Annotated in this window: 73 protein-coding genes, 3 tRNA genes, 2 rRNA genes and 8 pseudogenes (2 of these 86 cut by a window edge); 42 read left to right on the forward strand and 44 right to left on the reverse strand. The window is 52.8% G+C overall.

Features of this window, described 5'->3' with window-relative positions; genetic code table 11:
* Window positions 1–337, reverse strand: partial view of an LPS O-antigen chain length determinant protein WzzB gene (locus DB847_RS19715; protein WP_108652229.1) — the beginning only. 830 nt of this gene lie to the left of the window's left edge; the window shows 337 of its 1167 coding nt (coding positions 1–337); it begins with the start codon at window positions 335–337; its stop codon lies off the left edge, out of view.
* Window positions 338–436: 99 nt separating this feature from the next.
* Window positions 437–1003, reverse strand: a complete 567-nt coding sequence (efp, locus tag DB847_RS19720; protein ID WP_108652230.1) for an elongation factor P — start codon at window positions 1001–1003, stop codon at window positions 437–439.
* Window positions 1004–1058: 55 nt separating this feature from the next.
* Between efp and epmB the strand changes: the two genes are divergently transcribed.
* The 3 genes from epmB (at window position 1059) to DB847_RS19735 (ending at window position 4723) form a co-directional block, all read left to right on the forward strand.
* Window positions 1059–2051 carry an EF-P beta-lysylation protein EpmB gene (gene epmB, locus DB847_RS19725; RefSeq protein WP_108652231.1) on the forward strand — a complete coding sequence of 331 codons (993 nt, stop codon included), beginning with the start codon at window positions 1059–1061 and terminating at the stop codon, window positions 2049–2051.
* A 543-nt stretch (window positions 2052–2594) separates the two neighbouring features.
* The gene (locus tag DB847_RS19730; protein WP_159084761.1) at window positions 2595–3359 is read left to right on the forward strand and encodes an FUSC family membrane protein; all 765 of its coding nucleotides are present in this window, start codon (window positions 2595–2597) and stop codon (window positions 3357–3359) included.
* Window positions 3323–4723 carry an FUSC family protein gene (locus tag DB847_RS19735; protein WP_267897772.1) on the forward strand — a complete coding sequence of 467 codons (1401 nt, stop codon included), beginning with the start codon at window positions 3323–3325 and terminating at the stop codon, window positions 4721–4723. Before DB847_RS19730 ends, DB847_RS19735 begins: the two co-directional genes overlap by 37 nt.
* 10 nt (window positions 4724–4733) lie before the next feature.
* Here DB847_RS19735 and DB847_RS19740 read toward each other — a convergent pair whose 3' ends face one another.
* From DB847_RS19740 to DB847_RS19760, 5 genes and pseudogenes are all read right to left on the reverse strand, one after another.
* Complete coding sequence (locus tag DB847_RS19740) at window positions 4734–5534, reverse strand: DUF1338 domain-containing protein (protein ID WP_108652234.1); 801 nt, start codon at window positions 5532–5534, stop codon at window positions 4734–4736.
* Between the two features lie 46 nt (window positions 5535–5580).
* Window positions 5581–7042 (reverse strand): annotated as a pseudogene (gene astD, locus DB847_RS19745) (succinylglutamate-semialdehyde dehydrogenase).
* Window positions 7039–8061 carry an arginine N-succinyltransferase gene (astA, locus tag DB847_RS19750; RefSeq protein WP_108652235.1) on the reverse strand — a complete coding sequence of 341 codons (1023 nt, stop codon included), beginning with the start codon at window positions 8059–8061 and terminating at the stop codon, window positions 7039–7041. Before astA ends, astD begins: the two are co-directional and overlap by 4 nt.
* A 207-nt stretch (window positions 8062–8268) precedes the next feature.
* Window positions 8269–9480: pseudogene (locus DB847_RS19755) on the reverse strand (aspartate aminotransferase family protein).
* 354 nt (window positions 9481–9834) lie between these two features.
* Window positions 9835–9921: transfer RNA gene (locus DB847_RS19760), tRNA-Leu, on the reverse strand.
* A 170-nt stretch (window positions 9922–10091) separates the two neighbouring features.
* On the opposite strand from DB847_RS19760, the gene DB847_RS19765 reads away from it, so the two are divergent.
* Window positions 10092–10658: an RDD family protein gene (locus DB847_RS19765; protein ID WP_159084762.1), complete on the forward strand. Its 567-nt coding sequence runs from the start codon at window positions 10092–10094 to the stop codon at window positions 10656–10658.
* 173 nt (window positions 10659–10831) lie between these two features.
* Here the strand turns inward: DB847_RS19765 and DB847_RS19770 are convergent, their stop codons facing one another.
* Window positions 10832–11791 (reverse strand): CYTH domain-containing protein, encoded by a 960-nt coding sequence (locus DB847_RS19770; protein WP_108652237.1) that lies wholly within the window; start codon window positions 11789–11791, stop codon window positions 10832–10834.
* 160 nt (window positions 11792–11951) lie between these two features.
* On the opposite strand from DB847_RS19770, the gene DB847_RS19775 reads away from it, so the two are divergent.
* From DB847_RS19775 to DB847_RS19815, 8 genes are all read left to right on the forward strand, one after another.
* Complete coding sequence (locus DB847_RS19775; RefSeq protein ID WP_108652238.1) at window positions 11952–12632, forward strand: TIGR00153 family protein; 681 nt, start codon at window positions 11952–11954, stop codon at window positions 12630–12632.
* 21 nt (window positions 12633–12653) lie between these two features.
* Complete coding sequence (locus DB847_RS19780) at window positions 12654–13919, forward strand: inorganic phosphate transporter (RefSeq protein ID WP_108652239.1); 1266 nt, start codon at window positions 12654–12656, stop codon at window positions 13917–13919.
* Between the two features lie 125 nt (window positions 13920–14044).
* Complete coding sequence (locus DB847_RS19785; RefSeq protein WP_159084763.1) at window positions 14045–14662, forward strand: TIGR04211 family SH3 domain-containing protein; 618 nt, start codon at window positions 14045–14047, stop codon at window positions 14660–14662.
* A 166-nt stretch (window positions 14663–14828) separates the two neighbouring features.
* Window positions 14829–17966, forward strand: coding sequence for a bifunctional proline dehydrogenase/L-glutamate gamma-semialdehyde dehydrogenase PutA (gene putA, locus DB847_RS19790; protein ID WP_199911637.1), 3138 nt, complete (start codon window positions 14829–14831; stop codon window positions 17964–17966).
* A 299-nt stretch (window positions 17967–18265) separates the two neighbouring features.
* Window positions 18266–19774, forward strand: coding sequence for an FUSC family protein (locus DB847_RS19795; RefSeq protein WP_108652241.1), 1509 nt, complete (start codon window positions 18266–18268; stop codon window positions 19772–19774).
* 74 nt (window positions 19775–19848) lie between these two features.
* The gene (locus tag DB847_RS19800; protein ID WP_108652242.1) at window positions 19849–20319 is read left to right on the forward strand and encodes a hypothetical protein; all 471 of its coding nucleotides are present in this window, start codon (window positions 19849–19851) and stop codon (window positions 20317–20319) included.
* Between the two features lie 507 nt (window positions 20320–20826).
* Window positions 20827–21213, forward strand: coding sequence for a hypothetical protein (locus tag DB847_RS19810; RefSeq protein WP_108652244.1), 387 nt, complete (start codon window positions 20827–20829; stop codon window positions 21211–21213).
* A gap of 73 nt (window positions 21214–21286) precedes the next feature.
* On the forward strand, window positions 21287–21628 hold the full coding sequence (locus DB847_RS19815; RefSeq protein ID WP_108652245.1) for a hypothetical protein: 342 nt from the start codon (window positions 21287–21289) through the stop codon (window positions 21626–21628).
* Between the two features lie 102 nt (window positions 21629–21730).
* Here the strand turns inward: DB847_RS19815 and DB847_RS19820 are convergent.
* Both DB847_RS19820 and DB847_RS19825 read right to left on the reverse strand, forming a co-directional pair.
* Window positions 21731–22555 (reverse strand): annotated as a pseudogene (locus tag DB847_RS19820) (sensor histidine kinase); the annotation flags it as partial.
* Window positions 22556–22833: 278 nt separating this feature from the next.
* Window positions 22834–23067: a hypothetical protein gene (locus tag DB847_RS19825; RefSeq protein WP_108652246.1), complete on the reverse strand. Its 234-nt coding sequence runs from the start codon at window positions 23065–23067 to the stop codon at window positions 22834–22836.
* Window positions 23068–23393: 326 nt separating this feature from the next.
* Here DB847_RS19825 and DB847_RS19830 point away from each other — a divergent pair, with 326 nt between their 5' ends.
* A complete protein-coding gene (locus DB847_RS19830) occupies window positions 23394–24521 on the forward strand; it encodes a serine hydrolase domain-containing protein (RefSeq protein ID WP_108652247.1) in 1128 nt (375 codons plus the stop codon).
* Between the two features lie 184 nt (window positions 24522–24705).
* Here DB847_RS19830 and DB847_RS19835 read toward each other — a convergent pair whose 3' ends face one another.
* Window positions 24706–25464, reverse strand: a complete 759-nt coding sequence (locus tag DB847_RS19835) for a general secretion pathway protein GspB (protein ID WP_108652248.1) — start codon at window positions 25462–25464, stop codon at window positions 24706–24708.
* 11 nt (window positions 25465–25475) lie between these two features.
* Window positions 25476–27017, reverse strand: coding sequence for an ExeA family protein (locus DB847_RS19840; protein ID WP_108652249.1), 1542 nt, complete (start codon window positions 27015–27017; stop codon window positions 25476–25478).
* A gap of 171 nt (window positions 27018–27188) precedes the next feature.
* Here DB847_RS19840 and DB847_RS19845 point away from each other — a divergent pair.
* Both DB847_RS19845 and DB847_RS19850 read left to right on the forward strand, forming a co-directional pair.
* Window positions 27189–28426 (forward strand): annotated as a pseudogene (locus DB847_RS19845) (multifunctional CCA addition/repair protein).
* 148 nt (window positions 28427–28574) lie between these two features.
* Window positions 28575–29138: a hypothetical protein gene (locus DB847_RS19850; RefSeq protein ID WP_108652250.1), complete on the forward strand. Its 564-nt coding sequence runs from the start codon at window positions 28575–28577 to the stop codon at window positions 29136–29138.
* Between the two features lie 4 nt (window positions 29139–29142).
* Here DB847_RS19850 and folK read toward each other — a convergent pair whose 3' ends face one another.
* Together folK and folB are read right to left on the reverse strand one after the other, a co-directional pair.
* Window positions 29143–29664, reverse strand: coding sequence for a 2-amino-4-hydroxy-6-hydroxymethyldihydropteridine diphosphokinase (folK, locus tag DB847_RS19855; RefSeq protein WP_108652251.1), 522 nt, complete (start codon window positions 29662–29664; stop codon window positions 29143–29145).
* Window positions 29664–30020: a dihydroneopterin aldolase gene (gene folB / locus DB847_RS19860; RefSeq protein WP_108652252.1), complete on the reverse strand. Its 357-nt coding sequence runs from the start codon at window positions 30018–30020 to the stop codon at window positions 29664–29666. The genes folK and folB overlap by 1 nt, the downstream gene beginning before the upstream one ends.
* A gap of 192 nt (window positions 30021–30212) precedes the next feature.
* On the opposite strand from folB, the gene plsY reads away from it, so the two are divergent.
* Entirely contained in the window at window positions 30213–30740 is a 528-nt protein-coding gene (gene plsY, locus DB847_RS19865; protein ID WP_234418444.1) for a glycerol-3-phosphate 1-O-acyltransferase PlsY, read from the forward strand.
* Between the two features lie 341 nt (window positions 30741–31081).
* On the opposite strand, the pseudogene tsaD reads toward plsY, so the two are convergent.
* Window positions 31082–32094 (reverse strand): annotated as a pseudogene (tsaD, locus tag DB847_RS19870) (tRNA (adenosine(37)-N6)-threonylcarbamoyltransferase complex transferase subunit TsaD).
* Window positions 32095–32272: 178 nt separating this feature from the next.
* On the opposite strand from tsaD, the gene rpsU reads away from it, so the two are divergent.
* The 9 genes and pseudogenes from rpsU (at window position 32273) to DB847_RS19910 (ending at window position 39220) form a co-directional block, all read left to right on the forward strand.
* Window positions 32273–32488 (forward strand): 30S ribosomal protein S21, encoded by a 216-nt coding sequence (gene rpsU, locus DB847_RS19875; RefSeq protein WP_108652254.1) that lies wholly within the window; start codon window positions 32273–32275, stop codon window positions 32486–32488.
* 13 nt (window positions 32489–32501) lie between these two features.
* A complete protein-coding gene (locus DB847_RS19880; RefSeq protein WP_108652255.1) occupies window positions 32502–32945 on the forward strand; it encodes a GatB/YqeY domain-containing protein in 444 nt (147 codons plus the stop codon).
* Between the two features lie 84 nt (window positions 32946–33029).
* Window positions 33030–34114 (forward strand): annotated as a pseudogene (gene dnaG, locus DB847_RS25785) (DNA primase).
* Window positions 34072–34794 (forward strand): hypothetical protein, encoded by a 723-nt coding sequence (locus tag DB847_RS25790; protein WP_234418445.1) that lies wholly within the window; start codon window positions 34072–34074, stop codon window positions 34792–34794. The pseudogene dnaG and the gene DB847_RS25790 overlap by 43 nt, the downstream one beginning before the upstream one ends.
* A 244-nt stretch (window positions 34795–35038) precedes the next feature.
* Window positions 35039–36880, forward strand: a complete 1842-nt coding sequence (rpoD, locus tag DB847_RS19890; RefSeq protein WP_108652256.1) for an RNA polymerase sigma factor RpoD — start codon at window positions 35039–35041, stop codon at window positions 36878–36880.
* 84 nt (window positions 36881–36964) lie between these two features.
* Window positions 36965–37041: transfer RNA gene (locus DB847_RS19895), tRNA-Ile, on the forward strand.
* A 204-nt stretch (window positions 37042–37245) separates the two neighbouring features.
* Complete coding sequence (locus DB847_RS19900) at window positions 37246–37800, forward strand: hypothetical protein (protein ID WP_108652257.1); 555 nt, start codon at window positions 37246–37248, stop codon at window positions 37798–37800.
* An 80-nt stretch (window positions 37801–37880) separates the two neighbouring features.
* Entirely contained in the window at window positions 37881–38789 is a 909-nt protein-coding gene (locus DB847_RS19905; RefSeq protein ID WP_108652258.1) for a sigma 54-interacting transcriptional regulator, read from the forward strand.
* The gene (locus tag DB847_RS19910) at window positions 38786–39220 is read left to right on the forward strand and encodes an AAA-type ATPase lid domain-containing protein (protein ID WP_108652259.1); all 435 of its coding nucleotides are present in this window, start codon (window positions 38786–38788) and stop codon (window positions 39218–39220) included. The genes DB847_RS19905 and DB847_RS19910 overlap by 4 nt, the downstream gene beginning before the upstream one ends.
* 48 nt (window positions 39221–39268) lie before the next feature.
* Here the strand turns inward: DB847_RS19910 and ptsP are convergent, their stop codons facing one another.
* From ptsP to dhaK, 4 genes are read right to left on the reverse strand one after another with little or no spacing between them, the layout of a single operon-like run.
* The gene (ptsP, locus tag DB847_RS25795) at window positions 39269–41536 is read right to left on the reverse strand and encodes a phosphoenolpyruvate--protein phosphotransferase (protein WP_267897774.1); all 2268 of its coding nucleotides are present in this window, start codon (window positions 41534–41536) and stop codon (window positions 39269–39271) included.
* Window positions 41536–41688, reverse strand: coding sequence for a PTS sugar transporter subunit IIA domain-containing protein (locus tag DB847_RS26170; protein WP_267897721.1), 153 nt, complete (start codon window positions 41686–41688; stop codon window positions 41536–41538). Before DB847_RS26170 ends, ptsP begins: the two co-directional genes overlap by 1 nt.
* Window positions 41689–41694: 6 nt before the next feature.
* On the reverse strand, window positions 41695–42330 hold the full coding sequence (gene dhaL, locus DB847_RS19920; protein WP_108652260.1) for a dihydroxyacetone kinase subunit DhaL: 636 nt from the start codon (window positions 42328–42330) through the stop codon (window positions 41695–41697).
* An 11-nt stretch (window positions 42331–42341) separates the two neighbouring features.
* Window positions 42342–43406 (reverse strand): dihydroxyacetone kinase subunit DhaK, encoded by a 1065-nt coding sequence (gene dhaK, locus DB847_RS19925; protein ID WP_108652261.1) that lies wholly within the window; start codon window positions 43404–43406, stop codon window positions 42342–42344.
* A gap of 215 nt (window positions 43407–43621) precedes the next feature.
* Here dhaK and DB847_RS24550 point away from each other — a divergent pair, with 215 nt between their 5' ends.
* Together DB847_RS24550 and DB847_RS19930 are read left to right on the forward strand one after the other, a co-directional pair.
* Entirely contained in the window at window positions 43622–43810 is a 189-nt protein-coding gene (locus DB847_RS24550) for a hypothetical protein (RefSeq protein WP_159084764.1), read from the forward strand.
* Window positions 43803–44885 carry a glycerol dehydrogenase gene (locus DB847_RS19930; protein WP_108652262.1) on the forward strand — a complete coding sequence of 361 codons (1083 nt, stop codon included), beginning with the start codon at window positions 43803–43805 and terminating at the stop codon, window positions 44883–44885. Before DB847_RS24550 ends, DB847_RS19930 begins: the two co-directional genes overlap by 8 nt.
* A 643-nt stretch (window positions 44886–45528) precedes the next feature.
* On the opposite strand, the gene iolB is transcribed toward DB847_RS19930, so the two are convergent.
* The 6 genes from iolB to DB847_RS19955 all read right to left on the reverse strand — a co-directional run bounded on the left by iolB (window position 45529) and on the right by DB847_RS19955 (window position 52566).
* Window positions 45529–46350 (reverse strand): 5-deoxy-glucuronate isomerase, encoded by an 822-nt coding sequence (gene iolB / locus DB847_RS19935; RefSeq protein WP_108652263.1) that lies wholly within the window; start codon window positions 46348–46350, stop codon window positions 45529–45531.
* Window positions 46351–46527: 177 nt separating this feature from the next.
* Complete coding sequence (locus DB847_RS19940) at window positions 46528–47748, reverse strand: phosphoenolpyruvate carboxylase (protein ID WP_108652264.1); 1221 nt, start codon at window positions 47746–47748, stop codon at window positions 46528–46530.
* Window positions 47745–48380: a condensin complex protein MksE gene (locus DB847_RS19945; RefSeq protein WP_108652265.1), complete on the reverse strand. Its 636-nt coding sequence runs from the start codon at window positions 48378–48380 to the stop codon at window positions 47745–47747. Before DB847_RS19945 ends, DB847_RS19940 begins: the two co-directional genes overlap by 4 nt.
* Window positions 48377–49903, reverse strand: coding sequence for an ATP-binding protein (locus DB847_RS26175; RefSeq protein WP_267897722.1), 1527 nt, complete (start codon window positions 49901–49903; stop codon window positions 48377–48379). The genes DB847_RS19945 and DB847_RS26175 overlap by 4 nt, the downstream gene beginning before the upstream one ends.
* Window positions 49873–52056, reverse strand: a complete 2184-nt coding sequence (locus DB847_RS26180) for an ATP-binding protein (protein WP_199911638.1) — start codon at window positions 52054–52056, stop codon at window positions 49873–49875. The genes DB847_RS26175 and DB847_RS26180 overlap by 31 nt, the downstream gene beginning before the upstream one ends.
* Before the next feature lie 237 nt (window positions 52057–52293).
* Complete coding sequence (locus DB847_RS19955) at window positions 52294–52566, reverse strand: hypothetical protein (protein ID WP_159084765.1); 273 nt, start codon at window positions 52564–52566, stop codon at window positions 52294–52296.
* Window positions 52567–52783: 217 nt separating this feature from the next.
* Here DB847_RS19955 and DB847_RS19960 point away from each other — a divergent pair, with 217 nt between their 5' ends.
* Complete coding sequence (locus DB847_RS19960) at window positions 52784–53581, forward strand: YdcF family protein (RefSeq protein WP_108652267.1); 798 nt, start codon at window positions 52784–52786, stop codon at window positions 53579–53581.
* Window positions 53582–53723: 142 nt separating this feature from the next.
* Entirely contained in the window at window positions 53724–54209 is a 486-nt protein-coding gene (locus tag DB847_RS19965) for an FKBP-type peptidyl-prolyl cis-trans isomerase (protein WP_108652268.1), read from the forward strand.
* A 98-nt stretch (window positions 54210–54307) separates the two neighbouring features.
* Here the strand turns inward: DB847_RS19965 and DB847_RS19970 are convergent, their stop codons facing one another.
* Genes DB847_RS19970 through DB847_RS19980 form a run of 3 tightly spaced genes read right to left on the reverse strand, consistent with a single transcriptional unit; the run spans window position 54308 to window position 57282 of the window.
* Window positions 54308–55210 (reverse strand): glycine betaine ABC transporter substrate-binding protein, encoded by a 903-nt coding sequence (locus tag DB847_RS19970; protein ID WP_199911639.1) that lies wholly within the window; start codon window positions 55208–55210, stop codon window positions 54308–54310.
* 6 nt (window positions 55211–55216) lie between these two features.
* Entirely contained in the window at window positions 55217–56053 is an 837-nt protein-coding gene (locus tag DB847_RS19975; protein WP_108653037.1) for an ABC transporter permease, read from the reverse strand.
* A complete protein-coding gene (locus DB847_RS19980; RefSeq protein WP_325049099.1) occupies window positions 56053–57282 on the reverse strand; it encodes a quaternary amine ABC transporter ATP-binding protein in 1230 nt (409 codons plus the stop codon). The genes DB847_RS19975 and DB847_RS19980 overlap by 1 nt, the downstream gene beginning before the upstream one ends.
* Before the next feature lie 802 nt (window positions 57283–58084).
* Here DB847_RS19980 and DB847_RS19985 point away from each other — a divergent pair.
* Both DB847_RS19985 and cysS read left to right on the forward strand, forming a co-directional pair.
* Window positions 58085–59359 carry an aromatic amino acid transport family protein gene (locus DB847_RS19985; protein ID WP_108652270.1) on the forward strand — a complete coding sequence of 425 codons (1275 nt, stop codon included), beginning with the start codon at window positions 58085–58087 and terminating at the stop codon, window positions 59357–59359.
* 48 nt (window positions 59360–59407) lie between these two features.
* Window positions 59408–60772: a cysteine--tRNA ligase gene (gene cysS, locus DB847_RS19990; RefSeq protein WP_108652271.1), complete on the forward strand. Its 1365-nt coding sequence runs from the start codon at window positions 59408–59410 to the stop codon at window positions 60770–60772.
* Window positions 60773–61153: 381 nt separating this feature from the next.
* On the opposite strand, the gene DB847_RS19995 is transcribed toward cysS, so the two are convergent.
* The 9 genes from DB847_RS19995 to lptF form a co-directional block, all read right to left on the reverse strand.
* A complete protein-coding gene (locus DB847_RS19995; RefSeq protein ID WP_108652272.1) occupies window positions 61154–61579 on the reverse strand; it encodes a carboxylesterase family protein in 426 nt (141 codons plus the stop codon).
* 132 nt (window positions 61580–61711) lie between these two features.
* Window positions 61712–62041, reverse strand: coding sequence for a hypothetical protein (locus DB847_RS20000; RefSeq protein WP_159084766.1), 330 nt, complete (start codon window positions 62039–62041; stop codon window positions 61712–61714).
* 143 nt (window positions 62042–62184) lie between these two features.
* Window positions 62185–63921 carry an alpha-amylase family glycosyl hydrolase gene (locus DB847_RS20005; protein WP_199911640.1) on the reverse strand — a complete coding sequence of 579 codons (1737 nt, stop codon included), beginning with the start codon at window positions 63919–63921 and terminating at the stop codon, window positions 62185–62187.
* Window positions 63922–64040: 119 nt separating this feature from the next.
* On the reverse strand, window positions 64041–65393 hold the full coding sequence (locus DB847_RS20010) for a helix-turn-helix domain-containing protein (protein ID WP_108652274.1): 1353 nt from the start codon (window positions 65391–65393) through the stop codon (window positions 64041–64043).
* Between the two features lie 910 nt (window positions 65394–66303).
* Window positions 66304–66555, reverse strand: a complete 252-nt coding sequence (locus tag DB847_RS25810) for a hypothetical protein (RefSeq protein WP_234418446.1) — start codon at window positions 66553–66555, stop codon at window positions 66304–66306.
* Window positions 66556–66635: 80 nt separating this feature from the next.
* Entirely contained in the window at window positions 66636–67430 is a 795-nt protein-coding gene (locus DB847_RS20015; protein ID WP_234418447.1) for an XRE family transcriptional regulator, read from the reverse strand.
* Window positions 67431–67436: 6 nt separating this feature from the next.
* Window positions 67437–68048, reverse strand: a complete 612-nt coding sequence (locus tag DB847_RS25205) for a peroxidase (protein ID WP_199911641.1) — start codon at window positions 68046–68048, stop codon at window positions 67437–67439.
* Between the two features lie 597 nt (window positions 68049–68645).
* Window positions 68646–69713 (reverse strand): LPS export ABC transporter permease LptG, encoded by a 1068-nt coding sequence (lptG, locus tag DB847_RS20025; RefSeq protein WP_108652275.1) that lies wholly within the window; start codon window positions 69711–69713, stop codon window positions 68646–68648.
* A complete protein-coding gene (gene lptF / locus DB847_RS20030; protein WP_159084767.1) occupies window positions 69706–70791 on the reverse strand; it encodes an LPS export ABC transporter permease LptF in 1086 nt (361 codons plus the stop codon). The genes lptG and lptF overlap by 8 nt, the downstream gene beginning before the upstream one ends.
* A 218-nt stretch (window positions 70792–71009) precedes the next feature.
* Between lptF and pepA the strand changes: the two genes are divergently transcribed.
* The 3 genes from pepA to DB847_RS20045 are packed head-to-tail and all read left to right on the forward strand — an operon-like array spanning window position 71010 to window position 75856.
* A complete protein-coding gene (gene pepA / locus DB847_RS20035) occupies window positions 71010–72521 on the forward strand; it encodes a leucyl aminopeptidase (RefSeq protein WP_108652277.1) in 1512 nt (503 codons plus the stop codon).
* Between the two features lie 6 nt (window positions 72522–72527).
* Complete coding sequence (locus DB847_RS20040; RefSeq protein WP_108652278.1) at window positions 72528–72968, forward strand: DNA polymerase III subunit chi; 441 nt, start codon at window positions 72528–72530, stop codon at window positions 72966–72968.
* A gap of 32 nt (window positions 72969–73000) precedes the next feature.
* A complete protein-coding gene (locus tag DB847_RS20045; protein WP_108652279.1) occupies window positions 73001–75856 on the forward strand; it encodes a valine--tRNA ligase in 2856 nt (951 codons plus the stop codon).
* A gap of 65 nt (window positions 75857–75921) precedes the next feature.
* On the opposite strand, the gene rraB is transcribed toward DB847_RS20045, so the two are convergent.
* A complete protein-coding gene (gene rraB, locus DB847_RS20050) occupies window positions 75922–76269 on the reverse strand; it encodes a ribonuclease E inhibitor RraB (RefSeq protein ID WP_108652280.1) in 348 nt (115 codons plus the stop codon).
* A gap of 163 nt (window positions 76270–76432) precedes the next feature.
* Between rraB and DB847_RS20055 the strand changes: the two genes are divergently transcribed.
* From DB847_RS20055 to preA, 5 genes are all read left to right on the forward strand, one after another.
* Entirely contained in the window at window positions 76433–76864 is a 432-nt protein-coding gene (locus tag DB847_RS20055) for a GNAT family N-acetyltransferase (RefSeq protein WP_108652281.1), read from the forward strand.
* 25 nt (window positions 76865–76889) lie between these two features.
* The gene (mtr, locus tag DB847_RS20060; protein ID WP_108652282.1) at window positions 76890–78143 is read left to right on the forward strand and encodes a tryptophan permease; all 1254 of its coding nucleotides are present in this window, start codon (window positions 76890–76892) and stop codon (window positions 78141–78143) included.
* A gap of 224 nt (window positions 78144–78367) precedes the next feature.
* Complete coding sequence (locus DB847_RS20065) at window positions 78368–79000, forward strand: substrate-binding periplasmic protein (protein ID WP_108652283.1); 633 nt, start codon at window positions 78368–78370, stop codon at window positions 78998–79000.
* 397 nt (window positions 79001–79397) lie between these two features.
* Entirely contained in the window at window positions 79398–80654 is a 1257-nt protein-coding gene (locus DB847_RS20070) for an FAD-dependent oxidoreductase (protein ID WP_108652284.1), read from the forward strand.
* A gap of 3 nt (window positions 80655–80657) precedes the next feature.
* Complete coding sequence (gene preA / locus DB847_RS20075) at window positions 80658–81872, forward strand: NAD-dependent dihydropyrimidine dehydrogenase subunit PreA (protein WP_108652285.1); 1215 nt, start codon at window positions 80658–80660, stop codon at window positions 81870–81872.
* A gap of 99 nt (window positions 81873–81971) precedes the next feature.
* On the opposite strand, the pseudogene DB847_RS20080 reads toward preA, so the two are convergent.
* A pseudogene (locus tag DB847_RS20080) lies at window positions 81972–83356 on the reverse strand (PhoH family protein).
* Window positions 83357–83622: 266 nt separating this feature from the next.
* On the opposite strand from DB847_RS20080, the gene DB847_RS20085 reads away from it, so the two are divergent.
* The gene (locus DB847_RS20085; protein WP_108652286.1) at window positions 83623–84843 is read left to right on the forward strand and encodes an MFS transporter; all 1221 of its coding nucleotides are present in this window, start codon (window positions 83623–83625) and stop codon (window positions 84841–84843) included.
* A 51-nt stretch (window positions 84844–84894) separates the two neighbouring features.
* Here the strand turns inward: DB847_RS20085 and DB847_RS20090 are convergent, their stop codons facing one another.
* Window positions 84895–85593 (reverse strand): TSCPD domain-containing protein, encoded by a 699-nt coding sequence (locus DB847_RS20090; protein ID WP_108652287.1) that lies wholly within the window; start codon window positions 85591–85593, stop codon window positions 84895–84897.
* 18 nt (window positions 85594–85611) lie between these two features.
* A complete protein-coding gene (locus tag DB847_RS20095) occupies window positions 85612–87759 on the reverse strand; it encodes an adenosylcobalamin-dependent ribonucleoside-diphosphate reductase (RefSeq protein WP_108653040.1) in 2148 nt (715 codons plus the stop codon).
* Window positions 87760–88471: 712 nt separating this feature from the next.
* Between DB847_RS20095 and istA the strand changes: the two are divergent.
* Both istA and istB read left to right on the forward strand, forming a co-directional pair.
* Window positions 88472–90018, forward strand: a pseudogene (gene istA / locus DB847_RS20100) (IS21 family transposase).
* A 9-nt stretch (window positions 90019–90027) separates the two neighbouring features.
* Complete coding sequence (istB, locus tag DB847_RS20105) at window positions 90028–90783, forward strand: IS21-like element helper ATPase IstB (RefSeq protein WP_108649424.1); 756 nt, start codon at window positions 90028–90030, stop codon at window positions 90781–90783.
* A gap of 593 nt (window positions 90784–91376) precedes the next feature.
* Here istB and DB847_RS20110 read toward each other — a convergent pair.
* The 3 genes from DB847_RS20110 to DB847_RS20120 form a co-directional block, all read right to left on the reverse strand.
* Window positions 91377–91453 (reverse strand) — tRNA-Asp (locus tag DB847_RS20110).
* A 9-nt stretch (window positions 91454–91462) separates the two neighbouring features.
* A 5S ribosomal RNA gene (rrf, locus tag DB847_RS20115) occupies window positions 91463–91577 on the reverse strand.
* A gap of 71 nt (window positions 91578–91648) precedes the next feature.
* Window positions 91649–93489 (reverse strand): 23S ribosomal RNA (locus DB847_RS20120) (it continues 1051 nt past the right edge of the window).

The raw sequence follows: 93489 nt of genomic DNA on the forward strand, positions 1-93489 counted from the left end.
GAAAGATATTCAGATCTTGGGCTACATTTGACCCCATGACCCCCTGCAACTGCATAAGGGAACTATTGATTTGTACTAACTGACTATAGTTCGGAGCGCTCACCACTGCGGTGGCGCTCCAGCGCTCCGGAGCCAGCAGGGCGTAAACCACGCCTATAATCGCAAAAATAACCGCCACTAAAACGATCCGCAGCTTTCGCTTCCACAGCAAGGTAAACAGCTCGCGTAGATCGATCTCATCCTGAGGCTCGGCTTGTGGCGCTGGGACCGGCACATACACCAGCTGTCTCGATTGATCGAGATAACCATCATCAGAAGGTAAAGTGGGTTTAGTCATAATCGCGAATAAAACTCTTGTTAATAATCAAATGAAAAAGGGAAGTGAACACTTCCCTTCACTGCTAACTTAGTAGCAAACTATCTCTTCGCCACAAAATTATTTGACGCGAGAGACATACTCACCGGTGCGGGTATCAACCTTGACGACTTCACCAATCTGAATAAACAGCGGGACGCGCACCACGGCGCCGGTGATCAAAGTTGCGGGCTTACCGCCGGTGCCCTGGGTATCACCCTTGAGACCAGGATCAGTCTCAGTGACTTCCAACTCCACAAAGTTAGGAGGAGTAACGCTGATTGGGTTGCCATTCCAGGTGGTGATGGTGCAGGTGTCCTGCTCAACCAGCCACTGCTCTGAGTCACCCACAGCCTTGGCATCGGCTGCGATCTGCTCAAAGGTGTCGTTGTTCATGAAGTGCCAGAACTCACCATCGTTATACAGATAAGCCAGCTCAATATCCATGACATCGGCACCCTCTACGCTCTCACCGGACTTGAAAGTCTTCTCGAGAACTTTACCGGAAAGCAGACGGCGGATCTTCACCCGGTTAAATGCCTGACCTTTGCCCGGCTTAACAAATTCATTTTCAATGATTGCACATGGCTCATTATCAAGCATAATCTTGAGCCCGGCGCGAAACTCATTGGTACTATAGTTTGGCATGGTGTCCCTCGGGATTCCAAAAACACGACAAATGTCGCGAATGATAACCTGAAACATGATTGAATTACACTCGAATTGGCAAAAACAACTCGCTGAGGTGGTAACTTCCCCTGAAGCGCTACTCGAACAACTCAATCTCACTCCAGAAGAGTGTGGATTTTCTGCGACGGCCCGTCAGAGCTTTGCCCTGCGAGTCCCCCGTCCCTATCTTGACAAAATTGAGAAGGGCAATCCTCGCGATCCCCTGCTGCTGCAGATCCTCCCTCACCACCAAGAGGAGTTAATAACTCCAGGTTATAGTGCCGATCCTCTTGATGAGCAGGATGCTGTTATCCCGGGGCTGCTGCACAAATACAAGGGACGGGTTCTCTTGATGTACAAAACAGGTTGTGCGATCAACTGCCGCTACTGTTTTCGTCGCCACTTCCCCTACCGGGAAAATCATCTCAACCAGCAACGCCTGCAAGAGGTGATCGGCTATCTCGAGCAACACCAGGATATCCACGAGGTGATCTTATCTGGGGGCGATCCCCTGATGGCGAGTGATCAGCAACTGAAAAAGCTAATCGAAGCACTGGAGAAAATCCCGCACTTAAGGCGCCTAAGAATCCACTCGCGGCTCCCTGTCACCCTGCCATCACGCCTTGATGCCTCGTTTGCAAGGCTCTTTGAGGAAAGCTCGCTGCAACATGTGTTGGTGTTTCACATCAATCACCCCAATGAGCTGGATGAGACCTTTGCCAGGGGCTGTACCCGCCTGCGCCAGGCCGGAGTGACTCTGTTGAACCAGAGCGTGCTGCTCAAAGAGGTGAATGATGATGTTGTCACCCTCAAAAACCTGTCTGAAAGGCTCTTTGAATGCGGGATCCTTCCCTACTACCTCCACCAGCTGGATAAGGTTCAGGGGGCTGCTCATTTTGAGGTTGGTGATGACAGGGCCCGTGATTTGATGTGCCAGCTTCTGGGCGAACTTCCCGGATTCCTGCTGCCCCGCCTTGTGCGAGAAAATGGCGGAGAAAGCAGCAAGACCCCCTTGATCTCAAGTTAGAACCTTAAGTCTTTCTTCAAAGCCCCTTCTTACCGCTACTTAGCGGTGACTCAGACTCGTTTTCTCATGGATTGAGATTACGGGCCTCTCCTCCCCTTAAACCCCTTTACTGATCTGCCCGAGCCATGTTTCATGATCTGTTGCTAATATTTAAGATGCTCTGGTTTCAACGTCACGACCTTGTGCGCAGGGGTGAGATAGCTCACTGAGTCATTGAACGTGAGGTATGGATACCGAGCTGGAATGGGCTATTAGGGATGATACTCGCGGCAGTAGAAATTCCAGGGGTGAGTTGCTCTTAGAGCAACGTACGCGAAGCATGGAGCTGAGCTGGAAATGAATCTCATGGAAGAGATTCGGACTCACAGCGTGTCGGTGATGATTGAATCAGACATCAACAACCGATGTCATACACCATCAGCGCCCTATACAATGGACTAAAAAGGAGTATGATAATTGGCGAGCCACCAGCGATTCTCGCTTCTCTTCGGCTCCCAACAGGCTTCATCGCTCAACAAAAATTTAGATAAACTGGTACCACTGATGACTAGGCAGGACTCTTCCATCCAGCATCGTCGCTATTATTGGCTACATCGGCTGATCATTCTTAACTACCCCAACCTCAACTATGGGTTACGGGCTGGCTGCTCTTTGCTGTCGCTGCTGTTCGGAGGGTTGCTACTGGGAGATACTGCGGCTGGGATCACCGCCTCACTGGGGATGATTGCCGCTCTCATTTGCGGCGCCGATGAACCCAAGCCCAAATTCTGGAGAAAGGGTGCTGCAAGCTGCCTGAGCTTTTTTATCGCACCTTTGCTGCTGCTCAGTGGATTGCACTGGCAGATCCCACCCATTGTGCTGTTTTTTGTGCTCACCTTTGGCTGCGCCATGTTCAGTGTCCAGGGACCGATGGCTGCCCGGCTCGGGATCGCCAACCTGCTGCTGATCATCCTGAGCTTTCCGGCCCCTGGCAATCAGCCTTTGTGGTTTGCCCCCAGCCTATATGTGCTGGGAGCTGTGAACTACCTTGTGATCAGCCGAGTCTGGCAGCTCCTCTGGCCCTTTAAGCAGCTTAGGGAGAATATTGCAGACTACTATCTGACCCTGGCTCAATATACAGAGCTCAAGTGTGAACTGATCCTCAAGAAGCCTTTTGATAACAGTGAGCTACTCCCCTGCAGCAAAAGCTCACCAAGCTTGCCTTTGATGGCGAGCAACTACTGCGCAACCTGCAGGGTCAATCCAATAGGGAGCTCAAGAAACTCAGGGAGCTGTTTTTTCTCGCAGAAGAGCTCCACGAGCTACTGAGCTCCAGTACCCATGCTCCGGGGGAGCTCTACCCCCTGTTTCGCTCAGCCAATGTTGCTCCGGCGTTTCGAGCCCTGATGAGTCACTTCGCAAGCCAATTTAAGGCTCTGAGTCAAGCAACACTACATCATAAGTTTATCCGTCCCATGCCATTGGGAGCCGTGCTTATCCAGTTCCGCCAGCAGCTGGCGGCGGCTCCTGCGGCCCACCAGGATCTGGCACTGCTGGCCCGGGAGCATTTTGACTATACCAGCGGGCTGATCCACCGCATGCGCCCTGCCTATCGCCACTCGATCACCCCACTGCCTCCCGGCAATGGCTGGCTCAAAGATCTCTGGCTAAACCTCACACCTCAATCCGCCACATTCAGGTATTCCCTGCGGTATGCCTGCTGTATGGCGGTCGGTTATCAATTGGGGTTACTGCTCAATGTCGAGAACAGTTACTGGATCATGATGACCATCTCCATTGTGATGCAGAGTGATTACGTCTCAACCCAGAGTAAGGCCCTGCACCGGGCTATCGGCACCCTGATCGGACTGCTGGTTTCGGTGATTATCATCTCTCAATCGCCCCCTCACTGGCTCACCCTGCTACTGATCTCCGTGGTAACTCCCTTTTTCTACGCCTTCATTCGTACCAATTACGCGGTTGCCGCTGCCGGGATCACAGTATTCGTAATGTTGGAGTACCAGATCCTGCGCCATGCCGGGTTGGGGTTTATTCTGCCCAGGCTGTGGGACACCCTGATCGGCTGTGGTCTGGCGATTATCGCCAACCTCATTCTCTGGCCCCAGTGGCAGAGTAACCGATTGCGTGAACAGATCCGCCTTACTCTGCTATCCCTTGAGCAATTTATGGAGGCGCTGCTATGTAGCTACGCAAGCTCGGAAGCGGATCAGGAGGATGCCTTAGAGAAGCAGCGACTTCTCAGTTACCAGGCACAAAATGAGTTGGTCACCCGCTATCAACAGGCCCTTCGCGAGCCGATGCATAGCGGCTTTTACTTAGATAGGGTCAAGGGGATCCGTCTTGTGACCCATACCCTGCTCAACCAGATGACCAACCTGGCACTCATCGCAAAACAGAGTGTCAAGCTCCCGGCTGAGCAACACGGTGAGCTGCAACGCGCGGTCGAGCTTGGATTTCAAAGCTGTCAGCACCTGCTGGAGGGCTCAGATGTTAAGTGGCCCAACACTCTGTATGAAGTTCAGCTCATCGCCAATCACAGCCTGCCCCAGGCCAAACAGCGGCAGATTGTGTATCAGACCCGGCTGGTGATCCAGTTACTCAGGGAGCTATTTGATCAGATCAAGTCGTTGGACGAGCATAAGGCAGCGGGGGCTAGCCCCCGCATCGATTAAGGCAGAAGCCTCAGGACTGGGTGTCAGTGCTTTCAAAGAGTTTATCGGCGGAGGCTGCTACAAATCCTGTATACAGCTCACCATCCGCCTTGGGATAACGCCTTGCAAACTCATAGAAGCAGCCGGGAATGGTGCTGGCCCCATCACTGAAGTGAACCTCAACCGGATCGGCCAGGATGGAGGATTGCTCCAGCAACACCTCAGGTGAGCCCTTGATGGCACCCCCACTCAAGTTTAGGGGAAAGCCAGCACCGCTCAGGGTCTGGTTAACCTCCTCAAGAGAGGCGAAGTTGGTTAAACGATTGACATCCACCGTAAAGTGATTGGCCCGGAAACCAAAAGCTGCCAGCCAGGCGGCGTACTCACTCTCTTTGAGAAGGCTCTGATACGTTTCGATTGAGGCTTGCCAGGGCGCACCCGACCAGAGAAATTCGGGAGATTCCGTCACAGAGGCATCCACCCCTTCCAGAAGCTCGGCCACCCTCTGTTGAAGCTCGTCCGAGCATTCCTCTAAAATCAGCTCACTGATAAACACCTTGGGAGCCTCTGGGTCCGGATGCTCATAGTGATGGGCCCTGAGTTTCTTCTGTGCAAAGTGATAATCTCCACAGCACTGATAACCCACAGCTTCAAAGTGTTGGGCAAGCTTCGGAAGGTCCACTCTCGGGTCACCATAGGTTCGAAGGGCGATGTGATCATTGATCACCTGTTCGCCGCCACCGAGTAGCTGATGAATTCGCATCGCGCTCGGAGTTAAATTCAAAAAATCCTTCCACAGAGCCTCAAACAGCGGGCGATAATCCTGGTTCATACTCTCCTCCCTCTTAAAAAAGCCAGTCCAGGGCTGGCTTTATCGATTACAGGCAAACTCCCGGGGGTAGTTCAGCAGGTAGACTCAAGCTATCTCCCTCCACCGAGGCGACCGGGTAGGCACAATAATCTGCCGCATAGTAAGCACTGGCCCTGTGGTTACCGCTGGCACCGATCCCCCAAAGGGAGCGCTACCTGAGGCACCGGTCAATGGCTTGTTCCAGTTAACGATTCCGGCCCGGGAGCGCTGCAGGAAGTATTCCCACTGAGCCCTATCATCGGACACAAGCCCCGCCGAAAGGCCAAAGCGGGTGTTATTGGCTCCCTCTATCGCCTCATCAAGCTCCCGGTAACGAATGATCTGTAGCAGGGGTCCGAAATACTCCTCATCGGGCAGATCTTTTACCGAGCTCACATCGATGATCCCGGGTGATAACAACCCGGTATTGGGCTCAAGCTGCTTCACTGCCAGCAGAGGCTCAGCTCCCATACTCTGCAGGTTCTGCTGCGCCTTGAGGATCCCCTGAGCGGCCTGCTCCGAGATGAGAGAGCCCATATAGGGCTGAGGTTCGGCATCATACACCCCGATCCTGAGATTTCGGGTCGCGCTCACCAGCTGCTCGACCAACTCATCGCCAAAGCTCCCTTCGGGTATAAACAGCCGCCGACAGCAGGTACAACGTTGTCCGGCACTGATAAAGGCCGACTGAATAATGGTCAGAAGTGCAGCCTTGAGATCTTTCACCTCGCTGACAATCAGCGGGTTATTCCCCCCATCTCCAGCGCCAAAATTCGCCCGGGATCGCCGCCAAACTGCTGATGCAATAGCTTGCCTGTGGCCGAAGAGCCGGTGAAGAAGAGCCCATCTATCCCGGGATGACTCGACAACGCCCTGCCGACTTTCGCATCTCCCTGCAGCAGATTGATCACCCCGCCGGGTAGCCCCGCCTCCTGCCATAGCTCAAGGGTTTTATGGGCAACCTTGGGTGTCAGCTCGGAGGGCTTAAACACCACGGTATTACCCGCAATCAGCGCCGGGATGATGTGCCCGTTTGGCAGGTGCCCCGGGAAGTTATAGGGTCCAAACACGGCCACCACACCATGGGGCTTGTGGCGCAACACGCTCTGACCTCCCGGCATCTCGGTGACGGTTTCACCGGTTCGCTCCCGGTAGGCCTTCTCGGATAGTCCGGCCTTACCTATCATGGCGCTAACCTCGGTTTTGCTCTCCCATAAAGGCTTACCCGTCTCCTGGGCGATCAGCGCCGCCAGCTCATCCTGGTTGGCTTTTAACTGCTCGACAAACCGCCCAATCAGAGCCAGGCGCTCCTCCAGGGAGGTTAGCTGCCAACCGATAAAGGCCTCTCTGGCGGCAAATACCGCAAGATCAACCTGTTCGGTCGATGCCGAATCCGCCCGCCAGATCTCCTGATTTCGGGCGGGATCGAGTGAGCAGAGGCTCTGTCCTTCTCCCTTAAGCCACTCCCCTCCAATCAACAGAGCTTTCATGATTCAATCTCCCGCACTCGAATAGTATCTCCCTGCTGCAGCTGCAACGCTTCAACCAGAGCGGCATCCAGCAGAGCTTCTCCCGACTCGGTGATCCCAACCTCACCGTAACAGGCCCTGAAGGTACTAAAGCGTCCATTACTGATGTAACAAAGCGATTTGCGCTGGGCCTTGCCCTGACGCCGGAATGTCAGCGTCAGGCTATCTTTAATTGCATTGATGTTCCCAAGCTCACACTCAACGATGGGACCTGCATCAAAAGGTGCGACGCCTCCACGGTGCACAAAGCCTTCCTCCTCGAGAAGCTTTAACGCCGGTGTGGTCTTGGGGTGGGTCTTGCCGATCACCGCCCTGGCATCCTCTGACAACAGATTGATGTAGATGGGATAACGAGGCATCAGCTCTGCAATGAAACGCTTCTTGCCGATCCCGGTCAGATAATCCGCCGTCGGGAAATCCATCGAGAAAAAGTGCTCCTGCAGCCAGTGCCAGAAGGGAGAGTTCCCCTCTTCATCGGACACCCCACGCATCTCGGCAAAGATGGTGTGATCAAAGAGCTCGGGATAATCTGCTAAAAAAAGAAAACGACACTTGGAGAGGAGACGACCATTGTATCCCTCACGGGCCGATTCACGCAGAAACAGGGTGCAGATCTCCGAGGCCCCGGTGTAATCATTGGCCAGGGTCATGGTTTCGACCACATTATAGATCCCAAGCTTGGGCGAGGAGTGAACCACCTTACCGATATGGCTCGAGTAGAAAGGAGAGGAGAGTCCAACTGCCGCATCTATGGCCGTGGTACCCACGACCTCGCCGGTTTCGCTATCTTCGGCGACAAAAAAGTAGAGGCACTCCACCTTCTCTGTCGGCTTGCTGGAGAAAGCCTCGACGGAGGCATTGATCTTATTTTGCAAAAGCTCATCATTGACCGGCAGCGAGGTAAAACCATAACCGGACTCTACCGCTATTTTTTTAAGTGCCTGAAAATCACGCTGTTCAATGGGACGGATCACCAACATCTAACTATCACCTCCTGGTTTAATTCTTCCTTAGTTGCCAGAGCACTTCTGTCTGAAATATCTTTTCGAGCGCGGCCGGATGTTTCAGCACCTGCTTAGTCCTGTGTCACAGGCCCTGGATAGGCTTATGACTCACACCGCCGCGCCCAAAGACAGAGCCGTGATACCTGCCACAGCTCTGTGTCTCGCGAAAATGCGCTCAATCGATCAGGCTAAAACCTGCTGCAATGCTTTTTCAAAACGCTGCAGTCCCTCAGTGATATCCTGCTCGGAAATCACCAAAGAGGGGGCAAAGCGCACCACATCTGGCCCTGCAATCAAAACCATCAGCCCCTGCTCGGCTGAAGCCAACAGAAACTCCCGGGAGCGTCCCTGGTAGTGGGCATTGAGGGCGCAACCTAGCAGTAGACCCTTGCCTCGAATTTCATCAAAACAACCATACTTCTTATTGAGTCGCTCCAGCCCCTCACGGAACAGGTGCTCACGCTGTTTTACCCCATCAAGAACCCGGGGATCATTAACTGTATCAAAGGCAGCCTCCGCCACCGCGCAAGCCAGGGATTTCCCCCATAGGTCGAGCCATGCACTCCCACCTTAAAGACCGAAGCAATCTCTGTGGTGGTCAGCATTGCGGCCACCGGAAAACCTCCCCCAGGGCTTTTGCCGTGGTCAATACATCCGGAACCACATCCAGCCCCATATAGGCATACAGCTCACCGGTACGCCCCACTCCGGTTTGAACCTCATCAAACACCAACAAAGCCTGGTGCTGGTCGCACAAACGGCGCACCTCTTGAACAAACTCGGGGTCGGGGAGATGATCCCACCCTCCCCCTGGAGCGGCTCCATCACCACGGCGCAGGTGTTATCCGAGATTGTGCGACGAAACGCCTCAATATCGTTATAGGGGATATGCTCTATATCTCCGGGCTGGGGGCCGAACCCATCGGAATATTTGGGCTGGCCACCGACACTCACGGTAAAGAAGGTGCGTCCATGGAATGCCTGGTTGAAAGCGATGATCTGAGTCTTATGCGAGCCGTGGCGCTCAATCGCATAGCGACGCACCAGTTTAAACGCGGCTTCATTGGCCTCGGCACCCGAATTGGCAAAATAGACTTTTTCGGCAAAGGTGGCATCGGTGAGCTTTTTGGCCAACCGCAGGGCCGGTTCGTTGGTCATCACATTGCTCAGATGCCACAGTTTTTCTCCCTGCTCTTTGAGGGCCGACACTAGCCTTGGATGACAGTGTCCCAGACAGCTGACCGCAATCCCCCCGGCAAAATCTATGTATTCACGATTTTGCTGATCCCAGACACGCGACCCCTCACCCCGAACCGGTATAATCGCCGCCGGTGCGTAGTTCGGAACCATCACCTCATCAAACAGCTCCCGAGTCACTTTGATCTGCTCAGACATCTCAATTTCTCCTTGTGTTACAGCAACCCAACCTCAAAAGTTAAAATATTGTAAACATGGCGCAGGCTACCATAGGCAACTGAATAAATTTAACTTTTTTAGCATATTCCTCGATAGGGTGCACAAAAACTAACATCAGATGTTGTCAAAAGGTGGGAGCTGTGAGCAGGCAACGAAAAAATGGGGCCCTGGGCCCCATACTGCTTAGTTTCAAGGATGTGAGTCTATTCTTGAGTGGCTTTTGATGTACCGGGCTTCCTGCCCGATAAGACAGAGCATAGCAGTGGGTTGCTGAATATCAGCTGAATCATGAAGATGAGTGAGAAGAACTGTCTGGAAGAAAATTTTCAGAGCTGGTACGAGAGGAGGGACTTGAACCCTCACAGTGTCACCACCGGCGGATTTTGAATCCGCTGCGTCTACCGATTCCGCCACTCTCGCACTGAAGATAAGCTGTTGCAGGCGTTCATCTGCAACAGCGGCGATTATACGGATAATCGATCCCACGGCAAGATTTTTTTTCCAAAAACAGCAGCTTGCTCAAAATGAGAGCAGCTCGGACATAAAACAGCCCCTTTTCATCCCGGGTCAGATGACAAGGTATGCCGAATATGGCAGCATCGAGCCAGTGCAACCTCAATGACGAAGAGCCTATGGCCCGCAGGAATAACAAGAGTAAACCCGCCCCGGAGCAGCTGGTCCCACATATCCATAAGCTTGCTCCCATTAGTGAGCGTCCGGATCTTATCCCTAGATTGCTAGCCATGGTTACCGACTGGGTCATCGTCCTGCCACTGGTCATACTGGCCGTGGCCATCGCCTACCTGTTCTGCCTCACGGCTCAATATTTGGGGCTCTATCATCCGGCGACATCCGAGAGCTTTCTGACCAGTATCAGCCGCGAGCCCCTGTTCCAGGTCTGGGTCTGGGGGATCTATCTGGGTTACTATGTCCGGGGCTGGACCCTCACCGGCCAGACGTTTGGCCTGAGAGTGTGGAATCTTAAGATCCAAAACCAGGATCAAAGCCTCATCACCATTACCCAGGCTCTGATCCGTCTGCTCACCTCCGCCTGCGGCCTTGGCAACCTTACCATACTGATCGATCGCAAGGATCTACAGACTTTTCAGGACATCATGGCCAAGTGTGAAATGATCAAAATCCCAGCCAAAGCCTAAGCTCTGTCGACAAGCTAACTCTAAAAGTTGTCTGGGATATCATCCGGGCTCGGTGCCAGAGTGGACGCTGGCACCGGGCATTCAGGAGCGATTCACCGCGTGGCCTTGCATCATATCCGGGCAACCGACTCTCGAATTGAAACTATGTACCAGGCTCTCTATATTTTCCTGGATCAGGACTCCTGAGCCTTATGCACCAGGTGCTCCATCAGTCCCAGGGTGGTGAGCAGCAGCTCGCGCTCCCCTAAGGCCACCAGAGTCTCTTCACGGGAGGTGTTTGCTTCAAGCTCTTCAAGCAGTTGCTTGAGGATGAGCTGCCAGGCGAGCGGCTCCAGGCCCCCGAGCTGTCTCAGCCCCTGGCTCACGGCCTTAATCCCCAGGATTAGCTCCGAACGCGCCCTATCATCTCCCTGCTGCCAATAGATCTCCTGATGATAGAGCCAGTGTTCAAGTCCTGAACCGATAAGTTGCTCCGTAGACAGTCGCTCCGTTGTCAGGGTCTTACACCCAAGAGGAGCGCCCTCTGCCAGGGCAAAGCCCCTCTGCGCCTTAGAGGCCAGACCAAAGCGCAGCCCATCAACCTCATGAATAAGCTTTCGTGACAAGGCAAACAGGGCTTCTCCCCTGCCCTTTAAAAGCTCAAGCTCCAGCTCATGAATCGGCTCGTGCAGCTCGGTTGCAACTATTGCTCCTCGATCCAGAACCACCTCAACCTCACTCTTCTGATCCCAGCCAAGCTTCCACAGAGTCCTTTCAAAGTCTGTGGTAAAAAGCTTAGTCAGTTCTTGCTGGATCTGAGGCAGGCCAGCCTCTTTAGGCCAAATTTCTTTGGGAAAATCGCTAAGCCTGGGCCAGGGCCAGGGCTCCTCAAGTTTAATATTGTATTCACTTCGCTGGTGCAGCCCGCCAATCACCCTGCCCGATGTCTTGATGGTCTGCTCAAGATAACCGCCATCCTGGCGAACTCTCAGCCCCAGCCGCCACTGCCAGAGCTGGCGTGCCGGGGTATCGAAATAGCTATTTTTCAGATGAAACTGGCGCTCCCCTAATAGATCCAACCCTGAAAGAAGCTGCTTAATCTTCTTATCTGATTGATTTTGAAGTAGAAACTTGATCTCGATCTCTTTGGTCATAAACACAACCCTGTAGGCTAACCGGATGATAAGGAAAAATTCTGCCCAAACAGCAGGATGTTGACTCAAAAACAAACAGTTTTTGCTGTTTTATTTCCCGCACTGTTAAGATAACATGCCCGCTGTTTTGAGGTGTTACTCCATTAACACAGGTAAAAATATGCCAGTAAATACGATTCTAGGGTTGTTTGCCAAGTCGCCGATAAAACCGCTGGAAAAGCACATCACCAAGGTGCATGAGTGCTGTGAACAGTTGGTGCCTTTCTTTGAAGCGATGAACGCCCGTGATTTCGAGCGAGCTCAGCAGATCCGCGATCAGATATCTCAGCTAGAGAAAGAGGCTGATACCCTCAAGCGCGATATCCGTCTGCGCCTTCCACGGGGCCTGTTTATGCCCGTTGAGCGTACCGACATGCTTGAGCTCCTGACTCAACAAGACAAAATAGCCAATAAATCCAAAGACATTGCCGGACGGACTATCGGCCGCCAGCTGGAGATCCCTGTCGAGATACAGGAAGATTTCATGGCGTACCTCAAACGTTGTATCGATGCCTCTGCTCAGGCACAAAAGGCGATCAACGAACTGGATGAGCTTCTTGAAACCGGCTTTAAGGGCCGTGAAGTCGAACTGGTCTCTGAGATGATCCACCAGCTGGATATGATCGAAGATGACACAGACTCGATGCAGATCGGTCTTTGCCGGGAGCTCCAGGCGATCGAAAACAACTACAATCCGGTTGATGTGATGTTCCTGTATCGCATTCTGGAGTGGGTTGGAGATCTCGCCGATCAGGCTGAGCGCGTCGGCGCCCGCCTGGAACTGATGCTCGCGCGTTCGTAAACTTTACTACGGTATATTTCAATGGAAATTATCCAACAATACGGCATGATCTTCGTGCTGATGGCGGCCCTTTTTGGCTTTTTTATGGCCTGGGGGATCGGGGCTAATGATGTGGCAAATGCCATGGGGACCTCGGTCGGAACCAAGGCTTTAACCATTAAGCAGGCGATCATCATCGCGATGATCTTTGAGTTTGCCGGTGCCTATCTGGCCGGTGGTGAGGTCACCTCCACCATTCGCAAAGGGATCATAGATACCACCGCCTTTGCCGGACACCCGGATATCCTGGTTAACGGCATGATTGCCGCCCTGCTTTCTGCGGGCACCTGGCTACTGCTAGCCTCCTATTTTGGCTGGCCCGTCTCCACCACCCACTCCATCATAGGTGCGATTGTCGGCTTTGCCGTAGTGAGCATCGGTCCGGATGCGGTGCAGTGGGGCAAGTTCGGAGGGATAGTCGGCAGCTGGGTCGTGACACCGGCCATCTCGGGGATCCTGGCCTACTTTGTATTTATCAGTGTCCAAAAGCTTATCTTTGACACCAGCAACCCCTTGCTGAATGCCAAGCGCTATGTTCCCTGGTATATGTTCCTGACCTCCATGGTGATCTGTCTGGTAACCATCCGTAAGGGACTGGTGCATATCGGCCTGGATCTCTCGGTCGCTGAGGGGATCTGGGTCTCCGTGGGTATCTCCCTGCTGATCGCCCTGCTGGGTGCCGGCTATATCCGGATGCAGAAATACAACCCGGATGATGATGCCACCATGCATTATGCCAATGTGGAGAAGGTGTTTGGGATCCTGATGGTGATCACCGCCTGTGCGATGGCCTTTGCTCACGGCTCTAACGATGTTGCCAACGCGATCGGTCCTCTGTCGGCAGTTGTCTCTATCGTCGCGGCGGGCGGACAGGTATTGGCTCAATCCTCTATCGCCTGGTGGATCCTCCCGCTGGGTGGCCTGGGAATCGTGCTTGGTCTGGCCTCTCTGGGTCACAAGGTGATGGCAACCGTAGGTACGGGGATCACCCACCTGACACCATCTCGCGGATTTGCTGCCCAACTCGCGACAGCTTCTACCGTAGTAATTGCTTCGGGAACCGGCCTGCCGATCTCCACCACCCAGACTCTGGTGGGTGCAGTCATGGGAGTAGGCCTGGCACGAGGTATTGCGGCACTGAACCTCAATGTGCTGCGTAATATCGTGGTTTCCTGGATCATTACCCTGCCAGCCGGCGCCCTGTTTGCAATTATCTTCTATTATATTTTGCAGGCAATATTCGGCTAATCCCTGTTCTATTCGGGGGAGCGCACAAGCTCTCCCCCTCTCAAATTCCTTTCCCACTGCTTGTCCTGCCCTGTTTGAAGCTTTACTATTTCTTCAGTACCCCAGAAAACAGGAAGATTTCACAGGTGAAGCGAATCCTCGTTTTATTAGCTCTGCTTACAACCCTGGTTAGCGTCGGTGCTTTTGCTGCGCAAACTCGTTATATCAGCGATAACCTGTTTACCTATATCCACTCCGGGCCAGGTAATCAGTATCGGATCATAGGTAGCGTCAATGCCGGAGACTCAGTGCAGTTCCTGCGTGTCGATAGTGATTCAGGCTTTGCCGAAGTGATCGATGACAAGGGCCGAAATGGCTGGCTTCCACAAAAATTCCTGCAGAACTCACCGAGCCTGCAAACTCTCTACCCTCAGCTGCAAAAAAAACTTGATGATGCCAATGCGGCACTCACCGAGCTAAAGACGGCGCAACAGAGCAGCCAGAGTGATCATCAGCAGAAAGTAGATGATCTAAACCAACAGATCGATGAGCTGAACACTAAGCTAAGTGGAGCTCAAAAGGAGTTTAAGACCGTCAAAGAACGCAACCAGATCCTGCGCAGCGAACTGGATCAACATGATCAAACCATGCAGATGCGCTGGTTTATTCGCGGCGCTATCGTGTTCGCCTGTGGTTTGGTGGTCGGTCTGATTGTGCCCTTCCTGCCCAGACGTAAAAAGCGTGACGATCGCTGGATGAACTAAACGCTCCTCAGCTAAGATTTTTATAGGCCTCCACTCGGAGGCCTTTTCACTTTTGCCTAGCACCCCACAGTTTTGATAGTTAGGCTTTTCATTTATTTTACTTTTCAGCTACATTGAGCTCCCAAAAGAATAACTCTTTGATATTCCACCTGGTAAGGGAGCAGGGATGTTTTCAACAAAACAATCTCCAGATGGGCGCGCCGAGTTCCCACTCACCGAGCGCTTTGACCTTTCAAGACTCAATGATCCAGACTACACTCTTCCCGGCCCGGACGAGCTGCGCAGAGTGATCAGCCACTACTACTGCCTCGATGAGCAGCAGGTGGTCAAGGCTTTGTCAGATCTGCTGGGTATTCAGCAGGAGCGGGAAACCAGTGTCAGTCATCATTCTCAGCAGTTGATCGAAAAGGTGCGCAGCGAACACCATAAGCAGCGGGGTGTTGATGCCTTCCTGCAGCAATACAGCCTGGATACCAAGGAGGGGATCGCGCTGATGAGCCTCGCCGAGGCGCTGCAACGGATCCCCGATAAAGGAACTGCCGATGAACTGATCCGGGATAAACTCGGCACTGCAAACTGGCGTAAGCACAGGGGACAGAGCAGCTCCTCCCTGGTCAACAATGCAACCCGGGGACTGGAGCTGGTTAAAGCCTGCCTGCCGAAGCACTCCCGGCTGAGCGATAAAAAGCGCTCACTCACCAGCAAGCTACTGACCCCGGCTATCCGCCATGGTGTCTATACCAGCATGCGCCTGACCGGTAATCAATTCGTGCTGGGTCAAAATATTGATGAGGCCCTCAGTCGCGGCAGCCGCCAGAAACAGCGGGGCTTCACTCACTCCTTTGACATGCTGGGTGAAGCAGCCCTGACCCGTGCCGATGCCGATCAATACCTGCAGGATTATCAGCAAGCCCTGGAAACCATCGCTCGCCAGCACTACAGTGGTGAGCGTCGGCTCAAGCCCAGCCTCTCCATCAAGCTCTCCGCACTACACCCTCGTTACGAGGAACCCTGCCGGGAGCGGGTGATGAGCGAACTGCTTCAGGATCTGCGTAACCTGGTGCATCGGGCCCGCAAGCTTGATGTCAGCATCACCATAGATGCAGAAGAGATGGACCGGCTGGAGCTTTCCCTCGACCTATTCCAAGCACTTTATCAGTCCGACGAGGTGAAAGGCTGGGGACAGCTGGGACTGGTGATCCAGGCCTACTCCAAACGGGCACTACCGGTCCTGTGCTGGCTAACGGCACTGGCCAAGGAGCAAGGAGATGAGATCCCGGTTCGCCTGGTCAAGGGTGCTTACTGGGATAGCGAGATCAAGGAGGCCCAGCAAGGGGGTCTTAGTGGCTACCCTGTGTTTACCCGTAAGGCGGCCACCGATCTAAGCTACCTGGCCTGTGCCCAGTTTCTGCTGGGCAAGCGCACCCGGGGAGCCATCTATCCGCAGTTTGCCACCCATAATGCCCACAGTATTGCCGCCGTCTTTGACATGGCCAATAACCGAAGCTTTGAGTTTCAGCGCCTGCACGGGATGGGAGAGCAACTCTACCTTACCCTTCTGGAGCAGTCGCCACAGATGGCCTGTCGTATCTATGCCCCGGTGGGAGCACATCGTGAACTCTTGCCCTACCTGGTACGACGCCTGTTAGAAAACGGAGCCAACAGCTCCTTTGTGCATAAGATCCTCGATCCCTCGGTTCGCAGTGCTTCCCTGAGTGAGCATCCCCGCCACCAGGCTTTCGCCGCCGAGAGTGAATCCAGCAGTGCCATCGCCCTTCCGGGAGAACTCTTCTATGACCGAATCAACTCAGCAGGACTAAACATGACTATTGAGAGCGAACGCGCGCCCTTTTTCAAAAAGCTCGCCCCCCTGATGCAAAAGCAGTGGCTTGCAGGCCCCCTGGTCAATGGTGAAATGTTAAGTAGCACAGTCAGTACCACAATTGTCTCACCCCAAAATCGCCAGCAGTCCCTGGGGCAGGTCGACTGGAGCGAACCCGGACAGATTGAGCAAGGGATCCACAGCGCACATCTTGCATATCAAAGCTGGAGCAAAACCCCGGTCCAAGAGCGAGCCCAATCCCTTGATAAGCTTGCCGATCTGCTGGAGGAGAACCGTGATGAGCTGATCGCCTTATGCATCCTGGAGGCGGGTAAAACCCTGCAGGATGGCATCGATGAGGTGCGCGAGGCTGTGGATTTTTGCCGTTACTACGCAAGACAAGCCCAGAGCCTGATGAGCAGCCCTCTGCAGATGCCGGGCTATACCGGTGAGAGTAACCTGCTACAGCTTGAGGGACGCGGGGTGTTTGCCTGCATCAGCCCCTGGAATTTCCCACTGGCGATCTTCCTGGGGCAGATTGCCGCGGCCCTGGTCACCGGAAACACAGTGGTGGCAAAACCCGCCGAGCAGACAAGTTTAATCGCCTTCTATACGACCAGGCTCGCTCACCAGGCCGGGATCCCCAAAGAGGTATTGCATCTGTTACCCGGCGACGGTGAACAGGTCGGCTCCCTGCTCACCGCAGATGAGCGGATTGCAGGGGTGTGTTTCACCGGCTCCACGGCAACCGCCAAGGCGATCAATCGCTCACTGGCCTCCCGGGAGGGTGCCATAGTGCCACTAATCGCCGAAACCGGGGGACAGAATGCGATGATTGCCGACTCGACGGCTCTGCCTGAGCAGCTGGTCAAAGATGTGATCCACTCAGCCTTCCAGAGTGCCGGTCAGCGCTGCTCCGCAACCCGGGTGCTGTATATTCAGGAGGATATTGCGGACAGGGTCATCGAACTGCTGCAGGGGGCGATGCAGGAGCTCAATGTGGGCGATCCCGCTCTCTACCAGACCGATATCGGCCCTGTGATCGATGAGCAGGCAAGAAGTGGCCTTGAACAGCATCGCCAGGAGATGATTGCCCGGGGTAAACTCGTCGCCCAAGCCCCCCTGAGTGATACCGCGCAACAGGGCTGTTTTGTGATCCCTACCGTCGTCGAGATTGACAGCATCAGTCAGCTCACTCAGGAGCACTTTGGACCCATTCTCCATCTCATTCGCTATCGCGCGTCTGAGCTTCCCCAGGTGATCACAGCTATCAATAGCACAGGCTTCGGGCTTACCTTTGGGATCCACTCACGCAACGAATCACTGTTTAATGAGGTGGCTGAGCGAATCAATGCCGGCAACATCTATATCAACCGCAATCAGATAGGCGCCATGGTCGGGGTACAACCTTTTGGAGGTCAGGGCTTTCCGGCACCGGCCCCAAGGCGGGGGACCTCACTATCTGCTGCGCTTTGTCAGTGAAAAAACCATCACCACCAACACCACGGCTATCGGTGGCAATACCAGCCTTATCTCTGCAGATCTCTAAGACTCCGGGGAGGGCAACCCGCCCTCCCCCACTTGCTTCGTTGAAAAAATGGAAAAAGTCAGGGTCTGAACATTCACTTTTTCTGAGGCTATTTCTGCCTCATACTGCCCATGGGCGCTCATGTTTTGAGCTCACTCATCCCTCTTTGCTGCATCTTGTCTAACCGGGCCCGATCCAGCCAGCAGCTCTTTGCCCATTGCGCCCCTTTATTGAACCATCGTCTGGAGTCTGTATGCAGCAATACCTGATCCGAGTCTTACTGAAAACCCCATTGGCTCAGCTCCTGCTGCGCAGTGAGCTGATCTACATGACCTGTCTCATCATGCTGGTTCTGGGCATCGGGGCTAGCCTCGGTCAATGGCTGATGAGTGGCGTGATCATGCTGGGGATGATCGCCGCCTATATCATGGGGAATGACAGGCTCCCCTGGCGCCTGATGTTCCTCAAGGCCCTCAGCCTTCCCCTGAGTATCAGCCTGGTTCAGGGGCTGCTATTGAGCGGTGTTCCGGTCCCCCTTTTGCTATTCGGCCTTACCCTGATATTCAGCCTGTTTGCCGCCCGGGGAGTCATGGCGGCGCGGCTCGGGGTGGCAAATATCATAGTGATGGTCAGCTTCTATCCAAGTGTTGGCAAGTTACCCTTTTATCTTCTGCCACTCCTATTATTTGTTGGGGCCTTTACCTTTTCTGTGGTGAGTTACTACTGCCTCAAACTGCTCACAAAGCGCCTGTTTCAGGAGCAACTGGCTCGCCTCGCCCTGCAGATGGAGAAGTTTTTTACCCTAAAATCTGCCCTGCCACACCAGCACGGGAAATCGACGCTGCTGAGAAAAACTCTGGAGGAGCAACAACAGCTCACCGAGCTGGCATTCGTGACCCGCCAACAGGCAGAAAATTTCTCGAGCCTGCTGGATCGGCGTTACCCCGAACTCAGGGATCAATACCTGCTGCTGATTGAACTCTACCGGTTACTGATCTCCGGAAGCCATGCTCCCGAGCGATTCAGTGAATTATTAAGACCAAAAGAGGTAGCCACGGCCTTTACGGCACTCAACCGCCAGATCGCCAAGGCCCTGCACCAATATGCGATAGCCCTGTTCAGCAATCAGCCTCTTGCCGAAACATCACTGCAACAAGAGTTTGCAAACTTTGTCAGTCAGCTAAAGGCCCGGGCCCATCAATCCTGCCCGGATGACGTTCTTCAATATATCGAGCTCTACTACCAGGGCATTTTGACCCGCCTTGCCTCTCCGGCTCCCAGGAATCTTCACTGCCAGTTTAACTGCCCGGATACAGGTGCCACTCCTTTGGGGGTCCCCGTGCAGCTTGGAAAGCTGCTATCTCTTCGCAACCCTCTATTGCAAACCTCACTACGTTTTGCCTGCTGCATGGCCGCCGGTTACCTGATTGGCCACGGGTTTAATCTCCCCAGCCCCTTTTGGATCGTATTAACCATAGCTGTGGTGATGCAGGGAGACTATATCTCGACCCGAAGCAAGGGGATCCAGCGCGCCGCGGGAACTGTATCCGGGCTGCTGGTCTCCTGGTGTTTTCTTTATCTTGCTCCCTGGGCCTGGCTACCCTGGCTGCTGTTGACTCTGAGCCTGCCGCTGATCTTCCTGTATATTCAGAAAAACTATGCTCTGGCGGCCTTTGCCATCACCCTGCTGGTGATGATGCAATATCAGTTAACCACTCATCATGCGCTGGACTTTCTCGCCCCCGCCTTGTTGACACCCTGATAGGTACGGCACTGGCCATCGCCTTTAACTTTATTTTGTGGCCCGGCTGGCCAGAGGGACAGTTCCGCAACGGTATGCAGGAGCTGCTGATTGAGCTGAAAACCTTCTGCAAAAATCTGGAGAAACGCTGGGATCACAGCAACCACACCCCGATCAAATATTGCCAGGCTCAAAATACCCTGAATCAGAGTTACCAAAGGTTACTGCAAGACCCCAGAACCTCAGAGATAGAACAACGTGCCGCCTATAGTGCGACCCTGGTTTCTCAGATGATCTACTCTCAGCTTGTCACCATCACCCACCTGCTCGCTGAGCAGGCACATAGTGAGGACAAGCCCGAAATCTCCTCTGAAATTGAGGCGGTCGTCCAAAAAATTGATGATTACCTGGAAGATGCTCCTCCTGAGTTTGACGCAGAGCAATTTGAGGAGATCACACCACTCGCAAATAGCAAATCACATGCTGAGTCCAGGTTATTGACTCAGCAGCTACATCTCCTGAAGCAGAGGCTCAGCTATCTGCAGGAGCTAAAGCAGGAGTTATAGGCCCTGTTGGCATTTCCAATTTTGCTCCTGCTTCCCTCAGGCAGGATCAAGTCTGAAACGTCAACAGAGCCTGGACTCTCACCTATACTCTGGGTAATGCTTTGCTGGGTTGAGCATGATGATTCGAGCCTGGATTCTATTCACACTGCTATTATTCAATATCGACACTCTTCGGGGGCAGGAGGTAAGAGTCTGCTACGAGATTGTTGAGCAAAAACCCCTGACTCTGGGGGCCGGATATGAGATCCCGCCGAATCAGGGAGTCCTCGCAGAGCTGCTCATCCTTGCCGCCCAGGATGCAGGGGTTGATATTAGCTTTTATCGCCGCCCTGGAAGCGCTGTATCCAGGATATCGCCTATCACAAGGCCGATGCCACCTTTGCGGCAATCTGGACTCCCGAGCGGGATAAATGGGCCCGTTACCCCAAAACCGCCGCTGGCACAGTCGATGAAGATCGCTACCTGTGGCGGGTCATCTACCCTGTGTATGTTCACCGGGACTCGAAGGTGAGCTGGGATGGGCATAAATTTAGTGGCATCACCCTGGGAATTGGCGCGCCTCCGGGTTATATCGCCCAACAAAAACTGGCCGAGATGAAGGTGCTTTCAAGTAAAAATACCGTTCCGCAAAAAGGGATGGTATTGGTCGCACTCGGTCGGATGGATGGCTATGTGGTAGCCCGAAGCGCGGGGCGTAAGATCATCGAAAAATTTGAACTTAGCGACTCCATCAGGGCCCTGTCTCTACCCTTTATGCAAAGCCTTCTCTACCTGCCCGTCTCCAAGGCTTTTTACAAAAAACATCCACAGGTTGCAGAAAAATTGTGGCACTCACTTGCCAAGATACGCAAAGAGCAGGGTCAGAGACTTCTGAAAAAGTATGAAAATTTGTAGCAGACGACGATAACCGGAGCATTCGGGTGTACTCAAGAACTGCTGCAATTCAATAGATTCGGGAGATCAGGATATGAGCCAGAATCAGCCACTGACCGACGAGCAGAAATTGACGGTCACTCACTATGTGGAGCCAGGTTGCCTGGGTCCCGATGGTAAGGATCACATTGAAGCCTTTTGTCAGCATGCGCAAAAGGTGATCGAGGCGATCGATCCCGAGTTTGTAAACTGGGTCATCAAACCAAGATATGATAAATCCGTCGATGACACCCAGTACCACTTTGCCAACAAACGCCTGACCGAGGCCCAGGCGGCCAAGTATCTGGCGCGATTTGGTCAGGATATCGATGAGTTTGAAGAGCAGTTTAACGACCAGATCATGCACGAGATTGAGGAGTTTCTGGGGCGAGGCTGAAGGCTTTGAATTCCCGAGCCAGACCTACTAATCGTAGCTAACCTTAGTATCGATATTAAGCTCCTGGATATCGCTCTCAAGCGCAGACTGCTCGTCCTTTTCCTTTAGCGGGATCTGGATAGAGAATTGACAGCCCTGATCCGCCTCACTCTTACAGCTAATTTTTCCCCTTAGTTTTTGTCGAACCAGGTTATAGATGATGTGCGCTCCAAGGCCACTGCCTCCGGTACCTCGTCGGGTCGTCACAAAAGGCTCAAAGATCTTAGGCAGTATCTCCTCAGGGATACCACGGCCATTATCTGTGTAGTCGATGCGAACCTCATTCTCATCATGGCTGACAATGATGCTGATTTTATGTGGGGCATTGCCTTCATCAAAACCATGGATAATTGAGTTCTGAATCAGGTTTGAATAGATCTGAGCAAGGGCACCGGGGTAACCCTCAAGTTGTAAGTTTGGATCACACTCAATCTCTATTTCGGTGTGACTCTTCTTAAGTTTATGGCCAAGAGAGGTCACAACCTGATGCAGATGCTCAGCCATGGGAAACTGGTAATGGGCTTCGGAGGTCTGATCGACGGCAACCTGTTTAAAGCTTGAGATCAGATCGGCTGCCCGGCGCAGGTTATTTTGCATCAACTCAGTTGATTGATTGAGGTTTTCCAGAAAATCGGTCAGATAGCGCATCGAGATCTGCCTGGACGCGATGTGGCTATTAAAGTCTTCCGCTTTCTCCTGAAGATGGGAGGAGGCTGTGACACTGATCCCTATGGGAGTGTTGATCTCATGGGCAACCCCGGCAACCAGAGAGCCTAATGATGCCATTTTCTCAGACTCCACCAGGGTTTGCTGAGCCTTCTTCAGATCCTCATAGGCTTTCTCAAGCCGCTGCTTGCTCTCTTTTTCCTTCTGGGCAGCCTTGGCCACCCCCAGGATCGCTGTGATATCGGTACAGACCTCCACATGACCTATCCGTGCCCCTTTCAGGTTATGCAGGTAGTGGGTATCCACCCGAAACTCCCGGTCAAACTGGGAAAAGAAGGTCTCTGTCTCCCCTTGTCTGAGCCGCCAGACCCCACACTTTTCACTGCGGCATATGGGAGCCCCCCAGTGATGACACTGCTTTCCCATAAACTCTTTTCTGGGCTCATTGAAGAGCTTCTCCACCGGCTTATTGATAAAGGTCCAGTTCATCTCCAGATCGGTCACCGATAGGGGGTTGGCAGAGAATCGAGAAGCTGTTCATACCAGTAATACCTGTTCGCCACCTCATCCCGGATGCTCTTTACTCCCCAAAAAGCGATCAAAACCAAAAAAAGCACCAGGAGAATAATCACCACACCGGCCATAGCAGCCTGTAGACTGACCACATACCCCACCAGCATCGCCAGTAGCGCAATCATTAGGATGAGGAGGATGAGTTTCTTAACCAGTGTCATCTACAACTCCCGGACCAGCTTCTCCCCACAATTATAGTCACTCAGACATAATTGCCCTGCGGCTACCAGCTGCCGCTTGCCAGTTGCCAGTTGCCACTACGTGGATCGCCATTCATGGGGCGAATCGATAGATACTCAATAATCAAACTAAATTCCAGACGGTCATTTTGTTGCCTTAACAAACATCACCATAGTCCTGTTGCAAAATTAAATATGCCACCTGATGGTATTTAGGGTGAATTTTTGTGAAAATTGGTTTTATATAGATGGTTCAGCCTAATCGGCTTTAAGACTAAATCAACTCACGCACACTGGAATTGAATAGAATGAAAACAAGGATAGCATTAATATTTCTACCTACTTTTTTAACAATGTTTTTTATTGGTACCTGTCACGGTGAAACATTAAACTCTTTTCTCATCAACGCAATGAAAGCTTATCGAGTCCCAGTGGTTGGATATGCCATAATTGATGATGGCCGTATCATAGACGCTCAAACAGTATCAATCGACCCACATATCAAGACTAGCCCAGACTCTCTATTCCAAGCTGCCTCGATTAGTAAAAGTATTACTGCTTACGCAATCCTATCCCTTGTGAATCATAAAAATATTGATTTAAATGCTTCTGCTAACAAATATCTTAAGGGCTGGAAGATAGATAATAAATATAATAAAAACAACCCTATTCTGATTAGAAACTTACTTGATATGACCTCAGGAGTATCCGTTTCAGGGTTCGCTGGCTATCCGCAAGGTCACCCCCTTCCCAATTTGCTACAAATACTAAATGGGGCGCCTCCCTCAAACAATCTTCCAATTAAAGTTCAGCACGCTCCCGGTACCCGGTATCAGTATTCTGGTGGCGCATTTCAAGTCTTACAGAAGATCATCACAGATGTAACTAATAAATCATTTGCAAGTTATATAGAGCAAAAGTTATTTACCCCTCTCAGAATGGAAAACTCTACATACCATCCTGCAGCCAATAACACACATATAATTCCAGGATTCAGTGGTTGGGATCTAAAGATGCTCCCTGGTGGTTGGTACAACTATGCTTGCTTGGGTGCTGGAGGAGTATGGTCAACTCCAACAGACTTAGCCAAGTTCGCCCTCAATATTTCCGACTCACTTCATGGTAAAGATAACGGGATACTCAAAAAAACGTTAGCAGAGCAGATGTTAACCCGCCAAAAAAATACTGATTACGGATTGGGAGTCGTTGTTGGAGGAAAAGGGAAAGATCTATATTTTTGGAAATCAGGTCATAATTATGGATACCATAGCCAACTAATTATGTTTCCCAATAAAGGCAAAGGTGCTGTGATTATGACCAACTCTGAAACTGGAGATGAAATTATCAACTATATGATGCCAATAATCGCACTTAAGTATAGCTGGCCTTACTATTTCCCATTTTTTGACGAGCTAGTTGAAATGCCGAAACATTAAGCACGGATACTGTGAGCAGATATGCCGCACAGGGATGTGCGGCATATCAGTTGTCTTTATTCACAAGGTAAGCTGAGGAGCAGGTAAATTGCAGGGCGCAGGGGGATTGCAAAGGGGAAAGGAGCTCTCTCCTTAACCCGCTGCCGGTCGCCACCGGCATCAATTATCTGCCCGAAGGGCAAACCTACCCCGTCACTCCTGGCCAATCCGTCAGTGCCTTCAAGCTAAAGCTTTGACCATCCACCCGCATGATCACCCCTTCCCGGCCTATCTCCAACAGCTGTAGTTTAGGCGTGACCCAGCTCCCCTGGTGGTAGTCCTTGCCGTTGAGTGTCACCACCCGGTCACCTGCACTGGAGGAGTAGACATGGGAGGAGTATTGCAGTGCCGGTACATCTTTTTGCAGATCCATAGGAAGCGAGCCCAGGGGCAGTGCCATAGAAAACACCGAATCCTGATTGTTCTGTGCAGCCACAGCGGGCTGAGCTGGAGCCTGAGAAGGAGTATTCCCCTGCTGCCCCGTCGCCTTGACCGCCTTAAGAAAATTTGAAGCCAGACTCGGGGAGATCCCCTTGAGATCAAACTCATCCTGGGCCTGCTTAGGTCTGGATTGCGGCTGGCTCTTTGCCTTCACTTCGGAGGTTGCCGCAATAACCCGCGGCGGTGGGGTAATAATCGGCAGAGGCTGAGTATTAAAGGTCTGCAGTTTAAGCGGTGTAATCGCGGCGACCTCGGCCTTAACCGGCTTAGGGGCAAATTGATGGGACCACAGATAGGCTCCACCGACGCCGACAGCCAGACATACTGGCGCTAACAGCAGGTAGAGGTAGGGATGCTTTTTCGCTCCCTGATGATGCCCTGCCAGCTGCATCGCAATCGCCTGGGGCTTAACTTGCTGGCGCTGCTGCTCAGACTGCTGTAGCGCGGATAAAATCGTTGACATAAGGGGCTCCGTTACTGACAGATCATCGATTGACGCGGTGCGGACCCAAGGGCCATCAGGGTATTCACCCCCGCAACTCCATCGGCTTGTAAGCCACGCTGGCGCTGAAAGCTCATCAGCTGCTGACGCAGTGGCTCATCGAAGCTGGCATCATGTAAAATCGGCTGTTTGAGTATGCTTGCCAATCGTTGCTCCATCCAGCCAACGGCTGCCCCCCTGTCGCCCTGCTTCACCAGGGTCACGCCAGGCACAGGTGAGCGCCAAAGTAGTGTGGCCTGACCGCCCCAATGGCTACGCAACCACTTGTTCGACAGCTGCCAGCTGCTATTACCTATCTGCAAGCTGGCTTTCTCATCCGTCATACAGATCAGGGTGGCATAGAACTTATCACCCTGTGAGTCATACAGACGGATCACCGCGGGATGCTTTAGCCGTTGCAACTGCTCCAGGCTCATCGATTGCTGAGTACATTCGAGCTCGGCGCCCTTTGCATTGGCACAGCTCGCATGCTCGGCACTCGCTTCATAGCCCCATATCCGATAGAGAGATTGCATCCCTATCTGTGGCAGGCGCGCCTCATCGACCGCCCGCATAAAATCCTGTTTCTGCTCCTGGGTTAACGCCGTTTTGGCTACCACAGGCTTGGGCAGTAATCTCGGTTGAAGGTAAAGCCAGCCTCCGGCACCAAGGGCGATCAACAGGAGCGCCCCGAGGGCATTAGCAAGATAAAGGCGCCAGCGCTTGTGAGTGCCACCACTCACCTCGGCAGAAGCCGCCTCAACATCCTGGGGAGTAACCTGATGGCGCCCCCGTGAAAAAGCAGAGAGCAGCGCCCGGTCACAGATAAGATTAATAAGCCTTGGGATCCCCTTGCTGCGGCTAAATACCCGGCGTATGGTGCGCCGGCTAAATAGTGGCTGCAGGGAGCCTGCTACCTGTAACCGGTAGCGAATATAGGCATCGGTCTCAGACAGGGTCAGGGGCAACAGGTGATAACGGGCGGTGATCCGCTGCGCCAGCTGGCGAAGCTCTGGCTCCCTGAGTTTTTGCTGAAGCTCGGGCTGACCGATCAGGATCACCTGCAATAGCTTTTTCTCTTCGGTCTCCAGGTTGGTCAGAAGCCGAAGCTGCTCCAGAACACCGGCCGACAGATGCTGCGCCTCATCAATAACCAGCAACGAGTGCCTCCCTTTGGCATAAGAGTGCAGCAGATGAGCACTTAACACCTCAAACAGCTGCTGGGTACCCGCGCCATCTTGGTAGCCAAGCTGCCACTCATCACAAATAGCCTTTAATAGCTCCTGCTCATTGAGGGAAGGATTGAGGATCACCGCAATATCCACGGTTTCGGGAAGCTGCTCAATCAGGGAGCGCGACAGGGTGGTCTTACCGGTTCCCACCTCGCCGGTTAGCAACAGGAAACCACCATGGTTTTGTAAGCCATACTGAAGATGAAGCATCGCCTCACTGTGCCTGTCACTCATATAGAGATAACGCGGGCTGGGGGCGATGGAGAATGGCTTTTCCGAAAAGCCAAAAAATTGCGAATACATGATGTTCCCGAAATAGCTATCAGCTGATGCGAGTATAAAGGCCAATATGATAGAACCAATTCTATCTGGCGCAAAACAGGCGCTGTGGGCGCTTCGAATTAAGAAGCAAATCTGTAACCTCAACAGAGCCTAGGTATAATACGGCCAATTGCATGACAAGTGGGGGTTATTTTGCAAGTTTATCTGGTAGGGGGTGCAGTCAGGGATCAGCAGCTCGGCCTCAAAATCCACGAGCGAGACTATGTGGTGGTTGGCAGCACGGCCGATGAGATGCGCTCACAAGGCTATCAACAGGTCGGCAGGGATTTCCCTGTGTTTTTGCATCCAAAGACCAAAGAGGAGTATGCACTGGCCCGTACCGAGCGCAAGCAGGGACAGGGCTACCATGGTTTTAGCTGCTTTGCCTCTCCCGAGGTGACCCTGGAAGAAGATCTACTGCGGCGCGACCTCACCATCAATGCGATCGCCCAGGCTGACGATGGCAAATTAATCGATCCCTGGGGGGCCTCGAAGATCTCAATCAGCGAAAGTTACGCCATGTCTCTCCAGCCTTTGTTGAGGATCCATTGAGAGTCCTGAGGGTGGCCCGCTTTGCCGCTCGCTTTGCCCACCTTGGCTTTGAGGTCGCCGATGAGACTCTGGCTCTGATGCAGCAGATCACTGATAGCGGTGAGCTGAGCCAACTCACACCGGAGCGGGTATTTAAAGAGCTTGAAAAGGTACTTGTCACAGAGGATCCCCAGGTCTTTTTTGAGGTTCTTCGTCAGTGTGGTGCACTGCCGGTGCTGTTTCCCGAGGTGGATGCCCTGTTCGGAGTTCCGGCGCCAGCCAAATGGCACCCGGAGATTGATACCGGGGTTCACCTGATGATGGCCCTCAAGGCTGCGGCGATTCAGGACTCAGATCCCATTATCACTTTCGCCACCCTTTGCCATGATTTTGGCAAGGCCCTCACCCCTGAGGAGGTTCTTCCTCATCACTGGGATCACGAACAAGGTGGTGTGCCCCTGATCCGCAAATTCTGCCAGCGGCTTAAGATCCCCAAGCGCTTCCAGCAAGCGGCAGAGATCACGGCAGCCAACCACACCCTGGTACATACCGCCTTTGAGCTTAAGCCCTCGACCATAGTCAAGCTTTTCGACCGCATCGATGCCTGGCGCAAGCCGGATAATCTGAGGATCCTGCTGTTAGCAAGCCAGGCCGATCTCAATGGCCGCCTTGGCTTTGAAGATCGCCCCTACCCACAGCGCAACTATCTGCAGGCGATGCTGGATATCGCCAACCAGGCGGATATCAAGGCGATCACCGACAAAGGCTACCAGGGACAGGCGATCAGGGAGCAGTTGAACGCGGAGCGGATAAAATTGGTTTGCCAGGGCAAACAAGCCTGGGATGGTGAAAACGACTAACCCTACTTTCTCTCATCCTATAAGCCGGGTTTCAGAGGGTATGGATACCCCTACCGGACAGTTACTTACGCAGCGATTTCTCAGTATCCGGTGGAAGCTATCATTCGGTGTTATTCTTTGAGAATAGACACTCTTGTTTGGGGGCCGTATGAGACACGCAATTCCGCTGTTATTGATCCTGTGCTTTTCGCTGCAGGCCGCCCCGCTCAAAGAGAGCTACCAGACCCCGGAAAGCTATCGCGTTCTCTCGGGTTCACTGCATAAAGGGGGCGCCGTCGCGGTCCAGGCAAAAATTGATAAGCCCCTGGCACTCATCGACATTCACTACCAAATCCATTCACGCTGGTTTATCCCATCGGCCGTCAATTCGCATCTTGAGGGTGATTACCAACTTAAACTCCCCGAAAAGTTTCTGTTCCCGGCAACCTATGCTGAGCTTGCTAAAAAGGGGGAGATGGATGTTAAAGACGCAAAGATACTCTATAAAGGACGCAAGGATGTTGGTCAGTATGCGAACTGCTACGAGATCCTGATCCAACCCAATAACGGGAAATCCGAGATCCTGACCTACTACAGTCCCCAGGTTGGGGCCGCCGGTTGGGTCAAGCTTGCGCTAACGCTCAAAAAGATCCCGGTGATCAAGTCCTACACCATAGTCGCGACCCTCAAGGATCTTAAGGGGCAAACAGGCTCGGGAGCGGGTCAGGCTTAAATGATCAGGCGCTTTCGGTTTCACCGGCCGAGATGACTGAGCCCAGCTCAAGATCAACGGGCCATAACAACTGTTTAGGGCCCGCAAAATTACGCCATAGCTCTGCCATCGGCTGCTGCAGCTCGGGATGAATCAGCTGAGGAGCAAGCTCTGCCAGCGGGCGCAACACAAATACCCGGCTCAAAATATCCTCCCGGGGAAGCTTGATCTCACCATCACTGATCAGATCATCATAGAGCAGCAGGTCCAGATCCAGGGTTCGTGAGCAAAATTTACTGCTCTTTTCCGGACGCCCATGAGCGATCTCAATCGCTCTGAGTCTCGAAGCCACCTCTGATACCGGCCACTGGGTGTTAGCACCGATGACCAGATTATAGAAGCGCTCCCCGATAAAACCGAAGGCCTCACTCTCATAGACCTGAGAGACACTCAGTTCCCCGAAGAGTTGGGCAAGACGCTTGATCCCCATTCGAATGTGCTGCTCACGCTCGATATTTGAGCCGACGCCAATATAGATGGTTGCCATTACACCTCCCTTGTGCGGGTGATCTCAACACCGACGTTGCGCGCATTGACAACAGCTCCCGGCTTTGAAAGCCGAACCCTGACCTGCTGCGCATTAAATTGCTCCAGGATCAGTGCCGCTACCTGCTCAGACATGGTCTCAATCAATTCAAACTGATGCTGCTGCGCGAATTGGGTTACCGCCTGAGAAACCTCAGCATAATTGAGAGCCAACTGGCAATCATCTTGCTGCGCGCTCGGGCGGTTATCATGCAGCATCTCAAGATCGAAGCTGAGTTTCTGCTTGATCCCTTTTTCCCATTCATACACCCCAATGGTCGTCAGTACCTCAAGGCCCTCAATAAATACCTTATCCATCGTCTTGGTCTCATCATTGAAACAACAGGTAGGATACCCATTGTCCGGAAAAACTCGTATTATCGTTACAGAGCAATGAGCTTTTGCATCATACTCCAAGTTGCACACTGAACAAACCGATAGGAGCGCGTTATTCTAACAATCGCGATCACAATCTTCGCCTATCTGCTGGGATCTGTTTCCGGAGCTATTGTGATCTGCCGCCGCCGAAAGCTCCCGGACCCCCGCTCTATTGGCTCCCACAACCCGGGCGCCACCAATATGCTGCGCATTGGTGGCCGGGAAGCTGCTCTGCTGGTTTTGCTGTTCGATCTGCTCAAGGGGGCAACACCTGTATTGATCGCCCATGAGCTGCAACTTCCCCCGCTCGAGATTGGCATCGTCGCCGTGGCAGCCTGCCTTGGACACATGTTCCCGCTCTACTTTGGTTTCAAAGGCGGCAAAGGGGTGGCCACCACATTGGGGGTATTGATCCCGATCTCCTGGGGAGTCACCAGCCTGGCTGCCTGCTGCTGGCTACTGGTGCTTGCCATCGCACGCTACTCCTCCCTGGCCTCGATTATCAGCGCCCTCACCCTGCCTCTTTACAGCTACTGGCTGGCGCCTGACTTTATCATCCCGCTCAGCCTGCTCAGCCTGCTAATCCTGGTGCGTCACCTGCCGAATATCCGCCGTCTCATCCAGGGCAAGGAGCCCAGGATCGGCCACAAGGCGCCCTGAGCCATGGGCAAAGTTACTTGCAGAGTAACATAGCGCGAGGGAGCGATACCGAACAGGGAAGGTTTATCAGGGATGATAAATGCATCGCGCGAAGTAAGATTTTGCCTACTTTTGACGATCCAAAAGTAGGGCGCAGTCGGCAACTAACACCGATTATCATCCATGATAATCCTTTCCAGTTCAGCGTCCTGCCTCTCGTTACGTTACTCCGGAAGTAACTTCACCCATGGTTATCGCTGCATTCGCATATCCATATACATTGGCACTGCCGACAGGGTTTGCCGCTGTTCAGCAAACCAAGATCATCACATAAGCGCTAAGGACAATAACGCTTCGCAACACTAAAGTGCTGGCAACTCGTCAATCGGCCAGCGTGGCGTTGCCTTGATCGAAAGCTCCTCGGTCTGCCCCGCCTTAAGGCGTATCAAGCCTGCATACGCAATCATCGCCCCATTATCGGTACAAAACTCAGAACGTGGGTAGAACACCTCGCCACCAAGTTTCTCCATCATCTGCTCCAGCTCACGGCGCAGATGACGGTTGGCACTCACCCCTCCGGCGATCACCAGCCGCTTAAGCCCGGTCTGCTTGAGGGCCCGGCGACACTTAATCAGCAGGGTGTCGACTACTGCATCCTCAAAGGCCCGGGCGATATCTGCCAATGCATCGGGATCATCCTGATGCGCCGCTATGGTGTTGGCGGCAAAGGTTTTAAGCCCGGAGAAGCTAAAGTCCAGCCCGGGCCTATCGGTCATCGGCCGCGGGAAGTGAAAGCGTTCGCTATTGCCCTGCTCGGCAAGCTTTGAGAGCCGGGGTCCACCCGGGTAGTCCAGTCCCAGAAGCTTAGCTGTCTTATCAAAGGCCTCCCCGGCCGCATCATCGATAGACTCACCCAGGATCTCGTACTCCCCGACGCCCTTGACGCACACCAGCAGGGTGTGACCACCTGAGACTAAGAGTGCAATAAAGGGAAACTCCGGGATTTCATCTTCAAGCATGGGGGCTAACAGGTGGCCCTCCATGTGATGGACCGCCACTGCGGGTTTATCCCAGGCCATCGCCAAAGAGCGGCCAATGGTGGCCCCTACTAATAAAGCCCCATCAAGCCGGGACCTGCGGTAAAAGCGACCCCATCGATAGAATCTTTATCACAGTTTGCTTCTTTAAGAGCCGCCTGGATCAGTGGAATCGTCTTACGTACATGATCCCGGGAAGCGAGCTCAGGTACGACGCCACCATAGTCAGCGTGCAGTTTTACCTGGCTATATAACTGATGAGACAGTAGCCCCTGCTCGTCATCATAAATGGCTATTCCTGTCTCATCACAGGAGGTTTCAATGCCCAAAACCCGCATTCTAAACTCGTCTCTTCGCTGAAAATCTGCCGGTATGTTACCTTGTGTCGTTTTTTCAGGCTACTCTGATCTGATGTGGGGTTTACTTTTGTAGGCGCTTCATATTAAAATTCGGCACCAAAATTAGTCAATGCGGTCACAGAGTGACCAAAGATACACACTCCGAGGTGAGAGGCACATGCCAGTAATTAAAGTACGTGAAAACGAGCCATTTGATATTGCTCTTCGTCGTTTCAAGCGCTCTTGCGAGAAAGCGGGCATTCTTTCAGAAGTTCGTCGTCGCGAGTTCTATGAGAAGCCCACTACTCATCGCAAGCGTGCGAAGGCTTCTGCTGTTAAGCGCCACCTGAAGAAGCTGGCTCGCGAAAACGCACGTCGTACCCGCCTGTACTAAGAGAGGTTGAGGGATGTCCCTGAAGGATCAGATAACCGAGCAACAGAAAACTGCGATGCGTGCCAAGGAAAAAGTCCGCTTAGGCACGCTGCGCATGTTGATGGCTGAGGTCAAACAGAAAGAGGTCGATCAAAGAATCGTTCTTGATGACGAGGCAATCATCGCGGTACTCACCAAGATGGTTAAGCAGCGTAAAGATTCAGTCAGTCAATATGAAGCAGCAGGTCGCCAGGATCTTGCTGATGTCGAAACCGCTGAAATTGCCGTCCTGCAGGAATTTTTGCCACAGCCACTGACTGCGGCAGAGATCGAGGCTCTCGTAGAGCAAGCAATTGCTGATTCAGGGGTCGACAGCATGCAAGGCATGGGCAAGGTTATGGGGCTACTCAAGCCCAAAATCCAGGGACGCGCCGATATGGGCGTCGTAAGTGGACAGGTCAAAGCAAAACTGACCTAAGCTTACACCCTCCTCTTTTGTAGGCACCAGCCGTGCTTTGAGCAATCAGGGCACGGCTTGTTTTTTATCTGGAGCTGAATAATAGTGGCTGGACGCATTCCACAAGCATTTATTGCCGAACTACTCGCTCGTACAGATATTGTCGATCTGATCGACCAAAGGGTTCACCTGAAAAAGGCCGGCAAAAACTACCAGGCCTGTTGCCCGTTCCACCAGGAAAAGACCCCTCCTTTACCGTTAGTCCAGATAAACAGTTTTACCATTGCTTCGGCTGTGGAGCCCATGGCAACGCCATCAGCTTTTTGATGGAATATGATGCGATGGAGTTCCCCGATGCAGTGCAGGATCTGGCATCCCTGTTTGGCCTGGAGGTTCCGCGAGAAGGAGGCAAGCCTCAGGAGCCATCGATTAGCCGGGATGAGCGCCAGACCCTGAACTCCATGATGAGCTATACCAGCAAGCTCTATCAGCACCAGCTGCTCCAATCGAGCGATGCCCGGGAATACCTGACACAGCGCGGCCTGAGTTCCCAGGTGATCGAGCGTTTTTGTATCGGATATACCCCGGATGAGTGGACCCGGGTCAAGGACAGGCTCCAGAAAAAGGGAGCCAGCGAGCAGCAGCTGCAGCGCCTTGGCTTGACCATCTACAACGAAGAGCACCGCCGTAGCTACGACCGGTTTCGTAACCGGATCATGTTCCCGATCCGTGATCGCATGGGCCGGGTTATCGGCTTTGGTGGCCGGGTCCTCGGCGAGGGAACTCCCAAGTATCTCAACTCGCCCGAGACTGAGCTCTATCACAAGGGCCAGGAGCTCTACGGATTGTATGAGCTCAGGCAGATCAATCCCAACCCGCCACGAGTGCTGGTAGTTGAGGGCTATATGGATGTAGTGGCCCTAGCTCAGTTTGAGATCGATTATGCGGTTGCCTCTCTTGGTACCTCCACTACAGCGGATCAGCTGTTTCGGCTGTTCCGTACCAGTGATGAGATTATCTGCTGTTACGATGGTGACCAGGCCGGTCGCGATGCCGCCTGGCGCGCCCTGCAAAACGCCCTGCCCTACCTGCAGGATGGCCGCTCGCTGAAATTTATCTTCCTTCCTCAGGGGAAGATCCCGACTCCATGGTACGCAGTCAGGGTAAGGAAGCCTTTGAGGCACTACTGAATGAAGCCATGCCCTTTGGTGAATTTATGTTTGAGCGGCTGACTCAGGATCAGCGGCTCGATGGCGAAGCGGCGCAAAATGCGATCGCGAACCAGGCGGTGACTATGATCCGTCAGGTCCCCGATGGCTTTAACCGGGAGGGCCTCATCACCCTGCTGTCGCGCCAGTTACGCTGGGGTGAAAACGAAAAGCGCCTGCGTCAGTTGATTAGCAGCGCTCCGGCCAGCGACTCAAAGAGCAAAAGTTCTGCCAATGATCTCAAGCTCACCCCGGTGCGCCGGGCGATTGCCATGATCCTGCAACACCCGGAGCTGGCGGCCGAGCTCCCCGAGATGCCGGAATTGACCGAGTTGGATCTCACCGGGATGCCTTTTTTGCTGGAGCTACTGGCCCAGATCAAGGGAATGGAATCCCCGACTACCGGGCTGCTGCTGGAGTTGTGGCGTGGTAAGCGCGAGGAAAAAGCACTGGCGCAACTGGCGACGGCGGATATATTCCAGAATCTCAATGTTCAGCTCAGTGGTGAAATTGATGTCTGGCAGGAGATGCTGGATACCTTCGAAAGATTCTATGTAGAGTGTCTCAAACAGCGCCTGAGTGAACTACAAAAAAGGGGAGAACAGGGTAAATTAACCCCAAATGAAGCCGAAGAGCTAATTATATTACTAAAAGAGTTGTAACAGGCCTTGAAATTTATCCTGATGACCTCTATATCTCTTGTACTATGCCCGTAGCTCGGGAATCGCTCACTCATTGTTCGAGACATAAGTCTCAGCCTGACAAGAAGCTGGCTGTGGAGGCACATTTATCTTCGAGTAATTTTCCAGTCTTGTGGAAAGACTGGCCGTTTTTTATTAGAATTGACTATTTCTGCGCCAAGCGCGGGAATGGCCTCGTTTGAAACACCTAAACCGGATGATCTCTATGGAGCAAACCCCACAGTCTCAGCTTAAACTCCTTGTCGCTAAAGGTAAAGAACAGGGTTACCTGACTTATGCCGAGGTAAACGATCACCTCCCGCAAGATATCGTCGACTCAGAGCAGATTGAAGACATCATTCAGATGATCAACGACATGGGCATTCAAGTCGTAGAAAGTGCCCCTGATGCCGATGATCTGATGATGGGTGAGTTTTCTGATACCGATGATGATGCGGCAGAAGCGGCTGCTCAGGCGTTAGCTTCCGTTGAATCCGAAATCGGCCGCACTACCGATCCCGTCCGCATGTATATGCGTGAGATGGGTACCGTAGAGCTGCTGACTCGTGAAGGCGAAATCGATATCGCAAAACGCATCGAAGATGGTATCAACCAGGTTCAATGCTCTGTTGCCGAGTATCCGGAGGCGATCTCCTACCTGCTTGAGCAGTATGACCGCTATGAAGGCGAAGAGATTAAGCTTAGCGATATCATCTCCGGATTTGTCGATCCAAACCAGGATGATGTTGCTCCCAGCGCGACGCACGTCGGCTCCGAGCTCAGTAAAGATGAGCTGGAAGATGAAGACAACGATCTTGAAAGCGACGATGATGATGACGAGGAAGCCGTTGACAACGGTCCGGATCCTGAGCTGGCCAAAGAGAAATTTGGTGAGCTGCGCGCTCAATATATCAAGGCAAAAGAGCTGACTGCCGAACACGGCCGTGCCCACCCTGATGTAGAAAAAGAGTGGAAGGCTCTGGGTGAAGTGTTCCGTCAGTTCCGCCTGCTGCCTAAGGTATTTGACCTGCTGGTCAGCAAGATGCGCGACATGATGGAGCGGGTTCGTGTTCAGGAGCGCCTGATCATGAAGCTGTGTGTGACCCAGTCCAAGATGCCGAAGAAGACCTTTGTCACCGCTTTTGCCAGTAACGAGAGTGATCTGGGCTGGTTCGAATATCAGAAGCAGGCGGGTAAGGCCTGGTCTGAGAAGCTACTGATGGTTGAAGATGATGTTGAGCGTTGTGTACAGAAGCTGACACAGATCGAGCAGCAGACCAAACTGCCTATCGCATCGATCAAAACGATTAACCGTCAGATGAGCATAGGTGAGGCCAAGGCTCGCCGTGCCAAGAAAGAGATGGTTGAGGCAAACCTGCGTCTGGTTATCTCGATTGCCAAGAAGTACACCAACCGTGGCCTGCAGTTCCTGGATCTGATCCAGGAGGGTAACATCGGCCTGATGAAGGCGGTTGATAAGTTTGAATACCGTCGCGGTTATAAGTTCTCGACCTATGCAACCTGGTGGATCCGTCAGGCGATCACCCGCTCAATTGCGGATCAGGCCCGCACCATCCGGATCCCGGTTCACATGATCGAGACCATCAACAAGCTTAACCGTATCTCGCGGCAGATGCTCCAAGAAATGGGCCGTGAGGCGACTCCTGAGGAGCTGGCAGAGCGGATGGCGATGCCGGAGGATAAGATCCGCAAGGTTCTGAAGATCTCCAAAGAGCCGATCTCCATGGAGACGCCGATTGGTGATGATGAAGACTCGCATCTGGGTGATTTCATCGAAGATACTACCCTGTCTCTTCCTGTGGATTCAGCCACAGGTGAGAGCCTGAGAAACGCAACCCATGACGTGCTCTCCGGCCTGACGCCGCGTGAAGCCAAGGTTCTGCGGATGCGTTTTGGTATCGATATGAACACAGACCACACCCTGGAAGAGGTTGGTAAACAGTTTGATGTAACCCGTGAGCGGATCCGTCAGATTGAGGCCAAGGCGCTGCGTAAACTGCGTCATCCGAGCCGCTCAGAGGTTCTGAGAAGCTTCCTCGACGAATAAGTCTGTTTTTTAAGCAAACGCCCGTCAAATGGCGGGCTTTGCATAGACACCCCAGAATTATCTTTATATAATCCGCAGCACATTGGCCCCTTAGCTCAGTTGGTTAGAGCAGTCGACTCATAATCGATTGGTCGTTGGTTCAAGTCCAACAGGGGCCACCATATTCTGAGAAAGCCGGAGAGGATCCTCTCCGGTTTTTTTATATCTCCCACCGAAGTCTCCTATCGAATCCCAAGCGTTTCCTCAAAACTTTGCTTTGTGATCTATCCCCTCACAATGGCCTTTTGAGAGACCCATCCCAAAGGCATAATGACTCATCAAACCGGACTCCCCGGCCAGTGGACTGGCAACAGGATTCAACGACAATGGATCACCTTAAACCTCTGACGACCACTCTTGCGGTGGAAAACCCGGACGAACTGGACACCGTCTGGGAGTTTTTTCAAAAACATCACTGGATCGCCCCCGGAGCACATCACACCCCGGTCACCGATGCCTGGGAGCGCTGCCGTCGCCAAAGCAATCCATTCACCTGGAATCCACCCCATGTTGCCTCCGGCAGCACGTTTCGCTCGCTGCTCAATCGCAATCGCAACCTGCTGGCGATCACCCAGACCCTGATCGAAGACACTCTTAGCCTGCTTCCGAATAAGCACTGCGCATTAGCCGTGACCGATGAAACCGGCTGCACCCTGATGATGGGCGGGACTCCCGGGCTCTGTGAGAGCCTGCAAAAGCTGGGCCTTCAGGAGGGAGCCTTCTGGAGTGAGGGACAGATTGGCAGCAATGCGATAAGCCAGAGTATCCACCTGAGCGACCCCGTTTCCATGTATGGCTCGGAGCACTTCAATCGCACGCTTCACGACTATGCTACCCACGCAGCCCCGGTGTTTAGTCTCGATGGCAGGCTCAGGGGATAATTGCCATCATCACCGAGCGCTCAGACTATCAGGAGCAGGATTGTGCCCTGATCACCCTGTGTGCCCGCGAGGCAACCAGCATGTTTCAACTGGAGACCAGCCTTGCTGAATCCAATCATATCCTGAGCCAGCGCGATGCCCTGTTGAGCGGGATGGATGATGGCCTGATCGCCTGGGATAGCAACAACCGGTTAAGCTACATGAACCAACAGGCAGAGAAGCTGCTGGGGTTTGATAAAGACAGGGTGATCGGAAAGTCTCTGGAGAGCATGCTGCTGTTCCCCCCCCTGCTTCAGGCGGCTATCTCTCAGGAGCAACCCCTGTCACGAGTCGATATCACCTTTGAGTGCCTTGAGCGCTTTATCGAAGCAACCGTGAGCCTCAAGCCGGTCGCCCATGAGAGCTATCTGCTGTTTTTTCATCCGCCGGAAACCGCAAAAGCCCATCTCCAGCACAGGGCGGGCAGTAATATTCGCCTGAGTTTCGACTCTTTTATCGCCCGCTCCAACCAGATGAAGCAGGTGATCACCATAGCGAAGCGCGCCAGTAAAACAGCCTCCCCGGTACTCTTGCTGGGCGAGAACGGCACCGGCAAGCGGCAACTGGCGATGGCGATTCATAATCAGGGCCTGCGAAACCATGGCCCCTTCATCTGTGTAAATTGCCAGGATCTCAGCATGGATCAGATGATGCGTGAGCTGTTTGGGACAGATGAAGGAGAAGGTCAGAGCTCAAAAGCGGAGCAGGCGAACGGCGGTACCCTCTATCTTGAACACATAGAGTGCCTGAGCAAGCCCGCTCAGACCATGCTGTTACAGATGCTAAGAAACAACACCACCAGTCGCTACCAGAGTAATCGATTGATCCCGGTTCGGTTAAACCTCATCTGCAGTAGCCAGCTTGACCCTCAGACTCTGTTACAACAGGTACACTTCAGCCACCAGCTCTATTACGCCATTAGCCCGATTGAGCTACATATCCCCCCTTGAGAGAGCGCCGTGATGATCTTGAGGCTCTGATCAAACGCCAGTTGGAGCAGCTCGCCAGTCAGCATCGCACCCCTTTGACCCTGGCAAAAACCGCTCTCGAGCAGCTATGCCATTACCGCTGGCCCGGCAATATTCCGGAGCTCTATAAGCAGCTCGAAAATATGGTGTTGCACCGTCACAGCAACCACATCGGACTCAGAGAGCTACCTGCAGAGATCATTCAGCCGCAGCAAAGCCCGCAGACCGAGGGGGAAGCCCTGATCCAACCTTTGGAGCTTATCGAAAAGCAGGCGATTCAACACGCCTGGACCCTCTGTGAGGGAAAAGCCACAGAAACCGCCAAGGCGCTGGGGATAGGGCGCACCACCTTGTGGCGAAAACTCAAAAAATACCGACTCATTGAGGGGGATGAGAGCCTGCCGGGACAGTAAAAACAAAAAGCCAGGCGCAGGCCCGACTTTGCAGATTTGAAGAGTAACTCAGGCTAGGAATAGCTTACGGATCTGGCTTTTGAGAGCCGGGAGCCTGCTGGCGCTGGCGCTGAGCTTCTCAACCCCAAGCTTTAACAAAAGCTCAGTCACCTTGGGATCCCCCGCCATCTCACCACACATACTCACCGGGATCCCCGCATTTTTAGCCGCCTCGCAGGTAAGCTCTATCGCCCGCAGGACCGCTGGCTGGTGGTAATCTACCAGTTCAGAAACCGCAGGATTACCCCGATCGGCCGCCATCACATATTGAGTCAGATCATTGGTTCCGATAGAGAAAAAGTCAGACTCCTCAGCCAGTGCATCGGCACACAACACTGCGGCAGGCACCTCGATCATGATCCCAACCGGCATGGGGTAGCGCCCGGCATCCAGCCCAAGCTCCTGGCGACACTCCTCAAGCAGTGCCTTAACCGCCTTAAGCTCTGCCACCTTGGCAATCATAGGGATCATCAGCTGGATATTGCCGCAGCTGGCATTCGCCCGCAGCACCGCCTTGAGCTGATCCTTAAGCAGCTTGTGATCTTGCAGACATAAGCGGATCCCCCGCAGCCCCAGAAATGGATTCTCCTCACTGGCCATCGGATAGGTAGCCAGAGGCTTATCCCCTCCCACATCCAGACTACGAATGGTCAGTGGGTTCGGGCTGAACCGACTGGCGATCTCCCGATAAACTTCAAACTGATGCAGCTCTGAGGGAAGCTCACTGCATCCCTGGAACAGGAACTCGGTGCGCATCAGACCTACTCCCTCGGCGCCCAGCTCCAGGGCCGAGCTAACATCCTCAGCTCCACCGATATTTGCCATCACCGGAACCTGCCGACCATCCAGGGTGATCGCCTGCTGCCGGGCACTTAGCTGCTGTTGCTGTCTATCCAACACCCACTGCTCACGGCGCACCGCCAGCTTCTCAAGCTGCTCGGCTCCGGGCTCAAGCCACAGCCGCCCCTCAAAGCCATCCACACATACCGATTGCCCCTCGCTGACCTGCTGCAAACAATCTCGTACCTGGACAAGCGCAGGGATCCCCTTGGCCCGAGCCAGGATAGCGGTATGGGAGGTCGATCCCCCGCCACTAAGACAGATCGCAAGTACCTTGTTCGAGTCCAGCTTAGCGGTATCTGATGGCAGCAGGTCTTCGGCGAACAGAATCGAGGGTTGGCTCAGCACCACTCCCATCTCCTGTGTCTCACCACAAAGCTCGTTCATCAGCTGCCGCCCTATATCCCAGACATCGGCCTCCCGGGCTCTCATATAGTCACTTGTGGCATTCCGGTAGCTCTGGGCAAGTTCGGTCACTGCATCGAACCAGGCCTGCTCGCAATGAACCCCAGACTCAATCCGTGCGCTGACATCCGCAGACAACTCAGGATCCATCAGCATCAGCCGATGAGCCTCAAAGATCTGGGCATGTTCCTCACCCAGCTGCTTTACTGCCTGGTTATACTGCCTGGTTAGCTGCTCGCTTACCCTGCTTCGCGCCTGCTCAAAACACTCCATCTCCTCACGATGAGAGCTGAAGCTACGCCCTGAGGGCTCGGACATCACCGGCTTGAAGATCACCGCCGGACCACTGACGATCCCCTCACAAACCGGGATCCCGGCAATCGCTCCCGGCTCACAGGACTCTGAGCTCTCGCTGGCTGAAACCTCGGTCAGACTCTCGGCAACCTGGCTATCAATTGACTCACCGAAATCTCTTTGAGCCAGGGCACTGAACGCTTCGACCAACTCCCTGGCATCCGGGCCCTGGGCTCTTAACTGGATCTGCTCCTCAGCAAGAACCCCCAGCCTGGCGATACCATTGAGACTCTTGGCATTGACCCGATGCTCGCCCTTACACAGCTGGACCTCGGACTCAAAACCCGCGATCGCATTGACGATGGCAGCCGCCGGGCGGGCATGCAACCCATGGGGGTTTCTTACCAACCACTCAAAGGTCAGAGCCTGTGCCACATCCAGCTTTCCGAGTTCACTGTTTGATGAAGAGGCAGGAACCTCAAGCTCCCCAAGATGCTCCTGTTTGGCTGACAGTGCTCCTAAGGCCTCCTCACAAACCGTTTCAAGGGGAAGGCCCGCCGCCGCGGCAACAGCCGCAGCCATGGTCCCCTCCACCACGGGAGCGGCACAGAGCTTGGTCTTAGCCGCTATCGCCGGATCAACCAATTCAAGAGCCATCTCTGCACTGAGCAAGGCACTCCCCAGATCCATCAGCACCAGGACACCCTGATCATCACTGACCGTCTCGATCGCCTGCATCACGGCAATTGCGTCGGTACCAATTGGATTATCTGGATCATCAACCCCCCGGCGACCGCCAGTGGACAGCGTCCCCGGGTCATCTGGGTTGCCAACTCGCTCACTCCCTGAGCCAGTTGACGACTGTGGGAAACTACAACAATTCCTACCATCTTTACCTAGCTCCCCTGCACAACCTGGTTGAGGGCATGAACCATCATCATACTTGATGTCGCCCCCGGATCCTGATGACCAACACTGCGCTCCCCGAGGTAACTAGCACGGCCTTTCTTGGCGCGCATCCCTATGGTGGAGACGACAGCCTCATCCGCAATCTCTGTCAGTTGCGGCAACATCTGAGAGATACTCTTGCCCTGCTCTGCTGCCTGGTTTGCTGCTTCGACGACCGGCCACCAGAGATCGCACATGGTTTTATCACCGGGCTGAGCTTTGCCACGGGCCACTACGCCATCAACTCCGGCCCCCAGAAGCTTGGCAAAATCTGTCGCCGAAAGCGACTCCTTGCCATCCACGGCACTCGCTGCCCGGATAAAAAAGGTGCCATACAGGGGGCCACTTGCTCCGCCGACACTTGATAACAGAGTCATGCCAACTGTCTTGAGCAGGGTCGACATCGATTGCTCGGCTACCGCAGGTAGCTTCTCAGCAACCCGCTCAAATCCTCGGTTCATATTCAAACCATGATCGGCATCGCCTATATCCGCATCGAGCTGAGTCAGGTGGTCACGCTCTCTGGCAAAGGTAAGATTGCACTCGTTAATCCAATTTAGTATCTGTTGTTTATCCAGGCTCATCATAACTCTCCTTAACATCCCCAACGCAGTGCAGGCGTGTTCACTGCTGCATCCCACAGAGACAAGATCTCCTTGTCAGCCTTGAGAAGCGTGATGGAGAAGCCCTCCATGTTCAGTGAGGTACAGTAGTTACCAACCAACTGACGGGCAATCTTGAAGTTGGCTTTCTCACAGCACTCATGGACCTTGGCGAAGGCGCCATAGAGCTCTGACTCAGGCGTTGCGCCCAGGCCATTGATCAGAACGATATACTCATCATCAGCATGGAAAGACTCGGTGACCGACTCGGTTTCGACCCACTCACCCAGCTGGCGATCCCACAGACGCAGGGTACGGGAGTACTCGGGGCAATCCTTAATTTCACCAAACATCTGCTCCACCAGGCTGTCCAAATCCTGGTAATTGCGACGCTCAATCCCCGGCTCACCATGGATCCCCACCCCAAACTCAACCTCATTATCCGCAAGAGTAAAGGAGGGCTTTCCTGCCGCCGGTACCACGCAGGCAGAAAGAGCCACGCCAAAGGAGCGGGAGCGATTGTTGATCCGGCGAGCCAGCTGCTCACACTGCTCCAGGGAGGCGCCCTGTTCGGCGGCAGCGCCAACAATTTTCTCAATCAGCACGGTCGCAGCAACACCGCGCCGCCCTGCCGTATACAGGCTGTCCTTAACGGCTACATCATCATCCACCAGCACACTACCAACGGCGATGCCATCCATATGCAGCAGCTCGACGGAGGTCTCGAAATTCAGGACATCTCCCGTATAGTTCTTGATGAAGAACAGGACGCCCGCCTGGCTATCCACAGCCTTACCACACTCATACATCTGATCCGGAGTCGGTGAGGTAAACACCTCTCCCGGGCAGGCTGCCGTCAACATTCCCTTACCGATGAAACCTGCGTGCAGAGGCTCATGACCGGAACCACCACCTGAGATCAGGGCCACCTTGTCTGATGCAGAGCGACGCATCAGATAGCGAGGCGTTTGATTGTAATGAAGCTCTGGATGAGCCAGGTGAATTCCCTTGAGCTGCTCTTCAACAACATCTTCCACTTTATTGATCAGTTTTTTCATGTCGATTCCTTGTGTTCCAGGTTGAGGCTAATGGCAGTTACCGGATGCCAAAGCAGTGATAACAGATCCTGAGATGACGCCAGTATCAACAATCAAAACCAGCGGGCAAAAAATATTTTTTGGGTTCCACTATGAAACACTCACCCACAGATAAGCGTTCCCTTTTGGAACGCTCATTGTTTTAACCCCTTGAATTTGTGAGCCCAGGCAAAAATATGCGCTCAGAAATCACCCTGAATCGCACTAAATGTGAACAGCTTCATGATTATTACAGCTTGTTTTTGAAAAGAGTTTTCTTCGACAAACAGAGTGATTACTTTTTGCAGCACGGCTTTACTTCGGCTCCTGACATCGAGACAGGAACCTCTTCTTACCACCACAAAGAGAAGCGTTTTTATGGATAAGATCATCATCTCTCCGAGCAAGTACGTTCAAGGTGAAAACACCCTCAACAGTATTGGTGAATATGTCAGCCCCCTGGGTAAAAAGGCTCTGGCGATTGCAGACGATTTCGTGACAGGTCTTGTTGGCGATCAGGTAGCTACCAGCTTTGCACTGGCCCAGGGGGAGCTGACCCTTGAAACCTTTAACGGGGAGTGTTGCCGTCAGGAGATCGATCGTCTGATTGAGCTGGCGAAATCCATTGAGTCTGAAGTCATCATCGGCATCGGTGGCGGTAAGACCCTGGATACCGCCAAAGCTCTGGCTTTTTACCGCAATATTCCGGTTGTAGTGGTTCCAACCATAGCCTCAACCGATGCTCCAACCAGCGCCCTGGCGGTACTCTATACACCCGAAGGTGAGTTCAGTGAGTACCTGATGATCCCACGCAACCCCAACATGGTGATCATGGATACCTCAGTGATCGCCAAGGCTCCGGTACGCCTGCTGGTCTCCGGAATGGGGGATGCGCTCTCCACCTATTTTGAGGCGCGCTCCAACGCTCGCTCCGGTAAGGCAACCATGGCTGGCGGCTCACCAACCCGCTCAGCACAGGCATTAGCCAAGCTCTGTTACGAAACCCTGATCGAAGATGGCGTGAAGGCTAAGATCTCAGCGGAAAACGGCCTGTCTTCACCTGCAGTCGAGAATATCATTGAGGCCAATACCTACTTAAGTGGCATTGGCTTTGAGAGTAGCGGCCTGGCTGCAGCACACGCCATCCATAACGGTCTGACCAAGCTGGAGGTGTGTCATCACCTCTATCATGGTGAGAAGGTTGCTTTTGGCACCCTGGTTCACCTGGTGCTGGAAAATGCCCCGATGAGTGAAATCAATGAGGTTCTAAATTTCTGTAAGTCGGTTGGCCTGCCAACCAACCTCAATCAGATGGGAGTCACTGAACTCAACCGTGACAAGCTGCTGGAGGTTGCAACCGCATCCTGCGCCGAGGGCGAAACCATCCACAACATGCCGTTTGAGGTGACTCCTGAGGCTGTTCTGTCCGCCATCCTGACGGCCCATGAGCTGGGTCAATAAAACGCGTAGGTAACTCAGGCGTAAAACAGGCCCTCTTTGCAGGGCCTGCTTTATTTTGTCCAGTGGATGGTTGATTGCATACAGCACGTTTTGTGCCTTCGGCACAAGTGTCGGGGCGCCGACAGCGCCTTACTTTTGTATCGTCAAAAGTAAGGCGCTGTCCATGGCTCGGAGAGATAAAGCAATACCTGTGTTTTATTTAACTCATCACACCTCCGAAGGCTTGGACCCTTTTTTATCCCGTGCACTAATGGACTTTGTCGCTGCCAAGCGGCGGTAGTCAAAGGGGCAAACGCATTTCCCTTTTGCAATCCCCTGGCGCTCCAATCTCGCTGGATCTTCACAATAACTGGAAATTGCTCAGCGCTCGCTCACAGGGTTATACCCCCCCTTTGATTCGCTCCGAAAAAATCATGCCGCGATTAAAGCCGAATGCCAGGATGTCATGAGTGCATAGCCACGCCATGGACGGCGTGTCTATGCTGAGCTTCTGGGAGCTAGTGATTTTGAAGGTTCAGCGAATTTGGGGCACCCTCGGGGTCGTTAGGGGGACTGGGTGAGCAGTCCCCCTAACCCGTAGTCCGCGACCGGACACCGATGCCGCAGGCACAAATCAGCAGACCGCAGGTCAAACAACAAATGCCTACACTGGTTTGGGATAGTTATCCCCGTTGATCCACTGGTGATCCTCCTCCCAGCTAAACAACCACTGGCGGACCGGGCCGGCCATCACGTTGAGATAATAGTTATCATAGCCTGCGACCGTGGCAACCGGATGGTAACCCCGGGGCACCATCACCACATCCTTGTCATACACAGCCATGCACTCATCCAAAGAGAGATCGTCGGTATAAACTCTTTGCAGGGCAAAACCCTGGGGGGGATTGAACCTGTGGTAATAGGTTTCTTCCAGGTAGGTTTCATGAGGCGGATTATCCTCATCATGCTTGTGGCTCGGGTATGAGCTGGTATTGCCCTCGTCGGTATAGACTTCGACCACCAGCAGGCTGTCGGCAGGCTCACTGTCGGGCAGGATGTTATGCACATAGCGCTGATTACAGCCCTTACCGCGCTGCTCGGCCTGAACATCATCGGGGGTGATGAGGCGGGTTGGGTGATTGCCCTTGCCGGGTGCCCGGCATATTGCCAGCTCCAGATCTGTCTGAGCTGTAATCCGGCAGCAATCATCCGGGGCAAGATAAAGAGCATATGGCTTGGTTCGCTCAAAGGGGCTCATCCGCTCACCGACTCGCTCAAAGTTATGCTTGCAGGTCTTTAGAGAAGCCTTGCCGGCCACCAGCACCAGACAAAGCTCATTTTCGCCTGAAGCCTGCTCGAGACTCTCACCGGCCTTGAGTAGCCGTACTTCAAATCCAACATGACCCCAACCCGCTGCTTCAGGGGTGATACTCTGAATCGGGTCGCCAGCCTGGGGGCTCTGGCAACGAGAAAGTAGTTTAGACATGAAGACTCCCTGTCGATATTGAGAACAAATATTCCATAATATATCCATGTGAAATTTTTATTTCAATTTATCGAAACCAAAGAGTTCATTAGATGTGATCCAGAGCTAACCCTTACGAAAAGGCAACTGCATCGCGAGCATCCTTTGCCCGCTAAACACCTACCTTATCAATGGGGATTAAGCCAGCCACAACTGCAGATCCTCAATTACATAGTTACCGGAGAAATGAGGATTCTCATGGCCCAGGTGCTCCAGCTCAAAATATTCGCGCTGCTCTTTGGGCATCCCTTCATAGGCTCCCAATACCTGATACAGCCAGCATTCGGTATCCCATTCAAGACCCTGCTGCTGATAATACTCAAGGGCAGAGAGCCGCTCACCCGAATCAATCACCTCACAGAAATAGCGTTCCACCGCCTGCTTGAGTGGGCTATCGGTCAGTTCAAACTCATCGGTGGCCTCCAGGGTAAGGAGGGTTGGCTCCTCCACCTGCTGCTGTAACAGGTGATGACGGTGGATGCTGCGGATCTCTCCTGCCAGATGCATCAGCTGATGCTCATGCTCCTGGCAGGTGACATCGACACTGGCTGCGGTCAGAATCGGCTTCGCCTGATTGAGCAGCATCGGCAGCTGTTTATGAGTTGCATGATTGAGCGGACTATATTTGGAGTGCTGAGCGTTATACAGCAACCAGCCCTTGAGAAGGCGAGTCCGGCCGCGGATCTCGCGGAACCTTCCTAACAGCTCCAGCAATCGCCCCTGAACCACCGAGAGCTCCTGACCACAATCGACCAGGGTGTGCTGCAGGCTCACCACCAGCAAGCGTCTTAGCTCACGCTCATCTCCGGCGAGCTCGCTGAGCTCATCAAAACGCAGCAGCTCCAGTCCATCGAGCAGCTCACTGACCTGGGATTGAGCCAGCTCATTTTCACGGATCTTGGCATTGATGGTCCCCACATAACCGAACTCATTGTTGATCCGCCCCCACAGCAGCCGGATGCTACGGTGCAAACCTTCGGTCAGTGCATAAACCTCTTCACTGAGATCATCCAGATAGGACTCACTGGCCGCAAAGTCACAGCTCTGGCGCGCCTCACGATAGTGCTTGGTCAGGGTCCTGAGAGTTGCCAGGGTCGCGCCCACATTGGTGGTGATCTGACGGCTGCGCTCATCGCGAAGCCCCTCCTCAAGGATGCTGCGCAGCGCAGAAGCCAGGCGGATCTCCGCCTGCTCCTCGGGCCGATACAGCACCCGGGCATCCAGCAGCTTTTCGATCACCTTGGGATCTTCGGCGGTCTCATCCAGGGTGCCATTCTGGTAAGCCCGCATCAAGAGATCACCGTGGCGGGCCAACTGCCTTAAAAACTTAACCCCGGCCTGAGCAATGTTGTCACTCATAGCAGGCTCCCCTGCTCCGTTGCGCTCTCGGCCTGCTCCTCCAGAGACAGTCCTTCGGTCTCGTCGATAAAACGGATCACCTCGTAGAGATAGTCGAGCTTACCGGTAGCGATATAGATCTGCTTCTCGCTATTGGGCCTGAGAAGATATCCCAGCTCACACAGCCGCTTAAACACCTGTTTGAGCTGGCCATCCACCTGGGCACTGGTGGAGCCAAACAGCCGGTAGCGACTGATCTTGGTGAGCTGCTCGCGAAATGCGGGGGTATCCTCAATTACGGTCTGAAGCTCATTAAGCCTCACCGGTGCCCCCTCACTCAGGGGAGCATCATTGACACTGGCCTCCTGGACCAGCACCAGCCACTCTACCAAGGGCATTAGCGAGCTGCAGATATCACGAAACTGCTGGCTAACCACCTTACGCTCGGCGTCATCCAGAGTCAGGTAGCCACAAAAATAGACCTCCCCATCTGCCGCGGAGCAGACGCAGCGATTAAGCTGGCTCAGATACTCGTCAATCCGCTCACGGTTTCCCGGGCTCTTAAGTAGTTGCCAGCTCTCCTCGTCGGAGGTTTTACAGATAAATACCCCACCCAGGAGTTTTTCGATCACTCGTCCGGTTGCTGAGATCATTGAGCCACCTCCATCTGCGCACGCGCCTTGAGCCGTTGCTCTATCGGGTTAATTTTGGGTTTTACCACCTGCAGCTGACGGGTCTGCTTGTTGATGATATAACGGTTTGAGAAGAGATTCAGAACCTCGGAGTCCGGATTGGGGAAGGCCCCCAGTACATGGATATTGTTGTTCTCACAGGCATCAAAGATCTTTTTCACATTGGCGTGGTGCAGGGTTCCCAGCTCATCGATGGGCCAGTGAATGGTTGCATCACCGCGGCCACGCAGCAAGCGGGTAAAGGCCAGCAGGAACTTACACAAAATGAGATATGCCATCCCGTGACTGCTCGATTCCATCAGCTGACGGTCGGTACGGATCACCAGATCGCTGTTGCCCTCTTTAAGGCGCAGCTCGATCTCCAGCAATTTGCTGATCCCCCCTTGCAGGGCACTACGACCGATAATATCCAGGGCACGGCGCATGCTCTGGGCGTAATGCTCATCGGGAAGATCGCTAAAGCCCTGACGTTCCCAGCTGCGGAAAGCTTCCACAAAGAGCTCAAGCTGGGGCCAAAACTCCAGCTCACTTATTCGCGAGCGAATGCGCACCGCGGAATCTGAGACTCCATCGAGAAACAGTTCCTCGTCCACCTCGCGGGTGATCCGCGAGCTCTGGGTACTGATCCGCCGGTCGATATCCGCCAGCACATCATAGTAGGATTTGAGATCGATGCCGAAGTTACGCCCCTGCTCCTGAAGCCCTTTGATCTTCTGTGGCATCAGTACATTGATGATCTGATCAAGGTGCCCCACCAGATCGCGGTGAGAGACGATACGAAGTCCCTGTTCATTGATACTGGAGCTCTCTTCACGGGCCCGCTCCCAGGTCTCAGCCACCCCGGAGCCTGCCTGAGCCGCGATCACTGAATCAAAGTGATCCACATACTGCTTGATGTTATCCAGTTGCTGCTCTCTTGCCGACAGGAACTCCTGTCCCTCACGAAGCCGCTCATCGATGGAGCCAACAATTTCTGAGGCATCACTCTTAGGTAGCTTACACTCAATAAGCTTCTTCAGAAGCTTCTGGATCTTTTCTTTGTGTTCCGTCGCCTGTTTAAGACCAGCTTGCTGCTCTACTCGCTGCTGCTTGAGGCTCTGTTTTTGCCCCTTAAAGGTGTTACGGGCCGCAGTGAGCTTTTGCTCCAGCTCAGAGCTTTCCCGGCGCGCCTCGGTGAGCTGGCCCTGGAGTTTAGGCTTTTGCCCGACCCAGATATTCTGATACCAGTGCTCAAAATCCTGCACCTCAGAGCGTTTAAGCTCGGTATCATCAATTTTTTGTTTGAGCTCTCCCATCTTGCGTTTAACAGCAATGATCTGATCTTCATCCACTCCCCGGGATTTAAGCTCGCGCTTATACCAGAGCTCACACTCTTTTTTCTCGGTCTGGGCTTTTTGCTTGCGCGATTTTAGCTCATCGCTAAGCTGGTCAATCTGGTATTGAATAGCACCGGTCACCTCCTGCCAGTGCGCATTCTTCTCCATGCGCGCCTCCAGGGACTGCTCGGCCAGCTCATCCAGCCACTGCTGATGACTCTCATTAAGGCTAGCCCCTCCTGCTGCAGCAGCTCCAGCTCCTGTTGCTTGAGGGCCTTACGGGAGGCCAGTGCTTCTTTGCACTGCTGCTGAGCCCGCTCTTTTTCATCCAGTAACCGGCGCAGCCCCTCGCGCTGCTGCTTGAGCTCGGCGCTGGCCAGAGTCACCTCACGCTCGGCGGCATCAACTTTTTGGTTCGCCTCCCCAAGCTCTTTTTCGGCTTCACTGTGAAGGTCTTTGATCTCTTGGAGCGCCTGCTCTGCCAAATTCAGCTGCGCCTGAAGCTGCTGCTCGGACTGGGCATACTCGGGAAGTTCGATCGCCCCCTGATCCAGCTGAAGGCCAAACATGGAGTCTGACTCCTCGGCGCTGAGCGCAGGTTTCAGATCGCAACGCCCCAGCAGCTCAGGATGAATCAGACGCCCCACCGAGCTCTCCCAGCCGGGTTTTTCACGGCGCAGGAACTCAAGCAGCGATAGTTTGCCCGGATAGAGCAGCTGATTTACCCCATCCAACTTGCTCTGACGCTCACTCATCTGTTGCGCCAGCTGCCGCAACTTGTCATTGGCCTGCTCCCGGGCCTTACTGAGCTGATGCTGATTCCGGCTCTGGCGCTCCAGCTTATCCTGAGCCGAATCCTGGGCGATACCCGCCTCTTTGATCCGGGCATCAAAGGCACCGAGCGAGCTCTTCTCCTCTTCGCTGAAGGTGGCATTTTTAAGGTAGCTATCCAGGTGAACACGCTTTAACTCCAACTCGTGCACCTTCTGCTGATGCTGCTGCTTTCCTTCGGTCTTCAATGCCAGGAAGTGACTATCCAGGGCCTGCAGCTCTTCGCTCTTCTGGCTATTCTTCTGCTCAAGATCGCGATACAACTCCTGCTGCTGACCATGGAAGCGCTCCTGAACTTTCTGCAACTGCTCGGCAATCTTGTGGCAACGCTGGTTATAGGTGGCCTCAATATCACTGTGCTTCTCGGTCAAAAGTTGGTGGCGCTGCTGAAGATCCTGATACTCATCCTGCCAGCCTGGCAATCGAGCAAGATTGCCACGGGTGGTCTCTATATCCTGGCGCTGGTAATACTCATGCTTGGCCTCGATCTGCTCAAGTTCATCTTCAAACTTGACGATATCCCCTTTGGCGGCCGAGAGATCCTGGTTCAGTTCATCCTGCTCTACGCTCCAGCGCTCCTCAAGCAACTTTTGCTCAATACTGACCCGCTCCAACTCCTGATCAAAAGATTCGATGGCCGAGGTGAGCTTCTGCTCATCAAGGCTGTAGCTGTTGTTGAGGTTGGCCAGGCGACGCTCACCAGCCAAAAGCTCCTGATAGGTCTGCTCCAGCTTCTGAAACTGGGGGCGGATCTCGGAGAAGCTGTTCATCAGCTGAGTCTCCTGCAGCCACTCCTCAACCTTGGCCGGGCTCAGCCTGGATTTCGGTGGCTCAACCCCATCCTCCTCAAGGATCGCGGCGATCATCGACTTGATGGTCTCCATCTTGCCCTCTTTGGAGTGCACCGCCTTGGCCAGCTTCTCGATGTGCCGCAGGGAGTGCTCCATGGAGCACAGGGAGAACTGCCGGGTATAACCTCTGAGTTCACTGCTGTTGCCCCCCGTACTGATGAGGGAACGATCGTTCTGGATGATCGCTCTATATTCACGGGTGTTGAGTAGCTTGGTATGGGAGATCCCCTCGCGCTTCATCGCCCTGCCAAGCTCAGCCATGCTATGGCAGCTGAATCTCTTATCCTTTTGCTCCAACACATAATCGCTGAGCTCGAACCCCTTGCCGATGATCCGGTAGTTGACTCCCTTGCCATCTCCCGCCGAAGAGAGGACAGCCTGATTCATCAGCCCATCACCGCGCAGGTATTCATAAATGATGTAACTTGACTCCCGGGGCAGGTACCAACGCTCAAAGCTGTCACGGGTCGCCGGAACCACCCTCGAGGGATACTCACCATAAAACACAGGAACAAGACGTTGCAGGGTGGTCTTTCCCGAGGCGTTGGTCCCACAGATATTGGTATGTCCCTCAAGGGAGAGCTCAACGACTCCGGGCAGATGCGTATCGATCAGAATAATTCGATTCAGGCTTGGCATTATGATCCTCTGCTCGATCGCCTACAGATAGTGCGATCCCATTAATTATCCGGCCCCATCAGCAAGGGCAGTTACAAACCGGCTATTTTACACCAAAGGGGGGGAGTTTCGGGCGACAAATTACGCGGATTCAGGCAGACAGGACAAATTCAGACCAGATAAGGAAGCACTGGGAAGTAACTCTCTGAAAGACAAAGTAAAGCTTTCAAATCAATTTGCTACACCACAGAATATGCTTCAGTACTGGCAAGCCTGGTGCTGCTTATTTTTAAGCTTTTTCAGGGCCGGCCGGATCCCGACATACCAGAGATAAAAGCTATCCACCAGGTTGAAGGGGTGAAACAACTGCTCCGGGTGCTGCCTTATATAGCGGGCGGTAAACATCATCCCGGGGATCCACAGGGCATAACCATTTTGATGGATGAGCATCAGATCATCATGCTCAAGGCTCCACTTATGGGTGTTGCGCTGCAAGCTCTCAACCAATCCCTTGACTCGTTTGCTTATCATCATTTTCTCTCATACCAGCCAACTGCAATTGAATCGCTCATCCAGATTTATATCTGCTTCAGATAAACGATACTCACTTCACAGCAAAATAAATGATCAACATATTCCGATTAGATCGCTGGAAAATCCACTCCAGTTGCTTACAGTTCAAGCATAATTGGTGTTTTTTTCCAGAATAGTTCACAATTGAAGCCAGTAGCAATGATAGGAGAATCTCATGGCTGAACTAGTTGCTGGTGCCTTTCACTACCTTAGCCTGTTTCTCTATCCAACCGTATTGCTGTTTGTTGTCATTTTACTTGTCCTCTTGTGTAAAGGCCGAAAACTGGCCAATACCCTGCTAATTCTTGCCCTGGCCGGCTTCTATCTGACCGGCAATGGGGTAATCACAGATTACCTGGTAACCCCACTTGAAAAGGGCCTGAGCCAGGTCAACTCCGATATCATTCGCACCCACCAGTCGATGGTGATTCTTGGCGGTGGAATCGCGCAAAACCAGGAAGATAGCCAGAGCGGCCTGCTCGCAGACTCCCGGGTCGTCGAGGCTTATCGTATCTACCAGGATGCAGAGAAGCAGCAGGTCCAGTACAGCATCTTTATTTCAGGCGGCCACAACTCTCCATCGGGGATGAGCCAGGCGGGACTGTTTAAACGCCAGTTGATGACACTGGGTGTGCCTGAGTCACAGCTGGTGATAGAAAGAGCCAGCCAGAATAGCTACCAGAACGCCCAGTTTACCAAGCAGATGCTCGATAGCCATCACGCAAGCTCGCCGCTACTTATCACCAGTGCCCTGAGTATGAAGCAGGCTGCACAGGCCTTTAGCCACTTTGGTGTCGAGGTCACTCCGGCACCGGCCAATTTCCCAAAGGCTCAGCGATCCTACTTTCCCTCGGTTTATAACCTTGAGCTCACCCGGTTTGCCATCCATGAGTACACGGGGCAGTGGAAGCTCAAGCTCTTTAAACTACTGGGGATCAATAAACATCAGCTAGAACAACAAGTACAACTTTGACTTCCAGAGCCGTTACAGGAAGGCAGAATCGACCTTGCCTATACACTTGTTATACTGAACCTCGCGTAGAGCCTTGCTGTATCTCGTCTATGCGTTACCTACCCGGTCCTCCAGGGACTTCAACTCAATGGAACATTGAACCATGACAATTTCTCAACATAAGGTTGTAACCATCCACTACAAGGTTGTCGATGCTCACAGTGGCGATCTGCTGGAGTCTTCCGAAGGCGGGGATCCCATGATCTATCTGCACGGCGCCAGCAATATCATTCCCGGCCTCGAGAAAGCCCTGGAGGGAAAATCAGTCGGCGATGAGCTGGAGATCACCATTGCACCCGAGGAGGCTTACGGTGAGCGCCAGGATGAGCATATCCACCAGTTACCGATCGAGTCATTCGAAGGGGTCGAGAGCATTGAGCCCGGAATGGCTTTCACCGCACAAACCCCGCAAGGCCCGATAAACCTGGTCGTTCAGGATGTGACCGAAGAGATGGTGACCGTGGATGCCAATCATCCCCTGGCTGGCAAGTCCCTAACCTTTAGCGTCAAGATCGACTCTATCCGCGATGCCAGCGATGAAGAGAAGGCCCATGGCCATGCCCATGGTCCCGAAGGACATAATCACTAAGCCTGGAGCATTTCCGGGATCAGTAAACCAAAAAAAGCCGCAGAGTGAGCTCTGCGGCTTTTTTATGGTCAAACCCCGTGGACCTTTGCCCTATGGAGTTAGGCTGCCTTGTGCTTTGGGATCCAGCTGTTCACCACCTTCTCATGGCTCTTCATCCATTGGCGGGCAACCTGATCTATGGTCTGATCTTCACCCTTGTCTTTAATAGCCAGGATCAGACCTGAGAGCTGCTGATCCGTCAGGTACATGTTGGTCAGGAACTGCTTCAGCTCTGGTTTATCCTGTCCCAGGTTGCTGCGACCCATGATATCGATCTCACCTTTTTTCCAAACCAGTTTCGATGGGTCCTGTTTGAGGAATTTAAGGTGCCAGCGACTGAACATCCAGTGTGGAACCCAGCCAGTCACTACGATCCACTGCTTCTTTTCGATCGCCTTACCCAATGCCGCCGTCATGGCCGGGCCACTGGAAGCAAGAAGCTTCATGTTGGTCAGACCATATTCTGGAATGATCTTGTTCTCAACATCATTCATCATGCCAGCTCCGGCATCGATCCCCACGATCTGATTGTTAAACTTAGCAGCATTCGCCTTGAGCTGTGAAATCGAATCTATGTTCACATACTCAGGAACTACTAATCCCACCTCGGTTCCCTTATAGATGCTTCCCAGATTATCCAGCTTATTTCCGAACCGTTTGATGTAAGATTGCTGCAGATCAGGCCAGCTCTCCATCAGCGCATCGTATTTCCCTTGGGCGACCGAGATATAGGCAGGACCCACATCGGCGGCGGTCAGGCTCACGTCATAACCCATTTTGTCGGTCAGCACTACTTTCGCCAGGTGGGTATAAGCAACCCCTTCGGCCCAATTCACATAGACCAGCTTGGCGGTCTTTTTCTGCTCTGCTTTTTTCTCTTTGTTACAAGCCGACAGGCCCAGTGCCGATAGCACCACTAAACCACCGACCAGACACAGTCGTATCTTTTTTGCCATCTTCATAAACAGTTATCCTTTCGATTTATTACGCTTGCCGCCCAGAGCCTGGGTGACTCTATCCAGATACACAGCCAGTATTACGATCGCCACACCACCCTCAAAGCCCACATTCAACCTGAGCTGAGTGATCCCTTTGAGTACCTCATTCCCTAGGCCTCCGGCACCGATCATGCCTGCAATCACCACCATAGACAGAGCCAGCATTATGGTCTGGTTCACCCCGGCCATGATGGTCGGGATCGCCTGAGGGAGCTCAGCCTTAAACAGGATCTGCCACGGGGAGGAACCAAAGGCGATCGCTGCCTCCTTGATCTCCTTGGGAACCTGGCGGATCCCGAGGTTGGTTAAGCGGGCGACCGGTGGCAAAGAGAAGATGAGGGTCGCCAGCACGCCGGGAACCGGCCCTAAACTAAACAGCATTACTGCCGGGATCAGGTAAACGAAAGCCGGTAGTGTCTGCATGAAATCCATCGCCGGGCGCATGACTCGCTCAACTGTGTCACTCTTGGCGGACCAGATCCCAAGGGGCAGGCCAATCGCCAGAGAGAAGATGACTGCGGCAACGATCAGCGACAGGGTTTCCATGGTCTGACTCCATAGACCAAGATTCTGGATCAGCAACATTCCTAACACAGTGAATAGAGCCATCTTCTTGCCTGAGCTAAACCAGGCGATCACCGTCAGGATTGCGATCATCACAAAGGCGTTGGGTAGCTCAAAGATAAACGTCAGGCCATTCACCAGAGCCAGGATTACTGAGCTAACCCCGTCAAAGAATCCCCCCATGTGGGTGGTCATCCAGTTAATCACGGCGGCAAAGCCATCACCAATATCAATTCTCATCATCATTCAGCCCTGCGTGGTTCCCTGGTCATTAGTGTCTGGTGGTACTCGGCAAGAGTTGTCGGCCCCTCTGAATTGTCACTTTCAACCACCTCGGCCAAAACGCTCGCCCGGTCAACCTGACCCAGAAAACGCCCCTCCTCATCCGTCACCGCCAGGGGATATTCAGACTCAAGGACCGATCCCAGAAGATCGGAGATCGCTGTATCACCCGAGGCCACCAGGATGTCACGTCTGAGTTTTGAATCCACTGAGGATATCTTGGCCCTATCCAGCGACAGGCAGTCCTCCATGGTCAGCAATCCCTTGAGCCGCCGGTTGTTATCCACCACAAACAGGTGAGTTGTTTTATGCTTTTCCATCATCCGCACCGCGACCCGGCTGCCGCTTTGAGGCAGAGTCATGCTGGGAGCCTTGGTCATGATGGAGCCAGCTGTGATCACTTTAGAGCGATCGACCTGCTGCACAAAACTTGCGACATAATCATCGGCAGGATCGGTCAGGATCTCCTCCGGTGTTCCCACCTGTACCACCCGGCCATTTTTCATGATGGCGATGCGATCCCCAAGCTTAAGGGCCTCATCCAGATCATGGGTGATAAACACTATGGTCTTATGCATCTTGGCCTGAAGCTCAAGAAGCTCATCCTGCATCTCGGTACGGATCAAGGGGTCCAGTGCGCTGAACGCCTCGTCCATCAGCAGAATCTCAGGATCGTTTGCCAGGGCCCGGGCCAATCCAACCCGCTGCTGCATCCCACCACTGAGCTCTCCCGGATAACTCGCCTCATAATCTTTCAAACCAACCAAGCTCAATGCGGTTTGAGCCTTGGCTTTTCGGGTTTCCTTATTGACCCCGGAAACCTCCAACCCATACTCGACATTACTCAGCACATTCCGATGGGGAAACAATCCAAAATTCTGAAATACCATGGAGATTTTGCTGCGGCGCACCTGGTTCAGTTGCTTGTTGCTCATGGTCAGAATGTTGTGGCCATCGATCAGAACCTCTCCGCGGCTCGGCTCTATCAATCGATTCAGGCAGCGGATCAGGGTTGACTTACCGCTGCCGGATAAGCCCATCACCACAAAAATTTCACGCTTATGGATCGCAAATTCAGCGCCATGGATCCCGATGACGGCCCCGGTTTTCTGCAAAATCTCCTGCTTGGACTTTCCCTGATCGGCGAGCGACAGGGCCTGCTTTACATGGTTACCAAATACCTTATACAAATCTTTGATCTCAATAGCCGGAAGGGCTTGGTTTGGATCTTGAGTGTTCAGCGTAAACTCACACGAACCTTCAGTTTGAGCCGTTTCCGAGCTTTTCGGGTACGGTTCTTCTGAAGCGATCGCTTCAGTCCGTTGAGAGGTCATAGATAACTCCTGTCTTGATGGGATGGGGCTTCGGCCGAGAGAGGAACAACACTCTTAGCAGGGTGAGATAGAGGGAGAGTCAGCCGAAATAAAATAAGCATGCAAATAAATATTATTTTAAAGCCCCAATTAAAGTTGTTTGCATGCTAAGTAGTTTTATAGATGAATGTCAACTTTTTCAATAGAAACCCTCGGCTAAACAGGAGCGAAATATCAACATTATTTTGGATAACCAAAAAAATAAGCTTAATTATTAGATGGTTATAGCATTGAGCTTCAATATATCTCAAAAAGGAAATCAATTCGCACACTAATCGATTAAATCAACCCGTCAGCCTGGGTTTGCCGCAAATACAAACTTAGGATACGAACCAGTGTAGCCACTAAAAATGACAACCTGATGACAAAAGCAAAATCAGTCTTGACTCCCGGCCAAAGTCTCGGTTAATTTGCTGGTATGAAATTGATTCGCGTTCACCTCACCCCAACCACAGCACCTTGTTGCTGTTGCTGCTGTATTTCGCTGCGGCCGGGAGCTCTGTAAACGCAATTAACCGAAAAAATTCCCGAAGGCTGCAGATCCCACTGCAGCCTTTTTTATTGCCTGTTTTCGGATCTGTTGCCTTCCACGAATTAACTAAACCAAGTGGAGACAGTGATGGAACAGGTGATAAGCGCCAGGCAACTCAGAGAGTCGGCAAAGTTTGATTCAACCGATATCGGCTGGATCGTGATGAGTATCGGAATGGCGATCGGAGCGGGTATCGTGTTCTTGCCGGTGCAGGTTGGGGTAATGGGGATCTGGGTATTTCTGCTCTCGGCCGTCATCGGCTACCCGGCCATGTACCTCTTCCAGAAACTCTTTATCAATACCCTCGCACAATCCAGCCAATGCACCGACTACCCCGGCGTCATTAGCAATTATCTCGGTAAAAACTGGGGAGTCACTCTCGGAGCCCTCTACTTCGTGATGTTGGTGATCTGGGTGTTTGTTTATTCCCTTGCCATCACCAATGACAGTGCCTCCTACCTGCAAACCTATCAGATCACCACGGAGCGACTTTCAGACCACAGCTGGTATGGTCTGATTCTGATCAGCCTGCTCGCCCTGGTTGCCACCAAGGGAGAGCGACTGCTGTTTAAACTTTCCGGGTTTATGGCGGTCACTGTGCTGATTCTTGTTGCATTGATGGGGATCCTGCTGATCCCACAGTGGAACCTGGCACATCTTCCACCTCTTGGAAACACCACAACCCTGGTGAAAAATGCCATCATCACCCTGCCCTTTACCCTAACCTCGATTCTGTTTATCCAATCCCTGAGCCCCATGGTGATCGCCTATCGGGCCCGTGAAAAATCGATTGAGATTGCTCGCTTCAAGGCGCAGCGGGCGATGAAGATCTCCTTTGTCATCCTATTCCTGGTGGTGTTCTTCTATGCCCTCTCTTTTACCCTGGCGATCTCTCAGCCCCAGGCCAGGGTAGCTATGCAGGATAATGTTTCGGCCCTGGCGATTATCGCTTACTACTTCCCCGGAAGCTGGGCAACCTCAGCCGGAATCGTCATCAACCTGTTTGCCGTAGTTACCTCTTTTTTTGGAGTCTTCCTCGGGTTTCAGGAAGCCTGCCACGGTCTGGTGATGAACCTGTTAAGACGCAAGTTTGATGAATCGAGAATAAACCAGAAGCTGGTACGAAAGGCAGTGGTTCTGTTTATCATCTTGCTGGCCTGGGGGGCGATCGCCAGTAATGCACCGATACTCTCCTTTACCTCGATCTGCAGCCCGATCTTCGGCTTAGTAGGCTGCCTGATCCCGGCTTACCTGGTGTACCGGGTGCCGGCTCTGAGAAAATACCGTGGGCTTGCCACCTACCTCATCATCATTACCGGCATATTGTTGATGATCTCCCCTCTGCTGGCCTTTTGGAAATAGTGAGAGAAAGATTGAAACCGCAGTACCTTAAACCGCTAAGGAGATAAGATGGAACTCACACTCTATGACAGCTACCAGCGGGTGAAACGCCCCTTTATTCCCCTGAGTGACACAGCTGTGGGTCTCTACTCATGTGGACCGACTGTCTACGATTATGCGCATATAGGTAACCTTCGCAGCTACCTGTTTGCAGATCTCCTCAAGCGCACCCTCAGACTCAATGGCTATCGGGTCAATCATGTGATGAATATTACCGATGTCGGGCACCTGGTTTCAGATGGGGATGAGGGTGAAGACAAGATGGAGAAGGGCGCACGCAAACACCAATCTTCAGCCTGGCAGATCGCCAAATACTTTGAGAAGGCATTTCTGGCTGATCTTAAGCGGCTTGGGATCGGGCTGCCGGATACCCTGTGCCGGGCAACCGAACATATTGAGGAGCAGATCCGCTATATACAGGCCCTTGAATCAAAAGGTTTTACCTATCACACACCGGATGGGATCTACTTTGATACCTCTAAGCTTAAAAATTATGGGCATCTTGCCAGACTTAAGGCCCAGGGATTGAAGGCCGGAGCCCGGGTCGAGATGGGGGAGAAAAAGCATCTGAGTGACTTTGCTCTATGGAAGTTCAGTGGTGATGTTCGACGCCAGATGCAGTGGGATAGCCCCTGGGGAACCGGCTTTCCCGGCTGGCATATCGAGTGCTCGGCGATGTCTGAGAAATACTTAGGTGAGCGATTTGATATCCACACCGGCGGCACAGATCATATCAGCGTGCATCACAGCAATGAGATAGCTCAGTCGGAGGCCAAGAATGGGCATGTTCCTGCCAATTTTTGGCTACATGGTGCCTTTTTACAGCTGGGATCGCAGAAGATCTCCAAATCCGGGCAGTCGTTACTACTGCGGGGGCTTCTTGAGCAAGGCTTTGATCCCATGGCGCTGCGTTACCTCAATCTCACCGGGCACTACCGGAGCGAGCTGAACTTTACTTTTGAAGCGCTTAAAGGAGCGGCTACTGCCCTCAATCGCCTGAGAAAGCATGTTGCAAGCTGGCCCGAAGGGGGAGAGATCGACTCGGATTACGCCGAGCAGTTTAAGAGTAAACTCAATGATGATCTAAATACACCTCGAGCATTGGCTCTCATCTGGAAACTGATTGACTCAGAGCTTCCCCCTGAGACCAAGCGGGCAACCCTGGTTTGGTTTGATGAGACCCTGGGGTTAGATCTTGAGTACCAGGCTCAGCTTGTGATCCCACAGGAGATCATCGCCCTGGCAGAAAAGCGTTTCGAGGCCCGCAGCTCGGGGCAATGGCAACAGGCCGACGAGCTGCGTCAGGCGATCCTGGAAGCTGGATTTGAGATCAAGGACTCTCAAAACGGATTCACTCTGGAGAGCAGGGTTTAGAGCCCCTACGGGGGCTTGCTTTTCCCGGTACTGAGCCGAGTTGCTGCATTGCATGCAGCTGATGTGTGGCGAAGCCACAGGTGTCGGGGCGCCGACTGCGCCCTACTTTTGTATCGTCAAAAGTAGGCAAAACCTCGCTGCGCGCTGCGAATCCCTCCGCAGAGCTTCGCGGCTCGGCATCCATGCCTCGAACTTAAAGCAACAAAAGATTCTTTCAGTGGAACGTAAGCCTTAGATGCCAGCGGTCCGCTGTCTTGGTTGCTATCTCACGGCATCCATACCACTCAACCTTAATCCTTTACGGCTCGCCTTGGCGCGAGCTCACGGTGAAGGTTACCCCTTCACCGCTTCCTCTTCCGGAAACGGCTCCAGCCACTAAAACTACTTTCGTTGGGAGAATAGCCAGTCCATGGTCTTGAGCTTGCCGGGCTTGTAGACCTCCTGCCAACTGCCGAGATGATCGGTTTGAAGCTGGGTTAATCGCATATTTTCGGAGCCCATCGCATCGAGCACATCAAATATCTGCCTTGAATTATCAGGGTTCACCAACAGATCTTTTGCCCCTGATCCGGTCACGGCCCAGATGGGGATATCGGCCCAGATCCCTTTACATTCAGGGATCAGGTTTCCTCCCCCTGAGACAGGCAGGGCTGCCGCAAAAAGATCCGGAGCATGGCACAGGATATCGAAGGTGCCGAATCCTCCCATAGATACCCCGGTCACATAGAGGCGACTCCTGTCCACCTTGGGGTGTGTCTGAATGAAGTCTCGTAATAACTCTATGGCAAGCTGCATCGGCTCGGTCACAGGGTTCGCCGGATCTGCATAGTTCTCTAAGCGATGCCAGTTGTAAGGCGGATAGATCTCATCTGATAGCCCGCTATAGGCCCAGGACTCCTTCGATGGATCTTTTACCGGGTTTGGGGTGTCCGGAGGAAGTTAACTGGTATTGGGACACTGTGGAGCAATGATGTAGGCATCTTGATGCCCTCTCACATACTCAAAGATCTCATGCACACTGGATGTCAATTGCGCCTCATTATCCGAACCGCGCTCTGCGGTGCCATGGAGAAACAGCACAAGTGGATACTTTTCCTTAGAGCGCTTGTGGGGTGTATAAAGGCGGTAGGGCAGTGTATCTCCAACAAGCTGGCTGCTGTACTGCTTCACCTGGAATTCGCTTTTCCAGTGATCATTTGGCTTTTCTGCAGCCACAGAGTGGCCCATACATAAAGCTGAGATTAAAGAGAGAAATCCCGTTCGTTTCATCAGATATCCTATCAGTTATTGCAAAAAGAGATGTTCAATAATTATTCTTGTGTAGCCTGAGTTGAGCTGTATCCGGTCAAAGATCTCCACCTTTTGGTTTGTTCAGGTCACCACAGCGATAGATACAGCTCACTCAATGATGATTAATGGAAGACCATCACCTGATTTGCCTGTAGCTGTAAGGTGGCACTATGCCCAGACACTGTCATCTCTCCGTCCCCCAGCAGGTTGTGATATCTCTTATCCTTAAGCCTCAGATCACTAATCTGCACCTTTTTTGCTTTATCACTAACATTCACGGCAACCAACACACTGTCGGCTCCCTTAGTTCGCTCAAAAATAAGAAGATCTTTATCTGCAAACCTCTTGGTATAAGAGCCTTCGGCTATCGCCGGGCTCTCCTTTCTGAGCCTTGCCAGAGTGCGGATCATCTTAAAGGCTTTGCTTGTTTCACTGAATGAAGGCATGGATTCTCGGTTATAGGGATCATCCCCGACCCGTCCATAGGCATTGGCGGTTAAATTAGCGGTGTTTTGCTCACTCCCGTAATAGATCACCGGGATCCCCGGCAGGGTCATCACCAGAGCCTCTCCAATATTCTGGCGAGCATCCGCCAGCTCTTTGCTGAATCCCTTGCCCTTGCGTGGGTGATCGGCATCGACGCCGCCACTGACTGAGTCTGTCGTTTTTGCCTGCAGGTAGACACTGGTGCGGGTGGCATCGTGGTTATCAAGAAATATGGGCTGCAAGTTTTGCTTACCCTGCATCGCAACCGGGCGCAGCTCAATATATTTGTTCAGGTCAGTCATCGGGATGTTATTGGCGATGGCATCTTCAATATGATCTCTGAGTCCGAAATCGAGCAGTTCAGAGCCATGATCTTCATTCAGAAACGCCATAGAGGCGGGATCTTCGGCACTGGCATTCATCCACTCACCAAAGATATAGATATCAGGGTTTTTGGCATGGATCGCCCTTGTCAGGCGGGTCACAAACCCGGGGTTAATATGCTTAATCGCGTCAAGACGAAACGCATCAACCCCATGATCCATCCATAAGAGTGCGGCATCGATCAGATATTTTCCCGCGGCAGTGTTGTGATCCTCACCCTGGTTGTAATCAGCCAGCCCGGTTAAAGATTTATGAGTCAATGACCAGGGGTCGCTCCACTCCTGCTCGGCCGTAGGGCATACGGGCTCAGGATTAGCGCTACAATCTCCATCCCCGATGTTGCCATTATGGTGGAACCATTCACCCTTATCGCTGACAAAATCGGCCTGGAAAACTCCATCCTTATAAACGGCTCCCTTGTCTATCGCATCGTGAGAGCTTGAGTGATTAAACGCCATATCCAGCACCAGTTTCATGCCGCGCTTCTTCATTTCGCGGTGCAGCTTATCCACCAGCTTCCAGGTGCCAAAGTGCTCTTCCACCCGGTAATAATCCTGAGCAAAATAGCCATGATATGCGCCTTCATTATTGAGAGGGTGATCGGCGTTATCAACCAGTGGCGTGACCCATATCGCCGATACTCCCATATCCTGAAGATAATCAAGCTTATCAATCAGCCCCTGAATATCCCCTCCCCAATACTTTTTCCAATCCGCCACTGTTCCCTTATCTTTTAAGCTGGATGTGGTCTCGGGGTTATTGCCAAGATCATTCGAGGGATCGCCATTTGCGAACCTGTCGATCATCACAAAGTAGATGGTCCTGTTTTGCCAATCCTGAAATCTCTGGTGACTATGGGAAGAGGCTACTTGTGTATGCCCGGCATTGGCAGAGGCATAACTTGCCGGGTGATAGGCTGATAGAGTCAGCGCAATGGCAGCAGGTAAGAGTTTTATCTTTTTCAAAAATTTATTTTTATGGTCTGACACCTTTTATCTCCACGTTCCTGGTGAAGAGCTCACCTTATTGCAGAAGATGCAAAGGAGGAGTGTCATCTCGTGCCAAGTTCAGCAGGTATCGATGCCAGGGATTCGCTTGTTTGATCTGCTTAACACTTAGGCTCAGTTATCGCTTCAGGTTGCAAACGTCGGCAGAGCCTATGACCCTGAGGCTTCTCTATGGGAAACAACTGAGAACGGTTAACTGGCTGATGAGAGGGCTCAAAGTGAAACTGACAATAATTCATCACCCGATCCACGACTGCCAGCAGTGTCCAGACTCGGTAACTACCGCATAGCTCTCCCATCTCAAGAGAGTGCCTGCTCCCATCATCGAAAACACAGCAAGCCCTGTCCGACTCCATGTGCCGGGTCGCGAGTTCAATCATGCAGAAATATTGCCTTGCATGTCGAATCTGCTTGAGTGTGAGCACCACAAAATCCGGGTTACCCAGCAGGATTCCATCTTGCACCACATAGTTGCAGTCCTGATTGCTGTTGATATATTTTTTCCCATCAACCTGGTAGCACAGGCGGAAAGTGAGGGGCCGAGCCACCGGAAAACTTCCCGTGGACCAGAGCTCAGTGCCCTGAGAGATGAAGCGCTCAAAGAAAGCCGGGACGTGACGCCAGATCCCATCAACCCCCTTGCATTCAACCGATACCATTTTTTCAAACCCCAGGTTGTCTACCTCCAGCCAGACTTTTCCGCTGAATGACTCTAATTCCCCCGCTGATTCAAGCCTGGTTTGGGCATAATGAAGCCTGATGGGCTGTTCACTGAGCAGGGTCCGGTTGCTTTGGCAAAGCTGACGATATTCAGAGGGTGACAAGCTATACCAGCGGCGAAAGGCGCGATGAAAATTGGCGGTATTTTCATAGCCCATTTGCGATGCGATAGCTGTGAGACTCATGGAGGTGTCAGCGAGCAGAGCCAGGGCCTGGCTTTGCCTGGTCTGTTCGACAAGCTGGGAAAAACTAAGCTGTTTACTCTTAAGTCGCCGCTGAATTGTGCGTACCGACATCCCAAGCTGCCGCGCGGTATCACGCAGGGTGAGTGAGCTACTTAGCTGCTTTCTCAAGAGGTTTTGCAACTGAGTCACAAAGTCTTTTTTTTCAATCGATTGCTTCATCAGCAGGGAGTAAGTCTGCTGTGCCAACGCAAACATCGAAGGGTCAGCATTGCCAGCTCCCTGTGCGGTAATAATCGTCAGGCTGCCTGGCTCTGGCACCAGAGTTTCAGCACCCAGCTCAGTCAGCTGCCGATGTAGATCCTCAAGTAACATCTGGCTCCATTCGGGAGCTGGCACCGCATCACGCGTCCCGATCGTGACTCTGAGCAGTCCATCATCACGGCTGACCCGGCCGACAAGCTGCCTGTCAAACAGTGACAGGCTCTTTCCCCACCAGATGAGCCCATCCTGAAGATGGGGGCATGGTGAAGCAGCAGGTGCCCGAGGCAAAGAATTTGCTCTATGTGCCAATAGCTATCAGCGATTAAGAGATGTGAATGACCGATCTCTTTACTTAAAGAGGAGATAAAACAAGACTCTGAGTCAGCCACACTAGCCCCAGTCTGATGAACGTGGCCTCTCATTAAGCCTGAAAATAAAACTGAAAAAAATGACATTCATCAGCTCTGTCACTGATAGAGAAGAGAGGCTCAATAAGTACCCAGTATCGAGAGATCGCAGATTCCGGATTTGAGATCAAGGACTCTCAGGAGGGATTTACCCTGGAGATCCGAATCTGATAGCCCCTTCGGGGCTTGCAGTAACAAGCAGTCTATTTTTCAGCTCCGCTGAGTGATTGCCGGGGTGCCGGCAGCACATTACTTTTGTACCGCCAAAAGTAATCAAAAGCTCTCTACGCGTGATGAGTCCCTCCATCAAGCTCCGATGCTCGGCATCCATGCCTCGGACATATAACAATAAGAGAGTTGTGCCTACGCCCCAATTGCCGCTGCCGAGCGGCGGCGGGCAAGAGGGTTAGCTCGCCCGTACCCTCTTACATCTCCTGGAGCGCCCCGGAGTTCGCTTGTATCCTCGGAATGGCTTGTTTTTTAAGGTTCAGCATCGCCAGGTCATCCCTGACCTAGCGATGCACTCGTGATAGCCATATCCCTCAACCTTAAAGATCCGCTCCATTCTTCGGAGCGAATATCATGGGGGCAATAAATACTCTCGTTGATTCCAATAACCGCTAAAGCAATTTATAAAATGACAGTTTCTTATATAAGAAGAGTCCACAGCCAAGCCCTAAGTGAGGCCGACCTCAAACATTCATTTGGTAGGGTTTGGATATTTGACATGCGAGTCGTGCTCCATAATAAAATCCCACCACATAAATGTGATGGAATTAATAGTGAAGAAATCAAAAATTAAATGGTATGACTACATTGTCAGCTTCATCACTATCATCGGATATATATTTAATACATAGAATCTCAGCCAAAAATTCAGGCTGCATTCCTATTTTTTCAGAAATCATATCAAAAGTAATACCTAAGTGGTCTTTCAATATAATCAGACTCTCTTCAAGTACATGAGGCACTTCCAATGGAATTTGATCATCAAGCTTTTCTCTTCTATTTTGGCGTGTTTGGCTGAACCATACATTAGCCATTCTATATTGCTGAGCGTTTATAAAGCCTAAGTGGTGTGCTCTATAGATAATAGCTCTAGCGCTAACTTTCCATCGTGATTTTAAGTTATATACTTTCTTCCAGTTAATCCCCCCCTAGCGGCAATACAGGAAGGGAACTCCCTAGCAAAGGACTCTCGAGGAAATAAGAATGCGCTAGCAAATGCATCAGCTTCACGCTCAGTTTTCTTGCAACCAGTCTCAAGACCATTGTGCATTATTAAATGCCCACACTCATGAGCTAAATCAAAGCGCATCCGACATACACTCTCTTTTGCAGTGTTACGAATGATTATTGGGTACTTTCTATTTACTGACAAGGCATCGATTTTATCTGAAACACCATCAAAATAAGTAACTATTGCACCTTGGTTTTCAACAACATTAATCATATTGTCTATCGGTGCATCTGGAGTTAGCCCCCAACGTACTCGAGCGCCCTCTGCAATTTTCTCTATCACAGGAGGAGTTAGCTCAGGAATTTTATCATTGTCAATTAAATTAAATCGATTTTCTGGTAAATCTAAATAATTATGTAATTCAGTAACAAGCTGTTCAAGAGTTGTACTATATGCTTGAACTCGATTTTTCACACCCGCAGGAGTTGTCTGCCTTTTTCGGAAATGGCATTGCTCAGGCTTAACATCACCAGAAAGTGGCAGCCCAAAGAAATTAGGCGCCACTCGGAGAAATTCTGCTAAAGCATTCCAAACATCATCAGCTGGAGCTCTGATATCACTTTCATACTGATGGATGCTTTGCCTTGATACAGCAACAGCATCCCCCAGCTCTTGTAATGTATAACCATTTAATAAGCGAGCCAGCCTTAGCCGTTCACCGTAAAATGCTATAGACATAATATTCTAACCATTGTTCGGGCCATTAATTTGCTCCACCTTCTCTTTATTCTTGATAGAGACAGGTGCTTTCTGAGTTGGCACTGCCTCAGGAAGGGCTTTGTCAAGTGCACTGAAGGCTGCAACTTTCTCATCCAATGGAATTTCCCAACATGAAACCTGTGCACCATCTAAGTATCCAGTAAATGTTACACGCTCCACATAGCGAAGCTCATCTACTTCTATAGCAAAAAACCAGAGTATTGAAGCTGCATCACCCACCTCTACAGTCAATAGACTCATCTGACTCATTGCTTCAATGCAGGGTATCAGCCTTCTCTCCTCAGGACTATTTGGCGTACCTCTATACAAGCGAATTGGAACAGAGCCGATAGAGAAAGTAAATCTACCATCATCCTTTACTACACCAAGCCAAGGCCATTCATGATTATTTTGGGAGGCTTTGATAATCTGATTTCGGCAGCATTCATAAGCTCTTAGTCCAGTTGAACGAGCTGAGTCACCTAACTCCTCGTCATGTAAATCAACAACGGAATCTCTGACCTCGCGGATTAAGGATGCAAGCTGCTTGAGACGGTCAGTTGTAAGCTCTGGATTTAGTTCCCATGGTTGGTTCATAGTAAAACTCTTCCTTATTATCGAAAGGTGTAGCAGAAGACAAGGTTGATGAAACACCATGAAATTTTCGTGCGTTTTTCTCGCTTTGTCAAGCAGGATGCGAATTTGCACCCATTGTTACATATGTCAACTTGTCCTTATCTACAAAGGAATCTTTACAGCTCTAGTGGACATACAAGACAGCTACTCTGCCTTTGCATGCAGCATTGACGTTGCAAAAGTGCTTGTTAACTAGCGCGAAAAAACGTCAAAGATAATCTGAACCGAAGAATGGTGGTATTGACCTCCCCGTGAGCGAGTGCCGAGGTGAGCCGTAGAGGATTGGAGTCGAGAAACAGGACGTTTCGAGAGAGCAGCCAGTATAGGGACATACTGTCTGCTCGGTGCTTCAATCGTTAGGTTCACAGAGGATTCCGCGAGGTTCGGGGCGCTGGAGGATTGTTAAGGAGGGAGGCGTTCTCTCCTTAACCCGCCGCCACTTGGCAGTGGCTATTGTGCCACAGGCACAAATCAGCTGACCGCAGGTCATCAACCCATAGGGTTGAATCCCGGTCCGAAGGGCAAAAAAAGGGGGATAGCAACTGCTATCCCCCCAATCTATTGCCTTCGCATCAGAAGATAGAAAGCGAGCCCCAGGAATATCGCCGCCGGGATGATGGCCCCGGCCAATGGCGGCATCCCGTAGATGAGAGTCATGGGACCAAAGATCCGGTCAATCACATAGAAGATAAAGCCTGCGATGATACCGATCAGGATCCGGGTTCCCATCGCCATGGTTCGAAGTGGCCCAAACACAAAGGAAGAGGCCAGCAGCATCATGGCGATGATGGTCAGGGGCGAGAGGATCTTTCGCCAAAATTCCAGCTTATACTGACTGGCATCCTGCTTATTCATGTCCCGATAACTGATGGTGCTGGTTAAGGCCCGAATCGACATGTCACTTGGGTTGATTGTCACCACTGAGAGTTTTTTTGGTGTGAGCTGGGAGTACCAGTTCTGCTGCTTGCGTGTGACCACCTCAATCTTGTCTCCACCAAACTTGGTATCAGTGATCCCTGACAGTTGCCAGTGATCGCCACTATAGCTGCCGGTTCTAGCATCCACAATCTGTTTCAGGCGATGCTGCTGATTAAAATCATAGAGGCGAATATTGTGTAATTGCCCCTCCCGGTCGATGGCGCCGATATTGACAAAGGAGGGGCCATCTTTGGCCCACACCCCATAGGCCGACAAAGAAACGGTGCCGCCACTTCTGGCCTGAATTCGCACATCATCCCCGTGATGGTTGGCTGCCGGTGCCACATACTCGCCAATCAGCAGGATCACTATGGTCATCGGGATCAGGGTCTTGAGCACGGCTCCCACTATGCTGAGCTTAGAGCGACCAGATGCCTGCATGACCACCAACTCACTGCTGGTAGCCAAAGAGCCCAGACCGATCAGGCCACCTAGCAGGGCCGCCAGCGGGAAAAACTGTACGATATCGCTCGGCACATTGAGCAGAGTGTAATAGAGCGCCACCGAGGTGGTATAGCTCCCCTCACCAACATCTCTGAGCTGGTCCACAAACTTGAACAGAGCACTCAGGCCGATCAGGGTCAGATCACAGAGCATCACCGACCAGAGAACCACTCGGCCAATGTAACGATCGAGAATATTAAACACTGGCCTTTCCTCCCTTCTTAAGCCTGGTACGGGTTCTGAGCCACCAGCGACTATGCTGCATGTTCAGAGGCAAAGCCAGCAACAGGCCGAACAAAATCGGCACCAGGAACATTCCGGGGAACTCAGGAAAGCGCCCATCTCCCACAGCCGAACGCATGCTACTCAAAAACAGGAAGTAGGCAAGGTAGACCAGTACTGCGGGCAGCAGCTTGGCATAGCGTCCCTGACGGGGATTCACCTCGGCAAGAGGCACCGCCAGAATGCCGAGAATAATCACGGCCAAAGGAACCGAAAAGCGCCATTGTAGCTCGGCAAGGGCCTGGCCACTCGGATCTTTCAGTAGCTCCAGGGTACTCTTGGAGCCTAGTTCCTGTGCGACATCCTGAGTCTTTTTACTCGGCAGCAACACCTTGTACTCTTTAAACTTACTGACATCAAAGGCTCTTTGTCCCGGCTGTCCGGCATAGCGCACCCCCTGATCCAGGATCAGGTTCAGGCCTGAGACCTCCTTACTTGCGGTCACCGAGCCCGTATCGGCCACAATCACTGCCGGCGGTTGATTTGCTTGTCCCTGTTGCAGGATAAACACCCGCTCCATCCCCTTGCCCTTATCGGTCAACTTTTCAACGTAGGCAGTATATTTACCGTTTCCAAGAGGCATAAACTGCCCCTCTTTGAGAATGGAAGCTCCGGGGTTGTCCCTAAAGCCCTGGACTAACTCCTGCTGCTTATAGGCTGTGTAGGGCGCCACAAACAGAGTAAATACGGCCGTCAATACCAGGGTCAGGCAGCCCAACAGGCAGGTCAGCTTGAGGATCCGGTTGCGACTGGTCCCGACCGCAAACATCACCGTCATCTCGCTATCGGCATAAAAACGGCCATGACAGAACAAAATCCCGATAAAAAAGCTGATCGGCAACACCCAGGTCAACATATCAGGCAGACGCAGCGCCACCATAGAAGCAATAAGTTGCCCCGGGATCTCGCCTCCGGCGGCCTGTGACAAGACACGGATCAGGTACTGACTGAGGAAGATCAGCAGCAGGACCAGCAGAACCGCACCCTGGGATTTAAGCATTTCTTTTGTGAAATAACGGGCAAAGATCACCTTTAACTCCGAGACTTAACTTGTTTTTTTAGCCAATTCACTGAAAAATAGACCCCAACTAGCTTGCAGGGCTTATTGCAAGTAGGTGATCACCAGCATTATCGATCGCCTAAGCTTGCTCTCAGCCTGATAAGCTCGACATTATCTATTAAATACTGCGTTTTGTCTTTAGCGAACGAGGAGAGTCAATGGAATTCAGTATTAAGAGCGGCAACCCGGAAAAACAACGTAGTGCCTGTATCGTTGTTGGAGTCTTTGAACCTCGTCGTCTGTCTCCCGTCGCTGAACAGCTGGATAAGATCAGTGAGGGATACATCAGCTCCCTGCTGCGCCGCGGCGATCTCGAGGGAAAAACCGGCCAGATGCTGCTGTTGCACCAGGTCCCCGGAGTCCTGAGTGAGCGGGTGCTGCTGGTTGGCTGTGGTAAAGAGCGAGAGCTGGATGAGCGTCAGTACAAGCAGATTATCACCAAGACCATAGAAACCCTCAATGAGAGTGGCTCCATGGAAGCGGTGTGCTTTCTGACCGAACTGCATGTCAAGGGCCGGGATATCTACTGGAAGGTCCGTCAGGCGGTCGAAGCAACCCAGGCCTCCCGCTACCGATTCAACAAGTTTAAGACCCGTAAGAAAGAGCCGCGCCGCCCGCTACGGAAGATTGTCTTTAATGTACCAACCCGTCGTGAACTGTCGGTCGGTGAAAAAGCGGTGCAGCATGGCGTTGCCGTGGCTTACGGTACCAAGATCTGTCGCGATGTGGCGAACATGCCACCTAACTACTGCAATCCAAGCTACCTGGGCGAGCAGGCCAAAGAACTTGCCGAGAAGCATGACAAGATCTCTGTCTCTCTCATCGATGAGCAGCAGATGGCCGATGAGGGAATGAACTCCTACCTGGCGGTGGTACGCGGCGCGAAAAACGAAGGTCTGATGAGTATCATCGACTATCGTGGCGCAAACGATCCCAATGCCAAGCCGATCGTCCTGCTGGGTAAGGGGATGACCTTCGACGCCGGTGGTATCTCTTTGAAGCCGGGCGAGGCGATGGATGAAATGAAGTATGACATGTGTGGCGCCGCTGCGGTGCTGGGCGTGATGAACACGGTGGCCGAGCTTAACCTACCTCTGAATGTCATCGGGGTGTTAGTCGGAGCAGAGAATATGCCTGATGGCGATGCCTACCGCCCGGGAGATATCCTGACCACCATGTCCGGTCAGACGGTGGAAGTTCTCAATACAGATGCCGAAGGCCGCCTGGTGCTGTGCGATGCCCTGACTTACGTCGAGCGCTATAACCCGGATTCAGTCATTGATGTTGCTACCCTGACCGGTGCCTGCGTGATTGCACTGGGTCATCACACCTCGGGCCTTTTGTCCAATCACAACCCGCTGGCTCACGAGCTGCAGAATGCCTCCGAGCAGGCGGACGACAAGGCGTGGCGCCTGCCACTGTACGATGAGTACAAAGAGCAGCTGGACAGCTCCTTTGCCGACATGGCGAACATCGGTGGTCGTCCCGGCGGTACCATCACGGCGGCCGCTTTCCTGAGCCGCTTTGCCAAGAAATACAACTGGGCTCACCTGGATATTGCCGGTACCGCCTGGAAGTCCGGCAAAGATAAGGGCGCCACCGGCCGTCCGGTGCCACTGCTGAGCCAGTTCCTGATTAATCGTGCCAACAATGAAAGTAACGATAGCTAAGGCCCCATGAAAAAAGCCAGCTTTCATGTATTAAGCGATAGCAGTGAGCCGGGAGCAATCCCGGCTCACTATGCTTTAGCCTGCACCCTCGCCAACCAGTTCTACCAGCAGGGCAAATGGCTCTATCTGTTGTGTGATGACCGCGCAACCGCCGAGCAGATCGATGAGGCGCTGTGGCAGCTTGATCCCGATCTGTTTGTGCCCCACCAGCTTCAGGATGAGGTCCCCGGACAGAAGGCACCGGTCGAGATCATCTGGGACGCCCCGAAACAGAGCCGCTCGGTACTGATCAACCTTGCCCGGGAGGTACCCTCATTTGCTGCAAGGTTTGAACATGTGATAGATTTCGTCCCAGCTGATGAAGATTTAAAACAGCTGGCTCGCGAACGCTATAAAAGCTATCGCCAACTCGGTATGCAACTGGACGTGATCCAGCCCGGCCAATAGGCCGTCACCCCCACTTTTACAGATTCGAAACCATGGAAAAAACCTTTAATCCACAAGCTATTGAGCAGCAGCTGTATCAGCGCTGGGAACAACAGGGCTATTTCAAGCCACACGGCGACACCAGCAAGGATGCCTATAGCATCATGATCCCGCCTCCCAATGTGACAGGCAGCCTGCACATGGGTCACGCCTTCCAGGACACCATCATGGATACCCTGATCCGCTATCAACGGATGCAGGGCAAAAATACCTTGTGGCAGGTGGGGACCGATCACGCGGGGATCGCAACCCAGATGGTGGTTGAACGTAAGCTGGCCGCCGAAGGCCAGCCCAGCCGCAAAGAGCTGGGACGCGACGCCTTTATCGATAAGATCTGGGAGTGGAAAAATGAGTCCGGTGGCACCATCACCCGCCAGATGCGCCGCCTGGGTGCCTCGGTAGACTGGGAGCGTGAGCGCTTCACCATGGATGAGGGACTGTCCAAGGCTGTTCAGGAGGTGTTTGTCCGCCTCTATGAAGAAGATCTTATCTATCGCGGTAAGCGCCTGGTGAACTGGGATCCCAAACTGCGAACCGCCATCTCCGATCTCGAGGTGGAAAACCGCGATGTGAAGGGCCACATGTGGCACCTGCGCTACCCGCTGGCCGATGGTGCCAAAACAGCGGACGGCAAAGACTACCTGGTGGTGGCAACCACCCGTCCGGAAACCATGCTGGGTGATACCGGGGTTGCGGTGAACCCGGAAGATCCACGTTATAAAGATCTCATCGGTAAGCATGTGATCCTGCCGATCGTCGATCGTCGCATCCCGATCGTCGGTGACGAGCACGCCGACATGGAAAAAGGCACCGGCTGCGTCAAGATCACCCCGGCTCACGACTTCAACGACTATGAAGTAGGTAAGCGAAACCAGCTGCCGATGATCAATGTCCTGACCTTTGATGCAACCATCCGCGACAGCGCCGAGGTGTTTACCACCAAGGGTGAGCCATCGGATCTCTACTCCAATGTGCTGCCGGAAAAATACCGGGGGATGGAGCGTTTTGCTGCGCGTAAAGCGATCGTCGAAGAGTTTGAGGCCCTGGATCTCTTGGTTGAAATTGAAGATCACGCCCTGACTGTGCCCTACGGCGATCGTGGCGGCGTCATCATAGAGCCGATGCTGACCGACCAATGGTATGTGCGCACCGCACCTCTGGCCGAGGTTGCCACCAAGGCGGTGGAAGATGGCGAGATCCAGTTCGTACCCAAGCAGTATGAAAACATGTATTTTGCCTGGATGCGCGACATCCAGGACTGGTGTATCTCCCGCCAGCTGTGGTGGGGGCACCGGATCCCGGCCTGGTATGACAACGAAGGTAAGGTCTACGTAGGTCATAGCGAGCAGGAAGTTCGTGCCAAGCACCAGCTCGGTGATGAGATCGCCCTGCACCAGGATGAAGATGTACTGGATACCTGGTTCTCCTCGGCGCTGTGGACCTTCTCTACCCAGGGCTGGCCAGAAAAAACACCGGATCTGGCGACCTTCCACCCCAGCGATGTGCTGGTGACCGGCTTTGACATCATCTTCTTCTGGGTTGCCCGGATGATCATGATGACCATGCACTTCATCAAGGATGAAAACGGCAAGCCGCAGGTCCCCTTCAAGACTGTGTATGTGCACGGCCTGGTCCGTGATGAAAATGGCGACAAGATGTCCAAGTCCAAGGGGAACGTGCTGGATCCTCTGGATATGATTGATGGCATCGAGCTGGATAACCTGGTCGAAAAGCGCACCGGTAATATGATGCAGCCACAGCTTGCTGAAAAAATTGCCAAACGGACTCGTAAGGCCTTCCCCGAGGGAATCGAGGCCCACGGTACCGATGCACTGCGTTTCACCTTCATGGCGATGGCTACCACAGGGCGCGATCTCAACTGGGATATGAACCGTCTCGATGGCTACCGTAACTTCTGCAACAAGCTGTGGAATGCCAGCCGCTACGTGCTGATGAATGCCGAGGGTGAAGATTGTGGCTTTAATGGCGGTGAGCTTGAGCTTTCACTGGCGGATCGCTGGATCAAGGCCAAGCTGCAGCACTGCATTCGTGACGTTCGCCAGGCGATCGAAGACTACCGCTTCGATATGGCGGCAAACCACCTGTATGAGTTTATCTGGAACCAGTTCTGTGACTGGTATCTGGAGCTGACCAAGCCGGTTCTGTGGAACGGTAGTGACGCGCAAAAACGCGGCACCCGTCATACCCTGCTTGAGACTCTGGAAACCCTGCTGCGCCTGGCGCACCCCATCATGCCATTTATCACCGAAGAGATCTGGCAGAAGGTAGCTGAGCTCACAGGTATCGAGGCCGACACCATCATGCTGCAGGGCTATCCTGAGTATGACGCCAGCCAGGATGATGAGAAGGCACTGGTCGATCTCGAGTGGATCAAGCAATTTATCGTCAACGTACGCAATATCCGCGCTGAGATGAATATTGCGCCAAGTAAGCCTCTTGAGGTGCTGCTGCGCAACCATGATGCCACGACTGCCCAGCGAGTTGAAAGCAATGCAACCTTCCTCAAGGCACTGGCGAAGCTCGATTCTGTGACACTGCTTGGTGCTGATGAGCAGGCTCCGGCCTCTGTCACCGCCCTGCTGGGGGAAGCGGAGCTACTGCTGCCGATGGCAGGCCTCATCGACAAGGATGCAGAGCTGGCTCGTATCGCCAAAGAGCTTGAGAAAGCCGCCACTGAGATTGGTCGCATCCGGGGTAAGCTGTCAAACGAGAAGTTTGTCAGCCGCGCCCCTGAGGCCGTGGTCGCCAAAGAGAAGGCCAAGCTTGAGGAGTTGACTCAGGCTGAACTTAAGCTCAAGGAGCAGCAGCAAACCATCGCCGCTCTTTAATCGCTAGCAGCCATAAACAACAAAGCCCTCATCTGAGGGCTTTGTTTTATTCGGGTCTTAACAGCTTACTCTTCGAAGTAGGTTCCCCAACCATCATACTCAATCGCGTACTGAGCCGCGATCTCCAGCATCTTGGGCAGGGGCTCCAGGATCGAGTCGCTATCCAGCTCGCTCTCCCCATAGATATCAAAGCAGTACAGCTCCTCCCCTTCGTCGGTCTCGAAAAGCTCTACTTCACTGACATCAAATCCCGCGGTAAACAGCTGCTCGGCAGCCTGCAAGGCTGGCTCTTCAGACTTAGCCGCAAAGTGGTACTCGATGGTATAGAGTGCGTCCGGGTTGCTACCATCCTCCAGTAGCTCTTCGATGATATCTTCACACTCATCACGCCACTGTTCCATCTGTTCACTCATCACTTCATCTCCGGTTTGCGCTCACGAAAGAGCCATACATTTTGCTGCAAGCATAAGCCAATCCTGACACTTTGCAAGCCTTCACATTCCGCAGCCTTTAAACTGATGTATCATGGGTGCTGCTCATTATTTCATCGATTCTTTTCTTCACCAGGAGCAACCCATGCGATGGACTAAATCTGACTACCACCTCTCGACCGATAAGACCCTTCTGCAACAAGGGATGATCTATGACTTTCTCAAAGACGCCCCCTGGTGTCAGGGGATTGAGCCTGACACCCTGGCACTGGCCATCGAGCAATCCTTGTGCTTTGGCCTCTACTTTCAGAAAAACCAGATTGGCTTCGCCCGGCTGGTGACCGACTATGCCACCTTCGCCTGGCTGACCGACCTCTTCGTCCTGGAGGAACATAGAGGGAAAGGCTTGAGTAAATGGATGATGGAGTGCATCATGCAACATCCTTCGGTCCAGCGGCTCCGTCACATCTCACTGGCGACAACCGACGCCCATGGGCTTTACTCTCAATATGGGTTTGCCCCGGTTGCATCTCCGTCGCAACTGATGGAGCAACGTGGCAAAGATAAGCTGCACTGACAAGTTACACAATGGAGAGAGTTCAATGAGTCAAGATCTCACCGCCAAAGGGCGCTCGCCCTCGCTGTTGGGCGGTGCCATGATAATTGCAGGCACCACGGTCGGTGCCGGGATGTTTACCCTGCCGGTGATGACCTCAGGGATGTGGTTTTTCTACTCACTACTAATCCTGGCCCTGACCTGGCTGCTGATGTACTCCTCCAGCCTGCTGATCCTGGAAGCCAACCTCAACTATCCGATCGGGGCCAGCTTCGACACTATGACAGAGGATCTACTAGGACATGGTGGACGCATCATCACCGGGGCCCTGGTAGCCTTTGTCCTGTATATCCTGACCTATGCCTATATCTCGGGGGGAGGCTCCACCACGGCTCTTACCCTTGGAAACCTGCTGGGGATCCCTGTTCTCTACCAGGTCGGAGGCTTGCTGTTTGGCGGTGTTTTGGCGCTGATTGTTTATCTCTCCACTAAGGCGGTCGATCGGATCACCACCATCATGCTGGGAGCCATGGTGATCACCTTTTTCATGTCGGTGGCAGGACTCATCTACAACATCAAGCTACCGGTACTGCTGAATAATAGCGACCCCACGGCTCACTATGCTCCCTATATCCTGATTGCGATCCCGGTTTGCCTTGCTTCCTTTGGCTACCACGGTAACATCCCAAGCCTGATGAAATATTACGGCAAAGCGCCGAAGAAGATCGCCTGTGCCGCGCTACTAGGTAGCCTGATGGCGCTGTTTTTCTACTTCCTGTGGCAGCTCAGCGCCCTGGGAAACCTGCCTCGTGACACCTTCAGGGGGATCATGGCCGCCGGTGGCAATATGGATGTACTGCTGGCTGCACTGGGTCAGACGGTAAAACAGAGCCATCTGAACATCCTGCTGCAAATCTTTGCTAATCTGGCGGTGGCGTCCTCGTTTCTTGGGGTGACCCTGGGCCTTTTCGACTATATTGCCGATCTATTTAAGTTTGATGACAGTCATCTTGGCCGCCTCAAAACCGCAGTGATTACCTTCGCCCCTCCCCTGATAGGCGCGATGATCTGGCCGAATGGTTTTCTGCTGGCCATAGGTTTTGCTGCGCTGGCCGCCGCAGGCTGGGCAGTGATCATTCCGGTGCTGCTGGCAATCAAGAGTCGTCGCAAGTTTGGTAACCCCCAATTTCGTACCCCGGGCGGAAGACTCACCCTGGTGATCGTCTTTGGTTATGGAGTTCTGGTGATCCTCTGCCACCTGTTGGGACTGTTTGGCCTGCTGCCTCAGTTTGGCGCCTGATCGCCTTAAGCCTTCCATAAGCCCCACTGCCCGATAGGACCAGTGGGGCATGAAAGCACAGATTCACTATACTCTTGGGGAAACCCACATGAGTGTGCTGTCATGGGAAAAGCTCTTCTGGGAATGCTGCTTCTGCTCAACTGCGCCCTGTTACAGGCTCAGGCTATCACTCTTGCGATCGGAGAGTACCCCCCTTCACCTCGAAGCACCTTCAGCGTAATGGCATGTTTGGGGCTATTGTGGATGAGGCGTTCGCTACCCAGGATGTAAAACCCAGTTATATGTTTACCTCCTGGAGTCGGGCCTACCGGCTCTCAGAGGAGGGTGTAGTGACAGGAACGGTTCCCTGGGGAGCATCCGTAGAACGCGCCCTGAAACATATCTACAGCGATCCCATCATGGAGTACCGGATGGTCTGGTTCTACCTTAAGGGACAGAACTTTGACTGGCAGGATTACTCGGATCTCAAAGGTAAAAAAGTCGCTGCAATCCGCGGCTATACCTATGATGATGCTTTTTATCAGGCTGCCCGGGAAGGGATTATTGAGGTGATTTTTGTCAACCGCCTCAAGCAGTGCTTTGATCTGCTGCTCTCAGGAAGAGTCGATCTCACCATTGAAAGCTTTGATGTCGGCTACTACACCCTCAACCGCCATTACCAAAATGCCGAACTGCTATTTACGAATCACCCCAAACCCGTGGTTCTCAGCCATCATTACCTGCTGCTCAGCAAAAAGTCATCTCAGGCACAAAAGCTGATCAACGACTTTAACCAAGGGCTCGAGGCACTTAAAAAGTCCGGGCGAGTCGATGAGCTTCGCCTTCTATACCGCAAAGGAGGGATGAGCACTCCTTAATAACCCGGGACTATCCTTTGCTGCCATCCCCGATGACAGGCTGTTGATGTGATGTAATTCTCATTTTTTGCCATCCGTTTAAATTCGCCCTGATTATCCTTGTTATTTGTATGGTCTCTATCTATAGTCCGGCTCGGCAGTGCCAGATGGAGCAGGCATGATGTACGCCGATCAGGATGATTCATCGACCTTCACCTATCAGAGCAAACAGACCAGGCGCCGGTATCACTATTCCAAGATGGGTGCCTACTCAAACACACTCCCCATATCTATGCCTGAGTCTTCAGCTTGGCTCGCAGGTAGGGGCTGAGATTTTTGAGCGATAAGGAACATCCGCTCTTGAGAACCTCCCTCAGGTGCTGCCGGATATTACTCTAAAAATAAGGAAATCAATGCTATGGATGAATCTTCAAACCAAAGAGCGCTCTCTTTAGGTGAAAAGCTCAATCATGCCGAGCAGGAAGCTCACCGCTGCCTGCTGTGTCACGATGCTCCCTGCAGCAAACGCTGCCCTGCCGCAGCCGAGCCAGCTCGCTTTATTCGCTCGCTACGCTTTCGTAATCTCAAGGGAGCCGTCGAAACCCTTCGTGAAAACAACCCATTGGGGGGAGTCTGCGCCCGGGTCTGCCCGACCGAAAAGCTTTGTGCAAAGGGCTGTAGCCGCTCCGGGCTGGATCGCCCGGTTGATATCGCCATGATCCAGGGGGTGCTCACCGATTATGAACATGAGTGCCAAATCAAGATCTGTCAGCCAATCAAGCAGGATAAACAGTCGGTCGCCATCATAGGCGCAGGCCCGGCAGGCCTGAGTGCCGCCCGCGCCCTGGCATTGGCCGGACATCCGGTGGTGGTTTTTGAAGCGCAGCAGCAAGCCGGAGGCTGGACACGTTATGGGATCCCAGCATCACGCCTTCCCGCAGAGCTCATCGAGCGTGAGGTGGCGCTTATCGCCGAATGTGGGGTCGAGATCCGCTACGGTACCCGAATTGGTGAAGATATCACCCTCGATGAGCTGCGCTCTCAATATGCGGCTGTGATTGTCGCCAGTGGCCTGTGGCAACCGATGCGTTCCGTGGTCAGCGAATCGGCTCAGGTACTAGCCGGCGTCGACTTCCTCTATCAACAACGCACAGCAACCAATACCGGATCCACTGCCAAGCGAGTGGTGGTCATAGGCGGAGGGGATGTTGCGATGGATTGCGCGAACGAAGCCAAGCGCTTGGGCGCCGATGTCACCGTCCTGTATCGACGCGGCATCAATGAGATGCCCGCCACCCAGGCTGAAAAGTCGCATATCAATCGGCTAGGGATCCCTATTATCCCGAACGCCATCTTAAGTGAGCTCATCGAGGATAATGGAGAGTTGATTGCGCTCAAGGGGCAGTTTATCGAGTGGCAGGATCGCCATACCCACAGGGAGCTTGAAGGCGCAGAGCTTAGCATCAGCTGTGATCTGCTGATCGATGCAACCGGACAGACGGCCCGCCACCCGGTCGAAGCCGATGAGACCCGGGGCTTGTTTATTGCCGGCGATCTGGCCCACGGCGGTCGAACCGTGGTGGATGCGGTTGCCGATGGCAAGCAGGTTGCGACGCGACTAATGCAGTTCCTGGCTCAATGCGAGCCTTCACAACAGATGGCAATGGAGGGGTAAGGAATGCCACTAATTAAAGATCTATCAATCGAAATGAATGGCGTTCGCTGTGAGAACCCCTTTTTCCTCTCCTCCTCCCCGGTTAGTAGCAACTATGAGATGTGCGCCCGGGCCTTTGATGCGGGCTGGGCCGGGGTCGTCTACAAAACCATCGGCTTTTTTATTGCCAATGAGGTCTCCCCCCGCTTTGACCATGTGCGTGATGGCAGTGGCTGGAGTGGCTTTAAGAATATGGAACAGATCTCGGACAAGCCGTTGGAGCGTAACCTGGAGATGCTGGCTCGCCTCAAGCGAGACTATCCAGAGAAGGTGGTGGTTGCCTCCATCATGGGCTCTAATGAGCAGGAGTGGCAGGAGCTGGCCCGTCTCAGTGAGGAGGCCGGGGTGGATATTCTGGAGTGTAATTTCTCCTGCCCGCAGATGACCAGTGATGCCATGGGCTCAGACGTGGGTCAAAATGATGATCTGGTGGCACGCTACACGGCCGCGGTTAAACGGGGTAGCTCGCTGCCGGTTTGGGCGAAGATGACCCCAAATATCGGCCAAATGGAGATCCCGGCGCTGGCTGCGCAAAAAGCCGGTGCCAATGGCATAGCCGCGATCAACACGGTTAAATCCCTGACCGGCATCGATCTCAACAGTTTTACCCCGGAGCCTCAGATCCGGGGTAAGTCATCGATCTCCGGATACTCGGGGCGCGCCATCAAGCCGATCGCCCTGCGCTTTATCGCCCAACTGATGCAGCATCCCGAGTTCAGACTACCCATTAGTGGCCAGGGCGGGATCTATACCTGGGAAGATGCGGTTCACTTTTTGCTGTTAGGCTCACGGACTCTGCAGGTCACCACCTCGGTGATGGAGCATGGCTACCGGATCGTCGAAGACCTGAAATCCGGACTCAGCCACTATATGCAGGATAAGGGATTTGAACGGGTTGAGGATATGGTTGGCCTGTCTTTGCAGAACACGGTTGCTGCCGAAGAGCTCAACCGGGATCGGATCATCTATCCTCATTTTGATCACAAATCATGTATCGGCTGTGGCCAGTGCCACCTCTCCTGTCAGGATGGTGCCCACCAGGCGATCCACTGGGATCATCAAAGCCGCAAGCCAACCCTGGATAAGGCCAAGTGTCCGGGCTGCCATCTGTGCCTGAATGTCTGTCCCGTGGCGGGCTGTATTACTCCCGGAGAAGTGATCAGCAAGCAAGCCTGCTAAGAGAGTCAGATTCTGAAGGCCGGGAACAATAGCTGGTCTTTCAGAGTAAAAATAAAGAGGGTCAGCCGTCGCTGACCCTTTTTTGTCTCTCGCTGATCTCTAGAGGTTTTCTTCGGCAAAGGAGGCCAAACGGCTTCGTACCACGCCCTGCAGGAAGACGTTAGCACTGCCCTCAAAGTCCTTAAAACGCTCAACGATATAGGTCAGACCCGAGGTCACGGGCGACAGATAGCTGCTATCTATCTGTGCCAGGTTACCCGAGCAGATAAGCTTGGTGCCAGCTCCACAGCGGGTAATGATGGTCTTGAGCTGAGAGGCGGTGAGGTTCTGGCATTCATCCAGCAGCACAAAGCTATTCTGGATGCTGCGCCCGCGCATGAAGTTAACCGACTTGAACTGAATATTGGCCTTGTTGAGAATAAAGTTCAGCGAGCCATCGGGGCACTCATCGTGCTGATGCAACACATCCAGGGTATCGGTGATCGATGCCAGCCAAGGCATCATCTTCTCCTCTTCTGAACCTGGTAAGAAGCCGATCGACTCAGCGATCTCCGGGGTGTTACGAGTCACTATGACCCGCTCATAGACCTTCTTCTCGATGACCAGCTCCAGGGCTGCCGCCATCGCCAATAGGGTCTTACCACTTCCGGCCGGACCGGTGAGGATCACCAGCTCAATCTCGGGATCGAGCAGGGCATCCAGTGCCATTCCCTGATAGATATCCTTGGGATGGATCCCCAGGCATGGCGGGCCATCAGCCGCTCCCGTCCAAGATCGATAAAGCTGGTCTTATCCTCCTGCTTCGCCATCACTCTGCCGGCAAACCTCTCGCTCTCATCGATGAGGTAGGTGTTGATATAGGTATCCTCCAGGGCCTTGCTATCAACCGTGTGTATGGTGTGGCGCCCTTCGGACTCGCTCTGGCAGTCGCCAATCCGGCTCCAGAAGTCTCCCTCAAAATCCTTGTAACCTTTGGCAAGCAGGTTGATATCATCAATCAGCTGATCCGAGCGATAATCCTCAACATATCTAAGTCCGGCTCCCTTGGCCTTAAGCCGCATATTGATATCTTTGGTAACCAGCACCACCTTGCGTTTTACATTTTGGTTTTGCAAGAAGATGGCTGCATTGATAATCCGGTTATCGGGGCCATTGTCGGTAAACTGCTCCTCTTTGAGGGGCAGCTGATGATCGGCAAAGATAGAGATGTTACCAAGCTCAGTCTCTCCGGTCTGATCTTTAAGAAGAGGTACCCCCGAGGCGATCTCTTCCGGCTCGGCATCGCTGAATACATCCTCCAAAGAGCGAATCGCTACCCTTGCATCCCGGCTGACATCTTTTTGTCTGTCTTTGATCCGATCCAGCTCTTCAAGCACTGTCATCGGGATCAGAACATCATGCTCATCAAATGAGTAGATAGAGAGGGGTTCGTGAAGTAAAACATTGGTGTCCAGAATAAAGAGTTTTCGCACTTTGCCATCCATAGGCTCACTCCCAGTGTCGAAGATATTAAGTTGCGCAATTTCTGTACATCTTATCCCAGGATAACCACGCCTATCTCTACGCTACGACGAAGGCCGATCCGAAGCAAGCCAGGAGCGCAAAAAATAGTCCTGCCTCACAGGATTATCAGCCAAGGGTTGAAGTTCATCTGACTTGTGGCGACAGACCCGGGAGTCTCTTCCTTTGCTTCCCACAGCTCGAGGCGTACACTGATCTGTTATCGACCCTGTGTATTCCACTGCCCAAGATGAAATCCCTGACCCTGCGCCAGTACATGGCGCTCATTTTGCTGATGAGCTTCTCCATGGTCAGCATGCTGTTTATCACCCCCGCCCTGGGTGATTTCGCCAGCCTGCTACAGCTGACATCAACCCAATCGGCCGAGCTGCTCTCTTTCTTCCTCTTAGGGTACGCCCTGGGGCAGCTCCCCTATGGAATACTGGCGGACCGGCTGGGACGCCTGACCACCCTGAAATACGCAATGCTGTTTTCCCTGGCAGGCTCGGTGATGGCTATCATTGCCACAGTTACCCGCTCTCACGAGCTTTTGAACCTGGCGCGCTTCATCATTGGCTTCGGCGGAGCCGGTGGCAGTGTGATCGTGGCCACCCTCATCAATGAAAGCTTTGAGGAGCAACAGGCGAGAAGAATTCTCGGAACCGTCTATTTTACCTTTGCCTTCCTTCCCTGCATCAGCATCTTTCTCGGGGGATTGCTGGGTAAACTGGTTGGGCCCGCCGGGCTATTGATCGCCAGTGGCTTGTATAATTTGGCCCTGCTCCCCCTCATCAAGCGCCTGCCTTCACCACGGCAACAAGATAGCGCCTGCCTATCGATGCTGCGACTCCTTCGCAACTACCGGCATAATCTGGGCAATGCTTCATACCTGTTGTGCACCCTGACCTTTGTCTGCACCGTATGTATCTACTGCATCTTTACCAGCTTGGCTCCGCTGGTGATCATCGAACCCTTTAGCCTGACCCAACTTCACTTCAGCATCCTGATGTTACTCATCACCAGTGGTGTCGCGGCGGGCTGTTTTGTCAGTAATCATCTCACCCGCAGGGCAGCCACGGCGACAAGGCTCACCTATGGCGGGCTATCTATGCTGGTTGGCGGCTGCCTGATGCTGGTTCTGTGCTACTGGCTCAAGGCCTCACACCTGCTGCTATGGTTCTCTATTGCGGGCTTTATCCTGTTTATGGGGCATGGGCTGGTTAGTACCAATAGCTCGGTGTTGGGGATCAAGGCAACGCCCTTTAAGGCCAGCGGCGTTTCCATTATGTATTTTCTGTCTTTCTCACTCTCCAGCCTGCTGAGTCAGCAAACCTCGGTGCTGCTCGCCCACTCAAATGCCCGGGTGTTTGGTGAGGTCCTGTTGTGCCTGGCGGTGCTAGCGACCTTGCTCTTTGCATTGGCACACAGAAAAATCAAAAAGTTGCAGCCAGCGCCGCAAATTTCGGGATAAGGGCAATAAAAAAGGCGCTTAAAGCGCCTTTTTTATGATTGAGCTATGAGATTAACCGCACTTGGAATCGCCACAGTTCAGACAGGTCATGCAACCATCTTTTTGGATCACCGCTCGGGCGTGACACTTGTAGCAGAGAGTCGCATTCGGCGGGAAGCTATCACTGGCCTCCTCTTCGGCCTCTGCCTCGGCAGCTTCAGCAGCTGCCAGCTCTTCACGCTTTTGCTTCAGGTACTGCTGACGGTGCTCATCATCGTTTGAACCCAGCATCCCGATATAGGTCAGATGACGCTCAATGACGTTACCAATCTCGGCGATCAGAGATGGAACATATTTACCCTTGTTCCAATAGCCACCCTTGGGATCGAATACGGAGCGCAGCTCTTCGACCAGGAAGGTGATATCCCCACCCTTGCGAAATACCGCCGAGATGATCCGGGTCAGGGCCACGATCCACTGATAGTGCTCCAGACTCTTGGAGTTAATGAAGATCTCGAACGGACGACGGGTCTCGTGCTCGGTCCCCTCATTGAGGATGATGTCATTGATGGTGATAAACAGCGAATGCTCCGAGATATGCTCCGGAGTCTTCAGCTTGTAGGTGGTCCCCTTCAGGTGCTCGGGACGTTGAACCGTCTCATGCATCTGGATCACCTTGTTATCATCGATTTCATCATTTTTTGCTGGCTGAGCGGTCTCAGCCTCCTTTACCTTGTAAGAAACGATCTTACTGTCGATCTTTCTTGCCATAATTCTAGTCGCTCGTCGTTAAAATTTACCGTAATAACCCTCTTTGAGTGCATCATACAGATTCGCTGCACTATGGGTCTCACCGTCGTATTCAATCTCTTCATTGCCCTTGGCTTCAAAGATGGAGCCATCTTCAAGGACAAATTGATAAGTGGTATTTTCCAGATCTTCCTCTTTTACCAGAACCCCCTGGAAGGCCTCCGGATTGAAGCGGAAGGTGGTACAGCCCTTCAGACCGCTGTCATGAGCATACATATAGATATCTTTAAACTGCTCATAAGGGAAGTCTGTCGGCACGTTCGCCGTCTTGGAGATGGATGAGTCGATCCAGCGCTGAGAGGCGGCCTGGATATCCACATGCTGCTCCGGCGTCACATCGTCCGATGCGATGAAGTAATCGGGCAGTTTGCACGCCTCATCATCTGAGTAAGGCATCGCCTGGGCATTCACCATCGCCCGGTAAGCCAACAGCTCATAAGAGTAAACATCGACACTCTCTTTACTCTTCTTACCCGCCTTGATCACATTACGGGTATAGTGATGAGCAAAGCTTGGCTCAATCCCGTTACTGGCGTTATTTGCCAGTGACAGGGAGATAGTTCCGGTCGGTGCAATCGAGCTATGATGGGTAAAGCGACAACCATGCTTGGCCAGCTGCTTCACCAGCTCTTGCTCCTCTTCTGCCACCTGCTGCATATAGCGGCTGTAGTTGGCATGCAGGACCTTGCCCTTGACCTTATCACCCAGCTTGATCCCGCTATCGGCCATCTCAGGACGCTGGCGCAGCATCTCAGCGGTCACCTCAAACTCCTGATTCATGATCGGAGCCGGTCCCTTCTCTTTTGCAAGCTCAAGGCCGGTCTGCCAGCCGGTCAGGGCCAGCTCTTTTGAAACCTGCTCGGTGAAGGCAACCGATGCAGGCGATCCATAGCGGATCCCCATCATGGTCATCGAAGATCCAAGTCCCAGGTAGCCCATACCATGACGACGCTTGCTCTCGATCTCCTGGCGCTGTTTCTCCAGAGGCAGCTTGTTGATCTCAACCACGTTGTCCAGCATCCGGGTAAAGATCGCGGTCACCTTGCGGAAACCATCCCAATCGAAACTTGCTTCATCAGTAAATGGATTTTGCACAAACAGGGTCAGATTGATCGACCCAAGCAGGCAGGCACCATAAGGAGGCAGCGGCTGCTCTCCACAAGGGTTGGTTGCGCGGATGTTTTCGCAGAACCAGTTGTTGTTCATCTCATTGACCCGGTCAATGAGGATGAAGCCGGGCTCGGCATAATCATAGGTCGAAGCCATGATCACATCCCACAGCCGGCGTGCCGGGATGGTCTTATAGACCTTACAGGCAACCTGGCCAACCTCGTTGGTGACACAGTTCTCTTTGCTCGGCCAGTCGGCCCAGTGCACCAGCTCGGGATCCTGAAGATCAATTTGATCCAACATGATCTCTTTTTCGGTGTAGGGGAAAATAAGCTTCCAGGACTGATCGTTTTTCACCGCGTTGATAAAATCTTCGGTGATCAGCAAGGAGAGGTTGAACTGACGCAAACGCCCATCTTCACGCTTGGCCTGGATAAACTCGACAATATCCGGATGGCGAACATCCATGGTCCCCATCTGTGCGCCACGGCGACCGCCTGCCGAAGAGACGGTAAAACACATCTTGTCGTAAATATCCATGAAAGACAGAGGGCCTGAGGTATAGGCGCCGGCCCCGGATACAAAAGCTCCACGCGGACGCAGGGTTGAGAAATCATAACCTATGCCACAACCCGCCTTCAGGGTCAGGCCGGCTTCATGAACCTTACCCAGGATATCGTCCATCGAATCTGTAATAGTACCCGATACGGTACAGTTGATGGTCGAGGTTGCAGGCTTATGCTCAAACGCTCCGGCGTTGGAAGTGATACGCCCCGCAGGAATCGCGCCATTGCGCAATGCCCACAGAAACTGGGGGTACCACTTATCTGAATCTTTTTCCTGCTCAGCGAGCGCTTTCGCCACACGCTTATAGGTATCATCGATGGTCTGATCTATCGGTTCACCATCCTTTGTCTTCAAACGATATTTGCCATCCCAGATCTCAACTGAGGTCTCCTGAAACGGGACAGGCTGGACATCCATTTCGCTTTCCAGTACCAGATTCGATTTTGCCATCTTCACCTTGCCTTCTTTATGAGGTTGAAATGAAACCCTAGAACCCAAGTGACTCACACTCACTCAGACTTACTATGAACACTCTGGCTCTCATCCAGAGCCAACACTATATATAATGCCTATGGTTAGAATTAAACACCATATATAGTGAGCATGCAAGAAATCAGTGCCATTCAAAGCTGAGTTTTGAGATGTCGCCCGCTCCGCCTTTTGCTGGCAAAAATCGGGGCGCTGGGGTGATTCAAAAGGGGGTATTATACACATTCGCAAGCAGTTAAAAAGAATGCATTTGGGAACCATTTATCTAACATGCTGATAATAAAATGAATAAATACAGGTCGAACCAATATTGGCTTTTTTATGTTGACAAGACTCCCTCTGAAGAGATCTGTCTGAGAACCAATCAAGGTCTCCAGCTCACTCCAAACCTCACCAGGCTGATAGTTCAATTTACGTTTTAAGGAGACTCTGTGAGCCTTGCGTTTTTTGGTCCATCGCGATCACCCAATAAGATCGATAGCGATCACTGAATAATATCGATCGCGATCGCTCAATAATATCGATGGCGATCACTTTTGAGTTTTATATTATTGGGTGATCGGCATGAATATTATGCAGTCCCGACCGAAATGTTATTCATTTCAACTCCCGTTTCGCAGGTGTTTTTTTAACCGGCTATGCTCTCTGTTTGACCTCGAGCGGAGAGCCAGCCATGCCAACGGTGCATATCACCATGCGAAAACTCAAAGAGATCCTCAGACTCAAGTACCAAGGCGGCCTGAGTCACCGCCAGATCGCAAGCAGCCTGTCTGTGTCTCCGTCGACTGTGTCCAATTACTGCAAAAGGGCCCAACAGATGGGGCTATGCCAATGGCCTCTGCCTGCTGAGTGGGATGAAGAGCGGCTGCGCCGTGAGTTCCTTGAGACCCGGATCACGGTTCGTCAGACACCTCCTCTGCCGGATTGGGCCGTGGCCCATCAGGAGCTCAGACGCAAAGGGATGACGCTACAACTCCTGTGGGAGGAGTATGCTGAGCGACATCCCAAGAACCACTACAGCTATAACCATTACTGCATGCGTTATCGTGAGTGGCGTAAATGCCAGTCTCCCTCAATGCGTCAGAGCCATAAAGCCGGTGAAAAACTGTTTGTTGATTACTGCGGTCCAACCGTGCCCATCGTGGATCCGAGGACTGGGGAGGAGCGTCGGGCTCAGATCTTTGTCGCTGTGATGGGTGCATCCAGCTACACCTACGCCGATGCAACCTTGAGTCAGGGGCTGGAAGACTGGGTGATGAGCCATAAACGGGCCTTCGAATTTCTGGGGGAGTACCAGAGATGATCGTTCCGGATAATCTCAAAAGCGGAGTCAGTAGAGCGTGTCGCTACGAGCCAGATCTCAATCCTACCTATCAGCAGCTGGCTGCACACTATGGTGTTGCAGTGCTTCCTGCCCGTCCTTACAAGCCCAAAGATAAAGCCAAGGCTGAGGTGGGCGTGCAGATCGTTGAGCGCTGGATCCTGGCAAAACTGCGCCATGAGACCTTCTTCAGTCTGGCTCAGCTAAACCAGCGGATCGGGGCTCTGCTCACCGAGTTGAACAATCGCCCGTTCAAGAAGCTGCCGGGAAGCCGTAAATCACAGTTTGAATTGCTAGACAAACCGGTGCTCAAATCGCTGCCTCAAAACCCCTATCAGTTCACCCGGGTGAAGGCGGTTCGGGTTCATATCGACTATCACATCGAGCTCGACAAGCACTACTACTCGGTTCCCTATACCCTGCTCAAACGCAAGCTTGAAGCGCATATCTGCGACAACCTGGTACGGATCTATCATGGTGGTCGCTGTGTCGCGACACATCCACGCAGCTATCAGCAGGGAGGGCAAACCACCCACCCCGATCATATGCCGGTCGCACACCAAAAGCAGATGCAATGGACCCCGGGACGCTTTCTGAACTGGGCTCAGGAGATAGGCCCCTCCACGCTTGCGGTGATCAAACAGCTGCTCTACCGAAAGTCCCACCCGGAGCTTGGATATCGGGCCAGCCTTGGGATCCTCAACCTGGAAAAGCGATATGGACGCCCCCGCTTAGAAGCGGCCTGCCAGCGAGCAGACCGAACGGGCGTTTACTATCAGAAAGGGATCCGCTCCATCCTGGAAAAGGGGCTGGATGGCCAGCCACTGCCCGAAACTCAGCCGGATCGTCTGGCGGAGCTCACTCACCTCAATATCCGTGGCTCAGGCTACTATCACTAAGGATCAAAGATGACAGAACAACTCAAACAGCAACTTCGGGAGCTGAAACTAAGTGGTATCCGGGATGCCCTGGAAAGGCAACATCAGCAACCCGGGCACTACCAGGAACTCGGGTTCGAAGAGCGACTCAGCCTGCTGCTGGAGCAGGAGCTGACGGATCGGTCTCAGCGGCGGATCGAGCGCCTTATCAAGCAGGCCCGATTCCGGCTGCAGGCAAATCTGGAGCAACTGGATTATCGAAGTGATCGCGGCTTGCATAGAGCCCAGATCCGCTCACTGGCAGAGGGATACTGGCTTAGCCTGGGGCAGACTCTGATCCTGACCGGGGCGACCGGGTGCGGGAAAACCTATCTGGCCTGCGCCCTGGGCCATCACTTCTGTCTGCAGGGACTCGGGGTTCGCTACTTCCGGTTTAAAGAGCTGCTGGAGCAACTGCAGCTGGCTCAGGCTGATGGCAGCTATCGAAAGCTGATGGTTCAGTTGAGAAACACGCCGCTTCTGATCCTCGATGACTGGGGACTGGAGTCGCTGAATGCGCTTCAGCGTAGCGATCTACTGGAGTTAATCGATGCTCGCCATGGTCACGGAGCCACACTGATCGGCAGCCAGCTTCCGCTGGAGCACTGGCACACAATGATCGGTGAATCAACCCATGCGGATGCGATCCTGGATCGTCTGGTTCATGGAGCGATCCGTGTAGAATTATGCGGAGAATCGATGAGAAAAATCACCGCAGAGTTGACGGATGCCGATCACTCAGGGTAAAAAATAACCCAGTCTGTGAGACGGGATGTTGAGGTGATCGACATCATATTATTCGGTGATCGCCATCGCGATAATACGCAAGCCTCTTTCAGGCAGATCACCCCTGCACCATATGGTGTGTACATCGCTAGTCAGAGCCTCTGTGAATCACTCAGCTTACGGCTTTATATCCCCGCCATTAAGATGATGCTGGATACATCCACATCAACACGCTCTCACGCAAAGGAGAGTGGATGAGAGGAATCACCCCGCTTTATCTTGGAACATGACGAAGCGGACGGACTCCTCAGAAAAGGATATTCTGCTATGCAGATACACCGACCGTTTGTGGCATGGATGCCACAATAGAGCATCCAGGGGTAAATTGCTCCCGGAGCAACGCACGCGAAACAAGGTGGAGTTGCTTTTTAGCAATGAAACGAGAGGCAGGGTGCCGAACTGGAGAGAATGCCCATGGATGGGTATTGTTGATCTGGAAAAGAGTCTTATGGAAGAGATTCAAACTCGCTGCGTGCCGGTGGTCTGCTGGCAAAATGCCTAAACCCCAAACGCAAAAAAGCCTTCCCGTTAGGGAAGGCTTTCTTACTCGATAATGGCGGAGCGGACGGGACTCGAACCCGCGACCCCCGGCGTGACAGGCCGGTATTCTAACCAACTGAACTACCGCTCCAAAATCAAAGTCTGGCGATGACCTACTCTCACATGGGAACCCCCACACTACCATCGGCGCTACGGCGTTTCACTTCTGAGTTCGGAATGGGATCAGGTGGGGCCACCGCGCTATGGTCGCCAGACAAAAAACTTAAATCCAGAAAGTGATTAATTCGTTCTCAAGACACACAAGCGTCTCTCACTTGGGTGTTGTATGGTTAAGCCTCTCGGGTCATTAGTACAGGTTAGCTCAACGCCTCACAACGCTTACACACCCTGCCTATCAACGTCCTAGTCTCGGACGGCCCTTCAGAAGACTTAAAGTCTTAGGGATGACTCATCTTGAGGCCTGCTTCCCGCTTAGATGCTTTCAGCGGTTATCAGTTCTACACGTAGCTACCGGGCAGTGCCACTGGCGTGACAACCCGAACACCAGAGGTGTGTTCACTCCGGTCCTCTCGTACTAGGAGCAACTCCTCTCAATCATCCAACGCCCACGGCAGATAGGGACCGAACTGTCTCACGACGTTCTGAACCCAGCTCGCGTACCACTTTAAATGGCGAACAGCCATACCCTTGGGACCTGCTCCAGCCCCAGGATGTGATGAGCCGACATCGAGGTGCCAAACACCGCCGTCGATATGAACTCTTGGGCGGTATCAGCCTGTTATCCCCGGAGTACCTTTTATCCGTTGAGCGATGGCCCTTCCATTCAGAACCACCGGATCACTATGACCTACTTTCGTACCTGCTCGACGTGTCTGTCTCGCAGTTAAGCGGGCTTATGCCATTGCACTAACCGTACGATGTCCGACCGTACTTAGCCCACCTTCGTGCTCCTCCGTTACTCTTTGGGAGGAGACCGCCCCAGTCAAACTACCCACCAGACACTGTCCCTAATCCAGATAATGGACCGAGGTTAGAACATCAAACATGCAAGGGTGGTATTTCAAGGATGGCTCCACGATAACTGGCGTTACCGCTTCGAAGCCTCCCACCTATCCTGCACATGCAGGCTCAATGTTCAGTGCCAAGCTGTAGTAAAGGTTCACGGGGTCTTTCCGTCTAGCCGCGGGTACACTGCATCTTCACAGCGATTTCAATTTCACTGAGTCTCGGGTGGAGACAGCGTGGCCATGGTTACACCATTCGTGCAGGTCGGAACTTACCCGACAAGGAATTTCGCTACCTTAGGACCGTTATAGTTACGGCCGCCGTTTACCGGGGCTTCGATCAACCGCTTCTCCCGAGGGATAACGACATCAATTAACCTTCCGGCACCGGGCAGGTGTCACACCGTATACGTCCTCTTTCGAGTTTGCACAGTGCTGTGTTTTTGATAAACAGTCCCAGCCACCTGGTCACTGCGACCACCGACAGCTCCATCCGCAAGGGACTTCACCATCAGCGGCGTACCTTCTCCCGAAGTTACGGTACTATTTTGCCTAGTTCCTTCACCCGAGTTCTCTCAAGCGCCTTGGTATTCTCTACCCGACCACCTGTGTCGGTTTGGGGTACGATTCTCTGTAATCTGAAGCTTAGAAGCTTTTCCCGGAAGCAGGGTATCAATGGCTTCCATCCCGTAGGATGTTCGTCTCGTGTCTCAGCCTAATGAGCGTCCGGATTTACCTAAACACTCAGCCTACGCACTTTCACCAGGACAACCAACGCCTGGCCCACCTAACCTTCTCCGTCCCTCCATCGCAATTACAGCGAGTACAGGAATATTAACCTGTTTCCCATCGACTACGCCTTTCGGCCTCGCCTTAGGGGTCGACTCACCCTGCCCCGATTAACGTTGGACAGGAACCCTTGGTCTTTCGGCGTGGAGGTTTTTCACCCCCATTATCGTTACTCATGTCAGCATTCGCACTTCTGATACCTCCAGCAGACTTCTCAATCCACCTTCACAGGCTTACAGAACGCTCCCCTACCCAGCATAACTAGTATGCTGCCGCAGCTTCGGTGTATCACTTAGCCCCGTTACATCTTCCGCGCAGGCCGACTCGACCAGTGAGCTATTACGCTTTCTTTAAATGATGGCTGCTTCTAAGC

Source organism: Dongshaea marina (assembly GCF_003072645.1).
GTDB lineage: Bacteria > Pseudomonadota > Gammaproteobacteria > Enterobacterales > Aeromonadaceae > Dongshaea > Dongshaea marina.

Coding starts and splice junctions, on each gene's coding strand:
- efp (WP_108652230.1), bottom strand. CDS start 1,003: ATGCCAAACTATAGTACCAATGAGTTTCGCGCCGGGCTCAAGATTATG.
- epmB (WP_108652231.1), top strand. CDS start 1,059: ATGATTGAATTACACTCGAATTGGCAAAAACAACTCGCTGAGGTGGTA.
- DB847_RS19730 (WP_159084761.1), top strand. CDS start 2,595: ATGACTAGGCAGGACTCTTCCATCCAGCATCGTCGCTATTATTGGCTA.
- DB847_RS19740 (WP_108652234.1), bottom strand. CDS start 5,534: ATGAACCAGGATTATCGCCCGCTGTTTGAGGCTCTGTGGAAGGATTTT.
- astA (WP_108652235.1), bottom strand. CDS start 8,061: ATGTTGGTGATCCGTCCCATTGAACAGCGTGATTTTCAGGCACTTAAA.
- DB847_RS19765 (WP_159084762.1), top strand. CDS start 10,092: ATGGCAGCATCGAGCCAGTGCAACCTCAATGACGAAGAGCCTATGGCC.
- DB847_RS19770 (WP_108652237.1), bottom strand. CDS start 11,791: ATGACCAAAGAGATCGAGATCAAGTTTCTACTTCAAAATCAATCAGAT.
- DB847_RS19775 (WP_108652238.1), top strand. CDS start 11,952: ATGCCAGTAAATACGATTCTAGGGTTGTTTGCCAAGTCGCCGATAAAA.
- DB847_RS19780 (WP_108652239.1), top strand. CDS start 12,654: ATGGAAATTATCCAACAATACGGCATGATCTTCGTGCTGATGGCGGCC.
- putA (WP_199911637.1), top strand. CDS start 14,829: ATGTTTTCAACAAAACAATCTCCAGATGGGCGCGCCGAGTTCCCACTC.
- DB847_RS19795 (WP_108652241.1), top strand. CDS start 18,266: ATGCAGCAATACCTGATCCGAGTCTTACTGAAAACCCCATTGGCTCAG.
- DB847_RS19800 (WP_108652242.1), top strand. CDS start 19,849: ATGCAGGAGCTGCTGATTGAGCTGAAAACCTTCTGCAAAAATCTGGAG.
- DB847_RS19815 (WP_108652245.1), top strand. CDS start 21,287: ATGAGCCAGAATCAGCCACTGACCGACGAGCAGAAATTGACGGTCACT.
- DB847_RS19825 (WP_108652246.1), bottom strand. CDS start 23,067: ATGACACTGGTTAAGAAACTCATCCTCCTCATCCTAATGATTGCGCTA.
- DB847_RS19830 (WP_108652247.1), top strand. CDS start 23,394: ATGAAAACAAGGATAGCATTAATATTTCTACCTACTTTTTTAACAATG.
- DB847_RS19835 (WP_108652248.1), bottom strand. CDS start 25,464: ATGTCAACGATTTTATCCGCGCTACAGCAGTCTGAGCAGCAGCGCCAG.
- DB847_RS19840 (WP_108652249.1), bottom strand. CDS start 27,017: ATGTATTCGCAATTTTTTGGCTTTTCGGAAAAGCCATTCTCCATCGCC.
- DB847_RS19850 (WP_108652250.1), top strand. CDS start 28,575: ATGAGACACGCAATTCCGCTGTTATTGATCCTGTGCTTTTCGCTGCAG.
- folK (WP_108652251.1), bottom strand. CDS start 29,664: ATGGCAACCATCTATATTGGCGTCGGCTCAAATATCGAGCGTGAGCAG.
- folB (WP_108652252.1), bottom strand. CDS start 30,020: ATGGATAAGGTATTTATTGAGGGCCTTGAGGTACTGACGACCATTGGG.
- rpsU (WP_108652254.1), top strand. CDS start 32,273: ATGCCAGTAATTAAAGTACGTGAAAACGAGCCATTTGATATTGCTCTT.
- DB847_RS19880 (WP_108652255.1), top strand. CDS start 32,502: ATGTCCCTGAAGGATCAGATAACCGAGCAACAGAAAACTGCGATGCGT.
- DB847_RS25790 (WP_234418445.1), top strand. CDS start 34,072: ATGGTACGCAGTCAGGGTAAGGAAGCCTTTGAGGCACTACTGAATGAA.
- rpoD (WP_108652256.1), top strand. CDS start 35,039: ATGGAGCAAACCCCACAGTCTCAGCTTAAACTCCTTGTCGCTAAAGGT.
- DB847_RS19900 (WP_108652257.1), top strand. CDS start 37,246: ATGGATCACCTTAAACCTCTGACGACCACTCTTGCGGTGGAAAACCCG.
- DB847_RS19905 (WP_108652258.1), top strand. CDS start 37,881: ATGTTTCAACTGGAGACCAGCCTTGCTGAATCCAATCATATCCTGAGC.
- ptsP (WP_267897774.1), bottom strand. CDS start 41,536: ATGCAGGCGATCGAGACGGTCAGTGATGATCAGGGTGTCCTGGTGCTG.
- DB847_RS26170 (WP_267897721.1), bottom strand. CDS start 41,688: ATGGTAGGAATTGTTGTAGTTTCCCACAGTCGTCAACTGGCTCAGGGA.
- dhaL (WP_108652260.1), bottom strand. CDS start 42,330: ATGAGCCTGGATAAACAACAGATACTAAATTGGATTAACGAGTGCAAT.
- dhaK (WP_108652261.1), bottom strand. CDS start 43,406: ATGAAAAAACTGATCAATAAAGTGGAAGATGTTGTTGAAGAGCAGCTC.
- DB847_RS24550 (WP_159084764.1), top strand. CDS start 43,622: ATGCGCTCAGAAATCACCCTGAATCGCACTAAATGTGAACAGCTTCAT.
- DB847_RS19930 (WP_108652262.1), top strand. CDS start 43,803: ATGGATAAGATCATCATCTCTCCGAGCAAGTACGTTCAAGGTGAAAAC.
- iolB (WP_108652263.1), bottom strand. CDS start 46,350: ATGTCTAAACTACTTTCTCGTTGCCAGAGCCCCCAGGCTGGCGACCCG.
- DB847_RS19940 (WP_108652264.1), bottom strand. CDS start 47,748: ATGAGTGACAACATTGCTCAGGCCGGGGTTAAGTTTTTAAGGCAGTTG.
- DB847_RS19945 (WP_108652265.1), bottom strand. CDS start 48,380: ATGATCTCAGCAACCGGACGAGTGATCGAAAAACTCCTGGGTGGGGTA.
- DB847_RS26175 (WP_267897722.1), bottom strand. CDS start 49,903: ATGGAGAAGAATGCGCACTGGCAGGAGGTGACCGGTGCTATTCAATAC.
- DB847_RS26180 (WP_199911638.1), bottom strand. CDS start 52,056: ATGCCAAGCCTGAATCGAATTATTCTGATCGATACGCATCTGCCCGGA.
- DB847_RS19955 (WP_159084765.1), bottom strand. CDS start 52,566: ATGATAAGCAAACGAGTCAAGGGATTGGTTGAGAGCTTGCAGCGCAAC.
- DB847_RS19960 (WP_108652267.1), top strand. CDS start 52,784: ATGGCTGAACTAGTTGCTGGTGCCTTTCACTACCTTAGCCTGTTTCTC.
- DB847_RS19965 (WP_108652268.1), top strand. CDS start 53,724: ATGACAATTTCTCAACATAAGGTTGTAACCATCCACTACAAGGTTGTC.
- DB847_RS19970 (WP_199911639.1), bottom strand. CDS start 55,210: ATGAAGATGGCAAAAAAGATACGACTGTGTCTGGTCGGTGGTTTAGTG.
- DB847_RS19975 (WP_108653037.1), bottom strand. CDS start 56,053: ATGATGAGAATTGATATTGGTGATGGCTTTGCCGCCGTGATTAACTGG.
- DB847_RS19985 (WP_108652270.1), top strand. CDS start 58,085: ATGGAACAGGTGATAAGCGCCAGGCAACTCAGAGAGTCGGCAAAGTTT.
- cysS (WP_108652271.1), top strand. CDS start 59,408: ATGGAACTCACACTCTATGACAGCTACCAGCGGGTGAAACGCCCCTTT.
- DB847_RS20000 (WP_159084766.1), bottom strand. CDS start 62,041: ATGAAACGAACGGGATTTCTCTCTTTAATCTCAGCTTTATGTATGGGC.
- DB847_RS25810 (WP_234418446.1), bottom strand. CDS start 66,555: ATGGCTAATGTATGGTTCAGCCAAACACGCCAAAATAGAAGAGAAAAG.
- DB847_RS20015 (WP_234418447.1), bottom strand. CDS start 67,430: ATGTCTATAGCATTTTACGGTGAACGGCTAAGGCTGGCTCGCTTATTA.
- DB847_RS25205 (WP_199911641.1), bottom strand. CDS start 68,048: ATGAACCAACCATGGGAACTAAATCCAGAGCTTACAACTGACCGTCTC.
- lptF (WP_159084767.1), bottom strand. CDS start 70,791: ATGCTTAAATCCCAGGGTGCGGTTCTGCTGGTCCTGCTGCTGATCTTC.
- pepA (WP_108652277.1), top strand. CDS start 71,010: ATGGAATTCAGTATTAAGAGCGGCAACCCGGAAAAACAACGTAGTGCC.
- DB847_RS20040 (WP_108652278.1), top strand. CDS start 72,528: ATGAAAAAAGCCAGCTTTCATGTATTAAGCGATAGCAGTGAGCCGGGA.
- DB847_RS20045 (WP_108652279.1), top strand. CDS start 73,001: ATGGAAAAAACCTTTAATCCACAAGCTATTGAGCAGCAGCTGTATCAG.
- rraB (WP_108652280.1), bottom strand. CDS start 76,269: ATGAGTGAACAGATGGAACAGTGGCGTGATGAGTGTGAAGATATCATC.
- DB847_RS20055 (WP_108652281.1), top strand. CDS start 76,433: ATGCGATGGACTAAATCTGACTACCACCTCTCGACCGATAAGACCCTT.
- mtr (WP_108652282.1), top strand. CDS start 76,890: ATGAGTCAAGATCTCACCGCCAAAGGGCGCTCGCCCTCGCTGTTGGGC.
- DB847_RS20065 (WP_108652283.1), top strand. CDS start 78,368: ATGTTTGGGGCTATTGTGGATGAGGCGTTCGCTACCCAGGATGTAAAA.
- DB847_RS20070 (WP_108652284.1), top strand. CDS start 79,398: ATGGATGAATCTTCAAACCAAAGAGCGCTCTCTTTAGGTGAAAAGCTC.
- preA (WP_108652285.1), top strand. CDS start 80,658: ATGCCACTAATTAAAGATCTATCAATCGAAATGAATGGCGTTCGCTGT.
- DB847_RS20085 (WP_108652286.1), top strand. CDS start 83,623: ATGAAATCCCTGACCCTGCGCCAGTACATGGCGCTCATTTTGCTGATG.
- DB847_RS20090 (WP_108652287.1), bottom strand. CDS start 85,593: ATGGCAAGAAAGATCGACAGTAAGATCGTTTCTTACAAGGTAAAGGAG.
- DB847_RS20095 (WP_108653040.1), bottom strand. CDS start 87,759: ATGGCAAAATCGAATCTGGTACTGGAAAGCGAAATGGATGTCCAGCCT.
- istB (WP_108649424.1), top strand. CDS start 90,028: ATGACAGAACAACTCAAACAGCAACTTCGGGAGCTGAAACTAAGTGGT.